75 protein-coding genes, 1 tRNA gene and 3 pseudogenes are annotated in these 81,055 nt (G+C 71.3%); 45 read left to right on the forward strand and 34 right to left on the reverse strand.

All coding sequences use genetic code 11. The features are described 5' to 3' along the window. The first annotated feature begins 834 nt into the window (after window positions 1–834). A complete protein-coding gene (locus ACIBO1_RS22100) occupies window positions 835–2,577 on the forward strand; it encodes a recombinase family protein (RefSeq protein WP_396749441.1) in 1,743 nt (580 codons plus the stop codon). Here ACIBO1_RS22100 and ACIBO1_RS22105 read toward each other — a convergent pair. Next, a tRNA-Leu gene (locus ACIBO1_RS22105) sits at window positions 2,559–2,642 on the reverse strand. The two genes, ACIBO1_RS22100 and ACIBO1_RS22105, sit on opposite strands and share 19 nt — an antisense overlap. Window positions 2,643–2,851: 209 nt before the next feature. Between ACIBO1_RS22105 and ACIBO1_RS22110 the strand changes: the two are divergent. Then, window positions 2,852–3,025, forward strand: a pseudogene (locus ACIBO1_RS22110) (hypothetical protein); the annotation flags it as partial. Between the two features lie 737 nt (window positions 3,026–3,762). Here the strand turns inward: ACIBO1_RS22110 and ACIBO1_RS22115 are convergent. Continuing rightward, a complete protein-coding gene (locus ACIBO1_RS22115; RefSeq protein ID WP_396749753.1) occupies window positions 3,763–4,431 on the reverse strand; it encodes a hypothetical protein in 669 nt (222 codons plus the stop codon). Between the two features lie 1,045 nt (window positions 4,432–5,476). Here ACIBO1_RS22115 and ACIBO1_RS22120 point away from each other — a divergent pair. The 5 genes from ACIBO1_RS22120 to ACIBO1_RS22140 all read left to right on the forward strand — a co-directional run bounded on the left by ACIBO1_RS22120 (window position 5,477) and on the right by ACIBO1_RS22140 (window position 13,299). Beyond that, on the forward strand, window positions 5,477–5,926 hold the full coding sequence (locus tag ACIBO1_RS22120) for a fibronectin type III domain-containing protein (protein WP_396749721.1): 450 nt from the start codon (window positions 5,477–5,479) through the stop codon (window positions 5,924–5,926). Window positions 5,927–6,185: 259 nt separating this feature from the next. Continuing rightward, complete coding sequence (locus ACIBO1_RS22125) at window positions 6,186–8,753, forward strand: fibronectin type III domain-containing protein (RefSeq protein ID WP_396749724.1); 2,568 nt, start codon at window positions 6,186–6,188, stop codon at window positions 8,751–8,753. Between the two features lie 25 nt (window positions 8,754–8,778). Next, window positions 8,779–9,774, forward strand: coding sequence for an AAA family ATPase (locus ACIBO1_RS22130; RefSeq protein WP_396749443.1), 996 nt, complete (start codon window positions 8,779–8,781; stop codon window positions 9,772–9,774). A 16-nt stretch (window positions 9,775–9,790) separates the two neighbouring features. Beyond that, complete coding sequence (locus tag ACIBO1_RS22135; protein WP_396749445.1) at window positions 9,791–10,945, forward strand: DUF58 domain-containing protein; 1,155 nt, start codon at window positions 9,791–9,793, stop codon at window positions 10,943–10,945. Window positions 10,946–10,986: 41 nt separating this feature from the next. Beyond that, window positions 10,987–13,299 (forward strand): DUF3488 and transglutaminase-like domain-containing protein, encoded by a 2,313-nt coding sequence (locus ACIBO1_RS22140; RefSeq protein WP_396749726.1) that lies wholly within the window; start codon window positions 10,987–10,989, stop codon window positions 13,297–13,299. 13 nt (window positions 13,300–13,312) lie between these two features. On the opposite strand, the gene ACIBO1_RS22145 is transcribed toward ACIBO1_RS22140, so the two are convergent. Beyond that, the gene (locus tag ACIBO1_RS22145) at window positions 13,313–14,113 is read right to left on the reverse strand and encodes an SDR family oxidoreductase (RefSeq protein ID WP_396749447.1); all 801 of its coding nucleotides are present in this window, start codon (window positions 14,111–14,113) and stop codon (window positions 13,313–13,315) included. After that, window positions 14,110–15,093, reverse strand: a complete 984-nt coding sequence (locus tag ACIBO1_RS22150; RefSeq protein WP_396749728.1) for an LLM class F420-dependent oxidoreductase — start codon at window positions 15,091–15,093, stop codon at window positions 14,110–14,112. The genes ACIBO1_RS22145 and ACIBO1_RS22150 overlap by 4 nt, the downstream gene beginning before the upstream one ends. A 24-nt stretch (window positions 15,094–15,117) precedes the next feature. Between ACIBO1_RS22150 and ACIBO1_RS22155 the strand changes: the two genes are divergently transcribed. The 5 genes from ACIBO1_RS22155 (at window position 15,118) to ACIBO1_RS22175 (ending at window position 18,989) form a co-directional block, all read left to right on the forward strand. Next, on the forward strand, window positions 15,118–16,443 hold the full coding sequence (locus ACIBO1_RS22155; RefSeq protein ID WP_396749450.1) for a low temperature requirement protein A: 1,326 nt from the start codon (window positions 15,118–15,120) through the stop codon (window positions 16,441–16,443). A 55-nt stretch (window positions 16,444–16,498) separates the two neighbouring features. Then, entirely contained in the window at window positions 16,499–17,362 is an 864-nt protein-coding gene (locus ACIBO1_RS22160) for a DUF1028 domain-containing protein (RefSeq protein WP_396749452.1), read from the forward strand. 222 nt (window positions 17,363–17,584) lie between these two features. Next, the gene (locus tag ACIBO1_RS22165) at window positions 17,585–18,010 is read left to right on the forward strand and encodes a DUF6210 family protein (RefSeq protein ID WP_396749455.1); all 426 of its coding nucleotides are present in this window, start codon (window positions 17,585–17,587) and stop codon (window positions 18,008–18,010) included. A 327-nt stretch (window positions 18,011–18,337) separates the two neighbouring features. After that, window positions 18,338–18,619: a hypothetical protein gene (locus tag ACIBO1_RS22170; protein ID WP_396749457.1), complete on the forward strand. Its 282-nt coding sequence runs from the start codon at window positions 18,338–18,340 to the stop codon at window positions 18,617–18,619. Next, entirely contained in the window at window positions 18,597–18,989 is a 393-nt protein-coding gene (locus ACIBO1_RS22175) for a hypothetical protein (RefSeq protein ID WP_396749459.1), read from the forward strand. Before ACIBO1_RS22170 ends, ACIBO1_RS22175 begins: the two co-directional genes overlap by 23 nt. An 81-nt stretch (window positions 18,990–19,070) precedes the next feature. Here ACIBO1_RS22175 and ACIBO1_RS22180 read toward each other — a convergent pair whose 3' ends face one another. Further along, a complete protein-coding gene (locus tag ACIBO1_RS22180) occupies window positions 19,071–19,757 on the reverse strand; it encodes a maleylpyruvate isomerase N-terminal domain-containing protein (protein WP_396749461.1) in 687 nt (228 codons plus the stop codon). A gap of 3 nt (window positions 19,758–19,760) precedes the next feature. Further along, window positions 19,761–20,642: a phosphatase PAP2 family protein gene (locus ACIBO1_RS22185; protein WP_396749464.1), complete on the reverse strand. Its 882-nt coding sequence runs from the start codon at window positions 20,640–20,642 to the stop codon at window positions 19,761–19,763. Between the two features lie 87 nt (window positions 20,643–20,729). Here ACIBO1_RS22185 and ACIBO1_RS22190 point away from each other — a divergent pair, with 87 nt between their 5' ends. Further along, on the forward strand, window positions 20,730–21,452 hold the full coding sequence (locus tag ACIBO1_RS22190; RefSeq protein WP_396749730.1) for a DUF3159 domain-containing protein: 723 nt from the start codon (window positions 20,730–20,732) through the stop codon (window positions 21,450–21,452). A gap of 284 nt (window positions 21,453–21,736) precedes the next feature. Here the strand turns inward: ACIBO1_RS22190 and ACIBO1_RS22195 are convergent, their stop codons facing one another. Beyond that, window positions 21,737–24,640, reverse strand: a complete 2,904-nt coding sequence (locus ACIBO1_RS22195) for a glycoside hydrolase family 48 protein (protein WP_396749733.1) — start codon at window positions 24,638–24,640, stop codon at window positions 21,737–21,739. A 963-nt stretch (window positions 24,641–25,603) separates the two neighbouring features. Between ACIBO1_RS22195 and ACIBO1_RS22200 the strand changes: the two genes are divergently transcribed. Both ACIBO1_RS22200 and ACIBO1_RS22205 read left to right on the forward strand, forming a co-directional pair. Further along, window positions 25,604–27,094 (forward strand): GH1 family beta-glucosidase, encoded by a 1,491-nt coding sequence (locus tag ACIBO1_RS22200; RefSeq protein WP_396749466.1) that lies wholly within the window; start codon window positions 25,604–25,606, stop codon window positions 27,092–27,094. A 141-nt stretch (window positions 27,095–27,235) separates the two neighbouring features. Next, window positions 27,236–28,471 carry an MFS transporter gene (locus ACIBO1_RS22205; protein WP_396749468.1) on the forward strand — a complete coding sequence of 412 codons (1,236 nt, stop codon included), beginning with the start codon at window positions 27,236–27,238 and terminating at the stop codon, window positions 28,469–28,471. 29 nt (window positions 28,472–28,500) lie between these two features. Here ACIBO1_RS22205 and ACIBO1_RS22210 read toward each other — a convergent pair whose 3' ends face one another. Together ACIBO1_RS22210 and ACIBO1_RS22215 are read right to left on the reverse strand one after the other, a co-directional pair. Then, window positions 28,501–29,151: a response regulator gene (locus ACIBO1_RS22210; protein WP_396749471.1), complete on the reverse strand. Its 651-nt coding sequence runs from the start codon at window positions 29,149–29,151 to the stop codon at window positions 28,501–28,503. Beyond that, window positions 29,148–30,272 (reverse strand): sensor histidine kinase, encoded by a 1,125-nt coding sequence (locus ACIBO1_RS22215; protein WP_396749473.1) that lies wholly within the window; start codon window positions 30,270–30,272, stop codon window positions 29,148–29,150. Before ACIBO1_RS22215 ends, ACIBO1_RS22210 begins: the two co-directional genes overlap by 4 nt. Window positions 30,273–30,358: 86 nt before the next feature. On the opposite strand from ACIBO1_RS22215, the gene ACIBO1_RS22220 reads away from it, so the two are divergent. Then, on the forward strand, window positions 30,359–31,777 hold the full coding sequence (locus ACIBO1_RS22220) for a serine hydrolase domain-containing protein (RefSeq protein WP_396749475.1): 1,419 nt from the start codon (window positions 30,359–30,361) through the stop codon (window positions 31,775–31,777). Between the two features lie 94 nt (window positions 31,778–31,871). Here ACIBO1_RS22220 and ACIBO1_RS22225 read toward each other — a convergent pair whose 3' ends face one another. The 3 genes from ACIBO1_RS22225 to ACIBO1_RS22235 form a co-directional block, all read right to left on the reverse strand. Next, window positions 31,872–32,285, reverse strand: coding sequence for a roadblock/LC7 domain-containing protein (locus ACIBO1_RS22225; RefSeq protein WP_350699522.1), 414 nt, complete (start codon window positions 32,283–32,285; stop codon window positions 31,872–31,874). A gap of 5 nt (window positions 32,286–32,290) precedes the next feature. Then, window positions 32,291–34,792: a nitrate- and nitrite sensing domain-containing protein gene (locus ACIBO1_RS22230; RefSeq protein ID WP_396749478.1), complete on the reverse strand. Its 2,502-nt coding sequence runs from the start codon at window positions 34,790–34,792 to the stop codon at window positions 32,291–32,293. A gap of 123 nt (window positions 34,793–34,915) precedes the next feature. After that, the gene (locus ACIBO1_RS22235; RefSeq protein ID WP_396749481.1) at window positions 34,916–36,301 is read right to left on the reverse strand and encodes an FGGY family carbohydrate kinase; all 1,386 of its coding nucleotides are present in this window, start codon (window positions 36,299–36,301) and stop codon (window positions 34,916–34,918) included. A gap of 253 nt (window positions 36,302–36,554) precedes the next feature. Between ACIBO1_RS22235 and ACIBO1_RS22240 the strand changes: the two genes are divergently transcribed. Beyond that, window positions 36,555–38,468, forward strand: coding sequence for an anthranilate synthase family protein (locus ACIBO1_RS22240; protein ID WP_396749483.1), 1,914 nt, complete (start codon window positions 36,555–36,557; stop codon window positions 38,466–38,468). 83 nt (window positions 38,469–38,551) lie between these two features. On the opposite strand, the gene wrbA is transcribed toward ACIBO1_RS22240, so the two are convergent. Continuing rightward, complete coding sequence (gene wrbA / locus ACIBO1_RS22245) at window positions 38,552–39,169, reverse strand: NAD(P)H:quinone oxidoreductase (RefSeq protein WP_396749485.1); 618 nt, start codon at window positions 39,167–39,169, stop codon at window positions 38,552–38,554. 182 nt (window positions 39,170–39,351) lie between these two features. Between wrbA and ACIBO1_RS22250 the strand changes: the two genes are divergently transcribed. From ACIBO1_RS22250 to ACIBO1_RS22280, 7 genes are all read left to right on the forward strand, one after another. Continuing rightward, complete coding sequence (locus ACIBO1_RS22250) at window positions 39,352–40,188, forward strand: ABC transporter ATP-binding protein (protein ID WP_396749487.1); 837 nt, start codon at window positions 39,352–39,354, stop codon at window positions 40,186–40,188. After that, window positions 40,185–41,018 (forward strand): ABC transporter permease, encoded by an 834-nt coding sequence (locus ACIBO1_RS22255; protein ID WP_396749489.1) that lies wholly within the window; start codon window positions 40,185–40,187, stop codon window positions 41,016–41,018. Before ACIBO1_RS22250 ends, ACIBO1_RS22255 begins: the two co-directional genes overlap by 4 nt. Beyond that, complete coding sequence (locus tag ACIBO1_RS22260) at window positions 41,015–42,205, forward strand: sensor histidine kinase (protein ID WP_396749491.1); 1,191 nt, start codon at window positions 41,015–41,017, stop codon at window positions 42,203–42,205. The genes ACIBO1_RS22255 and ACIBO1_RS22260 overlap by 4 nt, the downstream gene beginning before the upstream one ends. Continuing rightward, window positions 42,202–42,822 carry a response regulator gene (locus ACIBO1_RS22265; protein WP_396749493.1) on the forward strand — a complete coding sequence of 207 codons (621 nt, stop codon included), beginning with the start codon at window positions 42,202–42,204 and terminating at the stop codon, window positions 42,820–42,822. Before ACIBO1_RS22260 ends, ACIBO1_RS22265 begins: the two co-directional genes overlap by 4 nt. Before the next feature lie 49 nt (window positions 42,823–42,871). Beyond that, window positions 42,872–43,360 carry a GNAT family N-acetyltransferase gene (locus ACIBO1_RS22270; protein ID WP_396749495.1) on the forward strand — a complete coding sequence of 163 codons (489 nt, stop codon included), beginning with the start codon at window positions 42,872–42,874 and terminating at the stop codon, window positions 43,358–43,360. A gap of 45 nt (window positions 43,361–43,405) precedes the next feature. Beyond that, complete coding sequence (locus ACIBO1_RS22275; RefSeq protein WP_396749737.1) at window positions 43,406–43,996, forward strand: HAD family hydrolase; 591 nt, start codon at window positions 43,406–43,408, stop codon at window positions 43,994–43,996. A gap of 73 nt (window positions 43,997–44,069) precedes the next feature. Next, entirely contained in the window at window positions 44,070–45,206 is a 1,137-nt protein-coding gene (locus ACIBO1_RS22280) for a winged helix DNA-binding domain-containing protein (protein WP_396749498.1), read from the forward strand. 31 nt (window positions 45,207–45,237) lie between these two features. Here ACIBO1_RS22280 and ACIBO1_RS22285 read toward each other — a convergent pair whose 3' ends face one another. The 10 genes from ACIBO1_RS22285 to ACIBO1_RS22330 form a co-directional block, all read right to left on the reverse strand. Further along, the gene (locus ACIBO1_RS22285; RefSeq protein WP_396749500.1) at window positions 45,238–45,678 is read right to left on the reverse strand and encodes a hypothetical protein; all 441 of its coding nucleotides are present in this window, start codon (window positions 45,676–45,678) and stop codon (window positions 45,238–45,240) included. Window positions 45,679–45,717: 39 nt separating this feature from the next. Next, window positions 45,718–46,086 carry a cupin domain-containing protein gene (locus tag ACIBO1_RS22290; protein ID WP_396749502.1) on the reverse strand — a complete coding sequence of 123 codons (369 nt, stop codon included), beginning with the start codon at window positions 46,084–46,086 and terminating at the stop codon, window positions 45,718–45,720. 30 nt (window positions 46,087–46,116) lie between these two features. Continuing rightward, complete coding sequence (locus ACIBO1_RS22295; protein ID WP_396749505.1) at window positions 46,117–46,689, reverse strand: GrpB family protein; 573 nt, start codon at window positions 46,687–46,689, stop codon at window positions 46,117–46,119. 92 nt (window positions 46,690–46,781) lie between these two features. Beyond that, complete coding sequence (locus ACIBO1_RS22300; protein WP_396749507.1) at window positions 46,782–47,273, reverse strand: SRPBCC family protein; 492 nt, start codon at window positions 47,271–47,273, stop codon at window positions 46,782–46,784. A gap of 37 nt (window positions 47,274–47,310) precedes the next feature. Further along, a complete protein-coding gene (locus tag ACIBO1_RS22305) occupies window positions 47,311–47,955 on the reverse strand; it encodes an SRPBCC domain-containing protein (protein ID WP_396749510.1) in 645 nt (214 codons plus the stop codon). Continuing rightward, window positions 47,936–48,364, reverse strand: a complete 429-nt coding sequence (locus ACIBO1_RS22310) for an ArsR/SmtB family transcription factor (RefSeq protein WP_396749512.1) — start codon at window positions 48,362–48,364, stop codon at window positions 47,936–47,938. Before ACIBO1_RS22310 ends, ACIBO1_RS22305 begins: the two co-directional genes overlap by 20 nt. 306 nt (window positions 48,365–48,670) lie before the next feature. Further along, window positions 48,671–49,063, reverse strand: coding sequence for a hypothetical protein (locus tag ACIBO1_RS22315; protein WP_396749515.1), 393 nt, complete (start codon window positions 49,061–49,063; stop codon window positions 48,671–48,673). Window positions 49,064–49,569: 506 nt separating this feature from the next. Further along, on the reverse strand, window positions 49,570–50,469 hold the full coding sequence (locus ACIBO1_RS22320) for a MerR family transcriptional regulator (protein ID WP_396749517.1): 900 nt from the start codon (window positions 50,467–50,469) through the stop codon (window positions 49,570–49,572). An 87-nt stretch (window positions 50,470–50,556) separates the two neighbouring features. After that, window positions 50,557–50,910, reverse strand: a complete 354-nt coding sequence (locus tag ACIBO1_RS22325) for a nuclear transport factor 2 family protein (protein WP_396749520.1) — start codon at window positions 50,908–50,910, stop codon at window positions 50,557–50,559. Between the two features lie 69 nt (window positions 50,911–50,979). Beyond that, complete coding sequence (locus ACIBO1_RS22330; RefSeq protein ID WP_396749522.1) at window positions 50,980–51,639, reverse strand: class I SAM-dependent DNA methyltransferase; 660 nt, start codon at window positions 51,637–51,639, stop codon at window positions 50,980–50,982. A gap of 146 nt (window positions 51,640–51,785) precedes the next feature. Here ACIBO1_RS22330 and ACIBO1_RS22335 point away from each other — a divergent pair. Together ACIBO1_RS22335 and ACIBO1_RS22340 are read left to right on the forward strand one after the other, a co-directional pair. Then, window positions 51,786–52,028, forward strand: a pseudogene (locus tag ACIBO1_RS22335) (VOC family protein); the annotation flags it as partial. Further along, a complete protein-coding gene (locus tag ACIBO1_RS22340) occupies window positions 51,955–52,284 on the forward strand; it encodes a PspC domain-containing protein (RefSeq protein ID WP_396749524.1) in 330 nt (109 codons plus the stop codon). The pseudogene ACIBO1_RS22335 and the gene ACIBO1_RS22340, both read left to right, overlap by 74 nt. A gap of 99 nt (window positions 52,285–52,383) precedes the next feature. Here ACIBO1_RS22340 and ACIBO1_RS22345 read toward each other — a convergent pair whose 3' ends face one another. From ACIBO1_RS22345 to ACIBO1_RS22360, 4 genes are all read right to left on the reverse strand, one after another. Then, complete coding sequence (locus tag ACIBO1_RS22345) at window positions 52,384–55,458, reverse strand: hypothetical protein (protein ID WP_396749526.1); 3,075 nt, start codon at window positions 55,456–55,458, stop codon at window positions 52,384–52,386. Between the two features lie 160 nt (window positions 55,459–55,618). Beyond that, complete coding sequence (locus ACIBO1_RS22350; protein WP_396749529.1) at window positions 55,619–58,474, reverse strand: BTAD domain-containing putative transcriptional regulator; 2,856 nt, start codon at window positions 58,472–58,474, stop codon at window positions 55,619–55,621. Window positions 58,475–58,823: 349 nt separating this feature from the next. Beyond that, window positions 58,824–59,348, reverse strand: coding sequence for a YfbM family protein (locus ACIBO1_RS22355; protein WP_396749740.1), 525 nt, complete (start codon window positions 59,346–59,348; stop codon window positions 58,824–58,826). A 2-nt stretch (window positions 59,349–59,350) separates the two neighbouring features. Then, window positions 59,351–60,547 carry an MFS transporter gene (locus ACIBO1_RS22360; protein ID WP_396749531.1) on the reverse strand — a complete coding sequence of 399 codons (1,197 nt, stop codon included), beginning with the start codon at window positions 60,545–60,547 and terminating at the stop codon, window positions 59,351–59,353. 95 nt (window positions 60,548–60,642) lie between these two features. On the opposite strand from ACIBO1_RS22360, the gene ACIBO1_RS22365 reads away from it, so the two are divergent. From ACIBO1_RS22365 to ACIBO1_RS22375, 3 genes are read left to right on the forward strand one after another with little or no spacing between them, the layout of a single operon-like run. Next, window positions 60,643–61,704, forward strand: coding sequence for a winged helix-turn-helix domain-containing protein (locus ACIBO1_RS22365; protein WP_396749533.1), 1,062 nt, complete (start codon window positions 60,643–60,645; stop codon window positions 61,702–61,704). A 45-nt stretch (window positions 61,705–61,749) separates the two neighbouring features. Next, complete coding sequence (locus tag ACIBO1_RS22370) at window positions 61,750–62,157, forward strand: nitroreductase family deazaflavin-dependent oxidoreductase (RefSeq protein ID WP_396749536.1); 408 nt, start codon at window positions 61,750–61,752, stop codon at window positions 62,155–62,157. A gap of 57 nt (window positions 62,158–62,214) precedes the next feature. Next, window positions 62,215–62,931, forward strand: coding sequence for an SDR family NAD(P)-dependent oxidoreductase (locus ACIBO1_RS22375; RefSeq protein ID WP_396749538.1), 717 nt, complete (start codon window positions 62,215–62,217; stop codon window positions 62,929–62,931). 81 nt (window positions 62,932–63,012) lie between these two features. Here the strand turns inward: ACIBO1_RS22375 and ACIBO1_RS22380 are convergent, their stop codons facing one another. The 3 genes from ACIBO1_RS22380 to ACIBO1_RS22390 all read right to left on the reverse strand — a co-directional run bounded on the left by ACIBO1_RS22380 (window position 63,013) and on the right by ACIBO1_RS22390 (window position 66,355). Next, entirely contained in the window at window positions 63,013–63,816 is an 804-nt protein-coding gene (locus ACIBO1_RS22380) for an S-methyl-5'-thioadenosine phosphorylase (protein WP_396749540.1), read from the reverse strand. Between the two features lie 104 nt (window positions 63,817–63,920). Then, window positions 63,921–65,309: a hypothetical protein gene (locus ACIBO1_RS22385; protein ID WP_396749543.1), complete on the reverse strand. Its 1,389-nt coding sequence runs from the start codon at window positions 65,307–65,309 to the stop codon at window positions 63,921–63,923. Continuing rightward, window positions 65,306–66,355, reverse strand: a complete 1,050-nt coding sequence (locus ACIBO1_RS22390) for an NAD-dependent epimerase/dehydratase family protein (RefSeq protein WP_396749545.1) — start codon at window positions 66,353–66,355, stop codon at window positions 65,306–65,308. Before ACIBO1_RS22390 ends, ACIBO1_RS22385 begins: the two co-directional genes overlap by 4 nt. Window positions 66,356–66,478: 123 nt before the next feature. Here ACIBO1_RS22390 and ACIBO1_RS22395 point away from each other — a divergent pair, with 123 nt between their 5' ends. From ACIBO1_RS22395 to ACIBO1_RS22425, 7 genes are read left to right on the forward strand one after another with little or no spacing between them, the layout of a single operon-like run. Beyond that, the gene (locus tag ACIBO1_RS22395; protein WP_131051082.1) at window positions 66,479–67,138 is read left to right on the forward strand and encodes a glycosyltransferase family 2 protein; all 660 of its coding nucleotides are present in this window, start codon (window positions 66,479–66,481) and stop codon (window positions 67,136–67,138) included. Further along, window positions 67,135–67,794, forward strand: a complete 660-nt coding sequence (locus ACIBO1_RS22400) for a TIGR04282 family arsenosugar biosynthesis glycosyltransferase (RefSeq protein ID WP_396749548.1) — start codon at window positions 67,135–67,137, stop codon at window positions 67,792–67,794. The genes ACIBO1_RS22395 and ACIBO1_RS22400 overlap by 4 nt, the downstream gene beginning before the upstream one ends. Further along, entirely contained in the window at window positions 67,791–68,432 is a 642-nt protein-coding gene (locus tag ACIBO1_RS22405; RefSeq protein ID WP_396749551.1) for a methyltransferase domain-containing protein, read from the forward strand. The genes ACIBO1_RS22400 and ACIBO1_RS22405 overlap by 4 nt, the downstream gene beginning before the upstream one ends. Continuing rightward, window positions 68,429–69,643, forward strand: coding sequence for a molybdopterin-dependent oxidoreductase (locus ACIBO1_RS22410; RefSeq protein ID WP_396749554.1), 1,215 nt, complete (start codon window positions 68,429–68,431; stop codon window positions 69,641–69,643). The genes ACIBO1_RS22405 and ACIBO1_RS22410 overlap by 4 nt, the downstream gene beginning before the upstream one ends. Continuing rightward, on the forward strand, window positions 69,640–70,098 hold the full coding sequence (locus tag ACIBO1_RS22415) for a hypothetical protein (RefSeq protein WP_396749557.1): 459 nt from the start codon (window positions 69,640–69,642) through the stop codon (window positions 70,096–70,098). Before ACIBO1_RS22410 ends, ACIBO1_RS22415 begins: the two co-directional genes overlap by 4 nt. A gap of 10 nt (window positions 70,099–70,108) precedes the next feature. Further along, entirely contained in the window at window positions 70,109–70,819 is a 711-nt protein-coding gene (locus tag ACIBO1_RS22420) for a response regulator transcription factor (protein ID WP_396749560.1), read from the forward strand. Then, complete coding sequence (locus tag ACIBO1_RS22425; protein ID WP_396749562.1) at window positions 70,816–71,832, forward strand: sensor histidine kinase; 1,017 nt, start codon at window positions 70,816–70,818, stop codon at window positions 71,830–71,832. The genes ACIBO1_RS22420 and ACIBO1_RS22425 overlap by 4 nt, the downstream gene beginning before the upstream one ends. A gap of 44 nt (window positions 71,833–71,876) precedes the next feature. Here the strand turns inward: ACIBO1_RS22425 and ACIBO1_RS22430 are convergent, their stop codons facing one another. Beyond that, window positions 71,877–72,308 carry a hypothetical protein gene (locus ACIBO1_RS22430; RefSeq protein ID WP_396749564.1) on the reverse strand — a complete coding sequence of 144 codons (432 nt, stop codon included), beginning with the start codon at window positions 72,306–72,308 and terminating at the stop codon, window positions 71,877–71,879. Window positions 72,309–72,510: 202 nt separating this feature from the next. On the opposite strand from ACIBO1_RS22430, the gene ACIBO1_RS22435 reads away from it, so the two are divergent. Genes ACIBO1_RS22435 through ACIBO1_RS22445 form a run of 3 tightly spaced genes read left to right on the forward strand, consistent with a single transcriptional unit; the run spans window position 72,511 to window position 74,509 of the window. Then, on the forward strand, window positions 72,511–73,293 hold the full coding sequence (locus ACIBO1_RS22435; protein WP_396749566.1) for a phytanoyl-CoA dioxygenase family protein: 783 nt from the start codon (window positions 72,511–72,513) through the stop codon (window positions 73,291–73,293). Between the two features lie 47 nt (window positions 73,294–73,340). Then, a complete protein-coding gene (locus ACIBO1_RS22440; protein WP_396749568.1) occupies window positions 73,341–73,928 on the forward strand; it encodes a GIY-YIG nuclease family protein in 588 nt (195 codons plus the stop codon). A gap of 35 nt (window positions 73,929–73,963) precedes the next feature. Then, entirely contained in the window at window positions 73,964–74,509 is a 546-nt protein-coding gene (locus tag ACIBO1_RS22445) for an SUKH-4 family immunity protein (protein WP_396749571.1), read from the forward strand. A 63-nt stretch (window positions 74,510–74,572) separates the two neighbouring features. On the opposite strand, the gene ACIBO1_RS22450 is transcribed toward ACIBO1_RS22445, so the two are convergent. After that, entirely contained in the window at window positions 74,573–74,770 is a 198-nt protein-coding gene (locus ACIBO1_RS22450) for a hypothetical protein (RefSeq protein ID WP_396749574.1), read from the reverse strand. A gap of 64 nt (window positions 74,771–74,834) precedes the next feature. Here ACIBO1_RS22450 and ACIBO1_RS22455 point away from each other — a divergent pair, with 64 nt between their 5' ends. From ACIBO1_RS22455 to ACIBO1_RS22465, 3 genes are read left to right on the forward strand one after another with little or no spacing between them, the layout of a single operon-like run. Next, window positions 74,835–75,182 carry a PadR family transcriptional regulator gene (locus tag ACIBO1_RS22455; protein ID WP_396749577.1) on the forward strand — a complete coding sequence of 116 codons (348 nt, stop codon included), beginning with the start codon at window positions 74,835–74,837 and terminating at the stop codon, window positions 75,180–75,182. Continuing rightward, window positions 75,179–76,216 carry a hypothetical protein gene (locus tag ACIBO1_RS22460; protein WP_396749579.1) on the forward strand — a complete coding sequence of 346 codons (1,038 nt, stop codon included), beginning with the start codon at window positions 75,179–75,181 and terminating at the stop codon, window positions 76,214–76,216. The genes ACIBO1_RS22455 and ACIBO1_RS22460 overlap by 4 nt, the downstream gene beginning before the upstream one ends. Before the next feature lie 10 nt (window positions 76,217–76,226). Then, window positions 76,227–76,721, forward strand: a complete 495-nt coding sequence (locus tag ACIBO1_RS22465) for a DinB family protein (protein ID WP_396749582.1) — start codon at window positions 76,227–76,229, stop codon at window positions 76,719–76,721. Between the two features lie 10 nt (window positions 76,722–76,731). On the opposite strand, the gene ACIBO1_RS22470 is transcribed toward ACIBO1_RS22465, so the two are convergent. Further along, window positions 76,732–77,124, reverse strand: coding sequence for a nuclear transport factor 2 family protein (locus ACIBO1_RS22470; protein WP_396749584.1), 393 nt, complete (start codon window positions 77,122–77,124; stop codon window positions 76,732–76,734). A gap of 179 nt (window positions 77,125–77,303) precedes the next feature. Here ACIBO1_RS22470 and ACIBO1_RS22475 point away from each other — a divergent pair, with 179 nt between their 5' ends. Beyond that, window positions 77,304–77,954: an MOSC domain-containing protein gene (locus ACIBO1_RS22475; protein ID WP_396749587.1), complete on the forward strand. Its 651-nt coding sequence runs from the start codon at window positions 77,304–77,306 to the stop codon at window positions 77,952–77,954. A gap of 53 nt (window positions 77,955–78,007) precedes the next feature. Here ACIBO1_RS22475 and ACIBO1_RS22480 read toward each other — a convergent pair. Then, window positions 78,008–78,097 (reverse strand): annotated as a pseudogene (locus ACIBO1_RS22480) (DNA-binding response regulator); the annotation flags it as partial. A 378-nt stretch (window positions 78,098–78,475) separates the two neighbouring features. Here ACIBO1_RS22480 and ACIBO1_RS22485 point away from each other — a divergent pair. Then, window positions 78,476–78,904, forward strand: coding sequence for a hypothetical protein (locus tag ACIBO1_RS22485; RefSeq protein ID WP_396749589.1), 429 nt, complete (start codon window positions 78,476–78,478; stop codon window positions 78,902–78,904). 80 nt (window positions 78,905–78,984) lie between these two features. Further along, window positions 78,985–81,055: tetratricopeptide repeat protein (locus tag ACIBO1_RS22490; RefSeq protein ID WP_396749742.1), on the forward strand; the 2,071-nt coding region annotated here is incomplete at its 3' end.

Consider the following 81,055-nt stretch of genomic DNA (forward strand, 5'->3'; position numbering starts at 1 on the left):
CCCTCATCATCGGCTACCTCATCGCCCTCACCTGGTGGGCAATCCACCTCACCGCCCACACCCTCCGACTCGCCTTCCCCGGCCTCAGGACGATGATCAAGCGAATCACCGACAGCCAGCACACGACGTAACTGACAGCCGAGGCACCAGACTTGCCAGCCACCGAGACACTCCCCCCATTACGGCGATACGGGCTGCCCCCGGTTCAGTTGGCTCGCCGAGCGCCGAGTTGGGCTGCACCAACGCGGCCCGACTCACCACGGAACTACGTGACCTGGGCTTCGCCACCTGGCCAGTATCGACCGCGGCGATCACGACATCCGTCATCAGGCGCTGTTCCTTGATTAGGAGTTAAACCATTCGTGAGACACAGCCGTTAGATCCACAGGCTCGGCCTCTGAAGCCAGAGAACGTATCTGAGTTCCTGCCAGGCTTCACAGGCTAATCGGCACAATAAGCCTTCATGATCCTCCCGTAGCTCGCCGAGCCCATCAGCGCCCGGCGAGCTACTTGCGCATAGACAGTCGATGAATTCAAAGAAAGGAGCGCCGCTCGATGAAGGCGAACCCGCACCACCAAAAGAAGACTCCCTCAACCAAACAGGAAAGAGCTTATGCCAGAATTGCAACCAGATTTTCCGAATGGACCCACCCGGGACTACAATTGCGATGGCAATTCGGAAACCACGGTCACGGCACCATCAGGCGAACTGCGCATAATCATCCCACCGGACCCACCGGAATTCGGACCAGCCGCCGCGCTCGCCCTGATACGCCTACTTGTCGCGGTTCACCGTAAACGCACGGAACGCCCCGACCACCCCTCGGAGGAAACATGACGATAGACGCGGAACGCCTTGGGCGTAATCTCGCGAGGCTCGGCTTCGACACACCGAAGCTGAGCTTCGCCTTCTATGGCCGAGTGTCGACGGAGGACAACCAGGACCCGGAGTCGTCCCGGGGATGGCAACTGTCGCTGGCCACCAATCTGATCGCTCCGCGCGGCGGGGTGGTCGTCGAGCAGTTCTTCGACGTCGGACACTCCCGGGCACTGCCGTGGCAACGCCGCCCCGAGGCGAAAAGGCTGCTCGCCGCGCTGCGCGACAAACAGCGCGGCTTCACCGCTGTGGTGATCGGTGAGCCCCACCGCGCCTTCTACGGCAACCAGTTCGGGCTGACCCTGCCGCTGTTCCACCACTACAGCGTCCAACTCTGGGTGCCCGAGGTCGGCGGACCGATCGACCCGGACAACGAGGCACACGACCTGGTCATGTCGGTCTTCGGCGGCATGAGCAAAGGCGAACGCAACCGGATCAAGGTCCGGGTGCGCACCGCCATGGCCACCCAAACCCTCTTTGAAGGCCGCTACCTCGGTGGCCGGCCACCCTACGGCTACGCCCTCAAGGATCTCGGCCCACACCCCAACCCCGGCAAAGCCGCCCAGGGCAAGCAGCTCCACGGGCTGACCCCGGACCCGCAGTCCGCACCCGTCGTCCGGCGGATCTTCGCCATGTACCTGGCCGGCTACGGCATGTTCGCCATCGCCGAGGCACTCACCCGCGACGACATCCCCTGCCCCTCCGCCTACGACCGCGCTCGCAACCGTCACCGCAGCGGCATCGCTTGGTCCAAGACCGCCATCCGCGTGATCCTGACCAACGCCCGCTACACCGGCCGACAGGTCTGGAACAAGCAACGCACCGATGAAGTGCTCCTCGACGTCGACGATGTCGCCCTCGGTCACATCGCCGTCATGCGATGGAACAACCGCGACCAGTGGCTGGTCTCCAAAGACATCGTCTACGAACCTCTGATCGACCAGACGGACTTCGACAACGCCCAGCAGATGCTGACCAGACGGGCCCGAACGGCAACCTCACCGAAACGGGCACACCGCTCCCGCCACCCCTACATATTCAAAAGCCTGGTCTTCTGCGGCGTCTGCGAACGGAAAATGCAAGGCCAGCACTCCCACGGCGTCGCCTACTACCGCTGCCGGTTCCCCCAGGAATACGCGCTGGCCAACCGGGTCGACCACCCCCGCAACGTGATCCTGCGAGAAGAAACGCTCATCAACCCACTGGACACCTGGCTCGTCGGCGAATTCGGACCACTCCAACGCCGCCACACCGCCGCCAAGATCCTCAATCAACTCACCCTCGGCATACCCACCGCCATACCAGCGACTCCACTGGGACCAACGGTCACCGAATGCGACGCCAAACTCGACCGCTACCGAGCAGCCCTCGACGCAGGCGCCGACCCGGCCGTCGTCGCCGGCTGGATAGCCGAAACCCAGGCCGAACGCCTCCGCGCCGAGCAACACCAGCAGACAGCGACCACGGCCAAGGCCCCAGACAAGGCCAGCCACCTCACCGAGAACGAACTCCTCGCCATCATCGACGAACTTGGAGACCTGGTCACCGCACTGCGAGACGCCGACCCCGAACACAAACTGGAGGTCTACCGCAACCTCGGCCTCCACCTGACCTACGACCCGCAAACACAAACGGTGCGGGCAAGTGTTGACCTTGCCGCGCACCGTTGGGATTCGGTTTGTGTCCGAGGGGGGACTTGAACCCCCACGCCCTATACGGGCACTAGCACCTCAAGCTAGCGCGTCTGCCATTCCGCCACCCGGACTTGCTGTGTCCAGCCTACCGCGTCAGCCTCGGCGATCCATCACCAGGAGGCCGCCCAGTGGGCCGCACGGGGAGTTACTGTACACGCCGCCGGTGGATCATGCACATCAGCATCCCGCGACCGATTCCGGCCGATCTGACCAGCCCTGGCGGGGCCGTCGGTGCGGGTCCGGCTGGCGTCACGGTGCCCGTACCCGGCAGCATGGCGGTGTGTCCCAAGCTTCTCCCCTGGCCGTCGCCCAGCAGCGGGCTCTGGCGCTGCGCGGCGCGGGCAATCTCGCCGCCGCCCGTGAGCTGCTCACCGACGTGGTCGAGTCCGTGCCACCGTCGCTCGGCAAGGATCATCCGGACGCGCTGAGCACCGCGCACCTGCTGGCCAGGTTGCACCGGGAGGCCGACGATCCGAGCGCGGCGCGACGGGTGTTGGAGGAGGCGTTCGCGGCCGGGGAGCGGCGGTGGCCGCACGCCGACCCGTTGATGTTGGCGTTGGCCTTCGAGCTGGGGTCCGTCGCGGACGAGCTGGGCAACCGACACGAGGCGCGACGCAACTACACCCGCGTGGCCGCTGCCGGCCCCGCGGTGCTCGGTGCCGACCACCCGGCGGTACGTACGGCACGTGAGTATCTCGGCGACGCTGCTCCGGCTCCGCAGTCGGCGGTGCCCGCTCCTCGCCAGCCGGAACCGGCGCCCCCGCCGATGCACGGGGTCCTTAACGAGCCGACGATATCGCTCGCGGTGCTGTCGACCGCGTGGAAGCCGCACGACGCGTCGACCGCCGCCGGGTCCTTCCGCCAGTCGACGTTCCCGTTCGGCGAGGGTGCCGCTGCCTCGTCCGCTCCGGCCTCGGCACCACCGGCGTCGGCCGTGCCGCACCCTCGCACCGTACCGGGCTCGCATGCCCCTGGCGTGCCGCCGGCACCGCCGGTCGTGCCTGCACCGCCGCGCAATCCGCCGCCTCCGGTCGTGCCGGAGCCTCCGACGGTGCCGCTGGCCCGGACGGCCCTCCACGACCAGTCTGCTCTCCCGGTCGCGTCGCCGGAGGCAGCCGAGCCGACCATCGCGTTGAGGCTGCCGGTCCGCGAGAGCGAGGTTCCACCACCGCCGGTACCGCCCACCGCTGCTCACCCGGCACCGTCCGCCGCACCGACGGCGCGCCTTGCGCCCGTCGAGGCCGACGAGGAGACGAGCCTTCTCCGGATACCGCCGGCACCTGACGCCTCGACGCCGGACGATGCCGACTCGGCCCCGTCGGGCGGGTCGGCGGCGCCAACCGAACCGGGAGCGGTGGCACCTGAGCCGGCGTCATCGGCGTCGTCAGGCGTATCAGGCGAGGCCGACGATTCGGCCCTTGCAGGGGGCTCGTCCGAGCCGAGGACGCCGGTCGGGCCGGGGCCGTCGGACAAGGAGAGGTCGCCCGACGGGCAGAGGCGACCCGATGGGCAGACGTCGCCCGACGGGCAGGCGACGCCGGAGGGGAACGGCTCGCCCGGTGGGCCGCAGTGGACGCGCCCGACCGTTCGGGTCCAGCAGATCGGCCCGCTGTTGGCCGAGGAGGCAGCACGGGCTCGCCGCTCCGCCGAGACGGCATCGCCAGCCTCGGACGCGAACCCGGACGGCGCTCCGCCGAGCGACGCCCCGGTGAGTGGAGCGCCAGCCAGCGGACCCCCCTCACCACCGACGAGTGCGGTCCAGACGAACAGTCCGTTCACCGGCGGACCGCCGAGCAACAATCCGCAGATCAGCGCTCCACCGGTGAGCGGACCACCAAACAGCAGTCCGTCGATCAGCACACCACCGACCAGTGGGCCACCGACGAACGTGCCGCCGCCTCCTCCCCCGTATCCCGGTTTGACGCATCAGCCGTCGGCACCGGGATTCCCCGGCATGCCCGCCACGAGCCCGACGTCCGGGCCGCAGGATCTGACCGCGCCGCTGCCCCAGCCGGGTCCGACCAGCGGACCGACCGGTTACCCGTCGCTCAGCTCCGCGCCCCCCGGTCATCCGCCCGTCAGCGGACCGCCCGGATACCCGAGCATCAGTGGGACGACCGGCGACGGAACGGCCCACGGACCAGCCGGCCATTCACCGTCCGACTATCCGGCGACCGGTGTCTCACCTGGCTACCCCCCGGCCAGCGGAGCACCGGCCTACCCGCCACCTGGCGGACCCTTCAGCCATACCCCCGCTGTCGAGCAGTCGGGGTACCCGCAGACCGGTTACCCGGCGACCGGCGGATCGACTGCCCCTGGCCCCGTCAGCGGCCCGCCCGGCCACGTACCCGCCAGCGGCCCGCCGGGTTACGCCCCGACCAGCAGTCCACCGGCAGGTGGGCCCGGATACGCCCCGACCAGTAGTCCGCCAGCAAGTGGCCCTGGGTACGCCCCCACCAGCAGCACACCGGCGAGCGGGCCGGGGTTCGCTTCCGCCAGCAGCCCACCGGCCCATGGCCTGAGCCACTCCCCCACCAGCAGCCCACCGATCAGCGGACCCGGATGGGCTCCCGCCAGCAGTCCACCGGTCAGCGGTCCCGGGCACGCCCCGGCGAGCGGCCCTCCGGCCGGGACCCCGGCGGGCTACGGGCCGCCCGGCTACCCGGGTACCAGCACCACGCCAACGGCAGGCACGGCCGGTTACGGTCCCGGAGGCGAACCCACCCAGCATCAGCCCTACCAGTACCCGCACCAGCAGCATCCGCAAGCTGCCGCCGGACAGCAGCCGTACGACCCGGCCGGGCAGGCGACGTACCCACCCGGGCAGAGCGCCGCGTACCCGCCGCAGGGCTGGGGGCAGCCGGGTGCTGCACAGTCCACGTCGGCGGGGGGTATGGCGTTCCCGGTGGCGCAGTCGGGGTCGGGGCGGAATCGGGCGGCGATCGTGGTGGCGATCGTGGCCGTGGTGGTGGCGGTGGTGGCGGTGATCGGGCTCGGGGTGTTGATCATGAGTGACCGGCAGGCGGCGTCGCCGACGGCGCCGGCCGAGTCGGCGGCGGCGGATCCGGGTCCGCCGCCGACGGGGTTGGAGTTGCGCGATGATGCGGCCACGATCAGGTTGACGTGGACGGATCCGTCGGACGGGTTGGTGCCGTTCATGGTGGCTGGTGGGCGGGCCGGGCAGGCGTTGGGGGTGCTGGCCACGGTGGGTCAGGGGCAGACCAGTTACACGGTGAACGGGTTGAATTCGCGAGTGGACTACTGCTTTACGGTGTTGGCGGTGTACGGGACGAACGAGTTCGCGACGTCCAGTCAGGTGTGTACGACGCGGGAGTCGGGCGCAGGTCAGAACTGAGTGTTGCTCGCGGTCGGCGGGTCCGGCGGGTCCTGGTGGGACAGTCGGGGCGGGACACGCCGACGACACGCCACGCTGGGTGTTCATCGGCGGACAGCATGGGTTCCCGGGGTGCGTGGCGTGACCATATGATGGCTCCCGGTTCAGGGGAGGGGTCGCCGTCTGGGGGCGCCACCGGCCAGGACGATACGAGAGGCAGCCGGTTGTGGCGAGCACCGACGAGGCCGTTCCGACCCGTACCGCCCGATCCCGGTCGCGGATGCGCGGTGGTCTGGTCACTGTGGGGACGGTGCTGGCGTTGCTGGCGGCGATGGGTCTGACCGTGCTGGGTCTGGGCTCGGCGGACAACGCGGTGGCCAGCTTCGACGCGAGTTCGTGGTTGTGGAGTTCGGCGCGCAGCGAGTTGGCGCGGGTCAACGGGGTGACTGCGCGGGTGGACACCCGGGTGGAGGTGCCGGCGGGTCGACGGCATCCGATGCAGGTGACGCAGACGGACCGGGTGTTGGTGCTTCGGGATCTGCACACCGGTCAGATCAGCGCGTTGGACCTGGCGACGTTGCAGATCACGGCGACCACGCCGACCGCGCCGGGGCTGGGTGTGAGTGTGGCGTTGCACGAGGACGCGGCGTTCGTGGTGGACGCGGTGCAGGGTGTGGTGCGCCAGTTGGATCCGCGATCGTTGGCGCCGGTAGGTGAGCCGGTGCGGTATCCGCCGGGGATCACCGGTGGCGCGTTCGACGGTAAGGGTCGGTTGTGGATCGCGGTGCCGGCGGAGGGCACGGTCTCGGCGATCACTCCGGCGGTGCTGCCGTCGAAGTCGGCCGGCGACGCGCAGGTGGGTCCGCAGCGGGTGGAGACGTACGACGTGGCGGGGCCCAGTCACGAGTTGGTGGTCTCCACGCTGGACGACGGTGTGGCGGTGCTGGACCGTACGGCCGGGGCGTTGGTGACGGTGGTGCGGGGTGAGACGCGGCGGACCGCGTTGGCGCAGACGTTGACCGGGCCGGGCATGATGCCGGTGCGTACGAGTGGGCCGGTGGTGCCGGTGACGGTGGCCGGGCAGCGGCAGGTGCATGCGATCACCGATGCCGGTGAGGTGCGCTCGTTCACGGTGCCGGGTGAGGGTGACCGGTTGAGTCCGGCGGTGGCCTGGGCGGGCCGGTTCTATTGTGCGGACGAGGCGTCGGGCACGGTGTACGCGTTCGACGCGGCAGGCACGTTGGTGGACACCATCCGGGGTCGGTGGCGGGGGCCGCTGGACCTGGAGGTGCGGGAGAACCACCTGTTCATCAACGCGCCGGAGGCGGCGACGGCCCGGGTGGTGGACGATTCGCACCTGGTGCGGGAGGTCGACAAGTACGCCAATGACGTACTCGGTGGTGATCCGCCGGCAGAGCCTCCGCCGCCGCCTCCGCCGCCGAAGAAGCCGCAGGTGGGTAAGCCGGGTGCGCCGCGCAACGTGAGCGCGGCGGCCGGGAACGCGCAGGCGCGGGTGAGTTGGCGGCCGGCGCCGGCCAACGGCGCGGAGATCATCCGGTATGTGGTGGAGGGTGCCGGGCAGCGTCGTGAGGTGGGCGCGAACCAGCGGTCGGTGCAGATCAAGGAGTTGACCAACGGGGAGACGTACCGGTTCACGGTGCACGCGGTCAACGCCGAGGGTGCCGGTCCGACGCGGACCAGTAATCCGGTGACGCCGACGGCGGCGGTGCCGGACGCGCCGGCCAGTGTGTCGGCGCAGGCCCGCGCGGACGGCACGGTGGTGGTGAGCTGGCCTGCGGCGAACGGGCAGGGCAACCGGATCGCCCGGTACGCGGTGACGGCGATGTCGGCGGGGACCAACGCCCCGGTCGGTGAGGCGACCGGTGAGGAGTTGGTGGTCAAGGCCGGTGAGTTGGAGTACGGCACTCAGTACGCGTTCACGGTGGTGGCGGTCAACGACAAGGGTGCGGCGTCGGAGTCGTCGCCGGTCAGCGAGACGGTGGTGCCGTTCACGGTGCCGGGTGAGCCGCTGGAGTTGCGGGCCGGCACGGTCGGGGACCGGTCGGGGACGGTGTCGGTGCAGTGGGCGCCGGCGGCGGCCAACGGTCGGCCGGTGACCGGGTACGTGGTGGAGGTCGGTGAGCGGCGTACCGAGGTGACCGACACGCAGACCACGGTCAGTGACCTGGGTGACGGGCAGAACGTGACGGTGCGGGTGCGGGCGGTCAACGAGGCCGGTGAGGGTCCGCAGGCCACGACGACGGCGCGGACGGTGGCGCCGCCCCGGGTGACGGTGACGGGGTCGTCGGCGACCGCGACGTCGGCGACGGTGACGTTCACCGTGGACGCCGGTGGTGGACAGGCGACGTGCACCCTGGCCCGGTCGGGTCAGACGGCGCGCAGTGGTCCCTGTTCCAGCATCACGATGAACGGCCTGTCGCCGGGGACGGACTACACGTTCACGGTGACGGCGACGAACGCGGCCGGTGACGGTTCGGCCCGTCGGGCGCAGGAGACGGATGCGTTGTTCGGGATCGCCACCTGCAACAACGGGAGTTCCGGTGCGGAGGCGACCTACTGCGATCGGGACCGCGAGGGCCGCAACGGCAACGAGATCTTCTCGGTGCCACGGCAGGACAACGACCGGCAGGTCGGGTGGGCGCGCCCGGGGAACCGGTTGAAGGCGTACTGCCGGGTGCGGGGCGAAGAGGTGTACGCCTACATCTACAACAACGACAAGCGCAGCACCTGGTGGGTGCAGGTCGAGTACAGCGGACGCAACTACATCCCCTGGGCCTGGCTCAACCTGGAGGGTGGGGACGACATCGCCGTCCTGCCCACCTGCTGATCCAATTCGGCCGAGGAGCACCACCGTGAACAGCCACGAACCGCTCACCCAGCAGGAGGTGCAGGGTTTCGCCGCCCTCGCCGCGCGGCTTGCCGAGAACGTCAACTCGGTGGTGCTCGGTAAGCCGCAGGTGGTGCGGCTGGCGCTGACCGCCCTGTTCGCGCAGGGGCACGTGCTGTTGGAGGACGTGCCGGGGGTGGGTAAGACGACGTTGGCGCGGGCGATCGCGGCGACGGTGAAGGGGCAGTGGCGGCGGATCCAGTTCACGCCGGACCTGTTGCCGTCGGACGTGTCCGGGGTGACGATCTTCAACCAGGCGACCCGAGGGTTCGAGTTCCATCCGGGGCCGGTGTTCGCCAACATCGTGATCGCTGACGAGATCAACCGGGCGTCGCCGAAGACGCAGTCGGCGTTGCTGGAGGTGATGGAGGAACGCACGGTCACCGTCGACGGGGTACGCCATCCGGTGCCGCAGCCGTTCCTGGTGGTGGCCACGCAGAATCCGGTGGAGATGGACGGCACGTACCGGTTGCCGGAGGCGCAGTTGGACCGGTTCCTGGTGAAGCTGTCGGTGGGGTATCCGGACGAGTCGGTGGAGGTGGAGGTGCTGCGGGGGGCGACGGTGCGGTCCCCCGAGGCGCTCGCGGCGGTCACCGACACCGCCACCCTGGGCGAGATGGTGCGGATGGCCCGCCGGGTGCACATCGCCGAGCCGCTGTACGCCTACGCGGTGCGGTTGGCGGCGGCCACGCGTACGCATCCGCAGGTGCGGGTGGGGGTGAGCCCGCGTGGGGTGATCGCGTTGACGCGGGCGGCGTGCGCGTACGCGTTGATCGACGGTCGGGGCTGGATCATGCCGGAGGACCTCAAGACGTTGACCGAGCCGGTGTTCGCGCATCGGCTGTTGCTCACCCCGGACGCCCAGGTGCGTGGCGTGACCGCCGCCGACGTGTTGCGTCAGTCCGTCGCCTCGGTGCCGGTGCCGCTGCCGTCGGGGCAGCCCGCCCCGGCGACTCCCTGACCACGAGGCGTCTGTCGTGTGGATCACCGCCCGGGGAATCGGGCTGCTGGTGGCTGCGGTCGTGTTGGCCGGTGCCGGTTTCCGGTTCGCGTACCCGGAGTTGACGCTGCTCGGCGTGGCGGCGGGCGGCGCGGTCGCGGTCGCTGCGGTGACCGCCGCGCGGCGGCCGCGACTGCAGGTGCGGCGGGAGGCGGACCCGGATCGGGTGGGTCGGGGTGACCCGGCGGCGATGACGGTGACGGTCCGCAACGCGGGACGGTGGGGTGCGGCGAACCTGCTGGCCACCGACCGCTGCGGTGACCGGGTGGTGCCGGTGCCGGTGCTGCGGTTGCGCCCCGGGACGGACACCGTGGTCCGCTACGACGTGCCGACGGTTCGGCGGGGGGTGGTGCCGGTCGGGCCGCTGCGGGTCACCCGCCGTGATCCGCTGGGTCTGGTGGTGCTGGCCCGCTCCTACGGCGACAGCGTGCCGGTGTGGGTGTACCCACGGATCCACCCGCTGTCGGCGGTGCCCACCGGTGTCGGTCGCAGCCTGGACGGACGCGTCGACGCGGTCCCGCACGGCTCGATCACCTTCGACTCGTTGCGGGAGTACGTGGTGGGCGACGAGTTGCGGCGGGTGCACTGGCGCACCAGCGCCCGGGTGGGTGAGCTGATGGTGCGGGAGAACGTGGACACCAGTCTGCCGCGGATCGTGGTGCTGGTGGACAACCGTCTCGCCGCTCATCCGGACCGGGTGGACGGGGTCGCCGAGTCGTTCGAGTCGGTGTGTGAGGCGGCGGCGTCGGTGGTGGCTGCCGCCGTCCGGGAGGACCTGCCGGTGGTGCTGCTCTTCGTCGCCGCACCACCGGCGGACGTCGAGGACGACGGTGCGGTGGGGCCGCTGGACCGGTTGGCGGCGGTGTCGCTGCAGATCGAGGGCACGGTGCAGCAGGCGGCGGCACGGCTGCGCCGCGACCGCCTCGGCGACACCCTGGTCGTCCTGACCGGCCCCGGTGGCCGCGAGGACCTGGGGCACGTCGGCGCGCTGCGTGGGGCGTACCCGTCGGTGGTGGTCGGGGTGTTCGGCGCGGCGGAGGCGACACCGCCGGGCGCGGCCGGGCTGGTGGTCGTCGACGCGGCCGACGGCGCCGCGTTCGCCGCCGAGTGGGACGGGGTACGGCGGTGGTGAGCCGGCTGCGGGCCGTGCCGGTGCCGCTGGCCCTGGTCACCATGGTCACGCTGGCCGGGGTGGTGCTCGGCCGGGTGTACGCCGACACGCTGCTGACCCTGCTGGTGGCCGGTGCGGCCCTCGGGTCGGTGCTCGTCAGCGTGGTGGCGCGGCGGTTGCCGTCGTGGCTGGTGGCGCCGGTGTCGGTGCTGGCGATGGCCGGATACACCGCGTGGTGCCTGCACCTGTCGGCAGGCCGGGCGCAGCTTCCGGGCGGTTTCGCGGAGATCGTCGGCGACGCCGCCCGTAACGCGATCCCCCGGTTGTTGACCGCGATGATCCCGGTGGAACCGACCCCGGACACCGTGCTGCTGCCGGTCGTCGCCGCATGGCTGACCGGGCTGGCCGGCGCGGAGGTGGCGGTGCGGGCCGGACGGGTGCTGCTGGGCTACCTACCGCCGGTGCTGCTCTACGCCGGTGCCGTCTACGTGGTGGGGCCCAACGCCGCACCGGCGATCGGCGCGACGGTGGCGCTGGTGACGGTCGCCGCGCTCGGACTGGCCGTCTCCGGCAAGGAGGCCGGCCTCGACCCGGTGGCGGCACTGGCCCCGGAGGTACGAGCCCGGGTGCGGCTCCGGTTGGCCGCCGCCTCGGCGGCCGGCACCGCCGTGGTGGTGGCGATGGCGGCGGTGCTGGGCCCGGCGGTGGCGGCACTGGTGGACACCCGACCGGTGGACCCGCGACGGTACGTGGAGCCGCCGCAGGTGCAGACGTTGGACGAGAACCCGCTGATCCGCATCTCCGGCTGGGCACTCAACCCAGAGCAGCAGTTGTTCCAGGTGTCCACCGAGCGGGCCGACGCCACCGCACCGCCGGAGGGGGTGCGGATCCGGTTGGCGGTGCTCAGCGACTACGACGGGGTCACCTGGCGGGTCGGCGCCACCTACCGCAACGCCGGACGGATCCTGCCCGCCCCCGACCCGTCCCCGAACACCACCGTGGACACCCTCCGGCAGGACATCACCGTCGGTGAACTCAGTGGACGACTCCTACCCGCAGTCCCCACACCTGTCGAGGTGTCCGGAGCGCGGGTGGCGTACGACCCGGCCACCGGCACCCTGATCCGTCCCGACGGGCTCTCCCCCGGACTGCGGTACACGGTGACCTCGGCGCGGGAGCGCCCGGATGTGAACCTGCTGGCCACCGCGAACACACCGGCCGGTGACGAGGTGGCACGGGTGCTGCACGTCGCCGACGGAGTGCCGGACCAGCTACGGCGATTGGCCGCCCAACTGGTGGAGGAGAACGGCGCCCCGTACGCGCGGGCGGCGGCGATCGAGCAGTGGCTCGCCGAGCACTACCGGCTGGTCGCTGACGCCCCCAGTGGGCACGCGTACCCGAATCTGGGGTTCTTCCTCTTCGGGCCGCGTAACGCCGGTGGGCAGCGCGGCACCTCGGAGCAGTTCGCCGCCTCCTTCGCGGTGTTGGGCCGGTTGGCGGGGTTGCCGACGCGGGTGGTGGTCGGATTCGCCGCGCCGGGTGCCGGACCGGTGCGGGCCGCTGACGCGTACGCGTGGCCGGAGGTGCTGTTCGAGGGGTTGGGGTGGGTGTCGTTCGATCCGCTGCCCCACCCCGACGAGGAGCCCCGTCCGGTGGAGGAGGACTTCCGGCCGCAGCCGGAGGATCCGCCGCCGTCGGAGCAGCCGGAGCCGACGCTGGAACCGACCGCCTCACCCCCCGCACAGGCAGCCCCGGGCGGGCCCGAGAACTCGGGTGGGGTGCCGAGGTCGGTGCTGGCCGCCGGCACCACCGGTGGGCTGCTGCTCGTGGTGGTGGGCGTGCTGGCCACGCTGGCGGTGTTGCGGCGGGCGCAGACCCGGGACCGGTTGTCGCGGGGTGACCCCGGCCAGCGGATCGTCGGCGCCTGGCGGGAGCTGACCGACGCGTTGCGGCTGGCCGGGCAGCCGGTGCCCGCCGACCTGTCCGCCAGCGAGGTCGCCGCACGCGCCCGACAAGCCCTGACCGATACCGAATCCAGGGCCGACACCGAACTCAGGGCCGACACTGCACGCGGACCCGACGCCGGAATCGGAGCCGACATCGCGCAGGCGTCCGGTCACGGGACCGGGGCGACCGGTCCCGTGGCGACCGGACACAGCGAGGGCGGGCCGACGGATCCGGCCTGTGCCGCCGTCGACGACCTGGCGCGACTGGTCAACCAGGTCGGGTTCGCTCCCGGTGCGGTCACCGAGGAACAGGCGGCGGCCGCCGCCGATGCCGCCGGGACCTACACCAGCCGACTACGGGCCGGACGGTCCCGGTGGCGGCGGCTGCTCTGGTCGGTGCACCCGGGGCCGTTGCGCTGGCACCGCTGACCCTCGGGCGGCGCTACCGGTCGGCGGCCCGCAGCCGACGCACCAGTTTGCGCAGCCCGGACTGCCACCCATCGGGGTCCTCGGCACGACGACGGGCGTAGTCGGCCACCTCGGGGTGCGGCAGGATCAGGAACCGCTCCTCGGCCATCCCGGCCACCGCCGCCGCAGCGACGTCGTCCGGGCTGAGCACCACACCGGAAGCCGCCGTCACCCGCGCGCCCAGGTGCCCGGCGGCCAGCCCGTCGGCCAGCATCGGCGTGTCCACGCCCTGGGGGCACAGGGCACTGACCCGGATGCCCTGGTCGCGGTAGGTCACCGAGAGCCACTCGGCGAACCCGACGGCGGCGTGCTTGGTCACCGAGTACGGTGCGTCGCCGACCGCCGTCAGCAGCCCCGCCGCCGAGCAGGTGTGCAGCAGGTAGCCGCTGCCCCGGGCCACCATCGCCGGCAGCACCGCCCGGGCCGCGTAGACATGCGCGAGCACGTTGACCTGCCACGCCCGCTCCCAGACGGCGGTGTCGACCTCCACTCCCCCGCCGGTGGTCACCCCGGCGTTGGCGCAGAACACGTCGATGCGGCCGTGGCGGCCCTGCACGTCGGCGACCAGGGCCCGTACCTGCTCCTCGTCGGTGACGTCGACGGTCACCGCGTACGCCTGCGGACCGACCGACGCCGCGACGGTGTCGGCGGCGGCCCCGTCGACGTCAGCCAGCACCAGCGCGGCGGCACCCTCGGCGGCGAAGCGGCGGGCCAACGCCGCCCCGATCCCCCCGGCCGCGCCGGTGATCACCGCGACCCGGTCGGTGAGGTTCACGCCGCCTCCGCCCCCGCGTCGGGGCCGAGCCGGGCCACCAGCGTGGCCAGCGCCGCCGGGTCCCCGGCGGGCACCTCCGGCGTGGGCAGCAGCGCCAGCACCGGTACCTGCACCCCGGCCTCGGTGTAGCGGCGCACCTGGGCCCGGCACCGCTCGGGCGAGCCGTGCACGATCAACGCGTCGACCACCTCGTCCGGCACCGCCGCCAGCGCGCCACGCCGGTCCCCGGCCGCCCAGGCCCGCCACATGCCCTCCAACGCCTCCTCGCGGCCGAGCCAGCGGTGAAACGCCGCGTACGCGGGCACGGTCAGATAGCTGGTGATCATCCGCCGCCCCAGGGCACGGGCGTAGTCGACGTCCTCGGTCGGGCACACGAAGATCCGCGCGACCACGTCGAACTGCGGCCGCCGCTCACCCAGCTCGGCCACCGCCCGAGGCACGTCGGTGGCGGCCAGCCAGTTCAGGATCACCCCGTCGGCCTCGGCGGCGGCCAACCGCAACATGCCCGGCCGTAGCGCGGCCAGCAGCAGCGGCGGCGGCACCAGCGGCGGCCGTTCCAGCGTGAAACGGCGGACCGCGAAGGTGTCGAAGTCCCCGTCGACGGTCTCCCCGCGCAGCGCGGCCCGCAGGAACGCCAGCACGTCCCGGGTCCGCCGCAGCGGCTCGGTGAACTCCACCGCGTTCCAGTCGGTGACCACCACCGGCGACGACGCGCCGATGCCGAGGGCGAACCGGCCGGGAGCGACGTCGGCGAGCGCGGCGGCGCTCATCGCCAGCAGGCCCGGCCCCCGGGTGAACACCGGCGCGATCGCGGTGCCCAGCCGCAGGCGGGGCTGCCACGCCGCGGCGAGGGCCAGCGGGGTGAACGCGTCGGCGCCGTTGACCTCGGCGGACCACACGTCGGTGAAACCGGCGTCGGCCAGGGCCGCGTACATCGCGGCGTGGTCGGCGAGCGGGATCGCGCCCAACGGCACCGTCATTGCCCATCGCGTCGTCATCGGTCGATGGTGCCCGCTCCCGCACCCGCCGAGCAAGATCTGGTCGGCTTCCCGGAATACCCCGCTGAGCTGCCCCGCACGGTGCTACGACAGCAGGATGAGCTGGACCGGCGTACGAGACGGCCGACCGTGACGCGTTTCGCCGGTCGGCTGGAACCGGTGTCCCAGCCCGGCCGGGCCACGTTCCTGGAACTCTTCTTCGACCTCGTCTTCGTCTTCGCCCTCACCCGCATCTCCGCCCGCACGTTCGAGGACCTGGCACTGGAACCCGGAGGCGCCTCCGGCTGGACCCCGGTGACCGGCGGGCTGAAGACACTGCTGCTGCTGCTCGCGCTCTGGGCGCTGTGGCAGAACACCGCCTGGGCGACCAGCCGCTACGACCCATACCACGGCGGGGTGCAGCTGATCGTCATGATCGCACTGGTCTGCAGCATGGTGATGGGCGTGGCCATCCCCCAGGCGATCACCGCCTCCGGGCTGGCTTTCGCGGTCGCGTACGTGGTGGCACAGGTCGCCCGCCCACTGATCCTGCTCGCCTACGGCACCCCCGAACGGGCCCTGAAGGCCCGCACCGCGATCACCTTCACTGCCTCCGGCGTGCTGTGGATCATCGGCGCGACACTGCCGGTGAACCTGCGGGTGATCCTCTGGACCAGCGCGCTGAGCCTGGAGTACGTCTCCGGCCGGTACGGCTACCCCGTACCCGGGCTGGGCCGCTCCACGGTCTCCCGCTGGGACATCTCCAGCGAACACCTCGCCGAGCGCTACCAGCAGTTTTTCCTCATCGCCCTCGGCGAGACCGTGCTGGTCGCCGGCTTCTCCTACAGCGACGGCCCCTACCCACCGTCACAGACCGTGGCATTCGCGCTGGCACTGGCCACCTCGATCCTGCTGTGGCGCATCTACGTGCAGCGTGCCGGCCAGATCCTCGCCGAGGCGGTCGCCCACGCCCGGCAACCGGCCGGCATCGGCCGGTCCGCCGCCGACACGCACCTGGTCATGGTGATCGGGCTCACCGCCACCGCCGTCGGCTACGAACTGGCCATCCAACACCCGCTCTACCACCCCGAACCCGCCTGGATCGTCATGATCCTCGGCGGTCCGGTGGTGTTCCTGCTCGGCCGTGCCCGCTTCGAGTACGAGGTGTTCCACCGCGTCTCCGCACCCCGCTGGATCTCCGCACTGCTGCTGACCGCCGCCGTACCGCTGGCCGTACACCACCCGCCGGTCTACTCGCAGGTGCTGGTCCTCGTGGTGCTCGGCGTGGTTGCCCTCACCGACTCCCTGCGGGCCCGCAACAAGGCACCCGAACCAGCCGCCCCACCCTTCTGACACCCCGGCGGCCGGCACCGGCAACACGGCCCTGACCAGCGCTAACCTGGCTGTCGTGACCTTCTCGCTCGTCGCCCGCTCCACCGACGGCCGCACGCACGGCATCGTCGTGGCCAGCCGCTTCCTGGCCGCCGGCGCCCTCGTCCCGGCCGCCGAGGCCGACCTCGGCGCGATCGCCACCCAGGCACACGTGAACCTCGCCTACCGGCCGCAGGGACTGGCCCTGCTGCGCACCGGCGTACCCGCCGGCCACGTCGTCGCCGGCCTCGTCGCCGCCGACCCGGAACGCGACCACCGGCAACTCGGCGTGGTCGCCGCCACCGGCCCCGGCGCCACCTGGACCGGCCCGCACTGCCGCGACTGGGCCGGCGGCCAGGCCGGCGACGGCTGGGCCGCCCAGGGCAACATCCTCACCGGCCCCGAGGTGATCGACGCCCTACGCGACACCTGGCTCACCGGCACCGACCTGCCCTTCGCGCAACGCCTGGTCGCCGCGCTGCGCGCCGGCCAGACCGCCGGCGGAGACCGCCGCGGCCAGCAGAGCGCCGCCCTGCTCGTGGTCCGAGAAGGCAGCGGGTACGCCGGCACCGGCGACGTCGCCATCGACCTGCGCGTCGACGACCACCCGGACCCGATCACCGAACTGGAACGGCTGCTCGCGCTGCACACCCGCATGTTCAGCCGCCCCGACCCGGCCACCCTGCTCACCCTGGCCGGCGCCCTCGCCGCCGAGGTCGCCGGACTCCTCACCGCGCTCGGGCACCCGGCCGACCCGACCGAGCCGGAGGACGCCCTGGTCGCCTGGGCCGGGATGGAGAACCTGGAGGAACGCCTGGTGCCCGGCCGCATCGACCCGGTCGTCCTGGCCCACCTGCGCACCGCCGTCCCGCACGTCCCGGCACCGCGCTCCCCCGCCTGACCGCGCCTCGCTCGTTCGTGCCTCTTGGTTGTTAAGGGGTGTCCATGCAGATGATCACGCTCGATCCAGGATCGAGTGATCTCCTGGCGCGATGGGAACCACTCGATCCCGAATCGAGCGTGATCTTGATTGGCCAGGCTGTCTGGGACACCACCCTGGTTTCGTTTCCGCCTGGTCGGAATCTCGTTCGGTATACGACCGGTTGCCAGGAAGACTGGCACCATGAGCAGACGGCACTTCGTCTTCCTGGACCCCGACGGGATGGCCGGCGGGTGGCTCTATGCAGTCGTGGAGGCCCGGACTGGCGTGTTCTACCAGCATCAGTACGGCGGTACAGCGTGCCGACAGGGGCAGGTACAGGGCTTCCTCGTTCCGGTGGCAAGCGCCGACGCTTTGGACGCATTTCGCCAGTTGTTCGAGAAGGACTTCCGTGGGGCTGGCACGGGAAACTACTCATGGCCGGACGAGGAGCGAAACAGACTCCGCCAGATCATCGGCGGCATCTCTTACTGGGCGTGTGATGGACACAGCGAGAAGCCGCACGCCCTGCGGCTGGACGAGAGCCGGATCCGCGAGGCGGACGAGGCATGGCTGCCGGTGATCACTCCGGACGGCCCTGGTGTGCTCGTCTGGCTCAACTCGGATTGAGCAGCGCTCACCGACTGCAACACAGGCCCTGCCAGAGACCGGCGCCCCGCCCTTCGCCGCTTCGGAATAGGACGAGAGCGCCGGGTCCGGCCGGCAGCCGGCCGTGACGCCCGACGACGACCGGCCGGTCCGGCTGCTCCTGGACCGTTCCGCACTGTTGGCCCACGTCGCCGGCTCGGTGCACGTCGGCGAGCCGCTGCACGAGGTGATCGAGGATCGCAACCGGTTCGGTGTCACGCCGTCACCGCAGCGGAGGCATTCGCCGCGTCGACGACTCGAAACGACCGTGCCGCACTCCGCCGACTCCTGGCCGTCGACGCGTGCGTCGTGCTGCCGACCTCCGGTGATTCCTGGCAGGAACTGAGCTACTGGCGCACGTTCACCGGCCGGATCGACCTGGCCACCACCGTCATGGCCAGCTTCGACCATGACGCCTCGATCCTCACCCGCGAGGACCGGTACGGCGACGGAGACCTGCCGATGGTCCCATCGCCGAGTAGCGCTATGGCGGGAGGTCGTACTGACGATTCGGCGGTACGTCTATTCCTGCTGGCTCTCGCGCCACTGCGCGTCAAGAATGACGAGCGTGACCACCGCCCTCCTTGCTGACGTGGCCGAGACGTTCGAGAGGACCAGTCGGGTCCGCATCTTCGACTCGACCGGGCCGGGTGAACCCCACCGGAAGCGGCGTGGTCGTCGTCCCGTCCTCGCCGACCAGCGTGACGCAGAGGCGCTGACTCACCTGCGGACGGCACTGGCGCTACGGCCCGACACCGCGGTCATGGACTGGATGCAGTGGCCCGATCTCTGGCTCGAACTGCTCGGACCCGACGATGGGCGGTTGGCGGTGATCGGATATCTCCGCCCCGACTGGCTGAGGTGGGAATCCGACGGTGACCTTGAGCTGCGAGACCCGACTGCCTTCATGCAGTGGTTGACTCACTGGGCCCCCGCAGCAGCGACGACTACCGCCGGCTGACTCAGCACCTCGCGCCTTGATCCGAACGGGAGACGACCGCACGCCATCTATGTAGACGGAGTCTACGTAGATTGGATCTACCTAACTCCGGCCGAAGGAGAGCAGCCGCAGCCCCGCGCTGTCGAGCAGGGCCTGTTCGGCGGCGCTGCGCGGGCTGCGGCCGGTGGCCTTGGCGATCAGGGTCATCCGGTCCCAGCCCAGTTCCCCCGGGACGTCCTGCCCGCCGGTGAGCAGGTCGGCGATCACCTGCGCGGCGGCGGGGGTCAGCCAGGCCGGTCGGTCCAGGGCGGCGGCCAGGTCCAGGCCGTGCACCCCGACCTCCAGCACCCGGGTACGCAGGAACTCGGTCACCGTCATCGCGTCACCGTGCCGGGTGCGCACCACCCGGTCCGGCGGGTACGCGTCGACGGCCGCCACCGTGGCCCGCCAGGCGCGGTCGAAGTCGGCGGCCGCCCGGGAGGCGCTGTCGAGGTCTCCAGAGGCTTGCGCGGAGGCGATCCGGTCGGCGTCGACCTGTGGGGTGAACTTGGCCGCGCCGAAGTACTCGGCGGCGTCGACACGTGCCTGGGCGGGTGCCGGGCCGGCCAGCATGTCGGCCAACCGGCCGACGCCGGTGTGGACGTGCGCCAGCAGTTGCGCCAGGTTCCAGGGCGGGCAGTCGGTGGGGCGGGTCAGATCCGCGTCGTCGAGGATGGTGAGCACCTCGCTCAGCCGGGCGCACTCGTCGGCGAAGGCGTCGCGGACCGGCTCGAACAAGTCGACGGGCACGGGTCAGCCCTGGTGGCGGGGGACGATGCGGTGCACGGAGGCCAGCACGAGGGCCATCACCACGCCCATCGTGCCGACGATCCCGGCGGCGCTGCCGGCGTACCCGAGGAACAGGGGGCGGCGGCCGAGTGCCTGCGGGGGTGTGCCGCGGACGCCGATGAGCCACCAGAGGGCCAGGGCGCAACCGGCGATTACCAGGAGGCCGCCGACGCCGAGCAGGGTGGCGGTGAGCCGGTGCGCGTCGCCCGGTTCCACCTCGGCCTGTTCGCGTTGGGTGACCAGCAGCAGGAGTCCGGCCAGGGCCGCCCAGACGCCGACGACGAGGTACGCCGCGACGGCGTCGCTGGGGCGGTGCCAGCCGGCCGACAGGGTGGCGACTCCGGCGGCGGCGGCGTAGGTGGCGCCGATGACCGCGCCGAGGGCGCGGACCCGGGGTGGCAGCACCAGCACCAGGGCGACGGCCACGGAGGCGGCGACGGTGGTGTGGCCGCTGGGCAGGCTGTTGCCGACGAACGCGCGTTCGGGGTCGATGCCGTAGTCGGGGCGGGCCAGGCCGTACTTGAGCAGTTGGGTGCTGACGTTGGCGCCGGCGATCAGCGCGGTGGCGGCGACGGCGAGGGCGATCCGGCCTCGGATGAGGGCGATGAACCCGATGGTGATGGTGACCGCGAGTAGGGACACCACGGACATGGCGTTGAGGATGCGGTCGACGGGTTCCTGGATGTGGTCGCGGCCGATCCGGTTGCCGGTCAGGGCCACGGTGTCGATCCATTGGCCGAGCCCGGTGTAGAGGGCCAGGCGCCACACGGCGATGAAGGCCGCCACCTGGATGAGGGCCAGGACGACGAGCCAGACCGCAGTCCCACCCCGGGGCGTCACGCGCACCCGGACAACTTAGCGGCACGGTGGGGCCGGATGACCGGTGGCCCGCCGATGTCGCAGGGATAGGTTGGGGCGCAGGTGAAGGAGGAGATGGTGACCGGTACGTCGGAACGCGACCCGGCGGCGGTGCAGCGGCCGGAGTCGTTGGCCGACCTGCTCGGTGGGCGGCAGGGGGCGATCGACGCCACGGTACCTCCGCTGGCTTTCACCGTGGGGTGGCTAGTGGCCGGCCAGTCGGTGCGCGTCGGTGTCGCGGCGGCGCTGGTGGCCGGAGCGGTGGTGGCCGGGTGGCGGCTGCGGCGCGGTGACCGGCCCCGGTCGGTGGTGATCGGGTTGTTGGCCGTCTGTGTGGCCGCGCTGGTGGTGGTGCGTACCGGGCGGGCCGAGGACTTCTTCCTCGTGCAGTTGCTGGCCAACGCGGCCAGTGCCCTGGCGTGGGCGGCCAGCATCGTGCTGCGGTGGCCGCTGCTGGGTGTGGTGGTGGGCACGGCGTTGGGTCAGCGGGGGCGGTGGCGGCGCGATCCGGCGTTGCTGCGGGCGTACGGGCGGGCCAGTTGGGTCTGGACGGCGACCTACGTGTTGCGGCTGGCGGTGTTCGTGCCGCTGTACCTAAGCGGGCAGGTGTTGGGTCTGGCGGCGGCCCGGGTGGGGATGACGTGGCCGTTGGTGGCCGCGGCGTTGGCGGTGAGTTGGGCGGTGATCCGCCGGTCGCTGCCGGCCGGTCATCCGGGGGTGCGGCATCCGGTGGTGCCGGAGGCGGGCGCGGAAGCGGCGTCGAGCGCCGGGGCGGACGGTAAAGAGCCCGCACAATAAGGGAGAGGCCGCCACGGGGGGAGCGGCCTCTCCGGTGATGTACGTTACTCCGTCCCGGGCCGGGTTGTGATCCCGGGGCGGTCACTTTTTTCCGCGATCTGCGTACCCGCCCTCACGATCGGGGCGGTGGGGTGGGTCGACCGCTCCGCTGCGTCGGCCAGAGGGGCCGACCCACCCCGGCCTGACCGTGGGTGTCAGGCCGTCATTCGGCCGGTACCTGCCTCTACCCCCGAGGCCCGGCCGAGACCTCCGGGTGGGTCACCGCCCACCCGGAGGAGTTTCGGTCAGCCGTTGGGGAACAACTTCCCGTAGTCGGCGTACGCCATGGCGATGTCCGCCTGTGCCCAGAACCGGTGGTAGCGGAACTCCGGCTCCGGCCCACCGTCGAGGTATGCCTGGACCTTGGGCCACGCCGGGTCGTTCTTGTAGAACGACCGGATGTCCAGGAAGCTCTTGCCCGGGGCGATGGCGTCACCGTTGGGCATGCGCCCGCTCCATCCCTGCGGGATGTAGAGGCCCTGCCCCGTGGAGGCGTCGTAGACGTCGTCGAAGCGGCGGTAGTCGCCCCGCTTCTCCACCGTCGAGACACCCTGCGCGTCGCTGTTGGCGTGCAGGGCGTCCAACAGGCCCTTGGCGGTGGTCTTCGCCGCCGCGTTGCCCGACTTCGCCGCGTACGCGATCAGCGTGCGGGCGTAGGCGGCGGCGACGCCGACGTCCTGGCCCTTGACCGTCACCTCGACGTGCAGGTTGGTGTTGGGCTGCGGGTTGTTCGGGTTCCAGGTGGTCGGCTGTCCGCTCCACGCCATGTCCGACGGGATGGACCAGTTGGCACCCAGCGTGGTGTTGGCGATCGCCCACGGCACCCACTTGTCGAGCAGCGCCTTGGCCTTGGCGTTGCCGCTGACCAGGTACAGCTCGGCGATGCGCTGCATCGACCAGGCCTGCATGCCGAACCACTGGTTCGACGGCGGGTCGTTGTAGACCGGGTCGACGTCGTAGAACATGCCGTAGAAGGTGGACGTACCGGCCGGCGGCGTGCCGTAGTGCCCGCCCCAGCTGTTGGTCGCGCCACCGGCGATGCCGCCCTCGGCCGACTGGAGCCAGGTGTAGAACTCCAGCTGCCGGTTGAGGCTGTTGGTCCAGTCCGCCGCCGCCGTGGACGAGCGCGGCTTGAGTTCGTTGACGTTGGTCAGCGCCCACGCCGCGAACGGGTTCTGGTAGCCGAAGTGGCTGTGGCTGGAGCCGATGCGCCACGACCAGTTCTGGCTGGTCTCGTACGCGCCGCCCCAGGCGTAGTACCAGGACAGCAGGTAGTGCGCGGAGTCGCGGCCGCTACCGGCGGGGCACTGGCTGGCCCCGACGCAGTTGCCGATCCGCTTGAAGTACTTGTCGAACATGGCGTACCGCAGGTAGTCGCCCATCTTGGCGGCCTTGGTCACGGTGGCCGCCACGTCGGCCTGCTTGTTCTGCTCCTTGGCCCAGGTCAGCGCCCAGTAGGCGGCCTGTACGGCACGGGCGTCGGCGTCCGGGGCGTTGGTGTACTTCCACTGCCGCGCCGGGGCGTTGGACTCCTTGACGAACAGGTCGAGGTAGCCGTACTGGCCGCCGTGGCGGAACGTGTCGCAGGACGGCTGCGGCACGGTCTCCCACACCGACTCCTGGGTGCCCCGCTGGAAGGTGTTGATGTACGCCGGCCGAGTGGTGCCGTCGCCGCAGCGCCCGAAGCCGTAGGTGTTGTCGACGTCGAGCAGCCAGTGCATGCCGTAGATGTCGCCGGTGCCGTAGGACTGCTGCAGCTCCGAGCGCAGCGGGTCGCGGCCCACCGGGACCGAGGTCTCCAACTGCGACGGGTACTGGTTGGGCAGGTCGTGCTCGGCGGCGTAGCTGGCGTCACCGGCGGAGCCGGCGGTCGGCTGGTCGGCCGAGGACGGGATGATGTACTTCTCCATCACGGTCCAGGCGTTGTTGAACGGCGCCCAGTTCTGGGTCACCCGCCCGTAGTACGCCTCCAGCCACAGCCAGAAGCTGAACGCCTCGGAGGTGGTCTGGTGGCCGTGGTCCGGCGCCTCGACGATCAGCGTCTCGATCGAGTGGTACGGCACACCCTCGGGGCTGAAGTAGCCCGAGTTCTTCATCTTGCCGTACTGGGCGAGGAACCGCTCCACGTACTCGCCGTCGCCGCCACCGGGCACGTCGTTGTCGATCTCGGTGGCGGTGATCGCCAGCGGCGCGTAGCCGGTGGCCGAGGCGGTGATGGTGGCGGTGCCGCCGACGGTGTCGGCGTCCTCCGCCGCCGCGACGGTCACGGTGACGCCGGTGCTCCAGTTGCTCGGAGTCAACGTGACCGTGGACGGGGTGACGCTGATGTCCGAGTCACCGGTGCGCGCCAGGCTCACCGCCACGTTCGAGGTGGGCGCCCGGTCCAACTTGAGGTTGAACGTCGAGGTGCCGCCCTCCGGCACGCTGACCGACGTCGGGGTGGCGACCAGCGCCGGCCCGGTGGCCGCGGTGACGGTGAAGGACCGCTCGGCCACCGCCGAGAGGTTGGCGTTGTCGTACGCCCGCGCCTGCACCGTGTACGCACCGGCCGGCAGGTCCTCCAGCGTGTACGCGTACGGGGCGGTGGTGTCGGTGTTGACCAGCAACCCGTTGCGGTAGAACTCGACCTTGGTGATGGTGCCGTCGGCGTCGCTGGCCGTGGCGGTCAGCGGCACGTCGGCCGGGGCCACGAACGGGCCGGCGGGCACCGACAGGCTCACCGTCGGCGGCTGCTGCGGCACGCCGCCGCAGGTGACCCCGTTGACCGAGAAGGACGTCGGCTTGGGATTGCTGCCGCTGTAGGAGCCGTTGAAGCCGATGGTGGTGCTGGCGCCGGTGGCCAGGTTGCCGTTGTACGACTCGTTGACGGCGGTGACCTCGTTGCCGCTTTGGGTCCAGCGGGCCGACCAGCCCTGGGTGACGCGCTGGTTGCCGGGGAAGGCGAACTTCAGCGTCCAGCCGGTGATCGGGTCACCCAGATTCTTGACGGTGACGTTGGCGGTGAAGCCGTTGCTCCAGTCGTTCGTCGCGTAGACCACGTCGCAGGCCGGTGCGGCCTGTGCGGCGGCGGCGGGGACGGTCACCCCGCCGATCGCCAGCGCCGCGGCGGCGAGCCACGCCATGCGCCGACGTCTTGCCAGATTCTTCATCTGCGCGGTGTCTCCTCGGACCAGGCCGGGGACGGTGCCGCCCCGGCGCGACGCCACGCCGACAGGGTGTCCGCGAGGCGCCAAGTGGATGGTGGTCTCTCTGTCGGCACGAGGCCGGGAGCGGCGGGGGCGCCGTCGCACGACTGCTGCTCCCCGCTGCGATCAGGACGCCGTACCGGACAAGCCGGGCTGCCCTCGGCAACCTGCACTCACGCGTATCTGGCTCCACGCGGTCGATCGACAGTCTGCCATGGAAGCGCTCCCAGATCCAGCACAGGAACTTCCGGAAACACCGGCTTGTTTCGATCTCGTTTTGGGGCTTTCACAAAGCCGTGACGGGCGTTACAGTCGCAGCAACGTCGATGGGAGCGCTTCCATCGACAAGGTTCCAAAAAGAAGATCACCCGGGGCTGTGCCCACAGCGCCGGGGAGTAGACCAGAGGCCGACGGCGGGCCAGCCCGGACACCGCCGTCAGCCGCCGCCCCACCACAGTGGAGGGAGGTGGACCTCAAGCCACTCGCGTGGCCCGGCTCCCGCGCGACACGCACGACTGGGACGCCAAATCCGCCCGTGCGTGTACCGCAACACAGTGGGGACGGGGGTTGCCCTCCCCCGTCCCCACACTAAACCCCCGTTCACGATGGGAAAAGAGGCCGACGGGTCAGACGCGCGTCACACGCGCGCCCCGCAACGGCAGTCGACCCGCCCGCCGACCGTGCGACGCCCGCCGACCGCCCCGGGCGCGCCACCCCGGTCCGCGCCCTGCGGAGCTCAGCGCACCCCGGTCCCGCCGACCCCGATGCCCGACCGGCAGCGCCATCTTTCCCACTCTCAGCCGTCCCCGCCGCCAAGGCAGCCCCGACCTGCGACGATCCGGCCCTTGGCGGGCACCGCCCACCCTTTACCCTGTATTGGGAGCGCTCCCGAGGGCTCAGGCGGTCAACCATCCACGAGGAGAACTCATGTCGATACTCACCCGGCGCGACCTGCTGCGCCACGCGGCGCTCTCGGCCACGGCCGTCACCCCCGCGGGCGCCGCCATCGGCACCACCGCCGCGGCAGCCGGCGCCGCGACCCTCGCCGGCTGCCAGCCCGGCGACACCGACCGCACCGCACCGGACACCAGCCCGGCGGTCCGGCTGCCCTTCCCACAGAACTTCGGCTGGGGCGCGGCCACCTCCGCCTACCAGATCGAGGGCGCCGCCAAGGAAGACGGCCGCGGCGAATCGGTCTGGGACACCTTCAGCCACGCTCCCGGGCGCATCCGCAACGGCGACACCGGAGACGTCGCCGCCGACCACTACCACCGCTACGCCGACGACCTCGATCTGATGCGCGACCTGGGGCTGCGCAGCTACCGGTTCTCCATCTCCTGGCCGCGCATCCAGCCCGACGGCACCGGCCCCGCCAACCAACGCGGCCTCGACTTCTATCGCCGCCTCGTCGACGGCCTGCACGAACGAGGCATCTCCCCGATGGCCACCCTGTTCCACTGGGACCTGCCTCAGGCGTTGCAGAACACCGGCGGATGGGAGTCCCGCGACGTCGCCCAGCGCTTCGCCGACTACGCCGCCATCCTCTTCGACGCCCTCGGCGACCGCGTCCCGGTCTGGCTGACCATCAACGAACCCAAGACCGTGGTGCAGAACGGCTACCTCACCGGCCACCACGCCCCCGGCCTGCGCGACCCCGACGCCGCCTACCTGGTCGCCCACCACCTGCAGCTGGCCCACGGTCTCGCGGTCCGCGCACTCCGCGAGACCAGCAGCACCGGCCGCATCGGCCCGGCCTTCAACCTGCACCCCTGCTACCCCGCCGACGACTCCCCCGCCGCCGCCGAGGCCGCCCGCCTCTACGACGGCTACGAGAACCGCCTCTACCTCGACTCCGCCCTCAAGGGCAGCTACCCCGAGGACGTCCTGGCCGACCTCGGGCCGGACAGCCGCATGGTGCGCGGCATCCGCGACGGCGACGTGGAGATCATCTCCTCCCCCATCGACCTGCTCGCGGTGCAGTACTACACCCCGATCTACGTCACCGCCAACGGCGGCACCGTCAGCCGCTGGCCCACCTCCGAGGCGGAGTGGCAGCAGATCTACCCCGACGGCATGTACGACATCCTGACCCGGGTCACCCGCGACTACGGCCCCATCCCGCTCACCGTGACCGAGAACGGCCTGCCCACCCCCGACGTACTCGCCGCCGACGGCACCGTCGAGGACACCGGCCGGGTCACCTTCCTGCGCGACCACCTCGCCGCCGCCCACCGCGCCGTCACCGACGGCGTGCCGCTGGAGAGCTTCCACGTCTGGTCGCTGCTCGACAACTTCGAGTGGGCCGAGGGCTACGACCAGCGCTGGGGTCTGATCTACGTCGACTACGCCACCCAGCGCCGCGTCTTCAAGCGCAGCGCCCACTGGTACCGCCAGGTCATCGCCGACAACGCCCTCTGAGGTGTAAGGAGGGGTCCCCTGCTAACGCCTCATGCATAGCAGGGGACCCCTGCTAACCGCCCACCTCCGGCCGTGACCCGCACCGTTGCGGCAGCGACGCGGGACCACGCCCGCCACCGGCCCTGCACTAGGGTCGGCCGCATGATCGATCGCGCCCCGTTAGGGCGGCCGTTCTGGACGTTCTGGAGCGCCGCCGCCCTGGCCAACCTGGGTGACGGCATCCGCGTCGCCGCGTTCCCGCTACTCGCCGCGGCACTCACCGACGACCCGCTGGCCGTCGCCGCCGTCGCCGCCGCCCAGTTCCTGCCCTGGCTCGTCTCCGGGCTGCTCGCCGGCGCCCTCGCCGACCGCCGCAGCGCCCGCACCCTGCTCGCCGCCGCCGACACCGCCCGGGTCGTGGTGCTGGCCACCCTCGCTACCGCAGTGGCCCTGGGCTGGGCCACCATCGCCCTGGTCGTCGCCGCCGCGTTCCTACTCGGCATCGGCGAGACCCTCCGCGACACCGCCGCCCAGACCGCCGTACCCCGGCTCGTCGCCGACGCCCACCTGGAGAAGGCCAACGGGCGGCTCGTGGCCGGGGAGATCGTCGGCAACGAGTTCGTCGGTCCCCCGGTGGGCGCGATGCTGTTCGTCGCCGGCGCGGCCATTCCCTTCGCCGTCAACGGCGCCACCCTCGCCCTGGCCGTGATGCTCGTGCTCTCCCTGCCGCTGACCCTGGCCCACCGAGCCACCAGCGCGCCCACCACCGACGAGACGTCGAACGCCGAGGGCGACGGCATCCTGGCCGGCCTGCGGTGGCTGATCCGCCAGCCGATGCTGCGTACCCTGGTGCTGGTCACCGCCGCCGTGGCCGCCGCCGACACCGCCTGGTTCGCGATCTTCGTGCTCTACGCCCGCGACGCCCTCGGCCTCGGCGCGTTCGGCTTCGGCCTGCTGCTGGCCACCGGCGCCGCAGGGGGCCTGATCGGCTCGTTCGCCGCCGACCGGCTGGTCGCCCGCTTCCGCCACCGCCACGTGCTCACCTGGTCGATGGCCGTCACCGCCGGTGTCCCGGTGCTGCTGGCCGTCACCCCGCACCGCGCCGCCGCCGTGGTCGTGGTGGTCACCACCAGCGCGGCGTTCGCCGTGCTCAACGTGGCCGCCCTGTCCGTCCGGCAACGACTCGTGCCCGGCGGCCTACTCGGCCGGGTGATCGCCGCCTCCCGCATGCTCACCTACAGCTGTACCGCGCTGGGCGCACTGGCCGGCGGCGCGCTCGCCGCCAGCGCCGGCATCGAGGCACCGTTCGTGTTCAGCGGGGTCATCGCCGTCACCGCCACCGTCGCCTGGTGGCTCGCCTCCCGACGCGGCACCCCCGGCGCCCTCGGCCTGAGATAGGCCGACGGGGCGCATCCCGCTCCCGGTCCTCAGCCGTCGTCGACGAGCCCGGCCTCGTAACCGGCGATGACCAACTGCGCCCGGTCCCGGGCCCCGAGCTTGGTCAGCAGCCGCCCGACGTGGGTCTTGAGCGTGCCCCGGCTGATGTGCAACGCCACCTCGATCTCGGCGTTGGACCGGCCCCGCGCGACCAGGGTCAGCACCTCGCGTTCGCGCGGCGTCAGCTCGTGCACCGGACGCACCGCCCGCCGACGGGTGAACTCGGCGATCAGCCGACGGGTCACGCTCGGCGCCAGCAGCGCCTCACCAGCGGCCACGATACGGATCGCGTCGACCAGCCGCGCCGGGCTGATGTCCTTGAGCACGAACCCACTGGCACCGGCGCGCAGCGCGCGGTGCACATGATCGTCGAGATCGAAAGTGGTCAGGATCAACACCCGGGTGGCACCGGGCAGGGCTGTGATCCGGGCGGTGGCATCGATCCCGTCCAGATCCGGCATCCGCACGTCCATCAGCACCACGTCCACCGGCCACCGTCGGCAGAACTCGACGGCAGCGGCACCGGTGCCCACCTCACCGGCCACGGTCATCTGCGGAGTCGCCGTGATCAGGTCCCGCAGCGCCTCGCGGAACAGCGGCTCGTCGTCGGCGATCAGCACCCGCACGGACGCCCCGGTCATGCCGCGAACGGCAGGGTCGCCCGGACACCGAACCCACCGGCCGGTTCCGGGCCGGCCGCGAACGTGCCGCCGTGGCCCACCGCCCGATCTCGCATCCCGGCCAGCCCCCGAGCGGACACCACGGACGGCGACCCGGCGGTCCCGTCGTCCACCACCTCCACCCGCAGGACACCGGCACCGGCCCTCACCGCGATCCGGCACCGTCGGGCGTCGGCATGACGCCGGACGTTGGTCAACGCCTCCTGCACGATCCGGTACGCCGACGCCTGCACACCTGCCGGCACCGCCGACAGGTCACCGCGGTCGACCACGACCTGAAGACCAGCCGCCCGCGCCTGTGCCACCAGGGCGTCCAGGCCGGCGAGGTCCGGCAGGTCGTCGTGTCCGTCGTCGAGCACGGCCCGGACGTCGTCCAACGCGGTCCGGCTGATCGTCTCGATCGTCTGCAACGTCGCCTCCCGGTCGGCGCCCACGTGATTGGCGACCGCCGCCTTCATCGCGATCAGGCTCAGGTTGTGCCCGACCACGTCGTGCACCTCCCGGGCGAGCCGCAACCGCTCCTCGGCCACCGCCTGGCGGGTACGGGCCTCGCCGAGTTGCGCGGCGTACCACCGGCGGGCGCCGACCCAGCGTCCGAGAGCCCAGACGCCGACGATGACCACGACCGCGTACCCGACCGCCGTCACCGGAGTGCTCCCGAACGACTCGACACCCGGCTCGGTCTCACCGTACAGCGGCAGCCACGTGCTGACGGCGTCGAGCACCCCGACCAGCAGCACCCCGGCCAGCGCGCCGGCCAGACCGATCACGGCGCTACGCCCTCCGGCGAGCGCCACCGGGTACAGCGCGTACGCCACCGCCCAGATCACCACCTCCGGCCGCAGGCCGACCACCAGCGCCGCCGCCCCGGCCGCCGTCACCGCGACCAGCACCGGCACCGGGGCGGTCCGCCGCAGCACCAGCGGCAGGCCGACGCACCCGGCCGCCACCCCGGCGACCAGACCCGCTCCGGGCGGCCGCATCAGCACACCCGCCGCCACCACCGCGACGGCCACCGCGAGATCGGCCACCACCAGTGACAGCTTGGTCGTCGCCTCCCCCACCCATCGCCGGTACGTCACGCCCTCACGGTAATCCCGCCCCCGCCGCCGCGGATCGGACCACGGTCCGATGCGCCCGGGGACCGCCCGGCGGCAGTCTCCATCCCATGCTCGCCACCGTCCTGCTCGCGGTCGCCCTTACCGCCGCGCCCACCCCCATCACCGTGTCCGGCCCGGTCGACGCGGCGGCCATCGACACCGTCGTGACCCGCTGGCGCGAGGCCACCGGCACTCCCGGCGTGGCCGTCGCCGTCACCCGAGGTCGGGAGGTGGTGCACACCGCCGGGTACGGGCACACCGCCGAGGGCGACCCGGTCACCGACCGCACCGTGCTGGCGGTGGCCTCGGTCAGCAAGGCGTTCACCGGCGTGGCCGTGGCGCAACTGGCCGACGCCGGCCGCATCGACCTCGACGCGCAGGTGCGCCGGTACCTGCCCGACTTCACCACCCGCGACGACCGGTCCGACCGGATCACCGTCCGGCAGTTGCTGCACCACACCTCGGGCCTGTCGGACACCACGTACCGGCCGTTCAGCGGTCCGGTCCCGCAGACGCTGGCCGAGGCGGTCACCCTGCTACGCACCGCCGACCTGGCCGCCGATCCCGGTGCCCGCTTCGACTACCACAACCCCAACTACCAGCTCGCCGCCCGGATCGTCGAGGTCGTCAGCGGCGAACCGTTCGCCGACTACCTGCGCCGGCACGTCTTCGGGCCGCTGGGCATGCACGACAGCAGGTCCGCCAACGTCTCGGCAGACCTGCCGACCAGCAGCCGTGGACACATCAGGATCGCCGGACTGTCGGTGGCGCTGCCCGAACCGCCGGCCTTCGGCGCCGGTTCCGGCGGCGTCCTCAGCACCGCCCACGACCTGTCCCGTTGGCTGATCTTTCAGCAGGACCCGCAGTCCCGGCCGGTGCTCTCAGCGACCGGCCTGGCCGAGACGCACCGTCCGTCGCACTTCGGCCACGGCTTCGGGTGGTACGTCGGCACCACCGACTCTGGGGCGCCGCTGCGCCACCACAGCGGGCACATGCTCACCTTCACCGCCTACCACGCGGTGCTGCCCGCCAGCGGATACGGCATCGCCGTACTCAGCAACGCCCGCACCGGACACGCCGACGCCCCCGAACTCGGCGACCTGCTCGTGGATCTCATCGAGGGCCGGCCGGTCGGGCGGCCCGGCCCGTCACCGGCGTGGATCGACGTGCTGCTGCTGGCCGGCGTACCAGCGGTCGTCCTGCTCGCGGCACGCGGTGTGCGGCGGGCCCGCCGCTGGGCCGACCGGCCACGACACCGTCTGGGCACCACGCTGCGCCTGCTGACGCTGACCGCGCCGATCGCGCTGCTGGTCACGCTGCACCGGATCGCCGGTTCACTCTATCGGGGACGAGACATCTCGTGGTGGCAGACCACGTACCTGTACCCGACGTTCGTCGCGCTGCTCGCCGTCACCGCCGCTGCCGGCCTGCTCGTGCTCGCCGCCCGGCTACGGCAGCTGCACACGCGACGCGGCCGCGCCTCGTGACGGGTCGTCGCCGCCCGCCGGTACGCCGGCCGCAGCCCGTCGGCCTCGGACCACATCGGGCCGCCTGGCCCGCGAGCGACGCGAACAGAGCAGGTCAGCGGGGCAGGGCCTGCTGCAACTCGGCGCGCAGCGCCGGGGTCAACATGTCCCCGGCCTGCTTGGCCAGCCGCGCCATCTCGTAGCCGACCACGCCGATGTCGGCGTCCGCCGCGGCGAGGGTGGCCAGGATCGATCCGTCGCGGACCTGCATCACCAGGAAGTAGCCCCGGCCCATCTCGACGACGGTCTGCTTGACCACGTCACCGTCGAACATCTGCGCGGCACCGGCGGTGATGCTCATCAGGCCCGACGTGACGGCGGCGAGTTTGTCGGCGTGGTCCCGGGGCAGGTTGTCCGATATCGCCACCAGCAGCCCGTCGGAGGACACCACGATCGCGTGTGCCACTCCCGGCACCCGATCCGCGAATGCGCTGACCAGCCAGCTCAGATCCCGAGCCTGCTGCGACAAGGTGGTCACCTTGGTCCCCCTTCATTCCATACGCCGGACGGTTGCACGGGAATCTGCATGGTCTCCTCGGCCTCGGCCCGCCGCACACCGCTGTACAACTTCGACAACATGCCGCCGACCGCCTCCGGGTCGGGGTCGTGCCGGACCGGCCGCTGCTGCTCCGGGCGGGCCGGCTGGCTCACCGAACTCAGTTGCGCCATCGGCACCCTCATCGGCAGGCCCTGCGCATTGGTGCCGGCGGTCACCGGCACCGTCGGCGGGGCCGGCTGCCCGACCCCCGTCGTCGGCACGGCCCCCGACGGTCCCTCCCGGGACCACCAGCCACCGCCGCCGGCCGGGACGGCCGCCGCCGGGGCGAGCACGGTCTCGGCACGTACCGGATGGGTCTGGCGGGGCACGGTGGTCGGCCGACGGCCGGCGACCGGCAGCTCCACCGGGCCGGGCCGTCCGCCCTGGTGGGCGGTCATGCCGGCCGGGATCCGCGGCGCCGGCGTCGGGTCGACGCTCGGTGCCGGTGCCGCGGCCAGCAGCGCGCCGGGCAGTCGGATCCGGGCCACCAGGCCACCGACACCGCCGTGCAGCCGCACCTCGATGCCGTGCCGGGCCGCCAGGTGACTGACCACGAACAGACCCATCCGCTCCACCGTCGCCACGTCGGCGGCCGGTGGGCTGGCCAGGACGGCGTTGGCCTCGGCCAACGCGGTCTCGGTCATGCCGATGCCCTGGTCGGCGATCTCGAGGACCGCGCCGTGGCCCTCGACCCGGGCCATGACCTGCACGACGGTGTCGGGACGGGAGAAGGCGGTGGCGTTCTCCAGCAGCTCGGCCAGCAGGTGGACCAGTTCGCCGACGGCGTGCCCGACCACGTACAGGTCCGCCACGGCCTCGTGCCGTACCCGCTGGTACTGCTCGATCTCCGCGCTGGCCGCCAGCAGCACCGCGCCCAGCCCGATCGGCCGGTTCCACCGCCGGGTCGACTCGGTACCGGCCAGCACCAGCAGGCTCTCGTCGTTACGCCGCATGCGGGCGGCCAGGTGGTCCAGCTTGAACAGGTTCTCCAGCTGGTCCGGGTCGCCTTCCTCGCGCTCCAGGTCGTCGAGCAGTTCCAGCTGCCGCTCGACCAGCACCTGACTGCGTCGGGCGAGGTTGACGAACATCGCGTTGACGTTGCGTCGCATGTTCGCCTGCTCGACCGCCACGCCGACGGCGCTGCGGTGCACGGCGACGAACGCCTCGGCCAGCTCACCGATCTCGTCGAGCGAGCGGACCACCGCCGGGGACACCTCGATGGGCGGTACGCCACCGGAGACCGACCGTAGCCGGGACAGCGCCTCGGGCAGTTCGACCTGGGCGATGCGTAGCGCCTGCGAACGCAGCAGCCGGATCGACCGGGCCAACGACCGGCCGACCAGCACCGAGATCAGCACCGCCACCAGCAGCACCGTGATGATCGCACCGATCAGCAGCAGTGTCTGACGTAGCTGGGTGCTGCTGGCCGCCTGCGCCTGTTGCACCGCCTCGGCCAGCACCTCGGCCTCGTACTGGCGCAGCAGCTCGTGGCGGTTGTCGCTGGCCTCCCACCACTGCCCGCCGGTCAGCACCAACCGACCGGCCGCGATCTGGGCGATGGCCCGATCCTCCAGCTCGCTGGTGGCGGCGAAGAGCGGGGTCACGGTCATCTCGTCGTAGCGTGCCACCTGCCCGTTGGTGGCGGCGATCCGGAACACGCCCAGCGCGGTCAGCTGGCGGGCCCGCAGTTCGGCCAGCCGCGCCCCGCCGTCGGCGCTGTAGCCGCTGTCGCGCGCGGCGGCGTACACCTCCGCGCGGACCCGCGCCGACATGTCCTTGGCCCGGGCGAACTGCACGTACCGCAGCACCGCGTCGGCCAGGTCCGGGCGGTCGTTGCCCGGCGCCGGCTGGGCGAGCAGGGTCAGCAGCCCCTCGATGGCCCGGTGGTAGTTGCCGAGGATCGTGTCGTCGCTGAGCACCACGGTCGCCATGACACCGCGGATGTACTCGACCTGCTGCACCGCCTGCGACGCCACCGAGTAGGTGTCGCGCCAGGCCGGGTCGGCCTCGGCCACCGGCTCGGCCACCTCCCGCAGCGCCCGCATCGCGTCGTCGGTGGCATCCCGGTACTGCTGCAACGAGCCCAGCATCGCGGCGCGGCCGGCCTCGTCGGCGCTGGCGCGCAGCACGGGCAGCTCACCGGCGGTACGGTCGCGTTCCTGCTGCAGCATGTGCACCAGGTAGGTGATCTCCTCACCGACGGTGACCTGCGCGGCGAAGTCGCCGAGCGTGCTCGCCCGCCCGACCAGGCTCTGGGTCTGCACCCCGGCCATGACCAGGAACGCCACCGACGGGATGACCAGCACGGCGGCGAGTTTGGTCCGCATCCGCCAGTCCCGCAACCGGAACGCGGAACGACGCCGGTGGGGCACCACCCGAACGTCGAACCGCCGTCGGCGATGCGCTGACACCTCGGGCGTCTGATGTGCTGCACCCACAGGGTCCTCCTCCCCACGCGCCCGCCGTGACCTCGGGGAGCGCGGTCCATCCAACCAGGCCCCCGAGCAGTGTCAACGTCCTGCCCTTACGAGGGGTTCAGGACGAGACCGCCGGTCGCCACCCTATGCCGGGGTCGCCGGAGCTTGATCATCCGTCCGGCTGATGTCGGCCACCACCACGGCATCGGTGATCCGGCCGGTCGCCACGAGCGCCGCGCCGGTGGCCCCGATCTCCGGGTGACGTCCGAAGTCGACCCGTCGGGGAGTGAGCACCTGGGCGAAGGTGCGGCGCCACCAGGGTGAGGCGGCCATCGCGCCGCCACCGAGGACCACGTCGGTGGGCCGGCCGACCATCGACTCCAGCCGCACCAGGTCGTCCACGACCTGCTCGCACACGCCGTGCATCAGCCCGGCCAGAATCTGCACGGAGGTGGTGCCGAAGCCCAGTCCGCGCAGCTCACCGGAGCCGGCACTCCGGTCACCCGGGGGACGGTCGCCACCGAAACCGACGTTGACCGGTACGCCCTCGCCGGGCGGCAGCAGCGCCAGGGCCTGCTCCAGCGCCGGGCCGGTGGGCAGCCGCAGCACCCGGTCCGCCCAGGCGAACAGGTTCCCGCCCGAGGAGTACGCCGCCCCGGTGACGACGTGGTCGTGGTCGACGCGGTAGCGCCACAGCCGCTGCGGCAGCGGCGACTGCGGAGCGTGTGCGGGCATCCGCTGCAACAGTCGTACCGCCGAGGAGGTGCCGACCGTCACCGCCGCCCGCCTGTCGTCGATGCACCCGGAGCCGACGTTGGAGGCGGCGCCGTCGCCGACCGGGGCCGTCCAGGACGCCTGCGCCAGGTCCGGCCAGCGGCGGGCGTACTCGCCGCGCAACCGACCCCGCCAGTCCCGACCGGCCAGCTCGGGCAGGTCCTCGCCGCGGGTGCCGGCCAGCGTGCACGCCTCGGGATCCCAGTCCAGGGTGCCCAGGTCGAGCAGGCCGGTGCCGGAAGCCTGCGACATCGACATCGGCGCGTCGGTGAGCAGCCGTCCCAGCGCGTACTCGACCAGGCCGGTGAAGCGGCCCACCCGGGTGCCGGCCTGCTCACGCAGCCACGGCAGACGCACCGACCAGTAGCAGCGGTGCCACCAGGTGCCGGTGCGCTGGTGGTAGTCGACCGCGTCGACCGGCCCGCCCAGCGCCGGCGACGGCTCGGGGCGGGTGTCCAGCCAGGTGAGCACCGGGCCGAGTGGTTCGTCGTCGACGCCCAGCGGCAGCACCGAGTGCCATTGGGCGCTGACCGCGATCAGGTCCACCTCGCGCAGGTGACCGTGTTCGTGCAGCTCGTCGAGGCACTCGATCAGGCAGGCCAGGTACTGCCGAGGGTCCAGGGTGCCGGCACCGTCACCGTCGACGGTGAGCACGGTCTTACGCCGCGCCAACGCACCCGGAAGGGGACGGATGTCGGCGTCCATCACGAGCCCCCGCACCGAGGAGGTTCCCAGGTCCAGCGCGAGAATGTTCATCGCGGTCAACGTACCCGCTGACGTCGCCGCCCGGCGTCACCGCCCACGCCAGTCCGCCGAACGGCTTCCGCACCTCCCGGACCGCGCGTAGGGTGTGCGCATGCCTACGCGCCTGTCCTGCTGGTGGCCCGCCGACCCGGCGGCCTCCCTGCACGCGTAGTCACCCACGCGGCCGCCCGACGAGGCGGCCGCCGGTTCTGGTTTCCGGCCCGTGGGCCGCCGCAACGGCGGCTCCCGGAGCCAGGAGAGACCGATGAACCCACTGACCGACCTGCTCGCCGCGCTCGCCGACGGCGTCGACCCGGGCCCGTTCGCCCTGGTACGCCGCGACGACGCCCCCCACCTCGACCTGTTCACCGGCACGGTGGACACCGCCGCGCGGCTGGCCGACCTGCCGCTGGCCACCGGCGTTCCCGGCCCGGCCACGCTGGCGCTGGTGCCGTTCCGGCAGATCACCGAACGCGGCTTCGCCTGCGTGGACGACGACGTGCCGCTGGAGTACCTGCGGATCGGGCGGCACGTCCGGGTACCGCTGGCCGACGCCCTCGACGCGTTACCCGAGGGCCCGGTCCGCACCACCGGCGCCGCCTTCGACGTCACCGACGACGCCTACGCCGCCGTCGTCGCCCGGGTGCTGACCGAGGAGATCGGACGCGGCGAGGGCGCCAACTTCGTCATCCACCGCACCCTGCACGCCCAGGTCCAGGGTGCGCCACTGACCGCCGCGCTGGCCGCCCTCCGGTCGCTGCTGCACCGCGAACGCGGCGCGTACTGGACGTTCGTGGTGCACACGGGCACCCGCACGCTGGTCGGTGCCAGCCCGGAACGGCACGTCAGCGTCGACGACGGGCTGGTCATGATGAACCCGATCAGCGGCACCTTCCGACACACCGGCGCCACCGCCGACCGGGCCGCCCTGCTGCGCTTCCTCGCCGACACCAAGGAGACCGAGGAGCTGTACATGGTCCTCGACGAGGAACTGAAGATGATGGCCACGGTGGCCGAACACGGCGGTCAGGTGGTCGGGCCGTACCTCAAGGAGATGTCGCACCTGGCGCACACCGAGTACCTGCTGGCGGGGCACGGCAGCCGGGACGTCCGCGAGGTGCTGCGGGAGACGATGTTCGCCCCCACGGTGACCGGCAGCCCGATGGAGAACGCCTGCCGGGTCATCGCCCGCCACGAACGCACCGGCCGCCGCTACTACGCCGGAGTGCTCGCGCTGCTCGGGCACGACGACAACGGTCAACAGACCCTCGACGCACCGATCCTGATCCGCACCGCCGAACTCTCCCCCACCGGTGAGCTGCGGGTACCGGTCGGAGCGACCCTGGTCCGGCACTCCACGCCCGCCGCCGAGGTCGCCGAGACCCACGCCAAGGCCGCCGGGGTGCTGGCCGCCCTCGGCCTCGGACCACAGGCACCGCAGGCCGGACCGCAGCCACCCCGCCGTCTGGCCGACGACCCGGAGGTACGCGCCGCGCTGGCCGCCCGCAACGCCCCGCTGGCCCGCTTCTGGCTCGACCAGCGGCCGACGGGTGCCCTGGCCCTGCCCGCCCTGGCCGGCCGCCGGGCCCTCGTCGTCGACGGCGAGGACACCTTCACCGGCATGCTCGCCCACCAGCTCGGTGCCCTCGGCCTGACGGTGACCGTCCGACCGTGGCACGCCACCGGCCCGGTCCGCGCCGACGACCTGGTCGTCGTGGGCCCCGGACCCGGCGACCCCACCGGCGACAGCACGAAGATGCAGCGGCTGCGTGACCTGCTCACCGAGCTGCTCGACGCCGGGCACCCGACCCTGGCGGTCTGCCTCGGCCACCAGTTGCTCGCCGGCCTGCTCGGGCTGCCCGTCATCCGCCGCGACGCGCCCTACCAGGGGCTGCAACGCACCGTCATGCTCGCCGGCACGCCCCGCCGGGTCGGCTTCTACGCCACCTTCACCGCCCACGCCGACACCGACCGCCTCGACAGCCCGTACGGCCCGGTCGAGGTGGCCCGAGACGAGGTCGACGGCGCGGTGCACGCGCTACGCGGCCGGGGCTTCGCCGGGGTGCAGTTCCATCCCGAATCGGTACTCAGCCCGGACGGGGTCGCGGTGCTGGCCGACCTGCTGGCGGAGCTGCTACCGGCACCGGCCGGCGAGTTGTCCACCACCGGGCAGGCATAGCCGGCCCGATCCGGGGTAGCGGTGTTCACGGCCGACGGTCCGGGCGGGTATGAGAGCCCCCGCCCGGACCGCCGGTCCCTGGGTCAGCCGTCCAGGCCCTGCTTGAGCGCCGCACCGATGTGCACCGCCCGCTTGGCCGTCAACGCCGTCGCTTCCAACGCCACGTGATCCGGCGCGGTCTCCCCGTTGTTGCTGGTGTGCGACGCGCCGTACGGGTTGCCGGAGACGAACTGGCTCGGCTCGGTGTAGCCGGGGGCGACCACGATCCCGCCCCAGTGATAGAAGACGTGGAACAGCGACAGCAGCGTCGACTCCTGCCCACCGTGGTGCGTCGCCGTCGAGGTGAACGCCGAGTACACCTTGTTGGCCAACGCGCCCTGCGCCCACAGCGGCCCGGTGGTGTCGATGAACTGCTTGAGCTGCGCGGCGATCAGACCGTACCGGGTCGGCGAACCGAAGATCACCACATCGGCCCAGCTCAGGTCGTCCGGCTGCGCCTCCTCGACGTCCTGGGTCTCCAGCCGGTGCGCCTCCCAGCCCGAGTTCGACCGGATCGCCTCGTCCGGGGCCAACTCGCGCACCTTGCGCAACCGGACCTCCGCACCGGCCTGCTCGGCGGCCTCCCGGGCCGACTGCGCCATCTGGTACGTGATGCCGGTCGCGCTGTAGTAGATCACCGCCACCTTGACCTGTGCCGCCATCGCCTACGTCCTTCCTGCCGTGATCGTCGGTAAGCTTCCGCGACTACCCGATGCTTGCGTCGACAAACATTCGTCGGACTCGACCGATCCCGCCGTCGACGCCCTGTCCACCGGTCGACGGACACCACGGTTCCGTCCACCGGTCGTCCCGGCGCACCCCCGCGCCGACCGACGATCAGGACATGACCGACACCCCCGCCATCCGCGTCCGCGGACTGCGCAAGACCTACGGCGGCACCATCGCCGTGGCCGGCGTCGACCTGGACGTCGCCACCGGCGAGGTGGTGGCCCTGCTCGGACCCAACGGCGCCGGCAAGACCACCACCATCGACATCCTGCAGGGCCACCGCGACCGCGACGCCGGTGACGTGCAGGTGCTCGGCCGCGACCCGGCCCACATCGACCTCGACTGGCGCGCCGGCCTCGGCGTCGTCGCCCAGGACAGCGACGACCTGACCGAACTGACCGTCGCCGAGGCGGTCCGCCACTTCGCCCGCTACTACCCCACACCCCGCGACCCCGCCGAAGTCGTCAAGCTGGTCGGTCTCACCGACAAGGCCACCGCCCGGGTCCGTACCCTCTCCGGCGGCCAACGCCGCCGCCTGGACGTGGCCCTCGGCGTGGTCGGCCGCCCCCGGCTGCTCTTCCTCGACGAACCGACCACCGGCTTCGACCCGCAGGCCCGCCGCCAGTTCTGGACGCTGATCCGCCGACTCGCCGGCGAGGACACCACCATCCTGTTCAGCACCCACTACCTCGACGAGGCCGAGGCACTGGCCGACCGCGTCGCGGTCATCGTCGGCGGCCGGATCGTCGCCGACGGCACCCCCGCCACCCTCGGCGGACGCGCCACCGCCCGCACCGTCGTCCGGTGGGCCGACGGCCGGCAGGAGACCGACGACCCCGCCGCCCTCGTCGCCGACCTGACCCGCCGCTACGGCGGCACCGTGCCCGGGCTGACCGTCAGCCGCCCCAGCCTCGAAGACGTCTACCTCGACCTGATCGGAGCGACCCCGTGACCGCCACCGCCCACCGCGCTGCCAGCCGCCGCCCCACCGCACTGCGGCTCGGGCTGCACCGCGCCGGCATCGAACTGCGGTGCTTCTTCCGGGAACGCGACGCCGTGGTGTTCACCTTCGCCATGCCTGCGGTCATCCTCGCCCTGCTCGGCGCGATCTTCGACGGCGTCTACGAGGGCAGCGACGTCACCTCGGCCCAGTACCTCGCCCCGAGCATGATCGCCGCCGGCATCGCCTCCACCACCTTCGTCAACCTGGGCACCGGCATCGCCGCCGACCGCGACGACGGCACCCTGCGCCGACTACGCGGCGTCCCGATGCCACCCTCGGCGTACATCGTCGGCAAGACCCTGATGGCCCTGGTGGTCAGCATCGGCGAGACGATCCTGCTGCTGGCCATCGCGGTGCTCGCCTTCGACCTGAAGCTGCCCACCGACCCCGGACGCTGGCTCACCTTCGGCTGGGTGTTCCTGCTCGGCGCCACCGCCTGCGCCCTAGTCGGCATCGCCGCCAGCAGCCTGGCCCGCTCGGCACGCAGCGCCGGAGCCGTGATGAACCTGCCCTACCTCGTGCTCGCCTTCATCTCCGGCGTCTTCTACACCCCCGTCGGGCAACTGCCCGAACCGCTGGTCACGATCGGCTCGCTGTTCCCGCTCAAATGGATGGCCCAGGGCTTCCGCTCGGTGTTCCTGCCCGACACCATCCTCCCCCAGGAGGTCGTACCCTCCTGGGAGCACGGCCGGATCGCGCTCGTGCTCGCCGCCTGGTGCATCGGAGGAATGGTGCTGTGCCTGACCACCTTCCGCTGGCGAGGTCGACGCAACCGATGACCCCACCGACCGACACGTGGAGCGCACGCTTCCGGCTCTGGGACGGCTACTTCGCCCTGGCCACCGTCGGCGTCGCCGTGGCCGTGGCCGCCGACGGCAGCCGTACGCCCGCCGCCCGCCTCGGCTGCCTCGCGCTGTTCGGAGCCCTGACCGGCTGGTACCTCGGCGTCGGCCGCAGGCTCATGCGCGACTCCGTCGAAGACTGGCGCAGCTACCTCTACCTCGCCGGAGTGGTCCTGCTCTACGTGCCGGCGGTCCTGCTCAGCGGCACCGCCTCGTTCCTGCTGTTCGTGCTCAACCCACAGATGTTCATGGTGCTGCCCGCCATACCAGCAGTCGGCGCGGTGCTGCTGCTCAACTCGGTGCACGTGATCGTCCTGGCCGTCCGGCTGCCGGACCTGGGCGACGTAGTTCCCCCGCTGCTGATCGCCCTGATGACCGTCCTCGTGGTCAGCGTGCTGGGCGTCTGGGCCCAACACACCGTCGCCGAGAGCGGCCGACGCGCCGAGCTGATCGCCCAACTGGAACAGACCCGGGCCGAGCTGGCCGAGGTGTCGCACCGCGCCGGTGTGGCCGCCGAACGACAGCGACTCGCCGCCGACATCCACGACACCGTGGCCCAGGGCCTGTCCAGCGTGGTGATGCTGGTCCAGGCCGCCGACGCCGACCTGGGCCGCGACCCGGACCAGGCCCGCCGCCATCTGGACCTGGCCCGGCAGACCGCCCGGGAGAACCTGCTCGACGTCCGCACCCTGATCGCCGCGCTCACCCCGACGCAGATCGACGGCTCCCCGCTGGAACAGGCGCTGCACCGGCTGGCCGACCGATTCACCCGGGAGACCGGGGTACCGGTCACCTGCACCGCCGACCTGACCACCGGCCGGACGCCGGGCACCGCCGTGGAGGTGGTGCTGCTGCGCGCCGCCCAGGAGGCGCTGACCAATGTCCGACGGCATGCCGACGCCACCGCCGTGGCCGTCCTGCTGCACGGCGACGAGGACCGGGTCACCCTGGAGATCGGCGACGACGGCGTCGGGTTCGACCCCGCCGGGGCGTACCCGGACGGCGACGGCGGCTACGGACTGACCGGGCTGCGCACCCGGGTAGAGCAGGTCGACGGCGCTGTCGTCGTACGCTCGGCCCCCGGCGAGGGGACCACGATCCGGGTGGAGGTGCCGTACCAATGATCACCGTGCTGCTGGTGGACGACCACCCGGTGGTCCGCGCCGGAGTCGCCGGCATGCTCGCCGGCACCGACGACATCACCGTCGTCGGCGAGGCCGCCGACGCCGCCGAGGCACTCGCGGCCGTCCGCGCCCACCACCCGGACGTGGTCCTGATGGACCTGCGGCTGCCCGGCGACGACGGCGCCACCGCCACCGGCCGGATCCTCACCGACCGGCCGCAGACCCGGGTGGTGGTGCTGACCACCTACGAGACCGACACCGACATCCTGCGGGCCGTCGAGGCCGGCGCCGCCGGCTACCTACTCAAGGACACCTCCCGCGCCGACCTGATCACCGCGATCCGCACCGCCGCCCGCGGCGGCACCGTCCTGGCCCCCTCGGTGGCCACCCGACTGCTGCACCAGGTACGCCATCCCACCGCCCGCGACACCCTGTCACCGCGGGAGGTGCAGGTGCTGCGGCTGGTCGCCCGAGGGCTGTCCAACGCCGAGATCGGCCGGGAACTGCACATCGGCGAGGCGACCGTGAAGACCCACCTGCTGCGGACCTTCAACAAACTCGACGTCTCCGACCGCACCGCCGCCGTCACCACCGCCATGGCCGCCGGTCTGCTCTGACACCGCCCCCGACGACCGGCCCGGCAACCTGGCTGGCATGCTCGCGAGCATGCAGATCAGGACCGCGACCGCCGGGGACTGGCCCGGCATCTGGCCCTTCCTGCGCGAGATCGTCTCCGCCGGGGACACCTACACCTGGCCCCGCGACGTCGACGAGACCCGCGCCCGCGACATGTGGCTGGTCCCCCCACCCGGGCGCACCGTCGTCGCCGTCGACGACGACGGCACCGTGCTCGCCTCGGCGAAGATGACCCCCAACCAGCTCGGCCCCGGTGACCACGTGGCCAACGCCAGCTTCATGGTCGCCCCGGCCGCCGCCGGTCGTGGGATCGGCCGGGCCCTCGGCGCGTACGTGCTGGACCTGGCCCGCACCGACGGCTACCACGCGATGCAGTTCAACGCCGTGGTCGCCACCAACACCCGCGCCGTGGCGCTGTGGCGATCACTCGGCTTCGACGTGGTCGGCCGCATCCCCGACGGCTTCCGCCACCCCACCCAGGGCCACGTCGACCTGCTCGTCATGTACCAACGCCTCTGAGCCGCCCGGAGGGCCCACGGCCACGCCGGATAACCTGGGCCGGTGATGCTGCCCCTGCCCACCGGCGACTTCCAGGCCTACCTGTTCGACTGCGACGGCACCATCGTCGACTCCATGCCCCAGCACTACACCGCCTGGCGGCAGGCGCTCGACGAGTGGGAGTGCGCCTTCCCCGAGGAGCTGTTCTACGCCTGGGCCGGCCGCCCCACGCTCGACATCGTCGCCGCCCTCAACCAGCAGCAGGGCCTCGACATGCCGGTGGAGACCGTCGTCGCCCGCCGCGAGGAGCACTACCAGCGGCTGCTGCCCACCGCCGCCGGCATCCCCGAGGTGCTGCACCACATCGAGGACGCGCACGGACGCATCCCCTTCGCGGTGGTCTCCGGCAGCACCCGGGAAGCCGTCACCGCCTCCCTCGGCGCGCTCGGCATCCTCGACCGGTTCGACGTGCTGGTCTGTGCCGGCGACTACACCCGCCCCAAGCCCGACCCGGAGCCGTTCCTGCGCGCCGCCGAGCTGCTCGGCGTACCGCCGCACGCCTGCCTGGTCTTCGAGGACGCCGACCTGGGCATCGAGGCCGCCGTCGCCGCCGGCATGGCAGCGGTACGCGTGCCCCAGCCCCGCCTGGGCGACTGACCCACCGGAAACCGCGCCCGTCTGTCGGTGTCCGGGCCTATGCTGCGCTCGACCGACGACGGAGGGCGATGTAGTGGCACCTACCGGCACGACGCTGACCGGGTCTCCGGCGCTGACCGGCCCCGAAGCGCTCGCCCTGCGGATGACCAGCCTGCTGCTGAGCCCCACCCCCGCCACCACACCGCACACCGTGGCCGAGGTCGTCGAGTGGTTTGGCGCCATGCAGGCTCAGGAGATCAACAGCGGCCTGTGGTCGCTGGGCGTACGGTTACCCGGCGCCACCCAGACCGACGTGCACGCCGCGCTGGAACGCCGGGAGGCCCTGCGGACCTGGCCGATGCGCGGCACCATCCACCTCGTCCCCGCCCGCGACGCGCGCTGGATGCTGGAGCTGACCGGCATACGGGCGCTGGCCGGCGCGGCAGCGCGCCGCGAGTTCCTCGGCCTGAGCGAGGCCGAGGCGGACCGCGCCGCCGACGTGCTCGGCACCGCCCTGGCCGACGGCGGTCGGCTGACCCGCACCGACTGCGTGGCCGCCCTGGTCGCCGCCGGCATCGACGGCGCCGGTCAGCGCGGCTACCACCTGCTCTGGTATGCCAGCCAGCGTGGCGTCACCTGCATCGCCCCCAACATCGGCACCGAGCAGACCTTCGCACTGCTCGACGAGTGGGCGCCCGGCCAGCACCGACCCGACCGGGACGAGGCGCTGGCCACCCTCGCCGTGCGCTACTTCCGCAGCCACGGCCCCACCACCCGGCAGGACTTCGCCGGCTGGAGCGGCCTGACCGCCGCCGACGCGAAACGCGCCATCGCCGCCGCCGGGGACGACCTGACCACCGTCCAGGTCGACGGCACCGAAGCGGTCCTGCCGCCCGCCCTGCTCGACGCACCCCGCACACCCACGCCCGACGTGCTGACCCTGCCCGGGTTCGACGAGTACCTGCTCGGCTTCAAGGACCGCGCACTGATGCTCGATCCCGCGCACAAACAGGCCATCATCCCCGGCGGCAACGGCGTCTTCCAGGCCACCGTCGTGATCGGCGGCCGGGTCGTCGGCACCTGGAAACGCACCCTGGCCAAGACCCGGGTCACCTTCGCCGTGAAGCCGCTGGTCCCGCTCGACCCGGCACAGCGCACACAGGTCGAGCAGGCCCTGCACCGCTACGCCGACTTCCTCGCCCTCCCACCCCGCGTGACCTGGCCCGACTAACGGCCCGGGCAGGCGAAATGCCCTCGGAGTGTCAAGCGCGGGCGATGTCTCGGCAGGCCGTGGCGATCAGCAGGCCCAGGCCGACGGCCATCAGCGGCAGCCCCAACCCGAAGGGCAGTTCCGCGACGGAGTTCAGGTTGCCGCCTCGCCCGATGTTCCCGAAGCTGGCCGCCACCACCGCCAAGACCATTACCAGGGTGCCGATCCCGGCAGCCAACGCGGCCATCGCCGCCTCGACGACGGTCCGGGCCCAGAAACTGGTCACGACCGCCACCAGCAGAAAGGCGAACGTCCAGAGCGTCCACCCCCCACCGCTGCTCAGGCTGGCGTACTCCCAACCGGAGTACCACCACAGGTGCCGTGGCGACTGCCGGAACCACGGGAGCAGGTACCCGAAGAGTATGAGCATCGTCGCGAGGAGCATCACGCCGTCGAAGCCGGCGAGCCTGCTGACACCCTTGTCCTGAGTCACCTTCGGGATGCTAGCCACACCACGCCAAGGACTCGACGGTCAGAGCAACGAGTCGTCGTAGGCGGCAGTCAGCGTACCGCCGGCATCGCCGGTGTTCACCACACCGGTCGGCTCGATCAGGATCGCGTGCACCTCCCCGTCGGCGACCGGGCAGTGCTCGACGCCACGAGGCACGACGAACAGCTGCCCCGGACGCAGGAGCACGTCACCGTCGCGCAGCTGGATGGTCAGTTCCCCGCTCACCACGAGAAACAGCTCGTCGGTGTCCTCGTGGGTGTGCCAGACGAACTCCCCGCGTACCTTGACGACCTTGACCTCGTAGTCGTTGAGCCGCGCCACCACCTTCGGTGACCAGTGCTCGGAGAAACGGGACAACTTGTCAGCGATGTCGACAGCCTCATGCGCCACGCTGACCATCCTGACATGGGTAATTCGGAATCAGCTGCCAGCGCCCGCTCGTCCGGGAACAGCGCGTCGAAGGATGTCCTGGATGAATGGCGCCTTACCGGACCTGTACCGGGGGCGGTCACTGTCGTCCACGGCGGCGAGTTCCGCTTTGAGACGGGCGTACTCGGCGGCGAGGTCCGGGTGGCGTCGGAGGTAATCGCGGAACGGTAGGAGGCGGCGCCAGTCCGGCGACCCGACCTCCCAGATGTGGAGGTGGTGGGTACGCCATACCACGTCGGGATAGCAGAACGACCACTTGCGGCGCTCGTGATCGCCCGGCTCGGGGGCGTGGACCCAGCCGATGTCACCGAGTGCTGTCACGAGGCCGGCGGTCTGGTCGTAGTCGGAGACCAGAGCGAGCATGTCGATGATCGGCTTGGCGGCGAGTCCGGGGACTGCGGTACTACCCACATGCTCGACGCGACCGACCAGACCGTTCCCGAGCGCCGCCTCGATCCGGTTCCGCTGATGGTCGAAACTGGCCGGCCAGCGTGGGTCGTAGGCAACGATCGTGATCCGATCTCGCCGCCCGGACACGTCGTCAGCGTCCCGATCCGCCGTCATCCGCACAGGGTAGGTCGCCGCATCGACGTCATCCAGCGGATCCCACCCCGGCACCGGCCTGATCTGCGCGACAGTCCGGTCACCGCGACAGGTCAGCTCCCGCCTTCGCGCACATCCTTCCCCTGTTCGGCGAACGCCTTGAAGTCCTGCATGTGCTGCTGCGACTGTTTGTGAAAGGCGCCGGGCATCAGCCGCCCCACCAGCCGCATCAGCAGGCCACTGAACCGGTACTCACTCTCGCTCTCCCAGAGCGTCGTCTCCGGATCGACTTCGGTCAGCCGATCGCGCACGGCGCTCCACATGCCCGGGGCGACGAGCTCGCGGTCGAAGTGGACGACGCTGTCCGTCGGGATTCCGTGCAGGTCCGCCGGATCCCGGCGGGTGATCGTCTCGGTGCACTCCATCTTCCGCTTCCCCGACTGCATCACGACCCGCGACGTGGTGCCGAGCTGCCCGTGTACCCCCTCCACCGGCTCGTGCAGCACCATGCCCCGCAGCCACTTCGGCAGATGCGCCGGGTCGGCGAGCAGTTGGGCCACGCGCTCGCGCGGCAGGGCGATCTCGATCGTGTTGGTGTATTTCATCGCACAGTCTTCCTAGAGGTGGGACCAGTCAGCCCCGTCATGTCGGGTCGGGTGCGTAGAACTTCGTGGTGGCCTGCACTGCGGCCGTGACGTGCTCCGGTTCACCACCGGCGGCCAGGTGGGCCTCGCCCCAGGCCGCGGCGCTGCGACGGATGAACTCGCGCCCTTCGGGCGACTTCTGGACCGCCTCGTGGTCGGCGGCTTCGCCACCGGACAACAGCCGGGCGAGGGCGAGCAGGGCCAGGTCCCAACCAACGCCGCCGGCACCGGGGCCGTAGGTCGGGAAGAGGGGCTCCTCGACGACCGCTGCGTGGATCAGCTCGAACTCGGTGTCGCCGGCCGGGCCCGGGGCCAGGCGCACTTCCACCTCACTCGTACCGGGCCAGGCGTCCGCGTCCGGCCCGTAGAGCCAGGACACCGTGAGCAGACGCGGCGGCTCGCACCGCAGGATCTCGCCGTGCTCACCACCGTCGAACTCGTACTTCCCGCCGAGCCGCAGATCCCCGGTGACCGGCTTCAACCAGCGGTGCAGCCGCTCGGGGTTGGTGATGGCGTCCCAGACGTCGTCGACCTGCGCCGCGTACCGCCGTCGGAGCTCGATGGTGTACGCCTCACCTGCGGGCAGGCTGCCCTTGCCCATGGCCCGCCGCGCGGCGGCCAGCTCATCCAGTACGTCTTTCATGTTCCGTTCCTCTCGCTGCTGAGTTTGCCCTGTCCGCACCGGTGCCGGACTCGGCCCGCCGGGAGGTCTGCCCGCCAGCCGAGTTCCGAGCTGCCCGCCGGCCACGGGCCAGCTCGGTCTCCAGCGCGTCGAGCCGCTGCTCCCACAACCGGCGAAACCGGTCCAACCACGCGTCAACTTCGCTCAGCGGTGCCGGCTCGACGGCGTAGAACCGTCGAGCGCCCACAGCTCGTACCGACGCGAACCCGCTCTCCCGCAACACGCGCAGATGCTGTGAGACACCCGGCTGGGAGAGCCCGAACTCGGCCCGGATCACCTCCGTCACCGCGCCGGAGGTCTGCTCACCGTCGGCGAGCAGCTCCAGGATGCGCCTGCGTACCGGGTCGCCGAGGATGTCGAAGGCGTGCACGACCACGAACCATACCGGCTTTCACTTATATAAGCCAGCGCAGGCATCCTAAGCGCCCACGGACATCCGGGGGAGGAACACGGCCGGGGACTCCACGTGTACGCGGCAAGGCGTCCTCGTACTTCACGGCACCGCCGGGCCCGGACGCGGTGACGCCGAATGGCGCATCCGTCCGCGTACTCAGGACGATGCCGGAGAGCAGTACGACGGTCCCGCGCGCGGCGTGGACCTGGCGGTGGAGACAGCAGTGAGAGAGCTGGCCGACTTTCCGGACGCGTCGGGTGATCGGTGTGGCTGACGCAGTTTTCACAGGTGGTCGAATTCGCCCGTGCGGTTTCGCCACGCACGGAGCACCAGGTACACCGGATACACGGCGAGAAACAGGCCGAGGTAGAACGCCGCCGCGCAGATCAGGATGGTCGACACTCCGGACCGGTAGGCCACGTACCCGAGAAGCCCGGTCGACGAGAGCGCCACGACCATCTGGGGGTACGGCGGAAGTGCGTCGCTGAACCTCGCCCAGGGCCTGATGCTGGTGACGAAGAGGGCCGGGGGCCCGAGCACGGTCACAATGAAGACGGCCGACCAGCGCGACTCGTGCACCACGATCCCGTTGATGAACACCGGAACGGCGATGATCAGAATGTGCAACGAGTACGTCAGCATCTCGGGGAACCACTCCTCGTACCGGGAGGACATCGGCCGCGCCAGGTTCGACGTCTTCGCCGTCGGGAGGCGCAGGTCGGTTCGCCGGCGGCGACACACTCAACAGCGATGACTCCCATCCATTGTCTTCACTGTCGAACACGTTCCACAACGAGAATCGTCGAACGACCCCCGGTCTGCCGTCCGGTTCGCCACCCCAGGTGATGTGCGCACCGGCTCCGCCGCGAACGCCTCTCCGTTCCCGGCGGGGGGTCAGCCCCGTAATCGCCGTGATTCTGGCGACGGAACGCGATCGGCTCGGTCGACTCCAGCGTCAGCAGCCGTTCAGCCACTCACGCATGTCATCGCGGACGGCGTCGGAGTCCCACATCGCCGTGCGCAGCAGCCGCTGCATCGCCTGCGGCCAGTTCGGAATCCGCACGTACGGCCAGTTGTGATGTCACTCCTGTTTACGGCCCAGGCTCGACGTCTGACCCGGTCGGTCACATGCGGATCAACGCGACCGGTTGTCGGGCCACGTCAGTGCCAGGCACAGGCGATCAGCTGTCCGCGGAGTGCGTATCGGCGAGGGCCTCGCCGAAGAGCCGTCCGGCGAGTTCCACGCAGCGCATCCGGGCAGGAGAAAAGTCGTAAGGCATCTTGGTGATCGCCGTCGCGGCACTCATCTCCGTGCCCTCCTCCCCTGTCAGGTCGGCGTCGTAGGTCTCGAAGATCTTCTCCTCGGCCACGTCGAGACCAGCCGCCTCGATGGCCTGATTCAGGGCCATCAGGTGAGCGCATCGCTGTACGGCGAGCTCTTCGACGCGCGGGTCGTCGGGTTCGACGCCGTCGTCGAGGGCGGCCTCGGCCGCCTCCAGACGGTCCTCCTCGGCCCGCAGGTCGGGGTGGGTCGCCAGCACGATGAACGTGCCGGCCTGGATGGCCGCGCCCAGCGGCCCGAAGATCCGTTCTGTGACCAGCAGGGAGTCCAGATCGGAAGGGCGCAACGCGCCCGGGGGTAGGTGGCTGAGCCGGTCCGCGACCAGCTCGGAGAGCAGCCCCAGCGGGCTGCCCACCGCCTGCAGGCGCTGGACAGCCACGCGCCGACGTTTGATGACGGCCTCCTGCGCCGCCAAGTTCTCCTCCAGCCTGCCCAGGACCGACTCGATATCCGGGGCGTGGTCCCCGGCTTCGTCTCCAACTTCGTCCCGGGCTTCGCCGAAGGCGGCCCGCATGTCGTCCAGGCTGATACCGGCATCAGCCATCTTGCGGATCCAGAGCAGGCGGGTCATGTCGTCATAGCCGTAGCGGCGGCGGCCGTCCCCGCCGCGCTCGGGCTCGGGCAGCAGACCGATCTCGTGGTAGTGGCGGATGGCGCGTGGGGTGGTCCCGGCGAACGCAGCGGCATCACCGATCTTGACCTGCCGGGGAGGCGTGAGAGAGGGGTACATCGCAGACATGGCCTTTCGTGCTGTGGTGCCCCGACCTCACCACATGCCGCTACGGCATGTGCAACAACCTGATCCAGGTGCCACCGGAGCCAGGCCCTAGACCGGTACGAAGGTGGCGGCTAACACCCGCCAGTCGCCATCCTCACGCACCCACAGTCGGGTATAGCGCAGCCGCGCGGACATCACGGCACCGCCCTGAACGGCATCCACCGCAGCGACCATGCGAGTCACCCCGGTCTGACCGTCTTCCTGGACGTCGAGCGACTCCTCCACCAGGCTGGTGATGCGCAGTGCACCGGAGCGGTAGCTCTCCAAGTCGTCTTCCTTCGTGAAGACCGCGCCGTCCGGTCCGGCACCCACGACCTGCGGGTGCAGTAGCGCGTCGAGGGACTCGACGTCGGCGGCGCGCTGGGCGGCTTGGAGTCGCCGTTCCGCGGTGAGGAGATCCATCCACCGATCCTCCGCAGTGCGCCGCAACAGGACAAGCGGGTTCGCTCGCGGCAGAAGGATGGGAAGAACTCAGAGTGCTCGGGCCAGCATGATCACCTGGTCGTCGCGTTCCTTGCCCTGCGCCCGTCGCACCAGGCGGCACACCTCGCGGAGACCAACGGCCTCGATGTACGAACTCAGTTCGTCCGCCGTGTACAGATGGCGCTGCAGCTCGATCTCATGGCCGAACTGACGGTAGGCCCCGGAAGCATCGCGCGTGCCCTGTCCGGATTGAAATGCGACGAGCAGATGACCGGCTGGACGGAGAACCCTGGCTGCCTCCGCGAAAATGCGCGCCTGCCCAGCGGGCCGTGTATGGATGATCGAGTACCACAGCATCACGCCGGCGAACTGGTCGTCTGGGTACGGCAAGTCGGTCACCGAGCCCACCGTGAATACCAGGCCGGGATGGTGACGTCGGGCCACGGCGACCATGCCCGGCGACAGGTCGACCCCCATCACCGAACAACCACGTTCAACGAGGTACCGAGTCATCCGGCCGGTGCCACATCCCGCGTCCAGGACCCGTCCCTCGTTGCCCACCGCCGCAGCGAAGGCGTCGACCATCGCCAGGTCGAGCGCCGGCTCCCAGCGGGTGTCCGGCAGGTGGGCGGCATAGTCCTCCGCCACGGTGTCGTAGGCGCGCCGCACCCCGCAGGAGTCCAACAGTTCTGGTGGAGAGGACGTCACCTCGCGGATTGTGTCACCAGCAGGTCCTGGCCCGGCCCACCAACATCCCGTTCCACCTTCCGCCGACAGGAAGCACGCCGCCTGAGTAGGTCTCGTCACAAGATCAGTCCGCCCCGCTGACCCGCCTGCGTGTGCGACAGTGATTCATGCCGTTGAGTGAGCATCACCTCAGGACGTCGATCGCCGTGTCCGACATACAACGGGCGGTCGCGTTCTATGAGGGCAAACTCGGCCTTCAGGCGTTGCAGTCGGGCCCCAGCGCGAATATCGCCGACGGCAGCCGCGTCTATGGTGCCGGCGGCGCGGCTGCCCTGAATGTGTATCAGTCGGTCACTGCTGGAAAGAGCCCGGCGACACTGGCGACATGGTACGTCGACGACATCGACCGAATCGTCGACGAGCTCGTCTCGTCCGGCGTCGATTTGGTGCCGGATCAACGAAGGCAAGTGGTTCGGCGGCGTCTGTCTCGGCGTCGCGGCGTACGGCGAGTTCCGCGTCGACTGGGTACGCACCGTCGTGCTGCTGCTGACCCTGTTCACCGGCGGACTATTCGCCGTGGCCTACCTGGTCCTGATGCTCGTTCTCCCCGTCGTCCCGACAGTCGCCGAATATGAGCGCCGACGGGACGCCCCGCGATACCCCTGAGCGGCCGGACGTCGCCGACTGCCCAACGCCCTGTGTAAGAGCGGTCACGACGGGAGGACACATCCGGTCGACCGGGTGTGCCCTCCCGCGCTGCCGGGGTCAGCCCCGGGCGATCCGGTCCGCAGTCTCGATGCTGCGCAGCGCCAGGTCCACCGCCGGCAGGCCCTCGACGTACTCACCCTTGTCGCGCTTCTCCGACCACACTTCCAACCGACCCATCATGGTGTCGGTACGGTCGTAGGTGAGCCACTCCGCGCAGTACGAGATCGGGTCCGTCCTGGCGGGGTTGGCGCAGCTGAACCTCACCTGGTTGGCCCTCGGTCCCTCGATCGTGCCCCGCAGGGTGCACGGCGTCTCGCGGTCCAGGCAGTAGTTCGCCCGGGCCTGCTCGAACGAGTCGGTGATCATGTTCAGCCCGTTCAGGTCCGCCGGGAACCGGTCGACCCCGAGCAGGTTGAGCGCCAGCACCTCGTCCTGGGTCAGGGCGGTGGCGAAACCCAGCTTCAGGTACACCTGCATCAGCCGCGCCTGCGAGGTCAGTCGCGTGTTGAGTCCGTGCAGGGTCTGCACCTGCGGGTTGGCCGGGTTGGGATTGGCCAGTTCCGAGGTGATGGTGCTGTAGTACCGGGCGCCCTGGCCATAGAACCAGTCCCGCGACCGCTTCCGCGCCTCCTCGGTCTTGTCGACGTAGGTGGCGGACCGTTCGAACTCACCCCGGTAGGTGCTGTTCCACTTGGCGAGTTCCTGGTCGATGAAGCGACACTCCCCGCCGGGCAGCGTCTCGTGCGTCCGGCAGATCACTCCCTGCGGAAAGACCTTGCTCCATTCCCGCACGGTCTGGTTGCCGCCGTTCCAGCGCTGCCGGACCTGGAACTTGATCTCCAGGTCCGCGGTGGTGACCTCCCAGCCCCCCATGTTCCGGGTCAGCACATTGACCCAGTCGGAGTCGTGGCAGAGGGTCACCTTCGAGTCCGGCTTGCCCCACTGGGCCACCCACAGCTCCTGCGGCAGATCCGTGTAGCGGACCTGGGCCGGTCGGCTGAGGGCCGGCAACGTACCCGCGCAGGACGGGACCGTGGTCGGCTCGGCGATCGGCTTCTCCTTCGCCGGCACGGGCTGGGTGGCGCTGCCGAACATGTCGTGCTGGCCGCCCTGGGCGATCTCGGTCCGGATGGTCGACATCCGCTGCGCCATCTGGTGCGCCGTCTGGCGGTACGCCATGATCGCGTCGTACAGGAAGTCGTTCATCCAGCGCGGGTTGTCGCTGGTCGGTTTCCTGGGCGCGCTGAACGCCTTCACCGCCTCCTGAATCGCCTCGCCGGAGGCGACCGCATCCGCCACCTGACCATTGACCCGGGCGGCGTGCTGCGGGTTCTGCGCGAGCAGCATCTGATAGCCGGTCGCCGGCTGCAGCCACATCTCCGGGTTCGCCGGGAGTCCCACCGACCCGCTCAGCTTGCCCCGCCGCACCGCGTCGTCGTGCAGGTAGCCGATCGAGCCGTACGGGCCGTACAGGTCAAGGGCGGCATCCGGGTCCTCCGGGGCATCCGGCCGGTTCGGACCCCGCGGACCAATCGGGGCGGCGAAGAGCAGCGACTTCGCCTCGTCGGTCATGTCGAACCGCAGGGCGCTGGAGACGGGCGCGTAGTGATTGACGTAGTCCATCTCAAGGCCGAACTGGGTCCGGTAGCCGACGAACTCGTCGATCAGCTCCTTGGTTTCCTTGATCTTGTTGTCCCGCTCGACGTTGAGCAGCAGGCTGCCCCAGAGGTCGATCCGCTCGGTGATCCGGGCGAGCTGGGTGTTGATCTGCCGCAGCTGCGCGTTCGTCGCGTTCTGCAGGGTGACCACGGTCTGGAACTGCGCCAGCATGTCGATGTAGATACCGGCCAGCGCCTGGTCGATCCGGTCGAAACGGGTGTTCATGTTCTGGTGCAACTGCGCCACCTGTTGACGCAGGGCGACCAGTTCCGCCCGGATCGCCGGGTCCGGGTTCGTGCCGCCGCCGAAGAGCGGCAGCAGGGCGGAGATCGCGCCCGCGATGTTGCCGGCAAGCGCCTGGGTGGTCACCGACGCCAACACCTTGCCGAGGTCCTTGGACGCCGCCGTGCTCTGGTACCCGTTGATCGCGGAGGCGATCTGGATGACTCCCTTGCCCACTCCGGAAATGACCTTGCCGGCCGCCGGATTCGCGAACCCGACAAGCAGCGCCAGGATCTCGAACGCGCTCGCCGCGTGGTTGATCCACTGCTGGGCACCAGCGCTCTTCGCCATCGTGGCCTGGTAGACCTGCTCGCTTGGCTTGGCGGCGCCGTTGCGCAGCGGGTACTGCTCCGACAGCGCGTGCAGGTCCTCGTTGTAGCCGCGGATCTGGGCGTTGGCGCGGTTCAGCAGCTGCGCGGCCTGCCTCTCGCCCTCCTGGGTCCACCAGTCCTTATTGATCTGGTTCTCCATGATCGCAGGAAGGTCCACCCAGTTCGCCAGTTCCGGGTCCGCGCTGAGGGTGGCGATGTCGGCGGCGGCGTCCACGTCGTACCGGATGCCGACCTGGGCATTCCAGGCATTGCGGAACGCGGCGTCGGACAGCGCGAGGGCCTGCACGGACTGCCAGACCTTTTCCTGCACGCCGTACTGCTGGAGGTACCACGAGTGCTGGAACTGCGACGCCTTGATCTGGTCGAGCATGTCGCCGTAGTTGGCCAGCTGGCTGCCGACGGTGGCCTCCAGCATCTGCTGCATCACGGGCGAGTTCTTCACCGCGCCCGGAGCCAGCGCGGTCAACTCCAACATCCGCAGCGCGAACTGGTATGCCGGCCGCTGGAGGTCCCCGGGGGTCAGCTGGCTGTCGTAGTGGCTGCGCAGGGCCACCACGTGCCCGGTGAGCTGCTGCGCGGTCGCATCAGGGTGGGCCTGCCGGAAACCGACCAGCGAGGCGCTGGTCATCAGATCCTTGAAGCCGTCCACGCCGGCCAACCGGGCCCGCATGTGCAGGCTGAACAGGCCGGCATGCAGCTCCTCGGTCTTGATCATGACCCGGTTCACCTTGTTCGCGGCCGCCGACGGGGCCACGGCGAACCCGGCGACGGTCATCGCCACCGTCGCGACCAGCGCGGTGAAGATCCTTCCCCCACGTCCGCCGGTTCGGCGAGGTCGACCGATCAACGTCAACCGCACCTCGTCACCACCCGGCTCGAAGCCCCCACGGTTACTTGTCCTGCCATCTCCTGCATCCCCAATCTGCCTGGTCGCTGGCGACCGTCGTCCACCCTGGTGCGTGGCATTGGGAATCCACTGGGAACCGAATGGGAAGCCCTGGCGCGGGTCCCCGGGGCGCCTACCGCACCTCGGCGACCAGTTCGGCCAGGCCGGACCAGGTCAGCTCCCGACCACGCGCCAGCCCGGCCTGGAACGCCTCGGGATCGAGGGCGGCGGCGACCGCTGCCGTGTTGGCCGGGCCGTCGTGCGGGTCCATCTGCTCCGGGTGGTATCCGATGCTCTTGCCCAGGGCCTCCACCGCTCCGAGCAGTACGGCGCCGGTGTCGGCCCGGCCGGTCCGGCCGAGCGCCCCGGCCAGCGAGTGCGCCAGCGCGAGCCAACTCGGGGGGTCCTGCTCGGGGTCGACGTCTCGGGCCAACTCCGCCAGGGTGCGCAGCGCCCGGTCCGGCTCACCGAGGTCGGTGCTGACCTTGCCGTCCATCCACCCGGACGAGAGCACCGCCCACTGATGGCCGCAGGACCGGGCCAGGGCGTTGGCCCGGGTCAGCTCGTCACGGGCCCGGGCCAGGTCCCCGCAGGCCCGGCTGAGCTGGCTGCGTACGGTCAACGCCTCGGCCTGCGCCCACGGCTCCCCGACCAGGTCCGCCAGCCGTACCGCCTCGTCGGCCAGCGACAGTGCGCCGGCCACGTCGCCTCCGATGGCGGTCACCGAGGCCAGGTAGATCGCGGCGGTGGTGTGTGGGTGTCGGGCCCCGACACGAGCGCAGAGCCGCGTCGCCTCACCGAACGCGGCGACGCTGCCGGCGTGGTCGCCGCTGAGGTATGCGCAGCCGCCGATGGCCATCAACAGCCGAGCCCGGGCCAGAACCCACTCGGCCGACTCCCCCGCACCGGTGGACGTCTCTGTTGCCCCGGTACGGCGGGCGTCGAGGGCGGCCAGGGTCCGTCCACCCCACCGCTGCCCCTCGGCGATCTGGCCGGTGCGGTACCAGAACCAGGCGAGGGCACCGCAGATCCGCGCTGCGGTGAGGTCCTCACCGGCGGCGAGGGCGGAGGTCAACGCGGCCCGGATGTTGTCGCGTTCGGTGCCGAGTCGCCGCAGCCACGCCGCGCCGTCGGCGGTCGGTAGCCGCTGCTCCCCGGTTTCCACCAGGCCCACCAGCCAGCGACGGTGCCGGGTCAGGGCTTGCGCCTGTTCGGCACCGACCAGCAGCGCCGTCGCGTACTCGCGCACCAGCTCCAGCATCCGGTAGCGGCGCGGGACGGCGGCGGTGTCGGCGATCACCAGTGACTTGCGCACCAACCCCAACAGGGCCGGCACCGGCTCCGGCAGCTCGGGGCCGCCGCCGACCTGCCGGACGGCGTCCAGGTCGAATCCCCCGTCGAAGACGCTGAGCTGCCGGAACAGCGCCTGTTCGGTGTGGGTGAGCAGCTGGTAGCTCCACTCGATCGCGTTGCGGACCGTGGCGTGCCGATCCTGGTCCCCGGCTATCCCGGTGGTGAGCAGGCCGAGCCGGTCGTCGAGCTGGAACGCGATCTCCCGCAGAGAGAGGCTCCGGCACTGGGCGGCGGCCAGTTCGATCGCCAGCGGCAGCCCATCCAGATCGCGGCAGACCTGCGTGGTCAGGGCCGGATCCGGCTCACCGGCCCACTCCGCCAGGTTGGCCGTGTTGATCCGGTTCACCAACAGCTCGACCGCCTCGCTCAACGGCAACGGCGCAAGCTCCAGGACCGCCTCGCCGGGCACGCCCAGTGGCTGCCGGCTGGTGACCAGCAGGCGCAGTCCCGGACATCCTCCGAGGACCGTCCGGGCCAGCTCGGCGACCCCCGGGATCAGATGCTCGGCGTTGTCCACGACCAGCACCGCCGCCCGGTCGGCGAGCCGCTGGGCGAGTTGCCCCGACGTGGCGATGCCGGGTAGGGAGAGCACGTCGGAGACCGCGCGGGCGACCTCCGCCGGGTCACGCAGACTGGCCAGCTCCACCAGCCAGGGCCCGTCCGGGTCGGCGCGGCCCCGACAGTGCTCCAGCACCAGCCGGGTCTTGCCGACCCCGCCCGCGCCGATGACAGTCACCAGGCGATGCTCGGCGAGGGCCCGTCCCACCGCCTCAAGGTCGACCTGCCGGCCCACGAAGGACGACAGCGGTGCCGGGATGTTACGCCGAGGTGGAGCGAGCACCGGCGGCCGACCGGGCGAGGTCCGGGGTAGTTCGAGGCAGGCGTCCTGACGGAGCACCGCCGCCTCCATCCGGCGCAGTTGCGGACCGGGGTCCACGCCGATCTCGGCGATGAGCTGTTCGCGGGCCCGGCGCAACACGGCGAGGGCGTCGCCCTGCCGCCCGGCCCGGTAGAGGGCGAGGGCGAGCAACTCCCAGCCCCGCTCACGGAGTGGCTGATCCACCACGAGGGCTTCCAGGTCGCCGAGTACCCGCTGGTGGTCGCCGTTGGCCAGGGCGACCGCCAGGCGCTGTTCGCGGGCGGCGGCGTGCAGGGCGTCCAGCCGGGCGATCTCGGCTACGGCGAAGTCTGCGTCGGCGAAGTCGGCGTACGCGGGGCCTCGCCACAGGCCCAACGCTTCGTCCAGCGTCGTCGCCGCGGTGCCGAAGTCGGCCGCCGACGCGGCCCGGTCGCCTTGCACCACCAGCGCGGTGAACCGCTCCGCGTCCACCGAGGCCGCCGGGGCCCGCAGGGCGTAGCCCGGCCCCTCTCGTACCAGGATGCTAGCCGGCGTACGGGCTGCCCGCCCGGGTTCCAGCGCGCGGCGCAGGCCAGCGACGTACCCGAAGAGGGTGGCCTGCGTCGGTGGCATCCTGTCGTCCCACACCTGCTCCATCAGGCGTTCCACCGACACGATCCGTCCACGGGCGGCGACCAGGCAGGCGAGGACCTTTTGCTGACGGGGTCCGCCGAGGTCGGCCGGGTGGTCGTCCACGCTCGCCACGAACGGACCCAGCACCCCGAAGGCAAGACGCATCGACACTTCTCCGGCCACCCCATGCCGTCACGCGCGATCAGGCCGATGATCACCGTGGTGGTTCGCGGTCCACCCCGTACACCGTTGGTGGGAGTGGATCTCGGAGACCGACCGATCGCAAGATCAACAGAAGCGTCGACCCTACCATGTGGACGATGTCGACCGCGCCAGTCTCCGTCGGGCTGACAGACCGGCCCCGCAGCGCCCGACGGCCTCCGAGAAGCCTGATCGCGGTCGGCGCGCGGCGATCCCTGATCGACGAAGATGGACCCATGCCCCGCCTTGTCGGCCCCGCTCTGCCGCAGGCCTCCTCCGCGGCACCGGACAGCCCAGTCTCGGGAACTGTGAGTCAGTCGAGCCAGCAGATCACCGCGTCGCCGTCCTTGGCGGCTGCCGCGAAGAAGCTGCGGGCGTCCGGCAGGAAGTGGGCCGCCCACTCCAGCATGCCGGGACGCTCCCAGATGCCGGGGTAGACCTCTGCCCGGTTCAGCTCCTGCGGGTCGACGCCTCGGACGAGGTCGTCCTCGGTGAGCGTGTCCAGGGCCGAGGCCGCAGCCGCCACCTGGTCCGGGGTCAGATACGAGGGCGGCCCGTAGCCCCAGTCGTCTTCGAGGTTGTCCAGGAAGTCGAGCATCTCCTCGCTGTCGGGTTCGACGTCCGGCGACTCCACGAACTCCTCTGCGCCCAGCACCAGCGGAATCTCGAAGCCCAGCCGGTCGAGGAGGAAGTCGAGGCCGTGCCACGCCTTGTCGGTGGTGGTCCAACGGTCGGAGTCGTCGTTCCGTGCTGTCCTGGCGATGTCGTAGGCCCAGGCGAGGTCGGCCTTTGCCCGCTCCAGCTCGTCCGGAGAAACCCGCAGCCAGTTGCCGTTCATGCTCACGGCGCCACCCTAGGTGCCGCCTGTGACAGCACCCTCGCGGCGGGACGCAGCCTGGGCGTGAGAGAGGCGGTCACCAGCAGGGACGACAGGGCCATCAGCACCATCGCGGTGGACACCGGCACCCACTGCGCGAGCGCACCAGCGACCGACGCCGCGACCGCCTGCATGGTCAGCATTCCGGCCGAGTGCAGGCCGAGCGCCTGGCCCCGCAGGTCGTCGGGGGTCAACGCGATCAGACGTTCCTGCAGGAGCAGGTCGGCGCTGAACCCGAACGACGCGGCGGCGACGGCGACGGCCGCGACGGGGAGCGGAAGGTGGACCGCGAAGAGCAGGTACGGCACGGCCAGCAGGACCTTCATCGGAATGATCACCCGAGCCCGCCACCGGGGTGGCAGGAACCTGCCGACGATCACGTCTCCGGCCAGCATCCCGACGGCGCCGAAGACGAACAGCAACCCGGCCGAGTCCGGCGCGTACGGGATGAAGATCGCCTGACAGCCGACCACGAGGCCGTTGGGCACCCACATCGCGAGGTAGGCGTACCGGCGGGCGGGCACCGACCAGAGCTCGACGTTGACCCGCCAGGTCTGTCCCACCGACGGTCGACCGAGGGCCCGCGGCGGCCGTACAGCGAGACCGAGTCGTGCGGTGATCGTGGCGACGAGGTACAGGGCGGCGCCGAGCAGCAGCACCCGGCGGGGTGAGGTGACCGCGATCAGAGCGCCGCCGAGGGCGTACCCGCCGATCTGGGTGGCCCCGAGCGACATGCTCATCACCGACCGGCCGAGGACGTAGCCGGGTCCGGGCACGATGTCGCCGAGCAGCCCCCAGCGGACGCCACCGGCGACGGAGCCCACCAGGCCCTGCGCGGCGATGACGCCGAAGATCACCCAGAGCGGCACGCCGGGAGACGCCATGGCCACGCTGCCCAGCCCGAAGAACAGGCCCGTGACGGTCATCGCGGCCCGAGGCGGCACCCGGTCCGCGACGCTGAGCAGGGTGACCGCGCCGATGACCTGGGCGAAGTGGGAGCCGAACAGGCTCAGCGCGGAGAGCAGCGGCGATCCGGTGGTGGAGTAGACGAGAATGCCGAGAGCGAGGCCGGTCACGGTCCGGGCTGCGGTCTGCAGGAATACCGTGGCGAAGAACGGTGTGAATTCGCGGGTCTGGAACAACTCCCGATAGCTGTGCATGATCCGGAGTGTGGTGAGCGTCGATCCGGGCGCGGTAGGTTTTCGTCTCCGCACGAAAACCCGGCGGTCCCAGGTCTACGGGAAATGGGGGGCAGGTGGGGATCTGGCGCATCGGCGCGGAAGCCCTCGCCCGCAGCCGCTTCACCGTCTCTGCTCTGACCGAGACGGTCGCGGCCTTGAAGTCCCTGCACGCCGGGGTGTCGTTGCCCGGTCAGCGCGCATGGCTGGAGGCCCACGTCGGCGCCTACCGGACCCGGATAGCGAATGACCCGTTCGCTGCGGCGCTCGTGCGGGCCGCCTTCCGGCCGAGGTGGTTGGCCGGCTTCCTGACACCGCCGCCGGACCACCCCGACGCCACCTTCACCGACGAGCTCCGCCGGGTCCGCGCAACCTCGTTGGAGGTCGCCCGGCACGACCTCAGCATCGGTACGGGTACGCCGCTGCCCCCGGAGCTGCTGAGCCCGGACCTGCCGTCACGGTCAGCCGACCTGCTCGACTGGGTCTGGACCCACACGGTGGCATCCGACTGGCCGCGCCGTCGGCGCGTTCTGGAGGCCGACATCGTCGCTCGGACCGACCACCTCAGCTCCGGTGGATGGGCCTGCGCGCTCGACCGGATGCGGTCGGGGATGCGCTGGCTCGGCGACGGTCGGCTCCAGGTCAACACCTACGACCTGCCCACAGAGGACCTGGCGGACGCACCGCTGCTGTTCATCCCGAGCAGCACCCGCCGGGGGTGGCTCAGCTCGACCAGGCCCCATCGGTACGCAGTGGTGTACCCCTGCTCCGCCATGCTGGCCGACCCGTCCCGCAACCCGCCACCGGAGGCGCTGAGCCGCCTGCTCGGGCCGGTCCGCGCAAAGATTCTCACTCTGCTGGACGCGCCGAAGAGCCCGACGCAGTTGGTCGCTCTGACCGGATACGGCTTCGGGTCCGTCGGGGGGCACCTCGATGTCCTGCTCCAGGCGCAGTTGGTCGGGCGACGGCGGTCGGGCCGGTCGGTGTTGTACTTCCGCACGCCCGGCGGTGACCTGCTGGTCGAGCTGCAGTCTGCCCCCGTCCCGCGCGGCCGAGGCCCAGATCGACCCGATGCCGCCTCCGGACGATTGGCCGTCGCCGCTCACCCGCGTCGCCGTGTCATCGACCGTCAGGACTGACAGAATCGTGGTCACGGAGCCGACGTACGGGGGCGAGGGGAATCCATGAGCGACTGGAACGAGAAGATCATCGCCGAGTTTCGCGCCAACGGTGGGCAGGTGGGTGGCCAGTTCGAGGGCGCGCCACTGCTGCTGTTGCACACGGTCGGCGCCAAGAGCGGCCAGACGCGCGTGAGCCCGATGATGTACCAGAAGCTGGACGGCGGCTACGCCGTGTTCGCGTCCAAGGGCGGGGCTCCCACCAATCCCGACTGGTTCCACAACCTGGTCGCGCATCCGCAGATCCGGGCGGAGATCGGCACCGACACGGTCGAATTGGTCGCCCGGGTCGCCGAGGGGGACGAACGGGAGCGGATCTGGAGCGCGCAGAAGGCCGCCTACCCGGGCTTCGCCGACTACGAGCGCAAGACCACCCGCCAGATCCCGGTCATCGTCCTGGAACCGGCGCCGTAGGCGGACACGACACCGCTCCTTGACCTCAACCTGAGTTGAGGTGCTTCACTGGCGGCCATGGATCTTGACGGTACGCGCGTCGCCATCACCGGCGCGGCACGGGACACGGGCCGACTTCTCGCCGAGGCGTTCGCCGCACGCGGTGCACAGGTCTTCCTCTCGGCCCGCGACGTGGAGGCGGCACAACGTGTCGTGGATGAGATCAACCGGCGAGGAGCAGGCCGGGCCGAGGCCTTTCACTGCGACCTCGCCACGCCGGACTCGGTGCGTGGATTCGCCGCTGCCCTGGCCGACCGGACGAACCACCTCGACGTGCTCGTCAACAACGGTGCCCCCTACATCCACGGTGACGATCTGGCCGACGTCGCGGACGACATGATCGAGAGCGTGCTGGCTGCCGGCGGGACCGGCACCGTCCTGCTGACCAAGCACCTGTTGCCGCTGCTGCGCGCGTCGACCCGACCCGACGTCGTCAACATGATCTCCGCGTGTGGCGAGGTGGGCCAGCACCGGTCGGGCGCGCATCCCGCGTTCTACGCGGCCAAGCACGCCCACGCCGGGTTCGCCGAGATCCTCTCCCACCGACTTCGGCCGGAAGGGATCCGAGTGATCTCCCTGTTCCCGCCGGACTTCGTCCAGGACGGACCGCGTCGGGCCGACAGCGACCTCACCGCCCAGTCGGTCGTCGACTGCGTCCTGTTCGCCGTGGCGCAACCGCGTGACTGCTTCATCCGCGAGTTCCGCTTCGAGCAGGTGAGCGGCCCGCGTACCTGAACCATGCGGTACGCGGCAAGCGGCGTTCCCGGCGCGGTCCGAGCCCTCGGACCGAGCCCACGCCGGGGAACGTCCATGTACTCAGGGCAGGTCGATCGGAAGGGTGATGCCGTCCAGACTGTGCGGGCAGGGGCATTCCCGCGCGGCGGGTAGCGCGGCGATCGCGTCGAGCAGGAGCCTCCGCAGCCGCTCGGTGTTCTCGCCGAAGACCCGGAACACCTCCTCCTGCGTCACGCCGTGGCCGCTCTGCGCCCCGGCGTCCAGGTCGGTGACCAGGGCGATCGCGCTGTAGCAGAGGGCCAACTCGCGGGCGAGCACCGCCTCGGGGTGACCGGTCATGTTGACGACCGCACCGCCGATCTCGGTGTACCACCGGGATTCGGCACGGGTGGAGAAGCGCGGTCCTTCCACCACGACGATGGTGCCGCCGTCGTGCGCGTCGATGCCCCGGCCGGTGGCGGCGGACAGCAGGGCCCGTCGCCCGGCCGGGCAGTACGGGTCGGCGAAGGAGACGTGGGCCGCGCCCTGCTCGTAGTACGTCTGGATCCGGCCGCTGGTCCGGTCGATGAGCTGATCGGGTACCACGAAGGTGCCGGGGCCGAGTTCCGGCCGCAGGCCGCCCACGGCGCAGGGCGCGAACACCTGCCGTACGCCGAGGGACCGCAACGCCCACAGGTTGGCCCGGTAGGGAATCCGGCCCGGAGAATGCCGGTGGTCCCGTCCGTGTCGTGGAAGGAACGCCACCGTACGTCCGCCCACGTCGGCGATCGTCACCGCGTCGGAGGGCGGGCCGTACGGGGTCGGCACGGTGTGTTCCGTGGCGCCGTCGAGCAGCGTGTAGAGACCCGAGCCGCCGATGACGGCGAGGTCAGCAGTTGGGGACACTGGTCACCTTCCATGGTGGATGCTCCGGTAGTTCCGGGATCGGTCCCGGTCCGGAGACTCACGATCAGTCCTTGTCGATGCACCACCGATCGGCGGCGAACGGTCTACCACGCCGTCAACAGCAGGTGGTTGACCGCGAGCGCCACCACGGCCTGCGCGATGAGCCACGTGCGGCGGCCGGGGCCGGTGATCAGGGCGGCACCGGCCATCAGCCACACCGTGAAGGGCAGCCAGATGCGTTCGACCTCGGCCTTGCTGTAGCCGGACAGGTCCGCGGCGACGATCGCCGCCGCAGCGGCGAGGGGCAGCAGCCAGGCGGCGTACCCGGGTCTGCCGTCGAGCAGCCCGACCACGTCGGCCCTCGACCGCAGCGACGCGACCGCCTGCCACCCGGCGACGGCGGCGCGGCGGAGGACGACCACGGCGGCCGGGCCTGCGGCGACGAGCAGGAGCGCCAGGTTGGCCCACACCCAGTAGCCGTAGGCACGCTCACTGGCGATGCCCTGGTAGTAGCGCTCGATCACCAGGTGATAGCCGGCCAGCCAATCGAAGCCGGCAGCCGTGAACGCCCCGACGACCAACGCCGCACCCCCGAGCGCCCACCATGCGGCGGGCCGGTGCCGGCGTCCCAGGATCACCACGGCCAGCACGATCGGCACCATCAGCACCAGGCCGTAGGAGAGGTAGCAGCCGAAACCCAGCAGCGCACCGCCGACGAACGCGCCGCACGCGCTGCCCCGGATGACGGCGTGGGCCAGCAATGCGACACCGGCGGCGGTCACGCCGGCGAACAGACCGTCGGCGGACACGCCGGCCCACACCGCCCCCGGAAACACCACCGCGAACGGCAGCACCGCGCGCGCCGCGTCGTCCCCGCCGAGCAGCCGCACGGTGTGCGGTACGGCCACGGCGGTGAGCGCGGAGGTCAGGATGCACAGCACCCCGGCCCAGCCGCCACCACCCAACCCGATCCGGTCGAGCCAGACGAACACCACCAGCGCGCCGGGCGGATGGCCGGAGACGTGGGTGGTCCACGAGTCCGGTTGGAAGTCCAGGATCCGGGTGGTGAACGTACCGAGCATGACGGGGATGTCGGTGACGCCGGGGACCTCGTGCAGGTACTCGTGGTGGGTGGTCAACCGGCCGGCGATGCCGCGCTGCCAGCCGTCGATCAGCGCCAGGGACAGCGTCCAGGACACCGCGGCGGCATAGGACAGCACGAGCAGCCGCCGCCAGGGCAGGCGGGCGGCCAGCGCGGCTCCTCGCCAGCAGACCAGGACGGCCACCGCCACGGCCAGTGGGGTGCCAGGGCCGACGTGCGGCCGCCAGTGCGCGTACAGCGGTGCCGCACTGGCGTACACCGGACGCCCCAGCAGGTAGAGCACACCGCCGACAGCGGCGGCCACGGCGAACAGCCCGACGGCGACCAGCACGGCGATCACGTCGGCCCGTGCCGTGTCGCGCCGCAGCCGAGCGAGCAGGGCCGTGCTCATCCGCGCAGGGGCGCGTGGGCGAACTCCGCGACGCCGTCGGTGAGACGGATCGCCGCGCGGAAGCCGAGTTCGGCTCGGGCCCGGGCCGGTGAGGCGACCACGTGGCGTACGTCGCCGAGCCGGAAGTCGCCGGTGACCACCGGTGCGGGTCCCCCGGCGGCCCGGGCGAGTTCGGTGGCCATCTGCCCGATGGTGGCCGGATGTCCGGAGGCGATGTTGTAGGCGCGCCACCCGACCCGGCATCCGGTCGCGGCCACCGCCGCCAGGTTGGCCGCCGCCACGTCGTCGACGTGCACGAAGTCCCGTCGCTGACAGCCGTCCTCGAACACGCGTGGGGCCCGACCGGCGGCCAGCGCCGAGCGGAAGATCGCCGCGACCCCGCTGTACGGAGTGTCCTGCGGCATGCCGGGTCCGTACACGTTGTGGTAACGCAGCGCCACCACCGTGCCACCGGTCTGCCGGCACCAGGCCGACGTCAGGTGTTCCTGGGCGACCTTGGTGGCGGCGTAGACACTGCGCGGGTCCAGCGACGTTTCCTCGTCGACCAGCCCCGGATCCAGCGCGATGCCGCAGTCGGGGCAGGGCGGTTCGAACCGGGCGTCGGCCAGGTCGGCGGCCGCACGGGGAGCGGGGCGGACCGCACCGTGCCGGGCGCAGCGGTAGGCGCCCTCACCGTAGACGACCATCGAACTGGCCAGCACGAGCCGGTGGATGTCCGCGCGGGCCATCTCGGCGAGCAGGACGGCGGTCCCGAGGTCGTTGCACCCGACGTACTCGGGCAGGTCGTCGAGGTTGACGCCGAGCCCGACTACGGCCGCCTGGTGCACCACCACGTCGACGCCGGTCAGAGCGTCGGCGACGGCGGCCCGGTCGCGCAGGTCGACCCGGCGCAGCGGGGCACCGTCCACGGTGTCCGGCAGCGGCGTGCGGTGCGCGCCCGGGTGACCGGCGTCCACCACGGACACCTGATGACCGGCGCGGTGCAGCGCGGCGACGACATGGGTCCCGATGAAACCGGCTCCGCCGGTGACGAGTACGTGAGGCACGCGCCGACGCTAGAGCCAGCCGGGCCCCGCAGGGAGCCGCGCGGACGAGCCGTCAGCGCTCCGTAAGACTTCATCATCGGCTGGTAATACCTGGCCCGCGAGATCCTCATTAGCGTCCGCGACATGACCGATGTGGTGCTTCCCTGCCGGAACGAGGCCCCGGCGCTGCCCGCCCTGCTGGCCCGGATACCGGCCGGCTACCGACCGATCGTGGTGGACAACGGTTCGACCGACGGCTCGGCCGACGTGGCACGCGCCCACGGCGCGCAGGTGATCAGCGTGGCCGAACCCGGCTACGGTGCCGCCGTGCACGCCGGTGTCCTGGCCGCGGACCCCGTCGACGGGGTGGTGTGCGTGATGGACGCCGACGGTTCCTTCGACCCGGCGCAACTGCCCTGGCTGGCCTCCTCCGTACGCAACGGGCAGGCGGAGTTGGCCACCGGCCGACGCCGCCCTGCCGCGCGCGGGGTGTGGCCGCTGCACGCGCGGGCGGCCAACGCCGTCCTCACGCACCGGCTGCGCCGCACCACCGGCCTGCACGTGCACGACATCGGCCCGATGCGGGCCGTACGCCGCGACGACCTGCTCGCCCTCGGGCTGCGCGACCGCCGGTTCGGGTACCCGCTGGAGCTGCTGATCGCGGCGGACCGGGCCGGCTGGCGGGTCGTCGAGATCGACGTCGCCTACCACCCCAGAGCCGCCGGCACCCGCTCGAAGGTGACCGGCACCCTGCTCGGCACCGCCCGTGCCATCCGCGACATGAGTGCGGTGCTGGCCCGGTGAACGACCTCCAGATCCTGGTGCTGGCCAAGGCACCCACGCCCGGACGGGTCAAGACGCGGCTCTGCCCACCCTGCACGCCCGCGCAGGCCGCCCGGATCGCCGCCGCCGCCCTGGCCGACACCCTCGACACCGTCTCCGCCACCGCAGCCGGCACCCGGGTCCTCGTCCTCGACGGCGCGTACCCCGCTCCTGCGGGGTGGACGACGCTCCCCCAGCGCGGCGATCCCCTCGGCGACCGCCTCGCCAACGCGTTCACGGACACCCGCCGACCCGGCACACCCACCGTTCTGATCGGCATGGACACCCCCCAGCTACGCGCCGAGCACCTCGACACGGCCCGAGAACTGCTCGGCGCGACCGGCGGCCCGGACGCGGTGCTCGGTCCCGCCGCCGACGGCGGCTGGTGGACGTTGGGCCTGCGCGACCCCCGCCACGCCACCGCGCTGCGAAGCATCGCCACCTCCACGACGACCACCGGCCGGCACACCCTGGACGCGTTGCGCCGTCGCGGCCTGCAGGTGCACCTGATGCCTGAGCTGACCGACGTGGACACCGTCGCCGACGCCCACGCCGTGGCGGCCCTGTGCCCACCGGGCAGCCGGTTCGCCCGCGCCGTCACCACCGAGGCACCGACTCCCGCAGCGGTGGCCCGGTGAACGCCGTCGCGGTCTTCGACACCGCGATCGACCGGGCCGCCGCCGGCATCCCGGCCGGATTCACCGCCCGGCACGCCAGTGGCGCCGTCTACCGCTTCGACCCGGCCGCCTGGTGCCGTGACGTCATCGCCGGAGACGACACGCTGATCGCCGCCTGCACCAGCCACACCCTCGACGTCGGCTGCGGCCCCGGCCGACTCACCAGCGCACTCGTCGACGCCGGCCGCACGGCCCTCGGCATCGACCTCAGCGCCAGCGCCGTCCGCTTGGCCCGCCGACGCGGCGCACCCGCCCTGCGCCGCGACGTCTTCGGCCCGGTGCCCGGCACCGGCCGCTGGCGTCACCTGCTGCTGGCCGACGGCAACATCGGTATCGGCGGTGACCCACCCCGGCTGCTGCACCGGTGCCGTCACCTGCTGGCCGCCGACGGACGCCTGCACGTGGAACTGGCACCCGCCGGTACGCCCGCTTGGGCCGGCACCGCGCAGGTACAGAGCCCCCACAGCGACGACCGCGCACTGCGCTGGGCCTGCGTACCCCTCGACGACCTGCCCGGACTGGCCGACGCCACGGCGATGCGCGTCGTGCACACCTGGACGGAGGCGGGCCGGTGGTTCGCCACCCTGACCCCCCGGTGACCGGCCCCGCGAGCGTCCTGCAGCGGATCGCCCAGTGGTGCCTGGCACCACTGCCGCCACCACCTGTCGCCCTGCGGCGGGGACCGACGCGTCCCGGCGCGTTCCCGTCCCGGTTACGGTCCACCCGGCTCACCGGCCAACTCGGCGCCGCCCTCGGACTGGCCTTCGGCATCTGCTTCGCCACCGGCCTGCTCAGCCACCTGATCCAACACCCGCCGGGCTGGTTCGGGTGGCCGTCGCGCCCGGTCGGGCTCTACCGGTTCACCCAGGGCCTGCACGTGGCGACCGGTCTCGCCTCGATACCGCTGCTCGGCGCCAAACTCTGGTCGGTCTACCCCCGCCTGTTCGGCTGGCCGCCGGCCCGCTCCCTCGCCCACGCGGCCGAACGCACCAGCCTCGCCGTGTTGGTGGCCGCCGCCCTGTTCCTGTTGGTCAGCGGCGTCCTCAACATCTCCCGCTGGTACGCGCCGATGCCGTTCTTCTTCACCGCCGGGCACTACCGGGTGGCCTGGCTGGCGCTCGGCGCACTCCTGGTGCACGTCGGTGTCCACCTGCCGGCCGTCCGCGCCGCCCTCACCCGTCCCCGTCACGAGCCACGGCAGGACGGCCTGAGCCGACGCGCCCTGCTCGGTGGCGTCGCCGCCGCATCCGGGCTGGTCACCCTGACCACGGTCGGGCAGACGATCCGGCCGTTGGCCGGCATCGCGGTGCTCGCCCCCCGCCACCCCGACACGGGACCACAGGGCCTGCCGGTCAACCGGGCCGCTGACGGTGCCGGAGTACGCATCGCCGCCCTCGATCCGGCGTACCGCCTCCAGATCACCGGACCGGGTCGTCGTGTCACCCTGGACCTCGCCGCGCTGCGCGGACTGCCGCAGTACACCGCGCGCCTGCCGATCGCCTGCGTGGAAGGCTGGAGTGCCACCGCGACGTGGACCGGGGTACGGCTGCGTGACCTGGTCGGGCTGGTGGACGCCGATCCTCGGCACACCACGGCACTGGTCGAGTCGCTTCAGGTGGGCGGTAGGTACCGCGCCTGCACCGTGCCGCCGGAACACGTCCGTGACCCGCTGACCCTGATCGCGCTGCGGCTCGGCGGCGAACCGCTGCACCTCGACCACGGCTACCCGGCCCGGCTGATCGCGCCCAACCGGCCCGGTGTGCTGCAGACCAAATGGGTCAGCCGGATCACCGTCGAGGAGCACCGATGAGGACCCGGACCGTCCTGGTCGTCGGCGGGTGCCTGCTCATGGCGTACGCCGTCGTCGGTGCCGTCGCCGATCCCGACCTGGCGCCGGGCGGGGTGCTGTTCTTCCTGGCCGCCGTGCTGGTGGGCCACGACGTCGTGTGGATGGCGGCCGTGCTGGCCGTCGGTGCCGCGTCGACCCGGGTCCCGCTGCGGCACCGGATGACGGTACGGATCGCCGCCGTCAGCGCCGCCGCGATCACCGTGGTGGCGCTCCCCCTCGTGCTGGGATACGGGCGCGTGGCCGACAACGCCTCAGTGCTGCCCCTGCCGTACGGCCGCAATCTCCTTGCCGTCCTACTGGTCATCGCCGGTACGACGCTGCTGGCATGCCTGTCGCGCGGGCGGCGGCGCGCGGCGGCGGATCGTAAGGAATCCGAAAGACCGGGCGAGGGGCAGTCCGCGACCTCCGGTGGATAGCGTGCTCAGGATGGGACATCGCGTGCTGGTGGTCGACGACGACCCGACGGTCAGTGACGTCGTCCGACGCTACCTGGAGCAGGCCGGCTGCGAGGTCCAGTTGGCCGCCGACGGCGCCGACGGTCTCGCCGCGATCGCCGCCGCGCGCCCCGACCTCGTGGTCCTCGACCTCATGATGCCCGGCATCGACGGTCTGGAGGTGTGCCGCCGGATCCGGCGACAACTGCCGGACCTGCCGGTGGTCATGCTCACCGCCCTCGGCGAGGAGGCCGACCGTGTCCTCGGTCTCGAAGTCGGCGCCGACGACTACGTCACCAAGCCCTTCTCTCCCCGCGAACTCGTGCTGCGCATCCGCTCCGTGCTCCGCCGCACCGCCGCACCCGCCGCACCGCCCACCGCCTCGGCCAAGCTGATCGACGCGGCGCTGACCGTGGACACCGCCCGACGCACCGCCAGGCTGGACGGCGCACCGCTGGCGCTGACCAGCCGGGAGTTCGATCTGCTGATGTTCCTGATGCGTCATCCCGGGCGCGCCTGGTCCCGCAGCGACCTGCTGGACAAGGTCTGGGGATGGCAGTTCGGCGACCAGTCCACGGTCACCGTCCACGTTCGCCGCCTGCGCGAGAAGATCGAGAACGACCCGGCCGAACCACAGCGCATCCGCACCGTCTGGGGCGTCGGCTACCGCTACGACCCGCTCGACGAGGACACCGACGCGTGACCGACACGCTTCTCATCGGGCTCTACGCCCTCGCCGCCGGTGGCGCCGTCGGCCTGGCCGGTGCCGCAGCGCTCCGGCTGCTGCGGGGCCGCTCGATCCTCGTGCACATCCTGGTGCTGCTCACCGTCACCGTGCTCGCCGTGGTCGCCGGAATCGTCACGGTGGCACAGGCCATGTTCCTCTCCCCGCACGACCTGTGGGTCGTCCTGGTCACGGTCAGCGCCGCCGCGGTGATCAGCCTCGCCGTCGGCACCATCTTCGGCAGTCGGCTGGCCGCCTCCGCCGTCTGGGCGCAGACGGCCCGGGACCGCGAGCGGCGGCTGGAGGCCGGTCGCCGGGAACTCGTCGCCTGGGTCTCCCACGACCTGCGTACTCCCCTGGCCGGGCTGCGGGCCATGGCCGAGGCCCTCGAGGACCGCATCATCCACGACCCGGCCGTCGTCGACGAATACCACCGACGCATCCGGGTGGAGACCGACCGGATGGCCCAACTCGTCGACGACCTGTTCGAGCTGTCCCGGATCAACGCCGGCGCGCTGCGACTCGTACCCACCACCGTGCCGCTCCGCGACGTGGTGTCCGACGCGATCGCCGGAGTCGCACCGCTCGCCGCCCGCCGCCGCATCCACCTGATCGCCGCAGACAGCGGCTGGCCCTACGTCCGGGCCGGTGAACGCGAACTCGCCCGGATCGTCAGCAACCTGCTGATCAATTCCGTGCGGTACACACCGGAGGACGGCAGCGTGCACATCGCCGCCGGCCACGATCCCGACAACGTGTGGCTGGCCGTCTCCGACACCTGCGGCGGCATTCCCGGCGAGGACCTGGACCGGGTCTTCGACGTCGCGTTCCGAGGCGAACGTGCCCGTACACCCGGGGCTGCAGGGTCGGGCGGTGGTGGAGGGCTGGGCCTGGCCATCGTGCGTGGCCTCGTGGAGGCACACGGCGGCTGGGTGGACGTCCGCAACACCGACCGTGGCTGCCGGTTCGAGGTACGCCTACCGGCCACCTGACCACGGCACGGTGGCGCGGGCACCGCGGCGGACGGCCACGAGACTCACGAGTCGCGGCGTAGTTCCCGGAGTACGCCGTGCCGGCGCAGGGCCCAGGTGAGACGCCGGACGCTCGCGTGCCGGACGAACAGCACCGCCGCCCGACGGATCAGTCCGAACCGATTGTTGCTCTGCTGGTCGTCGATCGCCTGCCAGATCAGCTCACGCACCCGGGCGCTGTCCAGGGCCGCCCGCACCTCGCGTCGTACCGTGGGGTCCTCGGCCGCCGACGCGATGGCCGCCGCCTGACCCGGTTGCTTGACCAGCGGTTGCACCGCGACGACGAGAGGGCGACGCACCTCGTCGTTCTCCAGCAGCAGCAACACCGCTTCCCGGATCTCGGGCTTGTCCAGGCCGGTACGCAGCAGCTGCAACAGGCTGCGTTCCACCTCGTGATCCTGGTCCGCCACGGACAACCTCGCCAGCAGGTGCGTCACCTCGTCGAGATTAGGTGACGCAGCCCGTCCCGGAACTCCGGCAGCTCCCACGCGGCATGGAGGGCCTTGGCCAGATTGCGATCCATGGATAGCCGCTACCCGTTGCCGCCGGCCAGCGAAACCCCTCCGGCCCACCGCATCAGTCCTGTGCGGCTCCGCTACGGGCCATCCGCCGGGTCGCGCCGTCGTAGGATCTGGCGTCGTGACGGTGATCGATGGCGATCGCTCTGCGCCCGCTCTGTCCGCACTGCGGACCGACGGCTTCGTGGTGCTGCCGGGGGTGTTGTCCGGCGCGGAGCTGGCCGCGGCCCGCGATCACGCGGACGACCTGCTGCGCGGGGTCGGCTGGAGCGACAACGACTTCGACGGCCGGCGCACCCGCCGCGTCTATTCCCTGCTGAGTCGCCCCGGCGCTCTCGAACCGTTGCTGCTGCATCCCGAGGTGCACCGCCTCGTCACCGCGTGTCTGGGCGAGGTGTACCAGTTCGGCATGCTGTTCCTGTCCGCCGTGGACCCGGGCCAGGGTGCCCAGGCGCTGCACGTCGACGCGGGCGTCTATCCCCTCCCCCGGCAGGTGGAGGCGGAGACCAACGTCATCTGGGCACTCGACGACTTCACCGACAGCAACGGTGCCACCCTGATCGCCCCGGGCAGTCACCGCTGGGCCGACGGTCGCCGTCCGCAACCGCACGAGCTTGTCCCGGCGGTCATGCCCGCCGGCAGCGCGCTCGTCTACAGCGGTCGCCTCTGGCACGCCGCCGGACACAACGCGGCCGAGACCACCCGCCGAGCCCTCATCTGTGAACACGTCCTGCCCTGGCTCCGGCCCGCCGACAACCACATCCTGGCCACCGGCGTCGAGCAGCTCCGGCTGCTGGCCCCGGCGCTACGCCGCCTGGCCGGCGTGGCCCCGGCCAGCGACTATCTGGGTCTCGTCGCGGGCCAGGATCCCGAGCAGTGGCTGCGGCAGACGGCGGCCGACTGACCCCGGCGCGCCCGACCTCGATCGCCCCTGGACCTAGGATGGTCTCGATGACCGTTCCCCAGGTACGGCCCGACGACCTCCCCACCGACGAAGAACGAGTCGAGGCGGCCCTACGGCTGCTCTCCGGCGCACCGGTCGAGCTCGATGTCGCCGCCAAGCGGCTCAGTCGGGGCAGCGGCGTCTACGCCTGGTGGGCCGACCCGCTGGTCCTGCCCGATCTCCCCGGGCCGCCGAACGAGCACGTCCCGTCGCTGCGGATGCTGTATCTCGGACGGGCGACCAGCCTGCGAGGCCGGATCCTGCGCAACCATCTGCGGCGGTCGGGCAGCTCGACGCTACGCCGTACGCTGGCCGGGCTGCTGGTGGCGGAGGAATACCGGACGACGTGGACCGACCGGGTCGTCCTGGTCCCGGAGGACGAGGCACGGCTGACCGCGTGGATGACCGCGCACCTGCGGTTGACCTGGGCCGAGGACCCGGAGCCCACGACCATCGAGGCGGAACTCGTCCGGCGTCTGCACCCGCCGCTCAACGTTCACGGCGTCGACCCGGAGCACCGTCAAGCGGCCGTGGTCGCCGCCAAGAACGCGTACAACGCCAGCAGCCAGCCGGAGCAGCCCGCACCGGCCCCCTGACCGGCAGGCGGTCGGCGAATGAGCGGGGCAGCGACATGAGCGGCCACGCACGCAGCGGCATCACCGACGCAGAGGTCCGCCAGGCATGGGAGGGCCGGCTCGCACCGGTCGTCCCCGCGCTGGTCCCGGCTGCGATACCACCGGGTACCCGCAGATTCCTCACCGAGGTCGGCCTACCCACGGTCGAGGTGCTCAACGTCTACTTCCCCGAGGGTGGCCACCTCCCTGACCCGGTACGCCAAGGGCAGCTCCAGTTCCTCGTCGTCACCGCCGACCACTCGCACATCTGCCTCGCCGTCGAGTTGTCGTCCGAGCGGGCGTTCGAGTTCGCCGCTGCGGCAGCGCACCACACCCGTGTGATCAACTCCGACATCGCCGCACTGCTCTACTTCCTCGGCGTGCTGCGAACGACGATGTCCCGCCTGGACGACCTCGACGAGCAGGGACTACTCGATGCCGAGATCCTCGCCGAGGGCATGGCCGGCATCCGGGCGTCCCTGCTCGCCCGCGACCCCACGGCCGGATACGGGCAGACCCCGTGGACGCTCCTGTTGAACGACCTCGAGTCGCAGTTCGAGTGATGGCCGCCGGCTCGTGACGCTGTGCGGCCGGCGGCTCCCCCGCTCAGCACGCACCGGGAGGTGTCAGGCAGGCGGGTCGGGGTCGGGCTGCGGCGGGGTCCGGGTCAGGACGGCGTACCCGTGGTATCCGGGGCCGAGCACGACGATGGTCGCCCGATGGACGGGCGGGGCGCCGAAGGCGCTGCTCTCCACCGCGGGGACCACCGGAGCGAAGTCCGGTCCGCCGAGATCTCCGGCGTCTGCCGCGTCACCGTCGCCCATGACCACTCCCGCACGTCGTCGCTTCCTGTTCCCATCATATCTTGTCTACCACTATATTAGGTGGATGAGTTCTCGGGCGATGACCGAACCGGCCTTCTTCATCCTCACCGCGCTGCTGGACGCCCCCCGTCACGGCTACGGGATCGTCGCGGAGGTAGCCGAACTGTCCCAGGGACGGGTGCAGCTGAAGATCGGCTCGCTGTACGGGGCACTGGACCGGCTGGTCGGCGACGGCCTGGTCGAGTTGGACCGCGAAGAGGCATGGCAGGGACGACTGCGCCGGTACTACCGGCTGACCCAGCCCGGCCACGATGCCCTCGACGCGGAGGCCCAGCGACTCGCCGCCAACGCGCGCCTCGCCTCGACCCGGCTGCGCGACCGACGTAACCCGATCACAGGAACGTCCTCGTGAGCCGGCTGGAGGAGCGCTACCGGCTCGTCCTGCGGCTGCTGCCCAGCGCGTACCGGCAGGAGTGGGAGGACGACATGGTCGCCGCCTTCCTGGACAGCATGGACACCGGCGACCCCGAGACCACCGAATACCTGGCCGACTACGGACGGCCGAGCCTGTCGGAGGTCGCCAGCATCGTCTCCCTGGCCGTCCGGCTGCGCCTCGGCGGCGCGGACGCGTCACCCCGCTCGTACGCCTGGGGTCAGGCCGTGCGCCTGGCGACCCTGATGACGATGCTGACCCACGCCGTCATGGTCACCGCCGGCATCGGCGTCACGCTCTGGCTCACCGGGAAGATCGCCTGGCTGCCCGTACCGGCCTCCGACTGGACACCCGCCACGTCGTCGAGCGTCTGGCTCACCACCTGGAATCTCGCCGGCTACGCCTGGCTGCCCGCCTACCTCGCGCTGGTCCTCGGGCAGCGGCGCGTGGCCCAGGCCATCGCCCTGATCGCCGTGGTGCCTCCCGCGATCACCACCGTCGTGACCCAGGCCGCCGGAGACACCCCACTGTCCGTGTCCCCCTGGGCGATGCGGCTCGTCGACGTGCTGCTGCTCCTGGGCATGACGGCCTTCCACCCGGGCGCCCCACCGGTGTCGCGTCGACCGTGGCTGCTCGCCCTGCCGATCGGCATCCTCCTGGTTCCCGTACCGCTGTTCACCCTCCAGGCGGTCGAACCCGCGCTACGACTGCTGGACTGGCCGGGCCTGTCCTGCGCCGCGGTCACCGTCGCCATCGCCGTCCACCTGACCGTACGCGGACCGCACCGTCCCGCCCGCGCGCTGCCATGGTCACTGGCGCTCACCCTGCTCGCCGCGGCCACCGTCGCCCTGCGGGCCGCGACCCTGCCCGACTACCACCACCAGGTCCAGCGCACCGCACTCACCACGATCGCGTCCGTGGAGGTCGTCGTCGTCCTGGCAGTGGGCGTACCCCTCGCCGTGCTGGCGCTGCGCGCGCTGCGCCGACTCCCGCCGGTCGCCGCCCCGACGTAGGGTCGGATCCATGCTGGAGTCGCAACGCGAAGGTGTCCCCCTCAACGACGGCGGCGAGCTGGACACGGCGCTGGCGTTCCTCGCCTTCGCCCGGTCCTGCGTCCTCAAGAAGGTCGACGGTCTGGACGACGAACAGCTACGACGCCGTCTGGTCATCTCCGACACGACGCTGCTGGGACTGGTCCGACACCTGACCGACGCCGAACGATACTGGTTCGGGTACACCCTGGCCGGCGACACCCGCCACGCCGACGTCGGCTTCGACATGGTGGTCGACCCGGACCTCACCGGAGCGCAGATCGTCGACGACTACCGCCGCGCGATCGCCGAGAGCGACGCACACATCCGCGCGGCGGACGGCATCGACAGCCGCACCGCCCAGCCGGTGGACGACGGCCCGCGCACCCTGCGCTGGGTGCTGGCCCACATGACGAGCGAGACCGTCCGGCACGCCGGGCACGCCGACATCCTGCGGGAACTCGTCGACGGCGTCACCGGACGCTGAGCAGCCCGGGTCAGCTCTCGGCGGCCGGGTCGGCGGTCGACTGCGTCGGCCAGAAGGGCCACTCCTCGAACGAGACGCAGCGACCGTCCTCGGCGAAACGCATGATCCACAAATCGCGGTACTCCTGGGGGACCCGGTCGCCGTAGCGGACCTCCAGCCGCGCCACCGCGGTGTCGCCCTCCACGGCGACGATCTCGCTGGTCATGTGGAACACCTCGTCGGGGCCGGTCCGCTCGTCCTCCCACATCGCGGCGATGGCCGGCAGGCCGACGACCGGTGTCCGGTACGGTCCCTGCTGGTAGCTCGCCTGCGGCGTGAAGATCGTCGCGAGTACGTCCGTCCCCGGCGTCCGCCACGCCTGTTCGTAGGCCGCGAGCCAGCCGGTCACCTGTTTCCTGTCCACGGATGCCAGCTTGCCACTCGACCGGGTCGTCGGCGGCGATGTTCGCCCGACACCCGGGTCCGTCCGGAGGATCGCGCCAAAGGACCGGCGACGCCCGTCGCGGGCACTGCGGCGACCTCGGCGCGTACGCGAGAAATATCCGGAGCGGTGAGCCCCGGACAGCCGATAGGTTGCAGCCCATGGGCAGAATCCTCTCTGTCAACCTGGCCGTGCCGGAGCGCAGCACCGCCAAAAGGGTCGGCATCACCGGCATCAACAAGCAACCCGTCGACGGTCCCGTGGCGGTCCGCGCCCCCGGGCCGAAGACCACCGGACTGCACAGCGGGCTGGTCGGTGACCAGATCTTCGACATCGCGCACCACGGCGGTGACGACCAGGCCGTGTACGCGTACGCCCGCGAGGACTACGACTGGTGGGAAGCCCGACTCGGCCGGCTGCTGCCCGGCGGGATCTTCGGCGAGAACCTCACGACGGTCGACGTCGACGTGAACGGCGCGGTGATCGGCGAGAGATGGACCATCGGCGACGACCTCGTGCTGCAACCGACCTTCGGTCGCATCCCGTGCGTCACGTTCCAGGCCAAGATGGCAGAGCCCCACTGGCTCAAGACGTTCACCCGCGAGAACCGTCCCGGCGCCTACCTGCGCGTCCTGGAGCCCGGTGAGGTCCGTGCCGGTGATGCGGTGACCGTGACGGACCGGCCGGCCCACGGCGTGACGATCGCGGACGCCTTCCGCGCCTACATGACCGAGCCGGAACTGGTGCCCACGCTACTGGCGATCGACGGCCTACCCGACGACCTGCGGAACGTCCTGGGCGGGCGGACGTGACGTTCGGGAGGATGACCGTCCATCGGTGACGGCGCGGTACCACCAGGCCGACCGTAGGCGAACACCACGAGTTGCGCGCGGTCCCGGGCGTGCAGCTTCGCCATGCCGCGGTTGACGTGGGTCTTGGCGGTCACCGGTCTGATCTTGAGTACGGCCACCTGCCCCGACATTCGACCGCACCACGACCGACCTATCGACCGGCAGCCTCGTCCACGCAGCAGCGACGCCTTGCGCTGCTGCGCCGCTACCTCACCGACACCGCGACGCCGGTGACGAGCCGGGCAGCCGCCTGCCTGTTCCTGCTCTACGCCCAACCGCTAAGCCGAATCAGGCACCTGACCACTGACGACACGCCGGCGCGACCTGGAGCAGATAAGCCGCCGGTGATCAGCCATCGTCGCCCTGATCCAGGCACGTCTTGATGTTGCCTGGACCATGGGCTCAGGTCATCGATTGACCAACTCGGCGAGGTGACAGAGGAGATGGGGCCGGATAGCCGAACCAGCCGTCATAATGTGTCTATGGGTCGATCACTCAAAGTGATCATTTCGGCGATCCTCATCGTGTCCGGGATGGCTGGTGCCGTCGTGTGCGGCATCCTGCTCGCTCAGCAGGGGCTGGATCGGGCCGAGAAATGGGTTTCTATCAACGTGGGCCTGGCCTCGGTCGTGCTCGCCGCAGCGGGCGTGTGGTTGGGCTGGCTGACCTGGCGCCATACAACCAGCGCCTCGCCCTCCATTCGGCCGGTCAACGCCGGCGGGATGGGGGCGGTCGCGGTCGGCGGGACCAGTGGCGGGCACATCGCTACAGAGGTGTCTGGGGCGGTACCGTCCGCATCGGCGGATACTGGCGACGGGGTGAATGCCGCGGGGGCGGGAGCGGTTGCGGTAGGTGGAGATAGCGCCGCACCGATCCACACGAAGGTTACGGGTCCAGGCACCACACCGTGATCTTCAAACGCGGTAGCAGACGTCCGGCTGAGCCAGATCAGGCCCTGGCCCCAAATATCCCGGAGAGTCCGACCGTGGAGATGGTCGATGTTTCCGGACCCGGGGCGGTCGGCATCGGCGGTAGCGTCCACGCGCCGGTCACGACAAACGTCACCTATATCCAGCGGATCCGTTCGGTGACCTGGCCGGTGCGGGTCGGTGTGGTGCCTCCTCTGGTCCATTGCCGCCAGGACCGTCCCGCCGACCACGAGTTGGCCGCCGCGGTGACCGAGCCAGGGGCGGTGGTGGTGGGCCAGGTGGTATCTGGGCTGGGCGGGGTGGGCAAGACCCAGCTCGCCGCGAATCTGGCCCACCGACTGTCGGCCAACGGTGATCTCGACCTGTTGATATGGGCGACTGCCACATCCCGCGTGGGAATCATCGGCGGCTATGCACAGGCCAGTGCTGAGGTCACCGGCGTGGCTGATCCGAATCCGGAGGACGGGGCAACCCGGTTGCTGGCCTGGCTGACAGTCACCGACCGAAGGTGGCTGATCGTGCTGGACGACCTCGTCGACCCGGATGATCTGACTGGACTGTGGCCACCCACGGTGGAGTGGGGGCGTACGGTCGTGACCACCCGCCGCCGGGATACAGCGCTGCTGGCTAATCGGCAGGTCGTCGACGTGGACGTGTTCACGCCCACACAGGCGGCCGACTATCTGCGGGGGAAGCTAGCCGCCCGGCCGCATCGCCTCGACGAGGTCGATGGCCTCGCCGCCGATCTGGGTCACCTTCCACTCGCGTTGGCGCAGGCGGCGGCGTACATCCTCGACCGCGGCGCCCGGATGACCTGCGCCGCCTACCGACAACGACTCGTCGACCAGCGCCGCCGACTGGCCGACCTGGCCCCGCACGCACTGCCCGACCAGCACCAGACCACCGTGGCGGCCACTTGGGAACTGTCCATCGAACGAGCCGACCAGCTCACCCCGACCGGGGTGGCCCGCCCCGTCCTGCAACTGTGTGCCCTGCTCGACCCGAACGTCATCCCCGCTGACCTGTTCTTCACCCGCGCGGTGACCAGTTACTGCACCACCCGCCTCGGCCGGCCCGTCAGCAGCGACGACGTTGACGATGCGGTGCACGTACTGCACCGATTCAGCCTGATTACCGCCGACGAGACCACGGCCGCGATCCGGATTCACGGCCTGCTCCAACGCGCGGTGCGTGACGCCACGGACCTCGACCACATGGGGGGCCTGGCTCATACCGCAGCCGAGGCCCTGGTAGAGATCTGGCCGCCGGTCGAGCGCGCAGTTGCCCACGCTCAGGTACTGCGGGCCAACGCAATCGCCCTTCATGCAACGGCCGGCAACCATCTGTGGACCGCCAACCGCGGCGTCCACCCCGTGCTGCTCAATGTCGGACACAGCCTCGGTGATACTGGCCTCGTCGCTGCCGCGACCAGCTACTTCCAGCACCTTGAGGCTGTTGCCCAGCAGCAGCTCGGTCCTGACCACCTCGACAGCATGACTATTCGCCACTGTCTCGCCTCCCGACGGGCGCAGGCAGGGGATGCAGCGGGCGCCGCTGCCGCTCTTGAAGGGGTGCTCAGAGACAGGCTGCGGGTCCTTGGCCCCGACCATCCCGACACCCTGACCACCCGCCATGAACTGGCCCGATGGTTGGGGGAAGCCGGGGACCCGGCTGGTGCCGTCATGGCCTTGAAGGCGCTATCGGCCGATCGACTACGCGTGCTCGGCCCAGATCACCCCGATCCACTCGCCACCGCACACGAACTTGCCTATTGGCGTGGGCAGGCTGGGGATCCCGCTGGTGCCGCCAACGAGTTCGAGTCGGTGCTCGCCGAACACATTCGCGTGTGCGGACCAGACCATCTGCACACGCTCACCACACGGAACAACCTCATCCATTGGCGCGCGGAGGCCGGGGATGTGATGGGCGCTGTGACGTCCTTCGAAGCACTTCTGACCGACCGACTACGAGTACTCGGCCCCGACCACCCCGACACCCTGACCACCCGCCACGAGCTAGCCCGATGGCGGGGAGAAGCCGGGGATGTGATGGGCGCTGTGACGTCCTTCGAAGCACTTCTGACCGACCGACTACGAGTACTCGGCCCCGACCACCCCGACACCCTGACCACCC

The organism is Micromonospora sp. NPDC049903 (assembly GCF_044460945.1).
In the GTDB taxonomy this organism is placed as follows: Bacteria; Actinomycetota; Actinomycetes; order Mycobacteriales; family Micromonosporaceae; genus Micromonospora.

What these genes read in the sequence shown, in the direction of transcription:
- ACIBO1_RS22100 (WP_396749441.1), top strand. Translation starts at nt 835, where the DNA reads ATGACGATAGACGCGGAACGCCTTGGGCGTAATCTCGCGAGGCTCGGC.
- ACIBO1_RS22125 (WP_396749724.1), top strand. Translation starts at nt 6,186, where the DNA reads ATGCGCGGTGGTCTGGTCACTGTGGGGACGGTGCTGGCGTTGCTGGCG.
- ACIBO1_RS22140 (WP_396749726.1), top strand. Translation starts at nt 10,987, where the DNA reads ATGGTCACGCTGGCCGGGGTGGTGCTCGGCCGGGTGTACGCCGACACG.
- ACIBO1_RS22150 (WP_396749728.1), bottom strand. Translation starts at nt 15,093, where the DNA reads ATGACGGTGCCGTTGGGCGCGATCCCGCTCGCCGACCACGCCGCGATG.
- ACIBO1_RS22155 (WP_396749450.1), top strand. Translation starts at nt 15,118, where the DNA reads ATGGTGCCCGCTCCCGCACCCGCCGAGCAAGATCTGGTCGGCTTCCCG.
- ACIBO1_RS22165 (WP_396749455.1), top strand. Translation starts at nt 17,585, where the DNA reads ATGAGCAGACGGCACTTCGTCTTCCTGGACCCCGACGGGATGGCCGGC.
- ACIBO1_RS22190 (WP_396749730.1), top strand. Translation starts at nt 20,730, where the DNA reads ATGGTGACCGGTACGTCGGAACGCGACCCGGCGGCGGTGCAGCGGCCG.
- ACIBO1_RS22195 (WP_396749733.1), bottom strand. Translation starts at nt 24,640, where the DNA reads ATGAAGAATCTGGCAAGACGTCGGCGCATGGCGTGGCTCGCCGCCGCG.
- ACIBO1_RS22200 (WP_396749466.1), top strand. Translation starts at nt 25,604, where the DNA reads ATGTCGATACTCACCCGGCGCGACCTGCTGCGCCACGCGGCGCTCTCG.
- ACIBO1_RS22205 (WP_396749468.1), top strand. Translation starts at nt 27,236, where the DNA reads ATGATCGATCGCGCCCCGTTAGGGCGGCCGTTCTGGACGTTCTGGAGC.
- ACIBO1_RS22210 (WP_396749471.1), bottom strand. Translation starts at nt 29,151, where the DNA reads ATGACCGGGGCGTCCGTGCGGGTGCTGATCGCCGACGACGAGCCGCTG.
- ACIBO1_RS22220 (WP_396749475.1), top strand. Translation starts at nt 30,359, where the DNA reads ATGCTCGCCACCGTCCTGCTCGCGGTCGCCCTTACCGCCGCGCCCACC.
- ACIBO1_RS22235 (WP_396749481.1), bottom strand. Translation starts at nt 36,301, where the DNA reads ATGAACATTCTCGCGCTGGACCTGGGAACCTCCTCGGTGCGGGGGCTC.
- ACIBO1_RS22240 (WP_396749483.1), top strand. Translation starts at nt 36,555, where the DNA reads ATGAACCCACTGACCGACCTGCTCGCCGCGCTCGCCGACGGCGTCGAC.
- wrbA (WP_396749485.1), bottom strand. Translation starts at nt 39,169, where the DNA reads ATGGCGGCACAGGTCAAGGTGGCGGTGATCTACTACAGCGCGACCGGC.
- ACIBO1_RS22250 (WP_396749487.1), top strand. Translation starts at nt 39,352, where the DNA reads ATGACCGACACCCCCGCCATCCGCGTCCGCGGACTGCGCAAGACCTAC.
- ACIBO1_RS22260 (WP_396749491.1), top strand. Translation starts at nt 41,015, where the DNA reads ATGACCCCACCGACCGACACGTGGAGCGCACGCTTCCGGCTCTGGGAC.
- ACIBO1_RS22265 (WP_396749493.1), top strand. Translation starts at nt 42,202, where the DNA reads ATGATCACCGTGCTGCTGGTGGACGACCACCCGGTGGTCCGCGCCGGA.
- ACIBO1_RS22270 (WP_396749495.1), top strand. Translation starts at nt 42,872, where the DNA reads ATGCAGATCAGGACCGCGACCGCCGGGGACTGGCCCGGCATCTGGCCC.
- ACIBO1_RS22275 (WP_396749737.1), top strand. Translation starts at nt 43,406, where the DNA reads ATGCTGCCCCTGCCCACCGGCGACTTCCAGGCCTACCTGTTCGACTGC.
- ACIBO1_RS22295 (WP_396749505.1), bottom strand. Translation starts at nt 46,689, where the DNA reads ATGACGGCGGATCGGGACGCTGACGACGTGTCCGGGCGGCGAGATCGG.
- ACIBO1_RS22300 (WP_396749507.1), bottom strand. Translation starts at nt 47,273, where the DNA reads ATGAAATACACCAACACGATCGAGATCGCCCTGCCGCGCGAGCGCGTG.
- ACIBO1_RS22305 (WP_396749510.1), bottom strand. Translation starts at nt 47,955, where the DNA reads ATGAAAGACGTACTGGATGAGCTGGCCGCCGCGCGGCGGGCCATGGGC.
- ACIBO1_RS22315 (WP_396749515.1), bottom strand. Translation starts at nt 49,063, where the DNA reads ATGTCCTCCCGGTACGAGGAGTGGTTCCCCGAGATGCTGACGTACTCG.
- ACIBO1_RS22320 (WP_396749517.1), bottom strand. Translation starts at nt 50,469, where the DNA reads ATGTCTGCGATGTACCCCTCTCTCACGCCTCCCCGGCAGGTCAAGATC.
- ACIBO1_RS22325 (WP_396749520.1), bottom strand. Translation starts at nt 50,910, where the DNA reads ATGGATCTCCTCACCGCGGAACGGCGACTCCAAGCCGCCCAGCGCGCC.
- ACIBO1_RS22340 (WP_396749524.1), top strand. Translation starts at nt 51,955, where the DNA reads ATGTGTATCAGTCGGTCACTGCTGGAAAGAGCCCGGCGACACTGGCGA.
- ACIBO1_RS22350 (WP_396749529.1), bottom strand. Translation starts at nt 58,474, where the DNA reads ATGCGTCTTGCCTTCGGGGTGCTGGGTCCGTTCGTGGCGAGCGTGGAC.
- ACIBO1_RS22355 (WP_396749740.1), bottom strand. Translation starts at nt 59,348, where the DNA reads ATGAACGGCAACTGGCTGCGGGTTTCTCCGGACGAGCTGGAGCGGGCA.
- ACIBO1_RS22360 (WP_396749531.1), bottom strand. Translation starts at nt 60,547, where the DNA reads ATGCACAGCTATCGGGAGTTGTTCCAGACCCGCGAATTCACACCGTTC.
- ACIBO1_RS22370 (WP_396749536.1), top strand. Translation starts at nt 61,750, where the DNA reads ATGAGCGACTGGAACGAGAAGATCATCGCCGAGTTTCGCGCCAACGGT.
- ACIBO1_RS22375 (WP_396749538.1), top strand. Translation starts at nt 62,215, where the DNA reads ATGGATCTTGACGGTACGCGCGTCGCCATCACCGGCGCGGCACGGGAC.
- ACIBO1_RS22385 (WP_396749543.1), bottom strand. Translation starts at nt 65,309, where the DNA reads ATGAGCACGGCCCTGCTCGCTCGGCTGCGGCGCGACACGGCACGGGCC.
- ACIBO1_RS22395 (WP_131051082.1), top strand. Translation starts at nt 66,479, where the DNA reads ATGACCGATGTGGTGCTTCCCTGCCGGAACGAGGCCCCGGCGCTGCCC.
- ACIBO1_RS22415 (WP_396749557.1), top strand. Translation starts at nt 69,640, where the DNA reads ATGAGGACCCGGACCGTCCTGGTCGTCGGCGGGTGCCTGCTCATGGCG.
- ACIBO1_RS22420 (WP_396749560.1), top strand. Translation starts at nt 70,109, where the DNA reads ATGGGACATCGCGTGCTGGTGGTCGACGACGACCCGACGGTCAGTGAC.
- ACIBO1_RS22440 (WP_396749568.1), top strand. Translation starts at nt 73,341, where the DNA reads ATGACCGTTCCCCAGGTACGGCCCGACGACCTCCCCACCGACGAAGAA.
- ACIBO1_RS22445 (WP_396749571.1), top strand. Translation starts at nt 73,964, where the DNA reads ATGAGCGGCCACGCACGCAGCGGCATCACCGACGCAGAGGTCCGCCAG.
- ACIBO1_RS22450 (WP_396749574.1), bottom strand. Translation starts at nt 74,770, where the DNA reads ATGGGCGACGGTGACGCGGCAGACGCCGGAGATCTCGGCGGACCGGAC.
- ACIBO1_RS22455 (WP_396749577.1), top strand. Translation starts at nt 74,835, where the DNA reads ATGAGTTCTCGGGCGATGACCGAACCGGCCTTCTTCATCCTCACCGCG.
- ACIBO1_RS22465 (WP_396749582.1), top strand. Translation starts at nt 76,227, where the DNA reads ATGCTGGAGTCGCAACGCGAAGGTGTCCCCCTCAACGACGGCGGCGAG.
- ACIBO1_RS22475 (WP_396749587.1), top strand. Translation starts at nt 77,304, where the DNA reads ATGGGCAGAATCCTCTCTGTCAACCTGGCCGTGCCGGAGCGCAGCACC.
- ACIBO1_RS22485 (WP_396749589.1), top strand. Translation starts at nt 78,476, where the DNA reads ATGGGTCGATCACTCAAAGTGATCATTTCGGCGATCCTCATCGTGTCC.